The sequence below is a fragment of the Paramixta manurensis genome, assembly GCF_013285385.1.
GTDB classification, from domain to species: domain Bacteria; phylum Pseudomonadota; class Gammaproteobacteria; order Enterobacterales; family Enterobacteriaceae; genus Paramixta; species Paramixta manurensis.
The window spans coordinates 1-115,343 of record NZ_CP054212.1; the positions used below are offsets into that span (position 1 = coordinate 1).

Below are 115,343 nucleotides of genomic sequence, written 5' to 3' on the forward strand. Positions count from 1 at the left end.
ATCAAAACTGTGTAGAAAGTGAAGATCTCTGCCGCGCTTTGCGCTATGATCCGCCCTTCCGCTAACGATCCTCCTTACGATCGGGATCGGAACTAACCGCAGATAGCGGTTCGCATGCGTCCCAGCTGCATGCGTCAACAATGATGAATTTATCGCTTCAGCGCCTTTTTCTTATCGATTTTGTTCGAGTGGAGTCCGCCGTGTCACTTTCGCTTTGGCAACAGTGTCTTGCCCGTTTGCAGGATGAGTTACCTGCCACAGAGTTCAGCATGTGGATACGCCCCCTGCAGGCGGAATTGAACGACAATACGCTGGCCTTGTATGCACCAAATCGGTTTGTACTTGATTGGGTTCGGGATAAATATCTGAATAACATCAACGGGCTGCTTAATGATTTTTGTGGCGCGGACGCGCCTTTGCTGCGTTTTGAAGTAGGCAGCAAGCCGGTCAGTCAAACCCTCGGTCAGCCAGTGGTTGCTAGCGCCAACATCACCGCCCCGGTAGCCGCTGTAGACACGCGCCCGATGCCGACGCGCCCCAGTTGGGATAACGTTCCGGCGCCAGCCGAGGTTTCTTACCGCTCAAACGTCAACACTAAACACAACTTTGATAATTTCGTTGAAGGTAAATCTAACCAACTGGCGCGCGCGGCGGCACGTCAGGTGGCTGATAATCCTGGCGGCGCCTACAATCCTTTGTTCCTTTATGGAGGAACCGGCTTAGGGAAAACGCACTTGCTGCATGCGGTAGGGAACGGAATTATCGCGCGTAAGCCTAATGCCAAAGTGGTGTATATGCATTCGGAACGCTTTGTGCAGGATATGGTTAAAGCGTTGCAAAACAACGCAATCGAAGAATTTAAGCGCTACTACCGCTCGGTTGATGCGTTGCTGATCGATGATATTCAGTTCTTTGCTAATAAAGAGCGGTCGCAAGAAGAGTTTTTCCACACCTTTAACGCTCTGCTGGAGGGCAATCAGCAGATCATTTTGACCTCCGATCGTTACCCTAAAGAGATCAATGGAGTAGAAGATCGGCTAAAATCTCGCTTTGGCTGGGGGTTGACGGTTGCCATTGAACCACCAGAGTTGGAGACGCGTGTGGCGATCCTGATGAAAAAAGCCGATGAGAACGCGATCCGCTTACCTGGCGAAGTGGCGTTCTTCATCGCTAAACGTTTGCGCTCCAACGTGCGTGAGCTGGAAGGGGCGCTGAATCGCGTTATCGCCAACGCTAATTTTACCGGGCGCGCAATTACTATCGACTTTGTGCGGGAAGCGCTGCGCGATCTGCTGGCGTTGCAGGAAAAACTGGTCACTATCGATAATATTCAAAAAACGGTGGCTGAATATTACAAAATCAAAGTGGCCGATCTGCTCTCAAAACGTCGTTCTCGCTCCGTGGCGCGTCCGCGTCAAATGGCGATGGCGATGGCGAAAGAGTTGACCAACCACAGTTTGCCGGAAATCGGTGATGCTTTCGGGGGTCGTGACCATACCACCGTGCTGCATGCGTGCCGTAAAATCGAGCAGCTACGTGAAGAAAGTCATGACATTAAAGAAGATTTCTCAAATTTAATCAGAACATTATCTTCCTAACGCTATGAAATTTATTGTAGAACGCGAGCATTTACTCAAACCGCTACAACAGGTCAGCGGTCCCTTAGGTGGTCGACCGACGCTGCCGATTCTTGGTAACCTGCTGTTGCAGGTCAACGAGGGCGATCTGTTGTTAACCGGTACTGATTTAGAAATGGAAATGGTGGCGCGCGTAGCGTTGACGCAGCCGCACGAACCTGGTTCAACTACCGTTCCGGCGCGCAAATTTTTAGATATTTGCCGTGGGTTGCCGGATGGCGCGGAAATTAGCGTAGTGCTGGAGGGCGACAGAATGCTGGTGCGCTCCGGGCGCAGTCGCTTTTCGCTCTCCACTCTGCCGGCCAGTGATTTTCCTAACCTTGATGATTGGCAGAGCGAGGTTGAGTTCACCCTGCCGCAGGCAACGCTAAAACGTTTGATTGAAGCCACGCAGTTTTCAATGGCGCATCAGGACGTGCGGTATTATCTCAATGGCATGCTGTTTGAAACCGAAGGCGAAGAGCTACGCACCGTGGCGACCGATGGTCATCGTCTGGCGGTTTGTTCTATGCCGGTTGGGCAAGCATTACCTAACCATTCAGTGATTGTGCCGCGCAAAGGTGTGATTGAACTGGTGCGGTTGTTGGATGGTGGCGAGACACCGTTGCAAGTACAGATTGGCAGCAGCAACATCCGAGCGCATGTGGGTGATTTTATTTTCACTTCTAAGCTGGTTGATGGGCGTTTTCCCGATTATCGCCGCGTATTGCCGAAAAATCCTGACAAAAACCTTGATGCCGGTTGCGATCTGTTAAAACAGGCTTTTGCCCGCGCCGCTATTTTGTCGAATGAGAAATTCCGCGGCGTTCGCCTCTATATCAGCGAAAATCAGTTGAAAATCACCGCTAATAATCCGGAACAGGAAGAGGCGGAAGAGATTTTGGATGTCACGTACGGCGGTGCCGATCTGGAGATTGGTTTTAACGTGAGCTACGTGCTGGATGTGCTGAATGCGCTGAAATGCGAGAATGTGCGCCTGCTATTAACGGACTCGGTTTCCAGTGTGCAGATTGAGGATGCGGCAAGCCAGAGCGCAGCCTATGTTGTTATGCCCATGAGATTATAGTTGTCCGGGCTATCTTACTGGCTATTTTGGGATTGGGCAGCGCGCAAAATCCTCACGTACTCTGTGTACGCTCCGGTTTTTGCGCGCCGTTTACGCTCTGGTTTCCTGACTGCTTTGGATAATCTCTCCCCATGGCTTTGACCCGCCTTCTTATTAAAGACTTCCGTAATATTGAAAATGCCGATTTGGCGCTGGCGCCGGGGTTTAATTTCCTCATCGGCGCCAATGGCAGCGGCAAAACCAGCGTACTGGAAGCCATTTATACGCTTGGGCATGGGCGTGCCTTTCGTAGCTTACAGGCCGGGCGTGTCATTCGTCATGATGAAGAGGCGTTTGTGCTACACGGTCGTATTGACGGCGCGGAGCGGGAAGTGACGATTGGGCTGACCAAAAACCGCGCGGGCGACAGTAAAGTACGGATTGATGGCAGTGATGGGCATAAAGTCGCCGAACTGGCGCAACTGTTGCCGATGCAATTGATCACCCCGGAAGGTTTTACCTTGCTAAATGGCGGGCCGAAATATCGCCGTGCCTACATTGACTGGGGTTGTTTTCACAATACACCGGGCTTTTTTACCGCCTGGAGTAATTTGCGCCGTCTGCTGAAACAGCGTAATGCGGCGCTTCGGCAAGTTTCCCGCTATCAGCAAATTCGAGCCTGGGATCAAGAGCTGGCGCCGCTAGCGGAACAAATCAGCGCCTGGCGCGCGGAATATAGTGAGGCGATAGCGGCGGATATTACCGCCACCTGCGCGCAATTTTTACCCGAATTCCAGCTTACGTTCTCATTTCAGCGCGGCTGGGATAAAGAGAGTGATTACGCCGAACTGTTGGAACGACAATTTGAGCGCGATAGAGCATTAACCTACACCGCAACCGGGCCACATAAAGCGGATTTTCGCATTCGCGCCGAGGGGACGCCGGTAGAGGATCTGCTCTCTCGCGGGCAGTTAAAATTATTGATGTGTGCGCTACGTTTGGCGCAGGGTGAATTTCTTACCCGACAAAATGGGCGTCGTTGCCTGTATCTGATCGATGATTTTGCCTCTGAGCTGGATGAGAGCCGTCGACGCCTGTTGGCAGACCGGTTGAAGGCTACGCGGGCCCAAGTTTTCGTTAGCGCGATTGGCGCCGATCATGTCATCGACATGAATGACGAAAAGGGCAAGATGTTCCGCGTGGAACAGGGTAAAATAGCGGTTCAATCTGAAGATTAAATGAGCGAGAAACGTTGATGTCGAATTCTTATGACTCCTCAAGTATCAAAGTCCTGAAAGGTCTTGATGCGGTACGCAAACGCCCGGGCATGTATATCGGCGATACGGATGACGGCACCGGTCTGCATCACATGGTATTCGAGGTCGTGGATAATGCCATCGACGAAGCACTCGCCGGCCACTGTAAAGATATTCTGGTGACTATCCATGCCGATAACTCGGTCTCCGTGCAGGATGATGGTCGCGGTATTCCGACCGGTATTCACGAAGAGGAAGGGGTGTCGGCGGCGGAAGTTATCATGACCGTGCTGCACGCGGGCGGTAAGTTTGACGATAACTCCTACAAAGTCTCCGGTGGCCTACACGGCGTGGGCGTGTCGGTAGTTAACGCATTGTCGGAAAAACTTGAGCTAACCATTCGTCGCGAAGGAAAGGTGCATCAGCAAGTTTATCAGCACGGCGTGCCGCAAGCGCCGCTGTCGGTAACCGGTGAAACCGAGCAGACCGGTACCCGTGTGCGCTTCTGGCCAAGCCATGAAACCTTTACCAATGTTACCGACTTTGAGTACGACATTCTGGCGAAACGCCTGCGCGAGCTCTCATTCCTCAACTCAGGCGTCTCTATTCGCCTGGAAGATAAGCGCGACGATAAAAACGATCACTTCCATTATGAGGGCGGTATCAAGGCATTTGTTGAGTATCTGAATAAGAACAAAACGCCTATTCACCCAAATGTCTTCTATTTTTCGACCGAAAAAGACGGTATTGGCGTTGAAGTTGCGCTGCAATGGAATGATGGTTTCCAGGAAAATATCTACTGCTTTACCAACAATATTCCACAGCGCGATGGCGGCACGCATCTGGCGGGTTTCCGTGCGGCGATGACGCGTACCCTCAATGCGTATATGGATAAAGAAGGCTACAGCAAAAAAGCTAAAGTGAGCGCCACTGGTGACGATGCGCGTGAAGGTTTGATTGCGGTGGTCTCGGTTAAAGTACCCGATCCCAAATTCTCTTCGCAGACCAAAGACAAGTTGGTTTCATCAGAAGTGAAATCAGCGGTTGAACAGCAAATGAACGAGTTGCTGGCGGAGTACCTGCTGGAAAATCCGGGCGATGCGAAAATTGTGGTGGGCAAAATTATTGATGCCGCCCGCGCCCGTGAAGCTGCACGCCGTGCCCGTGAGATGACCCGTCGTAAAGGCGCGCTGGATCTCGCGGGTCTGCCAGGCAAGTTAGCGGATTGCCAGGAGCGCGACCCGGCGCTGTCTGAAATTTACCTGGTGGAGGGTGATTCCGCAGGCGGTTCGGCAAAACAGGGGCGTAACCGTAAGAATCAGGCCATTCTGCCGTTGAAAGGGAAAATCCTTAACGTAGAGAAAGCGCGTTTCGACAAAATGCTCTCTTCACAGGAAGTGGCGACGCTGATCACCGCGTTGGGTTGCGGAATTGGTCGTGATGAATACAACCCCGACAAGCTGCGTTACCACAGCATTATCATCATGACCGATGCCGACGTCGATGGCTCGCACATTCGTACACTGTTGCTGACCTTTTTCTATCGTCAGATGCCGGAAATCATTGAACGCGGGCACGTCTACATCGCGCAGCCGCCGCTGTATAAAGTGAAGAAAGGCAAGCAGGAACAGTATATTAAAGATGACGACGCGATGGATCAGTATCAAATCGCCATCGCGATGGACGGTGCCACGCTGCACACTAATGCCAGTGCGCCGGCATTGGGCGGTGAACAGCTTGAAAGCTTGGTTGCTGAGTTCAATAGTACCCAGAAGATGATTAAACGCATGGAGCGCCGTTTCCCGATGGCGCTGCTAAATGCGCTGGTTTACCATCCGACGCTGAGTGATTTAAGCAGTGAATCGGCGGTAACAAGCTGGATTAACGGCCTGGTGAGCTATCTGAACGAGAAAGAAGTTCATGGCAGCAGCTATGTGGCGCAAGTGCGTGAAAACCGTGAGTTGCACATTTTTGAGCCGGTGCTGCGCGTGCGTACCCACGGTGTCGATACCGATTATCCGTTGGATACCGAGTTTATGCAGGGCGCGGAGTACCGCAAAATCTGTACGCTGGGTGAAAAACTGCGCGGTCTGATTGAGGAAGATGCCTTTATTGAACGTGGCGAGCGCCGTCAGCCGGTAGCGAGTTTCGAGCAGGCGTTGGAGTGGTTGGTTAAAGAGTCACGCCGTGGCCTGTCGGTCCAGCGTTATAAAGGGCTGGGTGAGATGAACCCGGAGCAGTTGTGGGAAACGACAATGGATCCGGATAGCCGCCGCATGTTGCGCGTGACGGTTAAAGACGCGATTGCTGCCGACCAGTTGTTTACCACGCTGATGGGCGATGCGGTTGAACCGCGTCGCGCCTTTATCGAGGAAAATGCTCTGAAGGCGGCGAATATCGATATCTAATCGACCAGCACGTCAGCCTAACGGCGCGGGAAACCGCGCCGTTAGCGTTTCTGCCACTATAACGGGATGCCGAAACGGAAGCAGGCGCCCGGTTCTTCTTCAATTAAGGCAATATCGCTGCCGTGCAGTTGTAAAATTCGCCGTACAATCATCAAACCTAACCCACCATTTTGGCGGCGTGCGTGACCCAGTATTGAGGGGCGCTCAAACAAATCCGCTTTTAATTCCTGCGGAATCCCCGGCCCGCTATCTTTCACTTGTACCATCACCTGCTGTGCTTCGGTCCACAACCGTAGCGTAATCACACCCTGCTCCGGCGTGTGCTTAATCGCGTTATCGATCAGATTGGTTAGCACGCGTTCCATCATCGACAAATCAGCCTTTACGTGCGGGATCCCCGGCTGAATATCCGCCACCAGCCGTTGTTTACGCGTTTCCGCCGAAAGCTCAAATTTCTGAAACACATCCTGTATCAACTCATACAGAGAGAAAAGCTCTTTACGCGGTTTCACCACGCCATATTCCAGCCGCGCCAGCTCAAACAGTTGTTGCGATAGCTGACCTACCTTATGGCTCTGCATCAGGGCGATATTCAGATAACGCGTGCGCTCTTCCTCTTTTAGCGACGCCGCTTTAACCGAGAGTGTTTCCAGGTAGCCATGCAATGACATCAGCGGTGTGCGTAAATCATGAGAGATATTGGCGATAAACTCGCGCCGCTGCTGATCCTGGCTGGCTAATTTTTCCCACTGCACGGCGATACGCTGGGCAAGATCGATGAAGGCGTTGCGTAGCAGGGTGACTTCATCTTTGCGTTTTTTTTCATGCGGCGCGGCAGCCAGCGCTTTCACCGCCGTCACGCCGCCACGATCGAGATGGCTAACCTGTGCGGTCAGTTGGCGAATGGGGCGGGTCACCCAATGGAAGGCGCATCCCCCGGCCACCAGACCAAATAGCGCGATCAGCCCAATCGACCAATAGGTAAAGTGGCGTAGTGAAACCGCCTGTGCCCGCATGTTCAGGTTGTTGTAATGTTCCCCCTGAAGGATGACGTAAAGGTAGCCGACCTGTTTGCCGCCAGCGTTAAGCGGCGCCACGCTGAAAATTTTCTGCTGAGAAACGTTACGCGGATCATCGCCGTAGACCGGCAGTTTTTCCCCGGCCAGCAGCGCGTTAAGCGGCGCAATATCTACCATCGGTCGTTTAAGATGCCCCTTGGGCGCCGCGTCGGCAATGATGTGGCCACGTTTATCCAATAAATAGACTTCAACGCTTGGATTGATCGCCATCATTTGATCAAACAGCGGCTTGAGCGCGTCCTGATTAATGCCCTGTTCGTTCATTAGCGGGCTGCTGTGTGCAATATTATCGGCCAAATTACGTGATAGGTTTTGGATCATTGCATCGCCGTACTGAATACTGCTACGAAACTGAATCCAGCCGGAGAGCGCACAGCACAGCAATAGTAGCGAAGCGAAAACCAGCGTCAGGCGCTGGCTTAAGGTGAGGTTTTTCATCACTTAGTCACCTTGTGTGCTGTCAGGAGAAACAAATTTATAGCCCTTACCCCAGACGGTTAAAATGCGCTCGGGTTCTGCCGGGTTTTTCTCAATTTTTAAACGCAGGCGGTTAATATGGGTGTTTACGGTATGCTCATAGCCGTCGTGCTGATAACCCCATACTTGATTAAGGAGATTGAGACGGGAAAAAACCTTACCGGGATGTTTAGCGAAATAGTACAGCAGATCGAATTCGCGTGGCGTTAGTTCAACGATATGTTGAGCCAAACGAACCTCACGCGCTACCGGGTCAATGGTCAAATCGGCAAAATTTAGCGTACCGGCTTCCATACGTAAATTCATCGTCATGGCTTCCTGGCGACGAAACAGCGCTTTGACACGCGCCACCAGTTCCAGCATCGAAAAGGGTTTGGCGAGATAATCGTCGGCGCCCAGTTCCAGCCCCAATACGCGATGTACTTCGCTGGCACGCGCACTGATCATAATAATCGGCGTATAGCGCGTCATCATCCGTGCGCGGCGGCAAATCTCAAGACCGTCCACACCGGGCAGCATTAAATCGAGAATCAATGCGTCCCACTGGCTGCTTTCCAGTAACGCAACGCCGCGATCGCCATCGGGGGCATGAATGATTTCATACCCCTCATCGCGTAAATGTATATGCAGAAGTTCGGCGATATTACTGTCATCTTCCACAATCAGGATTTTTTTAGCCTTAGTCACACGGTGCTCTCTTTACGCCTATCTACCGGCCAAGCGTACACTTTTTGGCTTATTAGAGTTATCACATTTTGTTTAATTCTGCGTGAGGCGCCAGTGAAGATTTTACTTCTATAATGAGTTATACCCGTTAAGCATAAGGAAACTTCAATGAAAGCTTTACTTAAAGTTGCAATCGCTGGCGCTGCAATGCTGGCCGTTACCGGAGCCTGGGCCGCAGACTCTATGAGCATGAGTAAGGACGCGATGACGAAGCAAGATAACGGTAAGGCGATGAACAATAGCATGATGATGCAGCAGCAAACCGCCATGAACAAAGATCCGATGAATAATGACGGTAAGAAAAAGCATCACGCAATGAAAATGAAGATGAGTAAAAGTAAAGATACCAAGAAAAAAGACGCCACCAGTCAGTAAGGCGTTGCGCTAAACCTGTGTCCTGTGCCTGCAGGCCGAGCGCGCCCCTCTGCGTTCGGCCTATTTTTCTTCCACTATCTTTCCGCTTGGTAATTGGGTGTATCTTTTTCCATCAATGGCATAGATAGGATTTTCTTGTTTAAACTTGTAGATGACCATGTCACTAACCTTATCGATACAGTTTTTGGGTGATGGAATATCAGCGAAACACAGACGATCATACTTTCCGTTTTCTTTATACCCACTGCCAAAATCCCATATATTAATATAATATGTCCCATCATTGCTTGGTTTAGCGATATTTTCTTCTGCAATTTGATTGCTGTATTCTTTCCACCAGCTAATCTTTCCTTGAGCGGTTAACGGAGAGTTTTTAATAAGAATATCCGTTGAGTTCCGATATTTATGGATACCTATAACTTCTACCGGCTTGGTTAACCTCCATCCAGCGTAGATAGCGCATACACATACTACAAGCATGAGTATGATTATCCTATATTTTATCATGTCTTTTCCCGTTGATTTCTATCGTCGCCTCCATATTAGTCATAAACGGTTTATAAGCAAACTGATGATAACGTTGCAAAACAAACCAGATGCGAAAAAAACGGAAATGCCAGTATTTGAACTGCCTAATATCCGCTTGATCCAGCCCGAAGTGATCCTGCACTTTGTAGTGCACTACGGCATGATAATGCCCTTGATCAATACGTAATGATTTAATCATAATTTGTGTGGCCCAGATATCATGAACCGTAATCCCTAAGCCGTTAATTTTATCTCTATGCCGAACAAATTTAGGGAGTACAGATGATCTTAACAAAGTATCGAATTCATATTTACTATCTGCAGGGAAATAGTTTTCATCCCAATTAGCAAATTTTTGGACAACCGTCTTTATCTTTTTTAGCGTACTTCCATCGGATCCATCATTCACTATCTGTTCCTTTAACGCGCGATTTAGCTGTATATCGTAATAAGGCGCGCCATTATTCTTCTGCATATGTTCAATCATACGCAAAATGAGATGCCGATACGGCCCAACCCAGGAGAATGCCCCGGCAAGATGGCGAAACTCATCAAACAGAATCTCGGCGCAGGCCTGGCGTGAGAGACGCGTACCGTGGCCATGCATACCATAAAACCGTGATTGAGGCTGATTGAAAGCGGTTAAGGCGGTCAGGGTATAAGGATTGACGCGGGAAGAAATATCGACCAGATTCAAATGCCGCTTGAGAAACATTTCATCAAGATCGCCATAACGCATATCATCGGCCGCGTAATCATCGAGACGGTTTGCTGAGGTAAAGACTTTAAAGGGAAAATGTAGTAAAGACATGGGGTTACGTTCCTTGTTAACTTATGTTTAGTGCGTCATTGCACATTTCGGCGCGAGTATACCGCGGGTTATTCTGGATACAACCGTTTAAAAGATAATCAGGCTGGTCAATGTGAGCTGGATCGCGTTAGCATAAGCAAAACCGCGATTTAACGAGGACACTATGGCAATAAAACTCATTGCAATCAGTTGCCTGCAGGCCGAGCGCGCCCCCTCTGCGTTCGGCCTATTTTTCTTCCACTATCTTTCCGTTTGGTAATTGGGTGTATCTGTTTTTGTCAGTAAAGTTTACTTTGCCATTTTTGTAGTTTTCAATGATTAAAAGCCGATCTTTTTCAATGCAATTTTCTTTATTTTTCATATCGTTGAAACATTTTCTATCATATTTTCCCTTTTCTTTATATCCATCGCCAATATTCCATATACTAATTGAAGAATAACCATCAATTTCATCCGTTGGGAACCCGTATTTCTTTTCTATGCTTTGCCCATTCTTTTTCCACCAGGTTATTTTTTGCTTTTCAGTCAGCGGGAAATGTTTGACTACGATATCCGTATAAGCGCCATTATGGTGGATGGCTATAATTTGTACTGGTCGCAGTGAAATCCAGACTACACCTATCCCGATTAAAAATAGGATCATGAAAGTGATTTTTATTTTAGATGCTTTCATTTTTACTCCCTGAAATCTCTATGGTTGCTTCCATATTAGTTATAAATGGTTTATAGGCAAACTGATTGTAGCGTTGTAGTACAAACCAGATACGAAAAAAACGGAAATGCCAGTATTTGAACTGCCTGATATCCGCTTGATCCAGCCCGAAGTGATCCTGCACTTTGTAGTGCACTACTGCATGATAATGCCCTTGCTCAATACGTAATGATTTAATCGTAATTTGTGTGGCCCAGGTATCATGAACCGTGATCCCTAAGCCGTTAATTTTATCTTGTTGCCTAATGAATTTCGGCAGAATAGTGTTATTAATATTTTCCTGGAACAGCTTTTTTTTGTCAGCATTTAACGATTTTTTATCCCAGTCTATACTATTTAATAAAGTATTTTTTAAGATTAATAATGAACTGTTTTTTTCGGATCCATCATTCACTATCTGTTCCTTTAACGCGCGATTTAACTGTATATCGTAATAAGGCGCGCCATTATTCTTCTGCATATGTTCAATCATACGCAAAATGAGATGCCGATACGGCCCAACCCAGGAGAATGCCCCGGCAAGATGGCGAAACTCATCAAACAGAATCTCGGCGCAGGCCTGGCGTGAGAGACGCGTACCGTGGCCATGCATACCATAAAACCGTGATTGAGGCTGATTGAAAGCGGTTAACGCGGTCAGGGTATAAGGATTGACGCGGGAAGAAATATCGACCAGATTCAAATGCCGCTTGAGAAACATTTCATCAAGATCGCCGTAACGCATATCATCCGCCCCGTAATCATCAAGACGATTTGCTGAGGTAAAGACTTTAAAGGGAAAATGTAGTAAAGACATGGCGTTACGTTCCTTGTTAACTTATGTTTAGTGCGTCATTGCACATTTCGGCGCGAGTATACCGTGGGTTATTCTGGATACAACCGTTTAAAAGATAATCAGGCTGGTCAATGTGAGCTGGATCGCGTTAGCATAAGCAAAACCGCGATTTAACGAGGACACTATGGCAATAAAACTCATTGCAATCGATATGGATGGCACACTACTTAACCCGCAACATGATATCACCCCGCGCGTTAAGCAAGCGATAGCGCGGGCGCGCAGCAAGGGCGTCCATATCGTCCTGGCAACCGGGCGGCCTTTTATCGGGATTCAGCGCTATCTACTGGAGCTGGATTTACAGCAAGAAGGCCAATATTGCATCACCAACAATGGCGCGCTCGTACAGCGAGCGGTCAATGGTGACTGCGTGGCGGAAACCACCCTCTCATTTGATGATTATCTGCGGTTTGAAAAGCTGGCGCGCGAACTGGGCGTACACTTCCAGGCGTTGGATAAATCCTTCTTATATACCGCCAATAAAGATATCAGTGAATATACCATCCATGAGGCCAGCCTGACCGGCATGCCGTTGCGTTACCGCGCGGTGGAAGAGATGGATAGTACGCTGACTTTCCCGAAAGTTATGATGATCGATCCGGCAGAGGTACTGGATGCGGCGATTGCCCGCCTGCCGCAGGAGGCGCGTGACAACTATACAATCCTGAAAAGCGCGCCGTACTATCTGGAAATCCTCAACAAGCGTGTCAATAAAGGTTCGGGGGTGCAAGCATTGGCGGAGCAGCTCGGCCTGGCACGGGATGAAGTGATGGCGATAGGCGATCAGGAAAACGATCTGGCGATGCTGGAGTATGCCGGTATCGGTGTTGCGATGGGTAACGGTATTGAAGCCGTAAAAGCCATCAGTCAGTTTGTGACGAAAACCAATATGGAAGATGGGGTCGCGCACGCAATCGAAAAATTTGTGCTGTAACTCCTCAATATTACTCATATTTATTACGGGTCGATGAAAATCGGCCCGTTTTTTTTGACTTTTGGGGCGGCAAATTGCCGGTTTTGTGATCCAGATTGTAGTACAAGCGTGTTTTTTGGTACTACAATCAATCTCAAGTAACGTCTTTTGCCTGCGTGATGTAGTGCGATTAGGTTCCCGACAGAGGTAAAGTATCGAATGTCTTCTCTTACCGTGTGGAACATTATGACCAAAGAACCTCTCAGCAAAACGGACCGCATTATTCTGACGCTTGGTGAAGAAATTGTTTCCGGAAAGTATGTGCCCGGCGCCCCTTTACCTGCCGAGGCTGAGCTTTGCGAACAATTTGCCACTTCGCGCAACATCATCCGCGAAGTGTTTCGTTCGCTGATGGCGAAACGTCTGATGGAAATGAAGCGTTATCGCGGTGCGTTCGTGACGCCACGCAACCAATGGAATTATCTCGATAGCGATGTTTTGCAGTGGTCGCTAAAGCATGATCACGATCCGCGCCTAATCGCCGCGATGAATGAAGTGCGAACGCTAGTAGAGCCACAAATTGCGCGCTGGGCGGCGGAACGCGCTACGTCCGGTGATTTGGCGAAAATTGAAGTCGCCTGGAACGATATGGTAACGAATCACCTCGATCGCGAGGCGTTTAACCTGGCTGATATTCGTTACCACGAAGCGGTACTCGAAGCGGTTCATAACCCGGTATTGCAACAACTTAGCGTGGCGATCAGTCAGTTACAAAAAGCGGTGTTTGAGCGCACTTACATGCCAGATGAGGGCAACATGCCGAAAACGCTGCAGGAACATAAAGCCCTGTTTGACGCGATTCGTCATCAGGATCCCGATGCCGCCGAGCTGGCGGCGCAATCAATGATCGCCAGCTCGACACGACGATTAAAGGATATTACGTGACCAGCTATATCGCTATTGATTGGGGCTCCACCAATCTGCGCGCCTGGCGTTATGAAAACGGTGAGTGTATTGACGAGCGCCGCTCCGAAGCGGGTGTTACTCGTCTGGAAGGCCGAACGCCCGTTGAGGTGTTTGACAGCGTTACCGCCGGGTGGCCGGTAACCTCGGTGCCGGTGGTGATGGCGGGGATGGTAGGGAGCAATGCGGGTTGGCTGTCGGTACCTTACCTTTCCTGCCCGGTATCGCTGGGTAAGCTGGCTTCTCAACTCACGCGCGTGGAAGACAAAGCGTGGATCGTTCCGGGGCTTAGCGTCGATAGCGAAAGTAATCATAACGTCATGCGTGGCGAAGAAACGCAGTTACTGGGTGCGATTACGCTCGCGCCTAATCGCGTGTATGTCATGCCGGGCACCCATTCCAAATGGGTCGTCACTGAGCAGGATACGGTGTGTGATTTTCGCACGGTGATGACCGGCGAATTGCATCATTTATTACTGCGCCATTCGCTGGTAGGAGCCGGGTTACCGCCTCAACAAGCCAATGAACGCGCGTTCTGCGAAGGGCTGGAAACCGGCAGTAATGATAGCAGCATCCTGGCGCGTTTATTTGAAGTCCGCGCGGCGCATGTTTTAGGTTCCCGTCCGCGTGAGGCGGTGAGCGAATTTCTCTCTGGCTTGCTGATTGGTCACGAAGTGGCGCTGATGAGTCAGACTTTCCCGACGAGCGGCGGGGTAACGCTGATTGCCGGCAGTTCACTGGCCCAGCGTTATCAGCACGCGATGACATTTGCCGGCTTGCCGGTGCAACTTCTGGATGGCGATCGCGCTTTCCAGCATGGAATGAGGAGTATTGCCAATGACCTGGCCGACTAAACTACCCTTAATCGCCATCCTGCGTGGTATCAAGCCGGAAGAGGCCGAAGCCCATATCAGCGCACTAATTGAGGCTGGCTTTGATGCTATTGAGATTCCGCTGAACTCACCCGACTGGCAAACCAGCATTCCGGCAATGGTAAAAGCGTTTGGCGAGCAGGCATTAATTGGTGCCGGTACGGTATTGCAGCCACAGCAGGTGGATACGTTGGCTGGTTATAACAGCAAGTTGGTGGTAACGCCAAATACCGACGCCGCCGTGATTCGCCGCGCGGTCGAACAGGGAATGCTGGTGGCCGCCGGTTGTGCCACCGCCAGTGAAGCTTTCACTGCGCTACAGGCTGGCGCGCAGGCGCTGAAAATTTTCCCTTCTTCCGCGTTTGGCCCGGACTATATCAAAGCGCTGAAAGCGGTATTGCCGCCGGACGTGCCGGTCTTTGCCGTCGGCGGCGTCACGCCGGAAAACCTGAAAACTTTCCTGGCCGCAGGTTGCGTGGGCGCAGGTCTGGGGAGCGATCTCTATCGTGCCGGGCAGCCCTTGTCGCGCACGATAGAAAAAGCGCAGGCCTTTGTTGCCGCTTATAAGGACGCTGTACAATGAAAATTACCAAAATCACCACTTGGCGCCTACCGCCACGCTGGATGTTCCTGAAAATTGAAACCGATGAAGGGATCGTCGGTTGGGGTGAGCCGGTCATCGAAGGCCGGGCGCGCAGCGTAGAAACGGCAGTACATGAACTCTCGGATTATTTGATTGGTCAAGATCCGGCACGTATTAATGACCTGTGGCAGGTGATGTACCGCGGCGGTTTCTACCGTGGCGGCCCCATTTTGATGAGCGCGATTGCCGGTATTGATCAGGCGTTGTGGGATATTAAAGGTAAAGCATTAGGTGTTCCGGTGTATCAACTGCTCGGCGGCCTGGTGCGTGACAAAATTAAGGCTTATAGCTGGGTAGGCGGCGATCGTCCATCTGAGGTTATTAGCGGCATTAAAAAGTTGCGAGAAATCGGTTTTGATACCTTCAAGCTGAATGGCTGTGAAGAGATGGGCATTATTGATAATTCACGCAAAATCGATGAAGCCGTGAATACCGTGGCGCAAATTCGTGACGCATTCGGCAACGAAATTGAATTTGGTCTGGATTTCCATGGGCGCGTTAGCGCACCAATGGCAAAAGTGTTGATTAAAGAGTTGGAGCCCTATCGCCCGTTGTTTATCGAAGAGCCGGTGCTGGCTGAACAGGCGGAATATTATCCACGTCTGGCAGCGCAAACCCACTTACCAATTGCCGCCGGTGAACGTATGTTCTCGCGTTTCGAGTTCAAGCGTGTGTTGGAAGCCGGTGGCCTCGCGATTTTGCAACCGGATCTCTCCCACGCCGGCGGGATTACCGAATGCTTTAAAATTGCCGCGATGGCTGAAGCCTACGATGTTTCACTGGCACCGCATTGCCCGCTTGGCCCAATCGCGCTGGCGGCCTGCCTGCATGTTGACTTTGTTTCCCGTAATGCGGTGTTCCAGGAGCAAAGTATGGGTATTCATTACAATAAAGGTGCTGAGTTGCTGGACTTTGTATTGAATAAAGATGACTTTAAAATGGACGATGGTCATTTCTATCCATTAAATAAACCGGGCCTCGGCGTCGAAATTAATGAAGAAATGGTGATTGAACGTAGTAAAAATGTTCAAGACTGGCGCAATCCATTATGGCGTTATCCTGATGGTAGTGTGGCTGAGTGGTAATTTATTTTTAGCGTGTTTTAATCCCTCATTTAATTGATGCGGCATACCTAATACCAGGTGCTTATTATGAGGGGTAATGAGTATTTTTATTAAAGCTTTTATACTCGCCAGGCGCTATATCTGTATAGCGCTCTGCGCCTTGTTTACCGCAAAGATGTAAAGGTATTTTGGTTATCCGCTTTAAAGTAGATGGGTAATTTTATTTGCCAAATGGAATAGTATTATAACATCACGCAGATAAGTAACATTATTATTTTCCATACGGAGAAACACCATGGAATTAACCTCTTCAGTAAAACCTACGCGTCGGCGTTATTTAACATTGTTAATGATCTTTATTACCGTGGTTATTTGTTACGTTGACCGCGCTAATTTGGCTGTCGCGTCAGCACATATTCAGAAAGAGTTTGGTATCAGCAAAGCCGAGATGGGATACATCTTCTCAGCGTTCGCCTGGCTCTATACCTTGTGTCAGATCCCCGGCGGCTGGTTTCTTGACCGCGTAGGCTCGCGCCTGACCTACTTTATCGCTATTTTCGGCTGGTCGATCGCCACGTTACTACAAGGGTTCGCCTCTGGCTTGTTATCGCTGATTGGTTTACGGGCGATTACCGGTATTTTTGAAGCACCCGCTTTCCCAACCAATAATCGGCTGGTCACGAGCTGGTTCCCGGAGCAGGAGCGCGCCTCTGCTGTCGGGTTCTACACTTCAGGGCAGTTCGTGGGGTTGGCTTTCCTGACCCCGCTGCTGATTTGGATTCAGGAACTGATGAGTTGGCACTGGGTGTTCATCCTCACCGGTGGTATTGGCATCATCTGGTCCTTTATTTGGATCAAATGTTACCGTGCGCCGCGTGACAGCAAAGCCATCAACCAGGCAGAAATGGAGTATATCCGTGCGGGCGGCGCAATGGTGGATGGTGATGCCCCGGCGGAGAAAAAAACGCGCACGAAGTTGTCCCGCGCAGACTGGAAACTGGTGTTTCATCGCAAGCTGGTGGGGGTTTATCTTGGGCAATTCGCCGTGGCATCGACGCTGTGGTTCTTCCTGACGTGGTTCCCAAATTATCTGACGCAGGAAAAACATATTGCCGCTTTAACCGCCGGTTTTATGACCACCGTACCATTCCTGGCGGCCTTCTTCGGCGTGATTTTGTCCGGCATTGTGGCGGATAAGTTGGTGAAGCGCGGGTATTCACTCGGCTTCGCGCGTAAAACACCAATCATTTGTGGTTTGCTGATCTCTACTTGCATCATGGGCGCAAACTACACCGATGATCCGATCTGGATTATGGTGTTAATGGCGCTGGCCTTCTTTGGTAACGGTTTTGCGTCAATCACTTGGTCGCTGGTTTCCTCGCTGGCGCCGATGCGTCTGATTGGCTTGGTCGGCGGTATGTTCAACTTTATTGGCGGCCTGGGCGGCATTACCGTACCGTTAGTAGTGGGATATTTAGCTCAAGACTATGGTTTCGCTCCGGCGTTAACCTATATTTCGGTGGTGACGCTGCTTGGCGCGCTGTCGTACATCTTGCTGGTTGGCGATGTGAAACGCGTCGGCTAAATCAATGGATAGTGGCCGGGCATGTCCGGCCACTATTTTCGACTGGCAGCGGTAAAATAGCTGCGTCCTGTGTTCCTTTGGCGTAATTTGTCTGGCATTCACTGAAGAGAGATGCCGCATGACTGAAAAACAGCTCACCTTCGACGCTCGTCATCATCAACTGACCAATATCAACGTCTGGACTGCCGACAGCCAATGGCTGGTTTATGATGTGCGCCCATCCGGCGCCTCGTTCACCAGCCTGACAATCGAGCGTGTTAATGCCGATAACGGCGCGACAGAGGTGCTCTATCAGGCGCGAGATGGCGCGCATGTTGGCGTTGTCACTGCCAGCCCGGATTTGCCGCCGCGTTATCTGTGCATCCATGGTCCCGAACATCCCGATGCCGACTGGCACTATGATTTCCATCACCGACGCGGCGTCATTATCCAGCACGGTATTGCTGAGAATTTGGATGCGTGCGACATTACGCCGCCTTTTACGCCCGGCGCTTTACGGGGTGGTTCGCATGTGCATGTTTTTAGCGCCGACGGTAGCCGCATCAGCTTTACCTATAATGATCACGTTATGCATCAGCGCGCAATCGAGGAGGATTTGCGTAACGTCGGCGTGGCGGTGCCGCTAGGCGCGGTATGTCCACCGAAGCAGCACCCGCGAGAATATGACGGTAGCCACTTCTGCGTACTGGTCAGCCAAACCACCGTGACGCCGCAACCGGGCAGCGATGAGATAAATCGCGCCTATGAAGAGGGATGGGTTGGGAACCAAGGCTACGTTAAACCGGATGGCCGCCAGCAACGTTGGGCGTTAGCCTTTATTGGCGATACGCTGGCGGAGAATGGCGTGAAAGTCGCGGAAGTGTTTATCGTGGACTTGCCTGATGAGCTGGCGGATTATGCGTTGGCTGGTGAAGCGCCGCTGGAGGGAACTGAAACACGTTTACCCGCGCCGCCGCGCGGCGTGCGGCAGCGTCGGTTGACCTTTACTGCGCAACGACGCTATCCTGGTCTGGTCAGTCAACCACGCCACTGGCTACGAGCCTCGCCTGATGGCAGCGACATTGCTTTTTTGATGAAGGATGATGATGGCGTAGTGCAACTTTGGACGGTTTCACCTAACGGTGGCGAGCTGCGACAAGTCACTCACAGCGTATCAGGGGTTCAATCCGCCTTTAGTTGGCATCCGCAAGGAAAACAGGTCGCGTTTATTTGCGATAACAGCGTAATGGTTTGCACCATTGCCACTGGCAAGATGACACGCCTGACCGCGCGCAGTGAAAAGGCGCCCGATGCCGAGGCGGTGGTATTTTCCCCGGACGGCGGGCAGATAGCCTTTACGCGTGAATTAGCCGGTTTCCGGCAGATCTTCACTGTTGCGACGCGTTAACCGCCAGCGGCGCATCGCCGGGAAGCGTGTCTTGCGTATGGCTTAACTTCTCTTCTTTCAGCACCCGTTCATGCGGCGAGTCGATAGATTTATCGTCGTCATGACGGGCGTAGTCCCACGGTAATAACAGCGTATCCAGCACGGCGGAAAAGGGGAGATCGATCAGCGCCAGCGGCTTCAACGCCCAGCTCGTGTGATCGTCGGTCAGCATTTCCGCACTGGCGCGCGTACCTGGATAGTAACCCTGGCTGGCGCCGGTATGTGTCATTACGCTGGAACAACCCGTTGTGGTGCCCAGTGAACAGCAGACCAATACGCCTGCCAGGCGGTATGTCTTTATTGCTTTCATCTTTATTATCCCTTCAGTCACGGCATACTGCCTGGCTGAGCGCCTCCCGTCATACTTCAAACCGCAGGTGCGCTAACGCCCTCCTGCCACTTGAATTATCCCGGAACTAAATTCACCGATGGGGTTCTACCCGGCCACTCTGCGGTGACTCACATCTGCCTGATAGCAATATTGTCCCCTGAGTGTATGACATTGCTTGTTGTTTGTTTAAAAATATTGCCTTCTTACCTCTTGAAAGCGACATGATTAACCCCATTTTTTAGTCATGGTCACAAAAGAATGCGCCGACAGGGCATTAATTTAGGGCCACGCAACTTGTCCATTGGGGAAAGTTGCACATTAACCTACTCGCTGATATTCAGGAGCTTATTATTATGCGTAATTTCGATCTCTCACCCCTTTATCGTTCTGCCATTGGGTTTGACCGTTTGATTAACCTTCTGGAATCCGGCCAAGGCCAGAGTAACGGCGGCTATCCTCCGTACAACGTTGAACTGGTCGATGAAAACCATTACCGAATTACTATTGCCGTGGCGGGCTTTGCCCAGAGTGAGCTTGACATCACCGCCCACGACAATTTACTGATTGTGCGCGGCGCCCACCCGGAAGAGCAGCCTGAGCGCCAGTATCTCTACCAGGGCATTGCCGAGCGCAATTTCGAACGTAAATTCCAGCTTGCCGAACATATTGTGGTACGCGATGCCCGTTTAGAAAACGGCCTGTTATACATCGAGCTGGAACGTATCGTGCCTGAAGCAATGAAACCGCGCCGCATTGATATTCTGAACTAATCAAAGCAAAACGCCGCTCTGGCAGCGGCGTTTTTTACTCTCGTCACGTCACGTCGCCGCTATTGATGTTGTTCCCGCACCACCCGTACCTGTGACAGCAATCCGCCGAATACATTCAGTAGTAAACCTACGATAATCACCCCGACGCCGGTAATTTCCTGTGCCGACAGTGTTTCATCAAGGAACAGCGCCGCGCTCAGCATCCCAACCACCGGTACTAGCAGCGTCAGCGGCGCCACACGCCAGGTTTCATAGCGACTCAGTAGGCTTCCCCAAATCGCATAACCGATAATGGTGGCGATAAAAGCCAGATAGATGAGCGCCAGCACCGTTTTCAGGTTGATATTCATCAAGCTCAAAATAATTGTCGATTGGCCTTCAAACAACCACGCGCTGGCGAAAAAAGGCACCACCGGCACTAAAGCGCTCCATACCACCAGCGACATGACCGGCACTTTGGTATTACGCATAATCACTTTGTTGGTGATGTTACCCATGCCCCAAGAGAGCGCGGCAGCCAGGGTTAACAACATGGTGGTGAGCGTAATCCCGGTGGTTACCTGGCCGGTCACACCGGCGGTGGCTAACATAAACATACCAATAGTGGCGATAAGAATTCCGGCGATATGATTCCAGCGCAGTTTTTCCGCCAGTAACAGCGCACCGAGTAACAGCGTGAAAAAAGCTTGCGCCTGCACCACCAGCGAAGCAATCCCGGCGGGCATACCCAGTTTGATCGCCAGAAACAAAAAGGCGAACTGCCCAAAGCTCATCGTCATGCCATAAACGATCAGCCAACGCAGCGGCACTTTAGGCGGTTTGACGAAGAAAACCGCCGGGAAGGCCACCAACAGGAAACGCAAACCGGCCAGCAAAAAGGGCGGCATATCATGGAGGCCGACTTTAATGACGACAAAATTAATTCCCCAAGCCACCACGACACACAGCGCAAGCAACATATCTTTGACTGACATAACCTTTTCCTTTCCGGGGCGCGTTACGCGTTGGTCACCATCGGCGTGGCGATATTGCCGGTACAACTTTCGCCAACCACGCGAAAATAATCATTCACATCCAACGCGATAGATTTCTCTAACTCTCCGGCATTAAAAAATAACGTCCCGGCTGCACGTAGGCGCTCATCCACCAGCAACGCCAGGCGAGAATCAAAGCTAAAAGGCGGCACGGCACCCATAACGCATTGCGTCAATTCCTGTGCCGTTTCTGGCGGCGCGAAACTGGATTTCTTTCCACCGACGGTTTTTGCGACGCCTTTAAAATTGACCTTACTGTCACCGGGTACAATCGCCAGCACATAACGTGGCGGTTCGGCTCCCGCCAAAACCTGTAATACCATGGCCTTAGCGGCCTGATGCAGTGCGTTGCCGCGAATGGCGCTAATCGCTTCGGTATGCCCTTCAGCCGGATGCGTAATCACGCGGAAATCGGCCTGTTCCTCATTCAGCAATGCCACTACTTTTTCAAATGTTGTCATCACACCCTTCCTCATTGGTTGGAAAAAAGTTAACTCCAGGCCATCGCCTGCTTCATTTTTCGGTCGGTTAAACCAAAGAAGAAGCCCATGGTGATGCGGGTTTGCCCGGCAACACGATCGATTTCGTGATACCACGCCGGGTTAAAAATGTAGATGTCGCCGCTGCGCGGTCGGAATTCGCAGATTTCACAATCCTCTACCACGGCATCCTGATAACCCAGTTCCCCCGGCGTTTTAAAACGTTCATCTTCCGGCTCCCAGCGCTTTTTATAGATGCGTAACGCGCCGCCTTCGCTGCACTCTTGCAGGCAAACCACACAGCTCAACTGGTGATGGATTTGGGTGACCACCAGGCCGCTCTCTGCCGCGTCGCGCACGATATGATCGTTATGCAGCGGATTCGCGACGCCATCGGCGTGGAAGCGCACTATCGATCCGGCATACTCACCCAGCCCCGGCTCTACCGCAGTCTCAAGCTGCTCTAACTTGAGAGAGCGTTTCACCCAGGCATAAACGTCCTGCTTCAGGGCATCCAGCGAAGAGGGCAACGCAGGCTGAATATCACGTAGCTCGGTGAAGTAGTTTTCTGGCGTGGCGGTATGGCGGGCCAGATAAGGGCCCAACGTGGTTAATGCGCCATTGGGATAGTGAGAAACGCGAATTCTCTCCCGGCATGCATGCAAATCATCCACCACTTGTTGGCGTGTCTCCGACGAGAGAAAGTTGCGTAATACCAGCAGTGGCACGCGTGCGGTGACGATATCGTCAAGCCAGGTGGTTTCAACAAACATGGTCGGATTAATAACGCGAATTTGATTAAAAATGGCCATGATCTACTCCGCAAAAGTGATTTCATGCAGTTGGTGATTGCTCATTCGATGCCAGTGCGCGGCGGCGCCCAGCGCCGGAATCTGTTCCGAAGCGATAATTGTGCTACGCGTGTTTTGACAGCAATGCAGGGTGAAATAGTGAGGGTAGGGCGTATCGTCCGGATGCCATTGCCAAGCCCAGGCTTGCTGGTCGGTAAAAAAGAACGCGTTACCGGCGCTGCCGCCAGGCGCGACGTTGGCCATCTTTTCCTGCAAATAGCGTTGGGTAAAATCTGACGGCGTCACTCCGTCGACCACGTATTCGAGGTATTCCGCTGAGTCGAACTGTGAAGCGGGCAAACCGAGGTTTTGGTAAATGGTGGGCAAAAAACCGTTATGCATCATATACCACTGCGTACCGCCGCTCTGGCGCAGCAGGGGATGAGAGAACTGAATGCCGCTATTTTTACTCAGCGTCGCATGGCGCACATGTATTGCCAGCAAGCGTGTCTGCAGCGCTTTGATATTCAGTTCGGGCAGCGCATCGGCAAAGCGACCGGTACCATGCAAGGTGCGGATTTGACCATTGTCCAGCCACAAACAGCCCCAACCGTTGGGATGCTGCTTAATCAGGCCTTCATGCTGCGCGGTTTCACCGCAGCTCATTGCCCTTGCCGCCTCGATCACCTCGGCAACGGAGAAATCCCCGTGCGCCATAATCATTCTGCACATTGCAAATCCCTCCTTGCCGGAAGGTGATGGATAGAGGTCACTGAATTAAACAGCGCCATAATTTCTCGTGGGTCGGCGGCTTCAAGGCGCAAGGTGCCGAGAATACCGGCATGGCGGGTTAAATCGGCATACAGCGCGGAGTCATGGGAAACAATCAACTGCGGCAAGGCAATCGGCGGCGCAATAGTGCCGCGCTGGTTTTGATGGATCCACAGCTCTGCAGCCGCCAACTGTGGACGCTGACGTAAACGCAGTTGCCCCACGGCATGGTGCGGCGTATCAAAGGGTAAACCGCCAAAGTTTTTCCCTTGTTCCAGATTAAAGGCGATTTCCGCCCAGTTAAGCCCGGTGACTTCTTTTACCAGGTTCACAACGCCCATGCCGGAGAGGCGGAAGCCCATTTCAAGAAAATGAGGCACGCCATTAACCACAATAAAATCGATATGAAAGGCGCCTTGCCGATAGTCGAAGATCTTGCAGCAAAAATGCATTAGGCGCGTGAAAGCCGGTGGTAAATCGTGCGCGGCAACCCCAACATGCCCCGACTCGTAAAAGCCGATTGGCCCGTCGCCCTCGCCAATGCGCTCAATGAGCTTTTGGCAACAGGTCAGCGCGTAGGGTCGGCCTTCACAGACCACGCCTTGCAGTGAGTACTCTTGGCCTTCAAGACAGCATTCGACGATAAAGCCGGAGAAGCAGCGTCCACCATAGTTCATGGTGGAAACCAGGCTCATCACCGCCTTGTCGAGTTCTTGCGGCGTTTTCACCAGCCAAACGCCTAACCCGCCGCCACCATCGACTGGCTTGATCACGCAGGGATAAATCAATGCGTTACGCGCATCTTTGATACTGAGCGCCGAGGCGAAAAAACGAAATTCCGGCTGGGGAAAGCTGGGCAGTGCTTTTTTCAGCGCCATCCGTTGCGCATATTTATCCAGCGGAATAAAACATTGGCGGTCAAGCGGGTCGGCGAGCATTTCACGTACCCGTCCGGCGCTTTGGTTATAGGCTTCAAAACCGGCTAACACGACCTGCGGATGCTCCAGTAAACCGGCGTTCATCCAAGCCTGCATCACTTCATACGGGCTTTCCGGTCGGTTAATACGCAACACCATATCGAAAGGCAGATTCAACCCAATGGATTGATAATCAATAAAATCGCCCATTTCGGCCAGTACGGTAAAATATCCTTCTCGCTGCGCGACCTCACAGTAAGGATTCTGACCATCCCGGGTTGCGCCAATTTGCAGAAAGATTTTTTTCATGGTTCACCCTCGATTTAGCGGCCGGAAATCACTTCACTAACGGTGTCGCGCAATACGCCGTTATTGACCTGGATAATGGCTTTATGCGGGTCGTAACGCAGAATGCGCGACAACGGATCGTGACGCTTTTTCTCCAGTAGCGAAGTGACCAGCGGGCTGCGCCAGCATTGACGTAATTGCGCCAGCGTCAAACCGGAGAGCGCTTCCAGCCGACCAGCCAGCGACGGATTACTTTGATTGCCGCCTAGCAACGCATCAATGTCGCTGGCATCAAGCGCCAGTTGTTCCTGCGCCAAATAGTGCGCCAGATGTTTTCCCTGCTCGGTAAACGGCGAATAGATCATGCACACCAATTGCCCGGTATTAAGGCCAAACGCGCTACTGGCAAATTGCGTGGCCCGCTCGCGCTGCGCGTTAATCGCTTGGTCATCCTGATAGCGCGCCGCCATTTCGGTAATTAAATGCGGTGGGAAATCCTTTTGTTTCATCAGACCGAGCGCGAAGCGCACATATTCGCGAATACCTTCGGCATAGCTACGTTGCAACAGGGTTTCCGCGCGCAGACCGCGAATATGCGCCATCAGCGTCGGGTTGCCACAATCCGATTCAGAGAAACTAAACATCAATTCGTCAAAACGGAAATGCATGAAATCGTTGAGTAATGTCCAATGCGCGCCCGCCTCATAGGCGGTATCCTGATAGATATTGAAGAACAGCGGATCGCGTGCCAGTTGGTGGGTGATGCGGTGACCCGGCGTCACGTTTTCCGCGCCATAAATGTTGCCGAAATAGCGTTCCGCTACACCGTCGAGGGTTTCGAGAAAACCGGAAAAACCGGCGCGCTTCTCAACTTCTGGCGCCGCGAACAGGCGTGAAAGATGTCGGGCCCAGGCGACATAAGCGGTTTGTTCTTGCGGCGAATCGCCGGTAATAATCAGGTCAACGCCACCGTCGTAATGAGCGGCAAGACCAAAAGAGTTGACCATACTGAGGTTACAGGCATTACAGAAAGTAGAACGCGCATCGGCCTGAAAGCGGTGACCATTCATCAGCACATCATTGCGGTTCTGTTGCCGGACGGCATCTGGCATGGCTAAATGACGCTCGAAGGGGCGAATCAATAAACCATCGGTGAGCAAACACTCCACCATCTCATCGCCCTGTATTTGCAGCGCGCGATACACCCGGTCGATATTTTCCATGACGCAATCATTCATCCCGGCATGGCGATTGGTACTGATGCGCAGGCGGAAAGTGTCACCTTTTTCCTGCCACAATAATCCCTGGATATAACGCACATAGGCCACCATATAGCTGCTATCTTTACCGCCGCCATAAGCCAGTAATACGCGATTATTTCGTAGCGTTTCTTTATCGGGCAGAGTATCAATTAATCGCCGTGCGCAATTTCTTGCGGAATGAATAATTGAGGGAGAGAGCCAGACTTCAATATTTTCCATCATGACCGAAAGGTTATTCATTTTTCACTTTTCCTTTGGCAAATAAATATAACGCTCCCCGGATGTTGAAAGCGACGCGCCATTTCCTGAACACGACCCGCCAAAAAAAATGCTAAAGAATGACTGTTTCAAGCCTGGTTATTGTTAAGCACTTGTCGGGTAAACTACTATCAAAGGAGTTTCTTTAACAGGCACAGATCAGAGCGATATGGAGTGGAACAGATGTCCGGCGCAAAGCCAGATCGGGAAAGTCAGGGTAGCCGCTATCGGCAGATTGCGGAACAGATTAAACAGGCGATACACGCAGGTACGCTGCTACCGGACACGCGCTTACCTTCGGTGCGCACGCTCGCCGCTCAGTACCGCGTCAGTTTAACCACTGCGCTCAAAACGCTACGTACGCTGGAAGATGAACACTATGCGGTAGCGAAACCGAAATCCGGCTTTTTTGTTGCGCCCTTACAACGTCCACAGCGTGACTTACCGGCGGTAGTGGAACAGCCGAAGGCGATTGCGCCGCTGGATGAGCAGACGGAGTTGCATTTAGCGATGGTGGGGGCGGATTGTCGGGTTCGCCTCGACTTAGCCAACGGTGACAGCGCGCTGTATCCGGTGAAAAGAATTGGGTTGTTAATGCGCCAATTGGGCTATAGCAAACCCTTTTTATTAGGCAATACGGTAAAGGGCACCGGTTATGCGCCGTTAAAAGCCGAAATTGCCCGTCGCGCAGTGGAGTATGGCTGTAATATTAATCCTGACGATATTTTGATTACTAATGGGTGTATTGAGGCCATTTCCCTTTCGCTGCGAGCAACGGTAATGCCGGGTGATGTGGTCGCGGTAGAATCGCCCTGCTACTTTGTCTTATTGCAAATGCTGCATAACCTTAATTTACGGGTAATTGAAGTTGAGGCGGGCCACGAAGGTTATATTAATGTCGAAACGCTAACCGCTCTGTTCCGTCGTAAGGCGGTAAAAGCGTTTGTTACCCTGGCAAATATTAATAACCCATTGGGAAAGAGTATTCCCAATGAGGAGAAGGCATATATCGCGCGTCAGGCGGATGAAAATGATGTCGTTATTATTGAAGATGATATTTTTGGCGATACCGCTTTTGGCGAGCGGCGGCCTTTCCCGATGCGCGCCTTTAGTCCGAACGCCATTCTCTGTAGCGGTTTTTCTAAAACTGTCGCGCCGGGTATGCGCATTGGTTGGGTACATAGCGCCAATTTTATGCGCAAAATTGCTTCGTTAAAGTACACCTCAACCATGGGCACGTCGGTCCTCTCCCAAGCCGCCATTGCCGAATTACTGCGCAGCGGAGGTTATGATGCCCACCTGCGCAAATTACGACGCGAACTTTCCCGGCAGATAAACCAGATCCGCCAGGCGGTATTACGCTACTTTCCGGCCGGTACCCGCGTCTCGGAACCGGAGGGCGGCTATGTACTGTGGGTAGAAATGCCCCGTCAGGCGCTCAATGTCCGCGCCCTGTTCATCAAAGCGCGCAACGCTGGCATCGGTATTGCGCCGGGGCATATCTTTGCCACCGATAATCGTTACGATCACTGCTTCCGCCTCAACGCGGGTTTTGGCTGGAATGATGAAGTTGATCAGGCCATTAAACAACTGGCGCAGTGGTGCCAGCACTCCTTGCCGCCGGCATCCTAAACGCCAGTGACAGTGATCAATCTTTAATCCCGCCAGTTACACATTGCTAGCGATCTTTATCACATTTTCCCACTCGCGGTTCTCATATAGACCGCATTGAGTGTGCGTTGCGTTATATTGTTTAACAACATTGCTAGCAATTTTAAACAATGTGATGCAGTGTCATAACCGTACACATCTGCGGTAACCGGTGTGTCAATCTGGAAACATTCGGCGTCTTTTGCCGTCACTCACATCCCATTCAGTCTCGTTCATTCGCCAGCCATATTGTCGGTATCTATATTGCTAGCAATTTTGACGAGGAGAAACGATGCGATCGGGGCGCGCAGGGTATTTCAACCTTTATAAAAAGGCATAACATGAAAAAATATTGGCTGTCGTTTTTACTGCTCAGTCTCTCGTGCCAGCCAGCGCTGGCGCAGAATGTGGTGCGCTGGGCGACCTCCGGGGATATACCGACGCTCGATCCCTACGCGTTTGCTTCTACCAGCGCGTTGGCGTTTCAAAACCATATCTACGAAGCGCTGTTGCAGCGCGATAATGATTTAAACCTTCAGCCAACGCTGGCGACGCATTGGGAATATGTTAACGACACCACCTTACGTTTTACTCTGCGCCAGGGTGTGAAATTCCAGAATGGCGATGATTTTGAGGCTGACGATGTAGTGGCCTCGATCGCCCGCGCCACCGATCCGGACTCCGGGGTTCGCGCCAACGTCTCCTCGATTAAAAACGCCGTGGCGGTGGATAAATACACCGTTGATATTCATCTTAAAGAGAAAAGCGGCATTGCCCTCAATGAACTGAGCGGCGTCCTGATAATGGATAAAAGCTGGATGGCGCAGCATAACGCACTAAAACCCACCAGTATTAGCCAGGGTACCGAAGGTTACGCTACCAATAACACCAACGGAACCGGCCCATTTATGCTGGAAAGCCGTCAGCGTGACGCGCAGATGATCCTCAAAAAAAATCCCGGCTGGTGGAATCGCGCGCAGTCGCAAAACAATATTGATGAAATCATCTTTAAACCGGTTTCCTCCGATGCTACACGGCTGTCGGGCATTCTGGCCGGTGAATATGACCTGGTGACCAACGTCCCGCTACAGGATATTGATCGCCTTAAGCTTGACCCTAAGCTCACCACCTTAGTGAGCCCGTCGCTGCGGGTTGATTTCCTGGCCTTTAACCTGCGCGATAAACTGAATGCGGGTAACACTAACGGCAAAAATCCTTTGCAAGATCTCCGCGTACGTCAGGCGTTGATGATGGCGATTAACCGCGAAGCGATTGTGAAAAAAATCATGCGTGGCATGACCAGCGTGGCAAATACCTACCTGGCGCCCGCCATCCCCGGTTATGACCCGAAATCCGCCATTGCCTTGCCTTACAATCCAGCAAAAGCGAAACAGTTATTAAGCGACGCGGGTTTTCCGCAAGGGTTTCCGCTGCAATTTGATTGCGTAGAAGGCGCTTACATTAATGCGCCGCAATGGTGCCAGGCGGTACAGGGGTTTTGGTCGAAAATTGGTGTGAAAACCACCATGAACGTGCATCCGTACAGCGTCTATAACCAGATAACCGACAACGGCAAAACCGACATTGCGGTCATCGGCTGGGCAAACCTGCCGATTATGGATGCGCATAACATCTCCGTTCAGCTATTGCATACCAATGACAATACCGGTTTCGGCATGTTTAACCTGCCGCGCTATAGCAACCCGCGTGTTGACCAACTCATAGAAGCGTCGTTACCGGAATTAGATCAAGCCAAACGCGTAGAAATGTTGCGCCAGGAGATCAATTTAGCGCAGTCCGACCTGCCCTACATCCCAATGCATTTTGAACCGGTGGTGTGGGTGGTCAGCAAACAACTCACGCTAAAACAGAGCCCGGATAACGTGGTGCGCCTGTGGTACGGCCAGTTTAAATAATCATCCGGTAGAGGAAAGGCTATGTTCAGTTATCTGGTAAAGCGCCTACTACAAATGTGTCTGTTAATGCTGACCGTTGCGTTACTGGCGTTCTCAATGTTTCAGTACCTTGGCGATCCCATCAACAATATGTTGCCGGAAAGCGCCACCCAGCAGGAGCGTATCGAACTGCGCACCCGCTTAGGGTTAAACGACCCGTTTCTGGTGCAGTTTTGGCATTTTATTACGCGCATTTGTCACGGGAATTTCGGGATTTCTTACCACAACCAAGTTGATGTCTTTCAACTCATCATGGAGCGCTTACCGGCGACGCTGGAACTGGTTGCAGTGTCAGTCGCCATCGCGTTGGTGATTGGGTTGCCGTTAGGCGTATGGTCATCGATCAGTAAGAACCGCTACTTACTCGGCGCCGTGCAGTTTCTGTCGCTGATCGGGGTCTCATTACCCAGCTTCCTGATTGGTATCTTGCTGATTATTGTGTTCTCGGTATGGCTGGGCTGGTTCCCCTCCAGCGGACGCGGCGAGGTGGTGCATATCGGGTTCTGGAGTACCGGCATGTTGTCGGCCAGCGGCTGGCGCGCGGTTATCTTACCGGCGGTTTCACTCTCGCTATTTATGATTACCCTGATCATGCGGTTGGTACGGGCAGAAATGCTGGAGGTGATGCGTACCGACTATATCAAATTTGCCCGCGCGCGCGGCATTAGCCAGCTTCGCATCTGGTTCCGCCACGCCTTACGCAATGCGCTCCTGCCGGTGATTACCATTATTGGCCTACAAATTGGCGGCCTGATTGCCTTCGCCATTGTCACTGAAACCGTGTTCCAGTGGCCGGGGATGGGGCTGTTATTCATTCAGGCGATCAATTATGTCGATATTCCGGTTATCGCCGCGTATCTGGTGTTCATCTCCTTGATTTTTATCGTTATCAACACGGTCGTCGATTTGCTTTATTTCCTGATCGATCCGCGTATGAAGCACGCTTAACCGGAGAACGATGATATGAATCCTTCTGAAACTAAGAGCCCGGAAACCACCTCCCAACGCTGGTGGCAACGAACGCGTCGCCAGCTTGGCATCTGGGCGGAGAGTGATTTTTTGTACGCTTTCTGGCGTTCAAAGATCACGGTCGTGGCGTTTATCTGGGCGGTTATTTTGTTGATTGCCGGTTTATTGAGTCACTGGCTGGCGCCGCATCCAATCTTTGATGCCTCAAGTTTTGACCTGATGGACTCAGAGCTGCCGCCTGCGTGGATGAGCGAAGGCGATCCGCGTTTTTGGTTGGGGAGTGATGTGCAGGGGCGCGATTTACTGTCATTAATGCTGTTTGGCCTGCACATCTCGCTGATCGTTGGGCTAATCAGTGTTTCGCTCTCGGTGGTATTTGGCTGCTTGCTCGGCGTGCTGAGCGGCTATTTTGGCGGCTGGTTAGATACCTTGATCATGCGATTTGCCGACGCGATGTTAAGTATCCCCACCATTATGTTTGCGCTATTACTTAGCGGCGTGGCGCGCGGCATTATCCCGAAAGAGAGTCAGGAAGCGATGGCAATGCCGATCATTGTGGTTGCCATTACGCTAACCGGATGGATGCAATACGCGCGGACCATTCGTTCTTTAACGCTGCTGGAAAAACGCAAAGAGTATGTATTGGCTTCGCGCATCAGCGGCGGCGGGCACCTGCATATTATGTTCGCGCATATTCTGCCGAATGTAACCCGCCCAATTTTCGTGTTGGCGACGTTGCACCTCGGCCTGGCTATTTTGACCGAGGCTACCCTGTCATTCCTCGGCGTTGGTATGCCTCCAGACCAACCCTCGCTGGGTACGCTGATCAATGAAGGTAACCAATACCTGTTTTCCGGGCAGTGGTGGGTAGTACTGTTTCCGGCCATCGTGCTGGTCACGCTCTCGCTAGCGTTCAATATTCTCGGCGACTGGTTACGTGATGTGCTTAATCCAAAATTACAGCAGGGAGGATAAGCAAAATGACCAGTACACCTTTATTACAGGTCGAAGGGCTGTGTATTGATTTTATGCAGCGGCGCGGGGCATTACGGGCTATTTCCGATGTTTCGTTAACCCTCAATCCGGGCGAGTTGCTCGGCATGGTGGGTGAATCCGGCGCCGGGAAATCCCTCACCGGTTCGGCGATTACCGGGTTACTGGAACATCCGGGACATATTAGCCACGGCCAGATTCACTTTAAAGGTCAGCGCATTGATCGGTTGGATGAACGTCAGCGGCGGGCGTTGCGTGGGCGTGAAATCGGCTCCATCTTTCAGGATCCGTTAACCAGCTTAAACCCGGTAATAACCGTGGGCGAGCAGTTGATTGAGACTATCCGTACCCATTTGCCGCTGAATGAAAAGCAGGCGCGTCAACATGCGGTGCGTTTATTGGCGGAAGTGGGCATTAACAGCCCGGAACAACGCATGGCGCAGTATCCGCACCAGTTTTCCGGCGGCATGCGACAGCGCATCATCATCGCGCTGGTGCTGTGCGTTTCTCCTTCATTAGTGATTGCCGATGAACCCACCACCGCGCTGGATGTTTCGGTACAGGCGCAAGTACTGGGCTTACTAAAACGGTTGTGTAAGCAGTCGCAGACGGCGGTGATGTTGATTACGCACGATATGGGCGTCATTGCGGAAATTTGCGATCGGGTGGCAGTAATGTATGCCGGACGGCTGGTCGAAATCGGGCCGGTTAATCAAATTCTGATGCATCCGCAACACCCTTATACGCAGGGCTTAATGGCCTCGATCCCCTCATTGCATCAACGGGAAGCGCGCTTGCGGCAAATTGAAGGCGCAATGCCACGGTTAAATCAGCTTCCACAAGGATGCGCTTTCCATCCGCGCTGCCCGCACGGCAGTTTACAGTGCCGCCAGCAAATTCCGGCGTTAAAACCGGTCGGCGAGGTTCAGGTGGCTTGTTTGCAGTGTGAAGAAGAGGAAAGCCGATGACACAGCAACACGCGCATTCCCCAGCGCGCCCAGTGGCGCTGCGGGTAAAAGATTTACATATCACCTTTAATGACGGCAATGGCGGCCTGTTTTCGCGCGGTAAAAAAACACCGCTACGGGCGGTAAGGGGAATCAGTTTCGACGTTTATCAGGGGGAAACGTTTAGCCTGGTCGGCGAGTCCGGTTGTGGGAAATCCACCGTTGCGCGTGCGTTAGTGGGGCTCTGGCCAATAAGTCAGGGCAGTATTGAGCGGGAGGATCACCATTCGCTATCAGGGCAGGCTGCCGCCGCGCAAAATATTCAGATGATTTTTCAAGACCCTTACGCCAGCCTTAATCCGCGCTGGCGGGTGGAGCGAATTATCGCCGAACCGCTCAACCTGCAAGGGCGGGCCGGTACGCCAGCCGAAGTCCGACAAAGAGTTGGCGAGTTGTTACGCCAGGTCGGGTTATCCGGGCAAGACATGTTCAAATATCCCCATGAGTTTTCCGGCGGACAGCGGCAGCGCATTTCGATTGCCCGCGCATTATCGACCCAGCCAGCGCTGATGATTTGTGATGAGCCGACCTCGGCGCTGGATGTCTCAGTACAGGCACAGGTGCTGAATTTAATGAGCGATTTGAAACAGCGCCTCGGGCTGACCTACTTTTTTATTAGCCACAATATGTCTGTCATTCACCATTTCTCCGATCGGGTGGGGGTGATGTATCTCGGGCGCATTGTGGAACTGGGGCCGGTAGAGCGTATTTTCCACCATCCCGGTCATCCCTATACCCGCATGCTAATTGATACCATTCCTCAACCGGGAAAAATTCGCAGCGGAACGCCGTTGAGCGGTGAAATACCCAGCCCACTGGCGCCGCCGCCTGGCTGTGCTTTCCAGCCTCGTTGCCCACACGCCACCGAGCTATGCCGCCGTGAAGCGCCGCCGGTACGGGCGTTATCGGCAGAACACCATATCGAATGCCATTATCAGCTTGACGCTTAATACAGGAACACTTTATGACGCACTCACTTCTGTTAAAAAACGTTCGTCCCTGGCATCAACCTGAGACGGTTGATATGTTGATTCATGAGGGGAAAATTCAGCAAATTGCGGCCAACATTAGCCATGTTGCCGCCAATATCGCGGTACATGACGCAGAAAATAAGCTGCTCTTTCCTGGTTTTGTTGATGCTCATGCGCATATTGATAAAAGTCTGTGGGGGCGCGAGTGGTACGTCAATGATGTGCCGCGCGAATTAGGGACCATTATCGCGAATGAGCGTGCTTATCGGCGTGAGCATCAACCTGATCCACAACTGCAATCGCAGCGAATTGTGCTGGAGTGTTTACGTCATGGCACTACCGCTTTTCGCACCCATGTCGACATTGATAATGAAATCGGCATTCAGAATTTTGAAGGCGTCATGGCCACCAAAGAGAAGTTACGCGGCGTGGTGGATATGGAAACCGTTGCCTTTCCACAAAGCGGAATTTTGCGCAATCCGGGCACCGAAGCATGGCTGCGTAAAGCCTTAGAGGCGGGCGCTGATTATATCGGCGGCCTTGATCCCTGTGCTTATGAGCAAGACCCGGTGACCCACCTCAATATCATTTTTCGGTTGGCGGCGGAGTTAGGCAAAGGCGTGGATATTCATCTGCATGAACGGGGGGAGTTGGGGGCGTTTAGCGTGGGCCTGATTCTGGATAAAACGCGTGAGTTCGGCCTGCAAAATAGAGTCACTATCAGCCATGCGTTTTGCCTGGGTATGGTGGCTATTGAAGAACAGCAGCGGCTGGCGGAACAACTTGCCGCGCTGGGTATTTCGATCGCGACCACCGCGCCGGTGGATATTGCGGTGCCGCCGTATCAATTATTGCGCGCAGCGGGCGTGGTTATTTGTGCCGGCAACGATGGCGTGCGCGATACCTGGAACCCTTATGGCAATGGTGACATGTTGTTCCGGGCGATGATGATTGGCCTGAAATACCGCTGGCGCAAAGACAAAGAGATGGCGCGCGCGCTGGACGCCATTACCCACGGCGGCGCTCACGTCATGAACCTACCGGATTATGGTATCGCGCCTGGCTGTACTGCCGACTTGGTGTTAGTCCCCGCCCGGGTGATGGCAGAAGCGATCGTGGCGCAACCGGCCGGGCGCACGGTGATTAAGCAGGGTCGCGTGGTGGTGGCTAACGGCGAGCTCTGCCTCTAATGGCAAGCCATCAGCGGGTTATCCGTCTACGGGCGGCTTGGGTGGTCGGTTACCGTAATGGTGACCATTGTCTGGTGGCTGATGGTGAAGTGGTTTGGCAGGGGGAGCGCATCCTGTTTGTCGGCCGAGATTATTCCGGCCAGGTTGACGAAGAGATTGATGCCGGAAACGCACTCGCCGGGCCGGGGTTTATCGATCTTGATGCGCTGGGAGATCTCGATACCACCGTATTGGCGTTCGATAACCAGCCGGGCTGGCGAACCGGGCGTATTGTGGCGGCAGACTGGACACGACGTTGCCTCTACAGCCGGGAGGCGTTGGATTTCAACAAACGCTATGCCTACAGCCAGTTATTGCTTAATGGCATCACTACCGCACTGCCAATTACCTCCATCCTCTACCGGGAGTGGGCCGAGACTTTTGATGAGTATCTATACGCGGCGGATGTCGCGGAAAGTCTCGGTATTCGTGCCTGGCTGGGGCCGGCGTTTATGTCGGGCCATCATGTGGTGGAAGCGGATGGCTCGCTCGGGATGCGTTTTGATGAGGCGCGCGGGCTGGCCGGGCTGGCGCAGGCGGTTGCCTTTGTTGAGCGGCTTGAGCAACGCGGCGTTTCGCGCCTGAACGGTATGCTGGCGCCCGACCGTATTGAGGGATGTACGCCAGGGCTTTTGGCGGCGCTAAGTGAGGCGGTAAAGGCGCTCGGCTGCCCAACCCGGCTACATTGCTGTCAGGGCGAACTGGAGGTTGCCGAAGTGGCGCGTCGTTACCAGCGGCGCTCGTCCATTCAGGTACTGCATGATTATCAGTTGTTAAATCGTCAGATGATTTTGCCGCATGGACAATACCTTGGCGGCCCCGACGCCAGCCCAGCCTCAATCGCCGATGATATTAGGTTACTGAGTGCGTCGCAGGCCACTGTCGTCGCCTGTCCGTTGGTCTCCGGACGACATGCTAAATATCTGGAATCTTTCGCTGCGTTACGCCAGGCGTCGGTTAACCTGGCATTGGGTACGGATACCTTCCCACCGGATATGTTAACTAACCTTCATATCGGTACGCTGTTAAGCCGGGTAGTGGCGAAAAAGATCGATGCGGCCAGCGCGGCGGATTATTACCGAATGGCAACCCTCGGCGGCGCGGCAGCCTTGGGCCGGGATGACCTCGGTCGGTTAGCGCCTGGTGCGCAGGCCGATATCACGCTGTTCTCGCTAGATGAACCGGCGTTGGGACAAATTTTTGACCCGATCACCACCCTGGTGATTAATGGCAATGGGCGTGATTTGCGCGGCGTGATTGTTGCCGGTGAGAAAGTGGTGTGGGACCGCCAATTAGTGAAGATGAAACTGGATATAGCGGCACTGCATCGTCAGGCCCAGCAGCAGTTTACCGGGCTGATGGCAACGTATCCGGAGAGGAGTTATCAGCATCCACCGTTAGACCAACTGTTTCGCCCTGCCTTCCCGCATGACGTTTGATGGGTTAGGTTTCCAGCAAGATTTGATGTAATGAAGCCTCTGGCGCGAGAGAGGTATCCAGCGCCAGTTGGCTTTCCAGCTCATCCAGATGTGCCATCATCATCTCCTGCGCACGCAGGTTTTCCCCTGCCGCCAGCGCCGCGAAGATCTCCTGATGTTCATCCGATTGACAGGAAGGCACATCATTACGTTGGTACAACGAGACAATTAGCGAACTGCGCACCATCAGGTTAGCCAGAATTTCATTTAACACCCGATTACCGCTGATCTCACCGAGGAGCAAATGAAAGTCACTCAGACGCCGAACAATTAACTGACGATCGGTATTACAGGTCGCCTGACGTTCGTGGTGCAGATGCGCTTCTATTTTGGCCTGCCAGGCAGCAACATGCCGTGGGGTGATTTGCTGGATGATCGCCCGCTCAATTGCCCGGCGGGCGATAAAAATCTCCCGCGCCTCGGTTGCCGTCGGTTGGGCGACAATCGCGCCACGATTAGGCTCAATCGTTACAATATGCTGCATTGCCAGCCGCTGTAACGCGCTTTGAACATGATTACGATTGGCGTTTAGCGCCTCAACGATCTGCGCTTCGACCAGGCGGCTACCCGGCCGTAAACGATGCTGAGCGATCGCTTTGGAGAGCTTATCTATAATCCGTTGCACTTCGCGCTGTTTGAGCGTAGTGGCCTGTTTACCCATGGCTGTGACTACCCCTGACCTGATGGAGAGGCCGATGATTCGGTTATCCGGTTTGCACGCCTAAGATAACCCAATCGATCACGTCGGCATAGCTTGTCAGGCGCTTTCCGCGTGCGCGCGCTCAATCTCTTCGGCGAGAATTTGAATACCGCGCTCTATCTGCTCGCCATCCGGTACGTAATTCATCCGCATGCATTGATGCGTATGCGGCCAGGGATGTTCCAGGCCCGGGAAGAAGAAATGGCCCGGTACCATTAACACGCCGCGCTGTTTTAACCGTTGATACAGCACTTCGGTGGTAATCGGCAGATCTTTAAACCACAGCCAAAGGAAAATAGCGCCTTCCGGTTTGTGGATCAGGCAGCGTTCTTCCGGTAAATAGCGGCGAATAATAGCAATGGTCTGTGTTACCCGCTGCTGGTAGAACGGCTTAATAACCTGTTCTGAAAGCCGCAGCAAGTCGCCACGCTGGATCATTTCGGTGGCGATAGCCGGCCCGACACTGCCTGGCGCCAGGCTGATAATACCGTTCATGTTACTGATGGCGGAGATCACCGGCTCATCGGCAATAATGATACCGCAGCGAGAGCCAGGCAGGCCGAGTTTGGACAGGCTCATGCACAGGATGATATTCGGATTCCACAGCGGACGCGCATCGCTAAAAATAATGCCAGGGAAGGGGACGCCATACGCGTTATCAATCAGCAGAGGCACCTGATGTTGCTGCGCCAGCGCATCCAGCTTCAACAACTCCTCATCGGTAATCACATTACCGGTTGGATTGGTGGGGCGCGACACGCAAATCAGCCCAATATCCTCGGTGATGGAGAGATGTTCAAAATCCACGTGATATTTGAACTGGCCTTCCGGCAATAGCTCAATGTTAGGGCGGGCGGAAATAAAGAGATCGTCATCCAGCCCGGCATCGGCGTAACCGAGATACTCCGGCGCCAGCGGGAACAGTACGCGTTTTTTCGCGCCATTCGTGCGGCGACCAGCGTAGAGATTAAACAAGTAGAAGAAGGCGCTTTGGCTGCCGTTAGTTAGCGCAATATTTTGTGGCGCGATCTGCCAGCCTAGCTGCTCACGTAACAACGTCGCCAATGCTTCACGCAGCGTGGTTTTGCCGCCCGGCCCGTCATAATTACACAGTGCGTCGGTGAGCGTTCCCTGTTGGAGCATGCGTTGCAGCAATTGCTGAAAATAGTCCGTCATCGCCGGGATCTGCGCCGGATTACCACCGCCTAACATCACGGTGCCCGGTGTGCGCAGCCCTTCTCCCATATCTTCCATCAGGCGGGTAATGCCCGAATGGCGCGTAAATTTGTCACCGAAAGCGGAAAAACTCATAGCGTGTAAATCGTTAGTTAAGAGTAAATAGGACGCTCACCATAACGCCCCTAAAACCAGGGTGCAATGGGCACCGACAGCGGAAAGACAATTAACGTCCGCCAGCAGAGCGGCGGACGAGAGGGGTTAGCGTAGCACCTGCGGGTTGACGCAATTTTTGTCAACGGTGCCGGTGAGTGCGGCAATCAGGTTCTCAACCGCATCGCGTGCCATACCGTAACGGGTTTCATGCGTGGCTGAGCCGATGTGCGGCAACGCCACTACATTGGGTAATTTCAGCAACTCAGAATCGACCGGCAGCGGTTCCTGCTCAAACACATCCAGACCGGCGGCATGCAGGGTGCCATCCTTCAGCGCGGCAATTAACGCTTGCTCATCAATGACCGGGCCCCTACCGGCATTAATCAGTACCGCGCCGGGTTTCATTTTCGCCAGTTGCTGGCGTCCAATCAGGTGATGCGTCTGTTCGGTTAACGGCAGGCTAATACACAGGAAATCAGACTCTTTAAGCAGCGTATCAAGGTCGCAATATTGCGCGTCGAAGCGCTGTTCCGCTTCCTCGTGATGCTTACGCGCATTATAGAGGATCGGCATACTGAAGCCGAAGTGCGCCCGCTGCGCCAGCGCCAGCCCGATGCGCCCCATGCCGAGGATACCAAGTTTCTTATGATGAACGTCGATGCCAAACCAGTCGGGGCCAATGCTGCGTTGCCATTCGCCCGCTTTTACGCGCTCCGCGACTTCAACCACGCGACGGGCGGAGGCCAGCACTAGCGCCATCATGGTGTCGGCCACGGTTTCGGTTAACACCGTGGGGGTGTGCATTAAAATCACGCCACGCTGGTTAAGCGCCTCGACATCGAAATTGTCATAGCCAACTGAGACGGTGGAGGCGGCGCGGAGTTTGGGCGCTTTATCCAGCAGGCTGGCGTCCACTTTGCCGCCAGCGCCCAGAATCCCCTCCGCCGAGCGAAACGCATCGGCATATTTTTCCAGGTTTTCCGGCGTGAGCCCGTCGATAGCGGTCACGTTGAAATGCGCATCAAGACGTGTGCGTAAATCATCGGGTAAGGTTTTATACAGCACCACTGAAGGCTTCATGCGTTCTCCCTAATAAGCTGTGACAAATCAAAATAAAACGGCGGGCGGCGTTGTGCTGCCCGCCCGCGAATGCGTAGCGTAAGCCCGAGACCGCGGCTCGCGACGTCAGGCGTGTTTTGCCCGTTGTTCCGGTATGGCTTGCTGATTGCGGGCCGGTTTCACGATCAGCGTCAGCCAGACGGAAACCAATAACGCCGCACCCATAAAGATATACGAGGCCGCCGGGCTACCGGTGGCGCCGTTCAGGTAGCCCACCACCCATGACCCCAAGAAGGAGCCGAGCGCGCCCATACTGTTGATCAGCGCCATGGCGCCGCCGGAGACATTACGCGGCAGCATCTCCGGCACGATAGCGAAGAACGGGCCATATGGCGCATACATTGCGGCACCGGCCACCACTAATAAGGTATAGGACATCCAAAAATTATTGGTACCCACCAGATACGAACCGAGGAATGCCAACGCGCCAATTAACAGTAGCGGCCACACGAACAGTTTCCGGTTTTGCGTTTTATCGGAGGCCCATGAAACCACAATCATCGCAATGGTGGCGGCTAAATATGGCACGGCGGAGAGCCAGCCCGCTTCAACCATGCCCATCTGCGTACCATTACGTAAAATTGACGGCAGCCACAGTACAAAGCCATACACGCCAATACTCCAGGCAAAATATTGCAGACAGAGAATAATCACGTTACGCGATTTAAATGCCTCGCGGTAATTACGCACCGCTTTGATATTTTCCTGCTCTTTTTGTAACTGCGCCTGCAATGCGGCTTTCTCTTCCTCGCTCAGCCAGCGTGATTGTGCCGGTTTATCCTGCACCATAAACCACCAGGCTACCGCCCAGATCACCGCCGGAATGCCTTCAAAGATAAACATTTCGCGCCATCCGAACGCGTTAATCAGATAACCGGAAAGCACCGACATCCAGAGAACCGTTACCGGATTACCCAGGATGAGAAAGGTATTGGCGCGCGAGCGTTCGGATTTAGTGAACCAGTTACTAATATAGATCAGCATGGCTGGCATTACCGCCGCTTCAACCACACCGAGAACAAAACGAATCACCACCAGCATTGGAATATTGCTAACAATCCCGGTTAATGAGGCACAGCCGCCCCACAACAGCAGGCACCAGAAAATGAGTTTTTTCACGCTACGGCGCTCGGCATACATCGCGCCGGGAATTTGGAAGAAGAAATAGCCCAGAAAGAACAGGGCGCCGAGTAGCGACGACATTCCTTTGGTAATGCCTAAATCGTCATTGATTCCGGCAGCCGAAGCAAAACTAAAGTTTGCCCGATCCAGATACGCCAGACTGTAAGTAATAAACACGATGGGCATGATGTACCACCAGCGTTTAGGAGCAATGGTCTGTTGATGCATAATAGTGTCCTCTGTTGAGGTGGCCGCGTACCCATCGTGCAACATTTCGCCGCGATAATTGGCGAAAATGGCGAGACACGCGGTTAATAATCGCCTAGCTCGCTGCGCGTCGGTAAACCTTCGCTATCGCCGGTTACCTGGATCGCCAGTGAGCCGATTTTGTTGCCGCGCATGATCGCTTGCGGCAGGCTTTTTCCTTCCAGCAATGCGCTAATCACGCCAACCGCGAAGCCATCTCCGGCTCCGACTGTATCGACCACGTTATCGACACGAATCGCCGCGACCTGGCCTGTTTCGCCTTCGGCGGTTTTGTACCAGGCGCCATCGCAGCCGGTTTTAATGATCACGGCTTTTACGCCCTTATCGAGCCAGAAATCCGCCATCGCTTCCGGCTGGCTAAAGCCGGTGAGAATTTTGCCTTCCTCAATCCCCGGCATTACCCAGTCGGCGTAGGCGGCTAACAAATTGAGTTGTTTGACCATTTCACGCTGGCTTGGCCACAATACCGGGCGCAAATTTGGATCGAACGACAGGCTTTTTCCGCGCGAACGCATCTCTTTGGCAGCCAGTTTTAACAGTTCCAGTGAGCTGCCAGACAGCGCGGCAGCGACGCCGCTCAGATGTAAATGACGCGCCGCGCCAAAATAGTCGTAATCAAAGTCATCAGGCGAAAGGTGGCTGCCCGCCGAGCCTTTACGAAAATATTCAACCTGTGGATCGGAGCCGTCCTCTACTTTTGATTTTAGCTGGAACGCGGTGGCATAGCGGTTATCGACCGTGACCTGCTGGTGGTCGACCCCCTCTTTTTCCAACTGTTGACGCACGAAGCGCCCAAAGGAATCGTTGCCGACGCGGCTCACCCAGCCGACTTTTAAGCCGAGACGCGCCAGGCCGATCGCCACATTCAACTCTGCGCCCGCTACACGTTTGGTAAAACATTCGGCGGCAGCCAGATCGCCAGTTTCCCGAGCAATAAACATCGCCATCGCTTCACCAATCGTTACGGCATCCAACGTACCGTTTGCATGGGTAGTCATGCGTTTACTCCTCTCGTAGCAGGTTAACGTAGTGGCGTGTAATGGCTATCAGGTCATCGCCTTGTAGGGGAAACTCAATGCCGCGTGGCACATCGGTAGGCAGTTTTTGTAGCAACTCACGCCAGCATGAATCCGCCTCGTCCGGCGCCACGGCGCGCCAGCTATCATCATGCGGGACCGCGACTTTGATATGGATATAGCTAACGTAGCGGGCCAGCATGTCAGCCGCCGCCAGTGCATCGTCGCCCACCCAGCGCCAGTTACCCATATCGAAGGTCATCCCGTTCGGTAGCCGGGTTTCGCCGCAGTCATGGAAAAAACTCTCCAGCGCGCTGAGTTTTCCGCAGTCGGTTTGGTCATTCTCCACCACCAGATGAACCTGATGATTAGCCTGTAGCTGCCTGAGTGCGTGGCTATCAAAACCGCGTTGATAATGCCCGAGAGAAAACTTCAGCAACTGCGCCCGCAGTTGTTCCGCTTCCTGAAAACGGCGTTCAAGGTGGGGATTGAGCGTGCCATCCGCCATAAACAGCGCTTCCGGCACCGAATAAAAGGCGGTTAATTGATGGCGGGCGATGGCTTGCCCTAACTGCGTAAGTTGTGTGAGTTCGGTTTCATCTAACAACTCACGGCGGATCTCGACGCCATCCGCTCCTGCGGCGGCAATGATCGGTAACAACGCGTGTTGACCGCCCAATGCCTGTACCTGCTGATGACCGTATGCCGCCGTCACCACAATGACTTCTCGCTTCATCTATTCCTCCGGGCAAAAAACGCCTCGTTTGAGATAAACGTTAAATGGAACCGGTTCCAAAGCAAAGTAGCAGAGCGATAAACTATGATCGCGTTCACAATGTGAGCGCACACGGCAGCCGTGCGATTACTGCAATAGGGCCGACGTCACGGCGAGGATCGCCTCACCGGTAGGGCATATTTCGGCGGTAATTTTTTGAAAGGGAGAGCGTTTTTCGGAAGGCGGTTAGAGATAAACCCGATTGGTACGCAGAACGGAAAATTTCACCGCGTTGTCGTGGAGCCCCGCACAATTAATTCGCCGGAAAAAACCTGCTCGCTCACCGGCGCATTATCGCCCTCGATACGACGAATCACCTGCTCCAGAGCGGCATAGCCTATCTGCCAGGTCGGCTGTTTCAGAGTGGTGATACCAACGCCTGCCAGCTCCGCCCATTCCAACTCGTCAAACCCAAGCAGGCCGATTTCCTCGCCCCAATTCAGGCCAAGACGGCGCAATGCCCGCGCGGCCTGGAGCGTGAGTGCGCCGTTTGCCACCAACACTGCGGCAGGCTCACCGCGATGGCGCTGGTAAAAGTCGAGTAATACCTGTTCAAGTTGGTCAGCGTCGGTTAGCGCCACTTCGGCGCTTTCGGTAATCAGATCGTGGCGATCGCGTGCACAGGAGACAAAGGCTTCCAGACGCTCCTGACGGGTGTTCACTAATCCGAGAGGCTCGCTAAGAAACAGCAACGCCCGGTAACCTTGATCAATCAGGTGGCGAGTGGCTACCGTCGCCGCTTCGGTGTTATTCAGCCCAATGACATCGCAGGCAAAATCAGGAATTTTACGGTCAATCAGCACCATTGGCAGGAGTGATTGTTGCAGCCGGCCCAGCGCCTCTTCGCGCATGCCAACGGCATTGACCACAATGCCCTCCACCTGATAGCTGCTTAATAATTGAAGATAATGCTGTTCCTGGTCTACTTCGTTATTGGTGTTACAGACCAGCAGAGTGAACCCCTGCGCCCGGCAGGCGGCTTCAATCCCGCTCAGTACGTCGACGGAATAGGGGTTGGTAATATCGGCAATGATCAAGCCAATCAACCGTGTTCGGCCGCGTTTTAGACCACGCGCCATCTGGCTAGGACGATAATCCAGCGCGGCAATGGCGTGCTCTATCCGCTGTTTTAAATCAGCCGAAAGGACCTGCAACTCGCCGTTAAGATAACGGGAAACGCTGGTTTTACCGGTTTGCGCCGCTTTCGCGACATCGCTGATGGTAGCTCGGGCGCCCTTACGATTCATAGCTTTCCTTCTCTGTGCTCGTTCAGGCAGAGACTACCATAGCTTTTACTGTGGGTCCGCTATTGGCGTCAACGCGCTCCGATAGCGAACCCAATCCGGCGGGTTAAGAGAGTGGGCTAAGGGTAATTTCAACCCGACGGTTTTGCGCCTTACCGGCCTCGGTCGTATTGGTCGCGATAGGGTTATCCGGGCCTGCGCCGCTGGTGCGGATACGGTTCGCCGCCACGCCTTGGGTAATCAGAGCGCTACCCACGCCATCCGCGCGTTGTTGCGATAATCGCATATTCAATTCACGCGTGCCGGTACTGTCGGTGTAGCCGATAACGTTAACCGCTGTTTTTGGGTACTCTTTCAGCACCATTGCGACGCCGGTCAGCGTATTCGCGCCCGCCGGTTTCAGCGTACTGCTGTTAGAGTCGAAGGTGACATTATTCGGCATATTCAGAATGATGTTATCGCCATTGCGTGTAACGCTAACTCCGGTACCTTTCATTTTGTCACGCAGTTTGGCTTCCTGCACATCCATGTAATAACCCGCGCCGCCGCCCAACGCCGCGCCGGATGCCGCACCAATTAACGCGCCTTTACCCCGATCTTTTTTCGAAGAAGAGAGCACGCCAACGCCTGCGCCGACCAGCGCGCCTAAGCCTGCGCCAATACCTGATTTACCCGCTTCCGATTCGCCGGTATAAGGATTAGTCGTACAGCCAGAAAGTACCATTGTGCCGCTTAGCAGCAACGATAACGCGATAACGCTTTTTTTCATTCATATTCCCTCAGGAAGGTTTCCATGGGTGAGGTGACACCCGTACGCGGCCTAATTATGCCGTGTAATGATGGAGAAAATATCCTGGGGAATGTCCTGGTTTGTAAAGTTACGCTACTGATTATTATCGGGATGGCAAAAACAGCCGGTAATATGGTCGTTAATTAACCCACAGGCTTGCATAAACGAATAGCAAATGGTGGAGCCAACAAATTTGAAGCCGCGTTTTTTAAGCGCTTTTGACATTGCTTCCGAAACCGCGCTCTGCGTCGGTGCTGCCCGGTAATCCGCATAACGGTGTATTTGCGGTTGGTTATCGACAAAGTTCCAGACAAAACGGGTAAATTCTTCACCTTGCGCCTCCATCGCCAGATACGCCCGCGCGTTAGCAATAATGGCGGAGATCTTACCGCGATGGCGAATAATGCCGCTATCCTGCATCAGCCGTTCAACGTCGGCCTCGCCCATTAGCGCCACCGCTTGCGGATCAAACTGATGGAAGGCGCGCCGGTAGTTTTCCCGTTTTTTCAATACCGTGATCCACGACAAACCCGCCTGTTGTCCCTCCAGACACAGCATTTCAAAAAGCGCCGTGCTATCGGTTTGCGGGATCCCCCACTCGGTATCGTGGTAGGCGAGGTATAACGGATCTTGAGTAACCCAACCGCATCGTTGCATGGTTCAAATTCCTTATCATTAACGTGCATAAATTACCGGTGAAAGCCTTGACGTAGTGTGCAAACGGTCAATAGTTAATAAACGGATTTGTTCTAATCCATAAATACTACGAAACTTTTCGCGTTTGGGCTCTGGCTGGAGTCACCTTTATGCTGCAGAAAAGACAGTGCAAAGGCCACCCTTTTTCCGTTATTACGGTATTGGTGGTCGGGTATTTATATGGCGCGCCGCCAGCTTTTGGCTGGGATCAACTGTATGTCTTTGGCGATAGCCTGAGCGATAGCGGTAACAATGGTCGTTATACCTGGGATGGCAGCCGCCATCCACTGTATGACGATGTGCTGGCGCAAAAAATTCATCAAACCCTCACGCCTTCCGATGAGGGCGGCACCAACTATGCGGCAGGCGGCGCGGTGGCGGTTCCGGCATTAAACCCCGAGGATAATACCCAACAACAAGTACAAACCTATTTAGCGCAGCATGACGGGCAGGCCGATGCGAACGGATTGTACGTGCATTGGATCGGCGGTAATGACCTGGCCGCTGCGGCGTTGAACCCGGCCGGTGCGACGGAAATTGTAAACGGGAGTGCTTTTGCGGCGGCAAGCCAGGTAAAAACGCTGATGGCGGCGGGCGCAGACACGATTATTGTTCCGACGGTGCCCAATGTTGGCGCAACGCCTGCGCTGTTGGAAGCCGTAATTCAGAGCGGGCTGGCGCCAGTTGCCAGTAACGCGTTGGCTGCCGCATTTCAGGCATTGGATGCTCACGCTACGTTAAACGCTAACCAGCGACAACAGGCCATTCATGATGCGCTCTATGCCGCCGCTGGCAGCGCCACGGCGATCCCGACGCTGCGTCAAGCCATTGCCAGGCAACTGATTACCGCATGGGAGAGTGCGAGTCAGAACGCCGCGGCATTGACCGATCGTTATAACCAGCAGGAAGATCAGCAACTCGCCCTGTTGAACGGCAATATTGTGCGGGTGGATATTAATCGGCTGTTTAATGAGGTCATTGCCGATCCCGCGCTCTATGGGCTGAGTAATACGGCAGGAATGGCGTGTCCGCCAGGCGTTTCGGCCAGCGACTGCGGCGAATCCACGCCCGGTTTTTCCCACGCGCAGGCGTTCCTGTTTGCCGATCGTTTACATCCCGGGCCAGCCACTCATCAACTGATCGGCGATTACATTCAATCGGTACTGGATGCGCCGGCGCAGGTCGTGGCGCTAAATCAGGCCACGCTGGCTATGTCGCGCGATGTGCGTAACACACTGGATAGCCGTTTACAGCAGCAGCGCCATGATGCGCGCGCGGTCGGCGACGTGACGATTTATGGCGGCTATGCCGGGCAACATGATGATTATACGGCTAATCTGGCGGCAGCCGATGGCGACGCTACGACCCATAACCTTTCGCTCGGCGTTGATTACCGGCTAACGGAAGCGTGGTTGATCGGCGCGCTGGTCTCAGGATCGAATGACAGCCAGCGTCCCACGCCGGATTACCAGTATAAAATGCGTGGCTGGTTAGTTTCAGCCTACAGCGAATTGGCGCTATTCGAGAATGGCTACGTTAATGCGGATGTGCATTTTGCCTCGGTGAATTATGACGATATCCGCCGCCGTATTCAGCTTGGCCCGGCTATCCGCAGTGAAACGGGCGATACGGAGGGGAAACAAATCGGCGCGCGCGTTACCGCAGGCTGGGATTTCCCGTTGTCCCCGGCGTTGCGTACCGGGCCGGTGGCGCAATATGCGCTCGATTACAGCAACGTTTCCGGCTATAGCGAAAACGGCAGTAGCAGCACCGCGATGCGCTTTAATGACCAAACCGCACATTCGCAAATTGGCGCACTGGGTTGGCGGTTTGATTCGCAACTCGGCTGGGTTAATCCGTGGGCAGAGGTCAGCTATAACCATCAATTTGGCGATAATGTCTGGCGGACCAGCGGCGGCCTCAAGTCCACCGCCACTTCTTTTACCCGTGATACGGCTGAACAGGATACGAATTGGGTTGATGTCACGCTCGGCGCGCATGTGCCGTTAGGAGAAACCATGGCGGCCTTCGCCTCGGTCTCACAAACGGGCGGTCTGAGTTCCGGTGAACAATTTATGTATAACCTTGGCGTGAGCGCCAAATTTTAACCTGTTACAAAACAGCAAGTTAATAGAAAAATTAAAATTAATTAAAAAATAGCTTGATATTAAATAGTGCACAACTTAAATTGAGCTTCACCAAACAAACCCGCAACACCCCATATTCATTTAAATAGCGTGCTATTTAATAGTAAATAAAATAGATTGAGGATTAAGACCATGAAAATGAAAAGCCTGTTTACCAGCGTTCTGCTCGCTTCTATGTCTGCCAGTAGCTTTGCCGCCGATGCGCCGTATGCCGATCGCGGAGTGAAAAGTTTTCTGGATGCGTTAAATGGCAGCGGCGGTAAACCGATTGAGCAGTTGTCGCCGCAGGAGGCGCGGCAGGTATTGATTGGCGCGCAAAAAGGCGCCGCGATGCCGGACGCAGATGTGAGCGAAAAAACCATTACTGTCGACGGGCAAAAAATCTCGTTGAATATTGTGAAGCCGAAAAATAGCCACGGTACGTTACCGGTATTCATGTTCTTCCACGGCGGCGGCTGGATTCTGGGCGATTTTCAAACCCACGAGCGCTTTGTGCGTGATTTAGTGGTGCAGTCGGGCGCGGCGGCGGTTTTCGTTAACTACACGCCTTCTCCTGAAGCCCATTTCCCGGTCGCGATTGAACAGGCTTATGCAGCGACACGTTGGGTTGCCGAGCATGGTAAAGAGATTGGCGTAGATGGTTCACGCCTGGCGCTGGCCGGTAACAGCGTCGGCGGCAATATGGTTGCGGCGGTGGCCCAGCAGGCCAAACAACACCATACGCCAGCCATTCGTTATCAAGTCATGTTCTGGCCGGTTACCGACGCGAACTTTGATACCGGTTCATACCATCAGTTCCAAAACGGCTACTTCCTGACGAAAAATATGATGAAGTGGTTCTGGGATGCCTACACAACCGATGCGCAGGCGCGCAATAACATTCTGGCTTCACCGTTACGTGCTACCAGCGCAGATCTGCAAGGCTTGCCACCGGCGCTGATCCAGACCGCAGAGCTGGATGTCCTGCGCGATGAGGGTGAAGCCTATGGTCGCAAACTGGATGCCGCCGGGGTGGATGTAACCGTCACGCGGTATAACGGTGTGATTCACGACTTTGGTCTGCTGAATGCGCTGAGCCAGGTTCCGGCGACCCGCGCGGCACTGTTACAGGCGGCAACCGAATTGAAAACACATTTGAAATAAGCCGTCAGGCGGCGTTCGTTGTGGCCGGGTAACGCTATCCGGCCACAGTGTAGGATTGGGAAGTCTTCACCTATATCGACTTGCGGCATCAATAGAGAAACGCCCGTCTCACGCAGGCATATAATCAGCCTGCTAATCATAAATTGAGAAATGATATGGGTGATGATTTACACATAATAGCGGTAAAACTGGTGGGTTTTATCGGCTGCGCGCTGTTTCTGGTGTTGATGATGGGGCTGGTTTATATCGATGTAAACTGGATGAACAACGCCGTACACGAACTCTCTTTCACTGAAATCATTCAAGAAACCATTCTCGGCTGCATCGCACTGTTGTTCTTTGCCAGCGCTTCCCGGCGCGGCGCCCTGAAATATAGCCTGGTATTGGTCGGCGGCTTTTTTACCTGCATGTTAATTCGCGAGCTGGATTTTTTGTTTGATACCATACACCACGGCGCATGGGTTTGGTTCGCCTTAGCGGTCGCCGTTATTTGCCTGCTGTTTGCCGCCCGCAGCCCGGCGAAAACCCTCGCCGGACTCGCCACCCTCATGCGCCATCCGGGTTGGAATATGATGGTCGCAGGGTTACTCACCATTCTGGTCTATTCACGTCTGTTCGGGATGCATCAGTTGTGGCAGCAATTGATGCTGGAAGGTTATAACCGCACGGTAAAAAATATGGCGGAAGAGGGGACCGAGTTACTGGGTTACAGCTTGTGTTTATTCGCCACGCTGCGCTATCTGTGGGATTTGCGCCACCTAAAATCAGAGCCAAAAACCATTGCCTGGCAGTCACATTAACCGCGCCACTTACCAAAATTGTGAGCGGCATTCATGGGGTTGCCTGTCTTTCCCTCACAGGTTGCTGATTTTTGCGATCCTGCCCGCTAAACTTGTTAGAATTACGGTCGCAAGGCGAAAATGGGTCGCGTTGCGCCGTTTCGCCTGAATTACAACCTGGAATTTTACCATGTCCGTCAAGATATTAACCTCTACGATCATTGGCCTTGATGCATTTCGTCAGGACCCGATAACTGCGCTGGCTTCCGCCGGAGAAGGCACGTTAGCGGTGTTTGAACACAATGCGCCGGTGTTGTATGCGGTAACGCCTGACCGACTGGCTCGCCTGCTGGCGCTTGAGGCTGCGGCTAACCAGGCGCAAAGCGATGTAGAATTGGACGCTCATTTCTATCAAGATGAACTCGCGCATCCTGACGCTATTCCGGTGCCGGCCGGGAAGTTCGCAATGTACGTCGGCTGGCAACCGGATGATGATTTTATGCGCCAGGCGGCGGTATGGGGCGTGGCGCTCAGCGCCCCGGCCACTGCGGCAGAGCTGGCCTCTTTTGTGACCTACTGGCAGGCAGAAGGCCGCTTGTTTCATCACGTACAGTGGCAGCAGAAACTGGCCCGTAGCCTGCAACAAGGGCGCGCGGCTAACGGCGGCAAACCTCAGCGTGATATGAACCAACTGCCTGAGCCCGATCAATCGATCCCGGATGGATTTCGAGGTGCATGATGAAAAGCCCGACTGAACTCTTCACCCGTTTACAACGCATGATGCCCGCCAATGTAAAGCCAAAGTTTACGAATGGCGCCGAGCTATTAGCCTGGAATCAGGAACAGGGGCGGCTACGTTCCGAGGCGATCGTGCGAGAAAATCGGGCGATGAAAATGCAGCGTATTATGGGGCGCTCCGGTATCCGCGAGCTGCATATCAACTGCTCGTTTGATAATTATCGGGTCGAAAATGAGGGGCAACGCAAAGCGCTGGATTTGGCGCGGCAGTATGCGGCGGAATTTGATGGCAGCATCGCCAGTTTTGTCTTTTCCGGCAAGCCGGGTACCGGCAAAAATCACCTCGCGGCGGCCATTGGCAACCACTTAATTTTGCGCGGTAAAAGCGTGCTAATTGTGACGGTTGCCGACCTGATGTCCAGTATGAAAGGGACGTTCAGCGGCGGCGGCGGCACTACGGAAGAGAGTTTGTTAAACGATCTCAGCACCGTTGATCTGTTGGTGATTGATGAAATTGGTATGCAGTCGGAATCACGTTATGAAAAAGTGATTATTAATCAGATTGTTGACCGGCGTTCTTCCTCAAAAAGACCCACCGGGATGTTGTCAAACCTCAACCATGCCGGAATGAACGCATTGCTGGGCGAACGCGTAATGGATCGTATGCGTCTCGGTAATAGCCTGTGGGTCACCTTCGACTGGGAAAGCTATCGTAGCCGCGTAAAAGGCGACGAATATTAAATCGGCCATCACCTCTAATACCCGGAGACCGCTGGATGAGTGTACGAGCCCACGCCGAGGCCATTGTGGCGGAGTTAGCCGCCAACAGTCAGTCGATTAATGATGATGAAATGGCGCAGCTTATCGCGGCGTTGCAACAGGCTGGGCATATTTTCCTGGCGGGCGCAGGCCGCAGTGGGGTTGCCATCGCCGCGTTCGCTAATCGGTTGATGCACTTAGGGTTTTCGGTGAGCGTGGTGGGAGAGGTGACCGCGCCGCACACCCGGCCAGGCGATCTGTTAGTGATCTGTTCCGGCTCGGGAGAGACCACCGGCCTGGTGGCGCTGGCGCAAAAAGCGTGTCAGGCGCAGGTGAAGTTGGCGGTTATCACCGCCAGCCCGTCATCAAGGTTGGCCGGGCTGGCTGATTACCGGGTGAGCCTGTCTGGCGTGGCGTCAAAGCAGGCGGCGCCCGAGACGCGCCAGGCCGCACTTCAGCCAATGGGCTCCGCTTTTGAGCAGCTTTGTCTGGTGGTGTATGACGCACTGGTGCTGGCGTTAATGGCAACCCGCGCGGAAACGCATGCCAGCATGATGGCGCGCCACGCCGATTTAGAGTAACGCGCCGCGCCTAACGGGTTTCCGTCTCGGCGATCAACTGCCCAAATTCCAGTTTAATAATGCGGTCTGCCAACGGGAAATAGCGGTCATCATGGGTTATCGCCAGTACCGTTTTTCCTTCGGCTTTTAGCAGCGGCAACAACTGCTGATAGAACACCGCTTTAAACGTCGGATCCTGATCGGCTGCCCACTCATCAAATAAATAGAACGGGCGATCTTCCAGCCACGCCAGTAATAGCGCCAGCCGCTTACGTTGCCCCTGCGACAGGGCGATAGTCGAAAACTGGCCGTTGTTCACCGTGACTTTATGGTCGAGCTGAAGAAGACGCAGTAAATGGTTGACCTGCTCATCACTGCGCGCGCTGGCGTCATCCACGCTATCGAACAGGTAGAAATCATTAAAGACCACCGCGAAGTGTTGGCGATACGCTTCAAGGTTTTCCGCCGTTATATGCTGGCCGTTGAGCGTCAGCGTACCGGTTTCCGGCGGATACAGCCCGACCAGCACTTTTGCCAGCGTGGTTTTACCGCTGCCGTTACCGCCGACTAAAAAAACCACCTCTCCGGGCGAAAAGTGCAGATCGAGCGGGCCGAGCGTAAACCGCTCATCACGGTTTTCGCCCTGATAATGGTGACTAATGCCTTGCAGCGTCAGGCTATGCAAATAGGGTGAGGACACCGGCGGCTGGTGGGCTTCCGGCGGCAGAACGCTTTCCACATCCCGAATACGCTGTAACGCCACTCTGGCGCTACTAATGTTGGGTAACGCAGACAGCAACCCTTCGACCGGAACAATCATGTAGAGAAAAACCATGGTATAGCCTGTCATGATTTCCGGGTTCACCGGTAGATAACCACGCAGTAAATAGAGCACACAGCCGATAAAGGCAAAAAACAACACGCTACCCCAACTGGTGGCTAGCGCATAAAGCACGTAGCCGCGTGTGCGCTCCTGACGCACCGACTCAATGTTCTCCGCCAGCGGGCCGCGGACAAAACGGCGTCGACGTAACGGATTAAGTTTTAATTCGCGCGCGCCATCAAACAGCGTCTTAAATTGTTGGATCAACGTATCTTCGCGCCGCCGTGAGCTACGCAGTAGCTGTAATGCTCTGCTGTGTGAAAGTACGTAACCCAGCGAGCCAAGAAAAATTACCGCCAGCGCCAGTAATAAGATGGTCCACGATAGCGTGCCGAGGTATACCAGGCAGCCGAGAATCACCGCGCCGTAGATCACCAAGTTAGGCAGATTAACGAAAAACACCACAATGGTATCGAGATCTTGCGTCAACACGGAAATGGCGCGCGACATGCCGATTTTCTCCAGCGCCGGGTAGCTCGCCTCGCTGATGCGTTCCACCACTTCATTGCGTAACGTGGCTTTGGCACGCTGACCAAGGGTCATAAACAGCGTTTCGGCAATCATGCGGGTAGAGAGCATCAGGAGTGCCAGCAGTAAAAAATGCCAACCCAACTTGGGGAGTTGAGAGCTGGTGGCATGCAGACTCTGGTTAATCAGCGCCAGTAACGAGGCATTGCTAAAACCGCTGATCAGGCTGGCGACTAACGCCAATAACAACCACCATCCAACATGGCGCGCAAGGTATAACAGCATTTGCATCACATTCTTCCCGTTGATTCTGCTTTTCGGTGTTTAATTACGCTTTTTTCGTAATAACAGCCCAATTAAAAATGGCCCGCCCAGTAGGGTGGTCATCAGACCCACCGGGATTTGCCGGGGGTAAAGTAAATTCCTGCCCATCCAGTCTGCCGCGACCATCATCACGCCGGAAAACAGCACGGCGGTAAACAGTTGATGCAGCGGACGGTGCGCGCCGGCCTGACGTGCGAGATGCGGGCCAAGCAGACCAACAAAGGAGATTGGCCCAACAATGATGGTCGCCAGCGCGGTCATCAGCGCCGCCAATGACAAAACCAATAACCGGGCGCGAGAAACCGGTACGCCAAGTGATCCAGAGACGCTGCCAAGCGGCAGCAGAATGAGCCAGCGGCGTAATAGCGGCGTACACGCCAGCAGCAGTAGCGAGACGATAAACAGCGCCAGCGCCACTGGCGTCGTAATGTAATAGGTCGAGCCGGTCATTAATTGCATCAACATCGAACTGGCGGCGGGGTTATTGAGCATGACGATGCTGGCGACCGCCTGAAATAAGGCATTAATCGCCAGGCCAATCAGCAACACCCGCTGCGGGTTAAAATCGCTACGCTGGGTGCTGTGCAGCGTGAGTAACAAGGTTACCGCCGCGCCAAGCGTGCTGCCGAGCAGTAATTGCGCAAAGCTGCCGCCGGGTAATATCAGTAAAAACAGCGTGATCCCGAGCGATGCGCCAGCGCCGATCCCCAACACTTCCGGGCTGGCTAACGGATTGCCGCTGAGGCGCTGCATTAAAACCCCCGCCGCCGCCAGTAAGAAGCCCGCCCCTAATGCCGCCAACATACGTGGTAAGCGTAACGGCAGCAGCGCAGGCCACTCCTGCCAGGTAGCAATATGCCAGCCTTGTAAACCATGACCGAGTAGCAGGGAGAGGGCGATGACAATCAGTAATAACAGTGCGGCAGGACGCGCAACCCGCCGGGTAACGGCGGGGCCGGAATCGCCAACCGGCGGCGTATGCGCCGCCAGGCCGCCATTTCCCTTCGATACCAGCAGAACCAGCAGCGGGCCGCCGATCAGCGCGGTCATCATCCCAACCGGTAAAAACTGGCCGTTGAGCAGGGTAATGTCGCTAATCGATAGGTCGGTTAACCAGACGATCCCGGCACCGATTAGCGGGCTCCATAGCACCAATTGACGTGATGTTCTGGCGCCGGTCAGGCGAGCGATGTGCGGTGCCGCCAGGCCAACAAACCCAATCACGCCGACGGCGCTCATCACCAGCCCGCTCATCACCAGCGCCAGTAGTAGTGCGGCGCTGCGAATCACCACTGGCGAGGCGCCAAGGCTACGCGTCATTCCATCCTGCAGACGCAATAGCTCCAGTTGGCGCAGCATGCCGAGTAATATCGCCAGGCAGACAGCCAGGCGCGGCAACAGCCAAAGTACCGTCTGCCAGTCTTTCTGGATTAGCGAACCACCGCCCCAAATCAGTACCGATAGCAGAAAACGATCGTGAATAATCGCCAGTAACAGTGAGAGTGCGCCGCAATATAGATTGATTAACAGGCCAGCGAGAATGAGTGCCAGCGGCGCTAACTGTTGGCGGCGGGCAAGCAGGAATACGCCTGCCAGTGCGCACAACTCGCCGGTTAGCACCAGCGCGGTTTTCGCGCTAAACAACCACTCCGGAAACCAAGTGGCGGCCAGGCTCAACGCCAGCGTCGCGCCGCTGGTAATTCCCAACGTGATCGGTTCCGCCAGCGGATTGCCCAACGCCCGTTGCATTATCCAGCCACACAGCGCCAGCACAGCACCGCTCAGGATTGCCATACACTGACGCGGTAACCACATATCGTGCAGAATTATCGAAGGCGCACTACGGGCATCCGGCGCGGAAAACAGCAAGTCGATACCGTGCGCCAGCGAGACATTATGCGCCAGCGTATGTAGCGCGATCGGTAAACAGCACAGCCATAACGCGGCGGTTAACGCCAACGGAGAGCGCCGGGCGGAAAAATTAATCACAATGCGCTCCGGAAAGTGTGGTTAGCGTCGTTTCAAGGTCATGGGCGAAGCGTTGCGCACTGAGTAATGCCCCGCTTTCGCTAATCGCATGCGGCAGCACTATCCGTTGCGGACAACGAGTGAGCGGGAGGGCGCGCCACAAACGGCTCTGTGTCCAGCCGCGCAACGCTGCGGGTGACTGCCCCGGCGCAGGCATGATCAGCAGCCGGGCGTGCTGCGAGCCGGCAATTTGTTGAATTTCAACCTGCGCTTCCCCTTGTGCGTTAACCGCGCCACGCCAGGCATTGGTTAACCCGACACGCTGCATCACATCATTAAAAAAACTGTTTTCGCCATACAGACGGATGTGTAAATCATCTACCGGTGAGGCGAGATAACAGGGTGTCGCGGCCTGTTGGCGCAGCGCGTCTTGAGTATGCAACAGTTGCTGATCCAATCCGGCCCGTAGCCGCGCGGCTTGCGGTTTTAATGCCAACCGGGTCGCCAGCTTGTCGCAACTGGCATAAAAACTGGCCAGCCGCCCGGTTGCCAGAGTGAGGGTTGGCGCGATGGCTTCCAGCATCGGCTTACTCATCGCATGGGCGGGAGTGATAATAATCAGATCGGGTTTTAACCCGTACAACGCCTCAAGGTTGGGCTGAAATAACAGCCCAATATCCTGTACCTGAGCAGGGAGCGTCGGCAGGCCAATTAACTGGCGATACCATTGCGGCGCGGAAACCGCTAACGGCGTGACGCCGAGCGATAAGAGTAGCTCCGTCAACCCCCAATCCAATACCGCGATACGCTGCGGCGGCAAAGCGGCCTTAACGCCGCCTGCCAGCGGCAGCGTCAAGGCCAATTGCAGCAAACTACGCCGTGAAAGCCTCAAAGCAGACCTACCATTGATAGCTCAACGTCGCGACGTATTGGCGCTTAATTGCATATTCACAGCCGTTATCCTGACATGATGCTAAATAGACTTTATTGGTTAAGTTTTCAGCATTCAGCGCCATTTGCCACTGCCGCCAGCGATAACTGACCATTGCGTCATATACGGTTGCGGCTGGCACTTTGAGCGTATTGGCGCGATTGGCGTAGCTGGTGCCGATATAACGCGCGCCGCCGCCGACTTTCAGCCCGTCCAGTGCGCCGTGTAGGGAGTACTCACTCCATAGCCGTGCGCTATTGCGGGAGATCGCCACCGGATCATTGCCCTTATCACCGTTATTCGACTGCACCACTTCCGGATCGGTATAGGCATAGGAAGCCAGCACCAGCCAATCTGGCGTGAGGTTAATTTTGCCTTCCAGTTCGACCCCTTTACTGCGGATTTCACCGGTTTGCACTGAATAGTTGAGATGCTCAAGGTCGGCGGTGGCAACATTGGTTTCGCGCAAATCGAACAGCGCGACGGTAAACAGCGCATCCAGCCCCAATGGATCGTATTTCAGGCCGATTTCCGACTGTTTGCCTTTGGTTGGTTTAAAGGCGTTACCGTTGAAATCACTGCCGCTGGTGGGCACAAACGATGTCGAGTAGCTGATATACGGCGCCAGGCCATTATCAAAATGATACAGCAACGCCGCGCGCCCGGTGGTGGCATGGTCGTTTTGCTGGCTATTACTGCTGGCAACCAGGTCACGCACATTGGTTTTGGCATAGTCAAACCGTCCGCCGAGGTTCATCACCCAACGGTCCCATTTGAGCTGGTCCTGAAGATAAGCGCCGGTTTGCGCCATGGTGGAGTGGGTGCGGCTGGTGAAGTCTGGCAGGGTGACCGGCGTACTGTAATCCGGATCGAGGTAGTTGATCGGGCTGGCATCACCATAACCGGCGTTGGAACGGATCGAGGTGTGCATATAGTCCACGCCTGCTAATACCGTATGGTTCAGCGGGCCGGTAGCAAAATGCCATTCCGATTGGTTATCCAGCGCGATGTTACTCATCGTTTCTGTCAGATTCATTGAGGCGCGATTAACCAGCGGCGCATTCGGTACTACGCCGATGGGATACACCATCTTGTAGTCGGCGGACGAGCTGAGATAACGCAGATTCTGACGAACGGTGACTAAATCATTAAAGCGATGTTCAAACTGGTAGCCGATACTGCCCTGATTGCGTGAGTATGTGTCGAGCCCCGGCTGACCACCATAGAAATGGGTGGAAATATGGCCATTCGGATTATGGACCAGCGTGCCTACCACCGGCTGTTGGTTAAAGAAGCCGGAATCCGGATCGCGGCGCAACTGCGCCAACACGGTCAGCGAGGTATCCGCATCTGGCTGCCAGGTGAGGGAAGGCGCGATATCAAAGTGTTGATAGCGCGAATGGTCAACCTGCGTCTGGGTGTTAAAGAAAGTCCCGCTGACGCGCCCCAGCAGTTGATGGTTATCGTCCAATGGGCCGGTGACATCAAAGCCTGTACCAAACTGATGGTAATTACCGGCGCTGAGATAAACTTCACCGCCAGGCTGCGCCTCCGGTTTTTTGCTGACCAGGTTTACAATGCCGCCCGGATTGGCCTGGCCATATAATACCGACGAGGGGCCTTTCACCACTTCAATCCGTGATAACAGATAGGGATCCCAGGCCGGGCGCGACCAGTATGCTTCGCGCGGCAGACGCAGGCCATCCAGGTATTCGTCCGCTTCGAAACCGCGCACATAGATAGTATCGAAACGGGTATCCGGCCCACTGCTTTCGGCGGAAACCCCGGCGAGGTAGCGCACCGCCTGCGGAATAGTTTTTGCCGCTTGGGTGGCGATTTGCGCTTGCGTTACTACCGAGACGCTTTGCGGCGTTTCAATCAGCGGTGTCGCTGTCTTTGTGGCGGCGGCAGAAACATGGGCGACCGCGTTGCCTTCATCTTCGGTGGTTTGCTGTGTATTCGCATTGACCACCATGGTGGATTCCGCTGGCGGCGCACTGCTGTTTTCCGCTGCGTTTGCCATAGGTGATGCGCTACCGATAACGGTGGCCAGCAAAGCGGCCTGCGCTGTAATTCCCTGAAAAATGTCCCGAGCCTGTTTCATAGTTTCCCCATGAAATCCTGGTATTATTAAAATGAGGATAAAAATGATAATCATTCCCTTTTAAAAATGCAGCCGGGACACTATGATGATGGCGATACTTTGGTGGGGAATAGCGTGATCCAGACAGAGGTTGTCTGTTTTGTAGCTAAATACAGGTCGTTACTGAATTCTGACGATGATTAACGGGAAGACGATATACGATGGAAAATCACTGGCATCCCAAAGCGTTACGCCATTCCCTTCCGCCTGAAGGGGCGATCGCTGGCGTACGGCTGTTAACCTATGGCGCCGGTAGCACCGAGCCGTGGCACGCCCATGAACAGGGGCAGTTAATCTTTACTACCGCCGGGGTAGTACGCATCCAGACCGAACAACAGGTGTGGATACTGGCGCCGTTCCAGGCATTATGGCTGCCGGGAGGTATCCCTCACCAACTGTATGCCATAAACCCTGTTACCACCAGTAATGTGTATTTAACCGCTGACGCTTCCCGCCAGTACAGTACCGATTTTCGTTGTCTACAGGTCACGCCCTTATTGCAGGCTTTGGTTGAGGAACTGGTGGTTGCGCCTTTACCTCATGGCGTGGCGCGGCATGAGGCGCTTACCGCGCTGCTGTATAACGAATTATCCTGGGTGCCGCCCGCCCGCGTCTGCCAGATTGTTTTTCCTCTCGATCGCCGGGCGCGCACGGTGTGCGATGCGTTATGCCAGGCGCCCGCTAACAATGAAACGCTGGCCTGCTGGGGGCAAAAGGTTGGCGCCAGTGAGCGTACGCTGGCGCGGATATTCCGTGAGCAAACCCGCCACAGTTTCGCCGGTTGGCGGCAGAATCTGCGTCTGGCGGAGGCTATTTGTTACCTGGCGCAGGGGCAGTCGATTAAACGGTTGTCGGCAGAGTTGGGCTATCAAAGCACCAGCGCATTTATCGCGATGTTTCGCAAACAACTTGGCACCACGCCGCAGCGTTTCCTGCAAAAAAATGAGGTATCACTTCCTGCCTGAGCCTCTCTCACGGCGATTTTTGCCCCATTAATCTCCTTTCATGGCATCCGATAAAAAGCGAAAGCGATCACAAACTGACCAATTGTAACGTGTTAACGTCAATTAATCCTTAGTTAGGATTAATTAAAAAATAGTCAGTCAGGGACGGCGTTCAGGTTAAGCAATGAAGACACCAGGTCCGGAGCGCAGGCTTTACCGGGCCGCTACAATTCATTCTCGTCCCGGAGTCTGCTATGAATCTCCTTGATTACCTCGTGATGGCGCTGTACGCATTAATGATTGTTTTGATTACATTTTGGGCTATGCGTCGGATAGGCAGTACCAAAGATTTTTTCGCCGCGGGCGGTAAAATGCCGTGGTGGCTTTCCGGCGTGTCGCACCATATGTCGGGTTATAGCGCCGCCGTATTTGTTGCTTACGCGGCGGTGGCGTACCAGGCGGGGATCACCATCTATTTCTGGTGGGCGTTTCCGATTGCGATTGCGGTGTTGTTTGGCGCGATAGTTTTCGCGCCGCGCTGGGCGCGCCTACGCATTCATATGAATATTGAGTCGCCGATGGAATATCTCGCTACCCGCTATAACGTTCCCACTCAGCAAGTGCTGGCCTGGAGCGGCGTGATACTGAAAGTGTTTGATGTCGGGGCTAAATGGGCGGCGATTGCGATCATTATCAACGTGTTTACCGGTTTCGATCCGTTGATGGGCATTTTAATCGCAGGGGCGCTAAGCCTATTTTATTCGGTGATGGGCGGGCTGTGGGCCGATGCGTGTAACGATTTTGGGCAGTTTGTGGTGCAGTTTATCGCCGCCATTGTCATGGTGGTGGCGGTGGCGGTGCATTTAGGCGGCGTTAGCCAACTGCTACACATTTGGGATCACCTGCCGGCGCAGCACACGGTAATTGTGCAGGAGCCCTATTCGCTGGGCTTTATCCTCGCCTATTTCGTGATTTATACCCTGAGTTATAACGGCGGAACCTGGAACCTCGCCCAACGTTTTATTGCGTCGCCCGGCGGTAAGCAGGCGCGCAAGGCCGCTCTGCTGTCGGCGGCGCTGTATTTAATCTGGCCGCTGGTGCTATTTTATCCAATGTGGGCCGCGCCACTGCTGTTTCCGGATTTAGCCGATCCGTCCCGCTCCTACTCGGTGATGGCGATGTCGTTATTACCGAACGGATTGATCGGTTTGGTACTGGTCGCGATGTTTACCCATACTCTGTCAATGACCTCATCGGATGCCAATGCCATTACGGCGGTGGTCACGCGTGATATTTTACCGGCGTTGTTCCCAAAACGTTTTTCACACGCCACGCCCTCGCTGCTGGCGGCGCGGATCACCACCACGCTGTTTATCATTATTACCCTGATAATTGCCTTAAATGCCGGGCGTTTCGGCGGCGTTCTCACCTTGTTGATCGTCTGGTTCGGTGGCTTGGTTGGGCCAATCTCCATTCCGATGTTGCTGGGCCTATTGCCGTGGTTCCGTAAATGCGGCGCGACGGCAGCGATTGCCTCGTGGGCTATCGGTGTGGCGACTTTTTTTATCGTCAAATTCTTGCTGCCGGGTATGAGCACCGCCACCGTTGTGGCGGCACCGGTATTCTCCTCTCTGGTGATTTTCTGGCTGTGCGGCGTGTTGCGCCGCTCACCGGTGGCACCGGAGGTCGATACGTTACTTAACGCGCTCAACCAGGATGGCCCGGCACCCACGCCTCGCGGAGCGGGTGTCTCGGCTTATCACACCGAGAGCAAATAACTTTTGAGGAGCGAATGATGGAATCGCAGTATCAAAACCGACAGTATGAAAAGTTACAGGTGAAAGTGTTTCCCGATCGGCAAGCATTAGGTTACCAGGCGGCTGAAGAAGCGGCGGCGTACCTGCGCCAGCGCCTCGCGAGCCAGCAGCAAGTGCGGATCGTGTTTGCCGCCGCACCGTCGCAGAATGCGTTTTTAGATCGATTGCGGCAGGCGCCGGATATTGAGTGGTCGCGAGTGAGCGCCTTTCATATGGATGAATACATTGGGCTGGCTGAGGGCGCAGAACAGTTATTTAGCCACTATCTCACCACCCATTTATTTCGCGATGTTCAGCCAGGCGAGGTGCATTTGATCCCGGCCTCCGGCCAACCTGAACAGATCATTCAGCGTTATAGCGATCTGCTGGCGGTAGCGCCGATCGATATGGTGTGTCTCGGCATCGGCGAAAATGGTCATTTGGCGTTTAACGATCCGCCGGTGGCGGACTTCGCCGATCCGCAGGTTATGAAGGTGGTGGAACTGGATGCGGTTTGTCGCCAGCAGCAGGTCAACGATGGCTGCTTTTCAACCCTGGCGGCAGTGCCGCGCCATGCGCTGACGCTGACGATCCCCACGCTGTTGTCCGCTCAACGCCTGTTTTGTATGGTGCCCGGTAAGAATAAACGCCAGGCGGTAACCGATACGTTGCGCCAACCAATCACCACCGCGTGCCCTTCCACTATTTTGCGCCAGCACGCGGGCTGCACGTTGTACACCGACAGCGACGCCTTTCAGGAGTTAGCGGATGCCTGAGCAACCACTACGCGGACGCCACTATCGCACCTTACAACCCATTGAGGTCAGGGTGGCGGAGGGAATGATCCGCGCCATCCAGCCGGTGGCGGATCAGGCGGCATTGCCGCTGATCGCACCGGGTTTGGTGGATTTACAGGTTAATGGTTACGCCGCCATCGATTTCAACCATTTTCCGTTTAGCGTTGATGAGGTGGCGCAAGTGACGCGGGAGCTGTGGCGTCAGGGCGTGACGACCTTTATGCCGACGGTGATTACCGCAGATAGCGACGTTATTGAGCAGGCGGTGAAAACGCTGGCCGAGGCCTGTGAAGAACATCCGGAGGTGGCGCGCGCGGTGTGCGGCATCCACCTGGAAGGGCCGTTTTTATCACCGGAAGACGGGCCGCGCGGCGCCCATCCGCGTGCGCATATTAAAGCGCCCGATGCGCAACTGTTTAGGCGCTGGCAGGCAGCAGCAGGTGGTCGCATTACCTTATTGACCTTATCTCCCGAATGGCCGACCGCGCCGGATTTTATTCGCACGCTGACGGCAATGGGCGTGGTGGTTTCGCTCGGGCATACGGCGGCAACGCCGGAGCAAATTATCACGGCAGTGGAGGCCGGGGCACGGATGTCGACGCATCTGGGCAATGGCGCACATTTACAATTACCGCGCCATCCGAACTATATTTGGCAGCAACTGGCGCAGGATGAACTGGCCTGTGCGTTAATCGCCGACGGCGACCACTTGCCCCTGTCGGTGTTAAAAGTGTGTATGCGGGTAAAAGGAGAGCAGGCATTTTTAGTGAGTGACGTTACGCGTTTCGCTGGAATGGCCGCCGGGGTTTATGATGCGCCGATTGGTGGTCGGGTACGGCTTAGCGAAAATGGCCGTCTTGCAATGGCGGAGCAGCCACAGCTATTAGCAGGCTCGGCGAAGGGGCTGTTTCATGGCGTTAACCATCTGGTGCATCACGCGTTGGCGCCGTTGCCGCAAGCCTTAGAGATGGCCTCTATCCGTCCGGCGCGGCAGATGGGGCTGCCATCACAGCAGGGGTTAAACATTGGCGCGCCAGCCGACCTGATTTTACTGACACCGAGTAATACGCACGGTCTGACGCTCACGGCTACCTGGAAAGCGGGACGAAAAGTGTGGGGATGAAATCAGCTCCGATACCTGCCAGACTAACCTGAGTGTACGATTGCAGGTTAACAGCATGAAAGAAGCAGGCAAGGGACCGGCGGTACTGCGGCTCAATAATGAGAAACGGGTATTACGCTATTTACGCCAGCAGCGAGTGACCACCCGGCAGGATATTTCGCTGGCGCTGGCGCTCAGTAAAAATACCGTGTCGCTGATTATTGATGACCTGATGGCGCAAGACCAGGTATATGCGTTGGGGCCGGTGTCGGTCACGGCGGCGGGTCGCCCCAAAATTGAAATCTCCCTGCGCCCGGAGAAACGTAAAGCCGCCGGTATTATGGTGGAGCACCAACAGGTTCATCTGATGGTATGCGACTATTTTTCAACGGTGTTAGAAGAGAAGAGTTGGCAAACCGACACGGTTGAACCGCCGCGCTTATTAGCCGAACTGGCGACAGCCTGTGAAGCATTGACACAGCGTCACCCGGAGCTGATGGGGATTGGGCTCGGTTTTCCCGGCATTGTTGATCCGCAGAAAGGCTATTTGCATCTCTCTTCTCACCTCGGCTGGCGCGACGTGGATATTCAGGCGGCGTTTGCTGAATGCCGTTGTGCGCCGGTGAAGGTGATGAACTACGTAAAAGCCGCCGCTCTGCTTTCGCGGCAAATGGCGGATTTTTCGGTCGGCGATAGCTGCTTTTACTTGCGTGTTGGCGAAGGAACCGGCGGCGCGTTGTTACGCGGAAGTGAGATTTTTACCGGCAGCAGTTGGACCGCCGGAGAGGCCGGACATTTAACGGTCGCCGACGGGCCTCTTTGCCGCTGTGGTCAGCGCGGTTGCCTGGAAGCGTTGATTAGCATTCCGGCAATTCATCGCCAGCTTGCGGCGCGGCAAGCGGGATTGCGCTGGCAAACGCGCGCCCAGGCGCCAGAACTGGTTGAAGAGGTGATGGCGCAGGCCGGATGGCATTTAGGGAAGGCGCTAAGTCAGATTATGCTGCTACTAAACCCTGCCACCATCGTGATTGATAGCCCGTGGAACCTCAGCGCCGCTTTTCGCGCCCAGGCGTTAGATAATGCGCGCCAGCACGCACTCGGCTTTACCTTTCATCATACCCAAATACATTTTCCGGCCGACCCGTTGGCGCCGCCGCTGGGGTTGGCGCTGGCGGTTATTGAGCAGAGTGAACAAGCTTCGCTTCTGACCAGCCCCTCTTAATGTGCTTGTTTCGGCAAAGATAAGGTCATAATGATGGTCTATGGTATGCAGTGAACAGTGAAAGCATCATTTTCGTAGCATGCATGGCACGCTGTACCGGTGCCGATTGAGAGGAATAACTGATGAAAAAGATTGGCATTAACGGCTTTGGTCGTATTGGTCGCTTAGTTCTCCGTCGGATGTTGGAGACGGGCAGTGAACACGCGATTGTGGCGATTAATGATCTGACTTCGCCAAAAATATTGGCATACCTGCTAAAACATGACACCAGTTACCACACCTTCAACGGAACGATTGACTATACCGATGAGGCGCTAATCGTTAACGGTAACACCATCCGGGTTTATGCCGAGAAAGAGGCGCGTAATATTCCGTGGGGCAAGCACGACATCGATATTGTGGTGGAGTGTACCGGTTTCTATACCTCGGCGGAAAAATCCCAGGCGCATCTTGATGCCGGGGCAAAAAAAGTGCTGATTTCCGCGCCGGCCGGCAATATGAAAACGGTAGTCTTCAACGTGAATGACGATACGATGACCGCCGATGATACGATTTTGTCGGTTGCGTCATGCACCACCAATTGCCTGGCGCCGATGGCAAAAGCCCTTGATGATGGCTTCGGCATTAAAGTCGGTACCATGACCACGATCCATGCTTACACTGGCACGCAATCGCTGGTTGATGGGCCGCGCGGTTCTGATTTACGCGCCGCTCGCGCCGCCGCCGCCAATATTATTCCGCACACGACCGGCGCCGCGAAAGCCATCGGGTTGGTGATCCCAAGCCTCAACGGTAAATTAAAAGGCCATGCGCAGCGCGTTCCCTCTCTGACCGGCTCGATCACCGAACTGGTTTCAGTGCTGGAGAAGAAAACGACGGTTGATGAAATCAATGCAACGTTAAAGGCGGCGACCGAGAATAACCCCTCTTTTGGTTATACCGATGAGGAAATCGTCTCTTCCGATATTGTCGGTTCTGAGTTCGGTTCAGTATTCGATGCGACACAGACCGAAATCTCTGAATTTGGCGATCTGCAACTGGTAAAAACCGTCTCCTGGTATGACAACGAATATGGTTTCGTTACCCAATTGGTGAGAACACTGGATAAGTTTGCCGCCCTATAATCGGTTAGGCGCGTAATAAAAAACCCCTGCAAGCAGGGGTTTTTTGCAATCAGACGTTTGATCAGAAATCGTAACGCAGACGGACCAAATTCAGGTCGCTTTTATTATCGGTGCTGTTGGTAAATACGTGCTCAATATCCACTTGGAACCCATAATCAAACTTGGTCGAAATACCCAGCGTATTATGGTGCTGCTGGTAATCGCGGCCAGTATTGAATTTCAAACGGTCGCCCGCGTAGTAAGGCGTGACATTTTTAACCCAATATTGTTGAACCGGGAAGGTATAACCGAGGTAGTACTCGCCGCCGTAAGCGTTACCGGCAAAAAAGTCATGGCGATCTTTCTGCGTGGTCATCAAGAAGTTGCGATACCATCCGGCGCCTGCCGCCAGCGTCCAGTTACCCGGTTTCCAGCTCAGGCTGCTGCCTAATAGCTGTTGGCCGCTATCGCTGGTGCCATTATCAATGCCATTCGGCGTGTGGATTGACTGCTTGATATAGCTATAGGCAGTACCCCAAGTCAGTGCTTTGCTGATGTGATAATCAACGCCGACCGCCGCGCCGCCCTTACGCTGATAGCGTAAGCCGTTACCACCGGCAGGATGGCTATCGTCGCGCATCACGCCGCCGAGGTAGAGATCAACCGGGCCGAAGCTATTGGTGTATTGCAGCAGGTTGTAGCTACGATAAGAACCGTCATAGTTGCCGTTGAAGCCGTTACCCGGCGCCTGGCCCTGCATGTCGAAGTCCCAAATATCGGTTTTAGCGCCCACCACGGTGTAATAGAGGCTGTTTTGCTTACCGTAGGTTAACGTCCCCCAAGTTTTACTTTTCAGACCGCCGAACAACATACGACGATCGGTATGTTTATCGCCGTCTTTATAGTGATTATCCCAGTCGAAGACGCGGGGAATATTCACGCCCAGTTCGTAGTAACCGATCAGGCTCACATCGTCGAACAGGTAGTAATCCGCAGAGAAACGAAAACGGGTGCCGCCATCGTAGCCGTTACGTTTGTAAGAGCCTTTATCGCTGTTGCCCGCTTCGTTAATGAACTGGGGACGAATACTCCCGCCCACCTGAAACTGCAGGCGGCTTAACGGATCGTTAGCCTGTGGATCTTGTTTGAGTAGCGTAATTTCAGCCAGTGTTGAAAATGACATGCAGCCGAGGGTAACCGCCAGCGCCGCATTTTTTATTGAAAATTTATTGATAGACACAACTAGTCCCTGCCAGTAGCAAATGAAAAAAATACCAATCGATTATTCAGGATTAACCATTCACGGAGATCACTTGCGTGTATCCGCTTCAAAATCGTTGTGCAGCGGAGTATACAGCGTTAATTTTATCCGCATGGCAGGAAATAACTTTAATGCGTAACAGGTTGCGCTAAGTCAATATTCATTGCGTTCTGTTTATATTTTGACCAGTATTTGCAAGCCGGGTTTCTTTTATGGATCACGTCGGGTAATGCGCATCATTTTCTTAATCGCGTAAATAAAATTAAAGTCTTACCGCGTGATGCCGATGAATTATACATTCATCAATAACAAATATTTTGAACGGATGGCCCGTTCATTTCTCCATGATACGTTATTTTTCTCATGTTAGGCGGTATAGGGATATCATCAGCCTTTTTAAAGGATCTGTTCGCTTATCTCTGCGCATTATTTTGTTGAAAAGCAGATTGGCGATAATTTATTTACTGCGCACTGTGACGTGGCTATTACTGGCGGCGGCATCGTTGGCGACTGCCGCGCCGCTAACGCCCGCCGATCGCGATAGTATTGAGCAGCAACAATGGCAGATTCTGGAGCAAAACCAGCAACAGCGGCAGGCGTTGGAACGTAGCCAGGCTCCCATTCGTACTCCGGCTACTCCGCCAATGCCGACGCAAGGCCCCTGTTTTTCCATTCATACCATCACGTTAAGCGGCGCTACGCTGTTATCAACCGGCGCGCGTCGAGGCCAATATCGGACACGATTTCCTGCTTGGCAGTCAGCAGGACAGCAACGACTATAATTCGAAGCAGAGCAGCGTGGCGGCGGGCGGCAGCTTTACCTTTGGCAGTATGAGCGGCTCCGGCTACATTAATGCCAGCCACGATAAAATGGACAGTAATTATGACTCGGTACAGGAGCAAACCGGGATTTATGCGGGTAAAGGCGGCTTTGATATTACTGTTGGCAACCACACGCAGCTTGATGGTGCGGTCATTGCATCAACCGCCACGGCAGATAAAAACAGCCTCGATACCGGGACGCTGGGGTTCAGTGATATCCATAACCAAGCGGATTATGAGGTTGAACATCAGGGCGTAGCGGTTAACGGCGGCGGCGGAAGCGTTGGCGGCCAGTTTAAGGGTAATATGACCGGCGGTGTGCTGGCGCTGTCGAAGCATAAGGGGCATGCGGAAGGAACTACCGAGGCCGCGGTGAGCGAGGGTAACATCACCCTTCGCGATCCGGCACATCAACAGCAGAGCGTGGCAGATTTAAGTCGCGATGCGGAGAATGCTAACGACAGTATTAGCCCGATATTCGACAAAGAGAAGGAGCAGAACCGGCTACAGGAAGCCCAGCTTATTGGTGAGATTGGCGGGCAGGCGGCGGATATCGCCCGGACGCAGGGCGATCTTAACGCGCTGGCGGAGGCGAAGAAAGACCATCCGGGGCTGAGTGCAGACGCGCTGAGGAAAACGGATGAGTATCAAGCCGAGATGGCACAATACGGTACTGGTAGCACCCTTCAGCGAGCGATTCAGGCGAGCACGGCGGCAATACAGGGGCTGGCAGGCGGCGATCTGCGCGGGGCGCTGGCGGGAGCCTCGGCTCCGGAACTGGCACATCTGCTGAAGCCGACGGAAGGGAATCCGGCAGTAAACGCCATGGCGCATGCCATCCTGGGCGGAGCGGTAGCCATGCTGCAGGGTAATAATGGTCTGGCCGGAGCGGCGGGCGCGGCGTCGTCGGAGCTTGCGGCACGGGCGATAACGGCAGTGTTGTATGCCGGAAGGGATGCCAGTTCGCTGACGGAAGATGAAAAACAGACGGTAAGTATGCTGGCAACGCTTTCAGCGGGGATAGCTGGCGGCGTGGCAGGGGGTAACAGCAGCGACGCACTGGCCGGCGCGCAGAGCGGGAAAAACGCGGTTGAGAATAACTATCTGAGTAGTACGGAGAAGAGCCGCCAGACGGAGCTGAACCACAAACAGAATCTTACCCCGCAGGAGCAGCAGGAGCGCGACGCGCTGAACCGTAAGGACGCCGAAACCAGTAAAACCTTGGTCGATGCCTGTATGGGAGGAAGTGCCTCGGCCTGTACAGCAGCCCGGAAGGATGCGCAGGAGAAGCAGGATACCTACCAGAGCCTGAGTTATCAGAATCAGAAGGAAGCCCAGGCTGGTTATCAGCAGATACAGCAATTACTTAACGGCACCAGCTCGGAAGCGAAACAGACACAGGAACTGTTTAACGGCATGGTGTCAGCCTATATGCGCACCGGGATGAGCGAGGAAGCCGCTAAATCTGCGGTGGGTTACCAGCTTAGTGCGATGTATATCGCTGGCGGGATAGCAGGTATCGGCTCAGGAAAAACGGTGGATGAGGGGCTGATACCGGGTGTGAAGCCGTCCACGCCATCGACTAAGCCGGGAACGGGTAGCCAGACAGAAAACAAGCCGTCCAGTGGTGCAGAGAACGTAGCGACCTTGTAGTGGTCAAGTAATACTGGCCACGGTTTTACAGTAAGAACGGTATCGGTTCTCTGATTCTTCCGGCGTCAGCCCCCCGTTGTAATGATGAGGTCTGACGCTATTGTAGTAATTCTGGATATAACTGCCGATTTGTCGCCGGGCCTCATCCTTACCTGCGTAACCATTCGTCGGCACCCATTCTGTTTTCAGACTACGGAAGAAGCGTTCCATGGGGCTATTATCCCAGCAGTTCCCCCGACGACTGACGCTTTGCTTTATCCTGTAACGCCAGAGAACTTGCTGATATTTAAGGCCTGTATACTGGCTTCCCTGGTCGCTATGGAACATGACATCACGCGGTTGACCACGCGTCTCATAGGCCATCCGCAGAGCACTTCTTATCAGTGCGGTATCGGCATTCGCTGACAGACTCCAGCCGATAACCCTGCGGGCAAAAAGATCCATAACAACCGCCAGATAGCACCAGCGATTTCCAGCCCAGATATACGTAATATCTCCACACCATACCCGGTCTGGCTCCGGTACAGCGAACTGACGCTCGAGCAGATTCGGCAGGCAGGTATGCTCCTGACGGGCATTTTTGTACTGATGTTTTCCGGGCTGGCAACTGCTCAGGTTCAGGTATTTCATCAGACGCCCGGCACGGTAACGGGTCATCGGAACGCCATTTTGAGCCAGCATTTCAGCCAGCGTGCGTGCGCCTGCTGAGCCCCGGCTCTGGTTCCACGCCCGGCGTATTTCGCTGTACAACCTGACTCGCGCCGGATTGACAGTATCGCGTCGTTTTCGCCAGTACCGGTAACTGCTACGGTGTATTTCCAGCGCGGAGCAAAGGCTGACAACCGTGTGGCTGTCACTCAGTCTGGCGGCTATCGTGAACCGTTCAGTGAGTCGGACATCAAGAGTGCGGTAGCCTTTTTTAATATCGTATTCTGTTCCTCCAGGCGGCGAACCTGCTTTTCCAGCTCGCGAATACGTTGCTGTTCTGCAGTAATGGGAGTAGCAGAGGGCGTAATCCCCTGCCGCTCTCGCCTGAGCTGGCGCACCCAGCTCTCAAGGGTGGTAGAACCGACATTCATCGCTTCACTGGCTTGTCGATATGAGTAGCCCTTATCAACAATCAGCTGTGCACATTCCAGCCTGAACTCAGGGGTGAAAGTACGCTTAGTTTTCTTGTTCATTAAGTCACCTGTTTTATGTTGTGGTGAGAATATCACCTTTAATCAGGTGGCCAAATTTACTGTGCCACTACACCTATCCAAAGCTGAAAGACGATCTAGTTCAGCAGAATCTGAATAATATTGCGAAGCAGGACCCGATACTGGCAGCAGTGGTGAAAGGAAGTGATACTGTTAACCCTAATTTCTCTGTAGGTTCAGGAAGCGCAGCTGAAGCTGATAGATTAGGGCAAATTTGGGTTGGTGATGGTGCCAGATTAGTTACAAATCAGAAAGAATGCCCAGGATGCCTGGTTAGTGCAGATGGTGCTCGCATATACAGACCACCTTCGGAGAAAAAGAATACGCCAGCCGACTTAAATCCTACTGGGGTGCAGGCGAACTTTGTTCAGCAAAAAGATGGTGTAATCATCAGTAACGGACATATGAGTATTGGCAAATGAAAGCAGACTTAAAAGGTATGTGGGTCGACTCTGCTGATATAAGCTTGGAAACTTATCAGCCTGAAGAGAAAAATAACTTCAATTTATGGATTGAATTAAAAATAGGAACCAGAGGTGAAACTGGTGCAGATTATTTTAGGTTTTTTGTCTGCACCCCCGAATGGCTGTGTAAACACCACTGGCTACCTGAACTGATGCGTCATACGCTTCTGGTCCGCAAATACGATCTGGATGAGATCAAAAAGATCATTACGGATTATATCGATCAGTGTGAAGGTGAAGACTGGATGGCGATAGCGCAAAAACTCTCCCGTGTTTTTGCCTGGGAATATGAAGACTACCGGCCGTAACAGGCGATTCTGGGTCACCGTAGCGTGAAGAGCACGCAGATATACACGCAGGTGAGCATCCGGATGTTGCAGGCGGTACATGCCAGTACACATCCGACTGAGCAGCAAGAGAATGATGCACCGAAAGTTGCTAATGAAAAATGACACAGTATACTAACAGTTAATAACTGATAGTAATCCAGCCGGAGAAATCACCATGCCAACCAGCGTAGCCTTAAGTCCCTATTTTGAAGCGTTCATCCGCGAACAGATAGAAAGCGGACGTTACAACAATACCAGCGAGGTTATCCGTGCCGGGCTTCGGGCGCTGGAAGAGCGGGAGCAGCAGATGAAACTGGAATCACTGCAAAAAGCAGTCAGCGCAGGGATAAACAGCGGGGAGAGCAGAAACGCGGAAGAGGTGTTCGGGCGTCTGTCACGCAAATACCAGCGCATGGTCGAAGGCAAGCAGACGAAATGAAACTGGGTATATCGCCACTGGCAGAACAGGATATAGAAGCTATCGGCGACTATATCGCACTGGACAATCCGGTTCGGGCGGTGAGCTTCACGGAAGAGTTGTACCAGCAGTGCCTGTTGATAGCAGAATCACCGGTTATCTACAGGGAAAGGTCGGAGCTGGGGCAAAGTGTCAGAAGTTGCGCTTATGGCCGTTACCTGATCGTGTTCAGGGTACTTGATACTGAGGTTCGTATAGAACGGCTGTTGCATGGTTCACGCGATATTATCAGCCTATTCGCAGAGCTGGACAGCCTGTAAGCCCTCTGTAAGCGGAGTTGTTTGCTGTGCGGCAGAGCACCGTCTATGGCATGATCTGCCTTCGTTAGCGCCAGTGCAGCGTGGGATACCCGCCTCACTGTGTAAGTATATCGGTTTTAGTTCCTGTCACTTTTATAATTGACCGATCGTTCCGGAATTTTCTATACTCACCGTCATGGCCAGACCAAAAGAATTTAATATTGATGTGGCATTAGATGCCGCCGTGGGCGTGTTCCGCGAACATGGTTTTGCGGGCAGCTCCGCGCAAATGCTGATTGAGGCGATGAAGATCGGCAAGCAGAGCTTGTACGATACATTCGGCGGAAAGTGGCAGCTGTATTGCGCTGCGGTGGCGCGCTACAGTTCGGCGGAAACAGCCGAGCATATCGCGATGCTGCAAAGCGAGACGACAGCGATGGCGGGCATTGAACAGATGCTTGAACGGGTAGTCGCTGAGGCCCACAGGCCGTGTCTGGGGCTGAGTGCCATTAGCGAGTTTGCCACTAGCCGCGACGATCTGGTTGGTATCCGTGAACAGGCCGGGCGGGCGTTACGCGTGGCGCTACAGCAGAAACTGGTTGAAGCACAACAAACGGGCGCGGTCTCTGCGGAGTTAGACCCTGACCAGGGCACCGCTTTCCTGTTGGCAAACATTGCAGCGATTCGTCTCGCCGCGCGTGCAGGCGCGAAGCCGTCCGAACTCAATGCGCTAAAAGCGCTCACCCTAAAGGCTCTACGATGAGCCTCTTTTTTTACCTAATTTTGGAATGATCATTCAATAATGCGAGGTTAACCATGAAAGCGATAGTGATGGAACGTGTCGGTGGCCCGGCAGTGATGGAATATGTTGATCGGCCAAACCCGGAGCCTGCGGCAGGACAGGTGCTAGTGCAAGTACATGCGGCTGGTGTGAACTTTATGGATATTGGCGTCCGGCAAGGCTCGCTTTGGCAGGAGATGCCGCTACCGAAAACGTTGGGCGTTGAGGGCGCCGGTCAGGTGTTAAGCGTGGGCGCCGGGGTCACGGATATAACGCCTGGTCAGCGCGTTGCCTGGGTATATGCGCCGGGGAGTTACGCCCAACAGGTGGTGGTACCCGCCGCCGCGCTGGTTCCGCTGCCGGATGAGATCGATTATCGAACCGCGGCGGCGGTTATGATGCAAGGATTAACCGCGAGCCACTTTGCTACCGACTTTTATCCGGTTCAGCCCGGCGATATTGCCCTGGTCCATGCGGCAGCGGGCGGAGTGGGATTATTGTTAACACAAATCATTAAGCTGCGCGGAGGCCGGGTGATTGGGCGCGTTTCTAGCGCCAACAAAGTCGCTTTTGCCAAAGAGGCGGGAGCCGAACAAGTGATTGTCGATACCGAGGGCGCATTCGCCGCCGAGGCGATTCGCCTTTCCGGTGGCGAAGGTGTACATGTGGTTTACGATGGTTCAGGGCCGAAAACCTTTCAGGGCTCCCTGGATGCGCTGCGTGTCTGTGGAACCTTCTGTTGGTATGGCCCGGTGCTGGGTAGCCCGGGAGCCATAGAAATAATGAGTCTGCCGAAAAGCATCAAAATTGGCTATGCCACCTTCAATCATCACGTTCGTACCCCTGAGTTGCTACGCGCGCGCACCAAACAGTTGTTTGACTGGATAACCGCAGGTCAGTTAAGTCTTAAAATTGGGGGAGAGTATGCGCTGGCGGACGCGGCGCGCGCCCATACCGATCTTGAGAGCCGGAAAACCAGCGGCAAGCTATTGCTACTCCCGTAAATTGCCTGTCGCTGGATCTGGCTACGGCAAACCGCTGTTTAAGCCGCGTGTTGCAGGGAAAAGGCGAGTTTCGACTCGCCTTAAAACAGAGTGGAATCCCCGTTGGTGCGGTTACCAGAGCGTGTAGCCGCCATCAACGGTAAACACTGAGCCGGTGACAAAGGAGGAGGCATCGCTGGCTAATAGCAACGCAATCGGGGCGATTTCATCCGGCGAGGCATAACGTTGCATCGGCACTTCGTCCCGCCAATAATGCCGATAATCTTCATACTCCTCGCTGGCGATCTCGGTTTTAACGTACCCTGGCGCGATGGCATTAACACGGATACCGCTTTTTGCCCATTCCGCTGCCAGCGAACGGGTTAAATGGTGAACCGCCGCTTTGGAGATGCCATAAGGCGAATGCCATTGTGGACGGTTGACGATAAAACCGGAGATTGAACCGATATTAATAATCGAACCGCTTCCGCGTTGCGCCATTTGCCTGCCGACAATCTGGCTGGCTTTCCATACCGCATCAAGGTTAATGGAAAATAATCGTTGCCACTCTTCGTCTTCTAACGTTAGCGCATCGGCATGAAAACCAATGCCGGCATTATTGACCAGCACATCCACCGGGCCGAGTTCCTGCGTGACTTTCGCCAGCATCGCTTCCACATCGTTGCGATTCGCCACATCGGTCGGTACCGAAATCGCCTTAACCCCAATGCGGTGTAACTCTTCCAGCGTCGCGGCGCTTTTTGCCTCATCCCGTGCGGCAATCGCAACGGCAGAGCCCGCCTCGGCTAATCCAAGGGCGATGGCGCGCCCAATGCCACGGTTGCCACCCGTAATAACCGATACCTTTCCACGCATTGAAAATTTGTCCATGATTGACATAACAAGTTTTCTCCAAAATTAACTAACTACGTTCAGGAAGCGCGGCGGCTTCCGGGATGATAAGAGCAGACGAAACCGCATCCGCCGCCAGTGCGCCGGTCATGATGGCGACAACATCGCTCATTGAGGTGGTTGCAGGGCTGACGACAGAGGCCCGACGTCCCAAACGATGGATATGAATACGATCGGCAATCTGAAACACATTCGGCATGCTATGGCTTATCAATACCACCGATAGCCCCCGATCGCGGATACGGGTAATCAGATCAAGCACCTGATTTGTTTCACGCACGCCAAGCGCCGCCGTCGGTTCGTCGAGAATGACGACCCGTTTTCCCCATGCCGCCGCACGCGCTACGGCAACGGCTTGCCGCTGGCCACCGGACAAGGTTTCCACTTTTTGATCTATCGATTGAATGCGAATACCCAAGTTGCGCATATGATCTTCCGCCTGCTGCCGCATCCCTTTTTTATCTAACTGACGAAGCAGCGCGCCGCGGAGGCCCGGTTTGCGGAGTTCCCGGCCAAGAAACAGGTTTTGTGTGATGTTGAGTTGCGTGGCGACCGCCAGCTCCTGGTACACCGTTTCAATACCGGAAAGCCGTGAGCTAAGTGGGTTATTGAAATTCACTTCACGATCATTCAGGTAGATATGCCCCTCATCGGGGATCAGCGCGCCGGTCAGCGCTTTAATCAGGCTTGATTTTCCCGCGCCGTTATCCCCAACCACCGCCAGAATTTCTCCTTGCGCCAACTCGAAATCCGCGCCATTCAGCGCCACGACGTGACCGTAACGTTTAACCAGCCCGCTCGCGCGCATGACAATAGAGGAAGTTGTATCGGTCATGTCCGTTGTCCTCGGTGCAGATATTGATCGATACCGACGGTGAAGATCACCAAAAAGCCGGTTGCCACCTGTTGATAGAGCGAATCGATACCGGCCTGAGTAAGGCCATTTTTGAGTACGGTCACAATCAAGGCGCCGATAAATGTCCCCATCACGCTGCCGCGTCCGCCAAATAAACTGGTGCCCCCGATGACCACCGCGGTGATGCTCTCAAGATTGGCCAGTGGATAGCCGCTTGGATCGGCGATAGGCGTACGACCCAATGCCTGCCAGCCGGCAAAGGCATAGAAAATACCGGCCAACGCATACACGCTAAACACGATTTTTCTGACGCTGATGCCGTTCAGACGCGCCGCCGAGGGCGAGTTACCTATCGCATACACATGCACGCCCCAGGCCGTTTTGTTCAGCACATACATCAGAACCAATGTCAGAGCAATCCATAGCAGGCTGCCATAGGTCAGGCTGGCGGGCATCCACGCCGGGCCTGAGCCCATCAAAGCCAGTAAATCGGACGTTACCGGGAAGCTGCGCGAGTGAGCGTAGAGCCGTGCGACAGCCGTTAAGATAGTGAACATCCCTAGGGTTGCAATAAAAGGCGGTAGACGGAAGGTGGTGACGACCACGCCATTAATCGCAGCGGCCACGATACACACCAACATGCCGCAGATTAACGCTATCCACGGATCAACGGTGGTGGCGAGGCTGCCGGTCACCACCGTCCCGAGCACCATGATGGCGGCATTCGCCAAATCAATACCGGAAACCAGCACAATGAGCGTTTGCCCCAGCGCCAATGTGCCCACCACCACCGATTGTTGCAGTATCAGCGACAAGTTACCGGCGTTGAGAAAGGTGGCGGTAGTGGTTGAAAACACAATAATAATCACGAGAAGAGCCAGCAACGGTCCAACGATCGGATAAGACAGCCACAACGCCATCATGGTGCGCAAGTAGGCCCTGGCGCCAGTCGGGCGGGATTCGTCTGAAGTACCGGTCAGCGCTTTTGGCCGGGGCTCTTTTTCACTCCGATCAAAGAGACTCATTATTACTCTCCCCAGCAATTCTTCAGGCCCCACGCCGAATCTTTGGAGGCAAGCCCCTTCACCGGATGGTCGGTAATCAGCACCGTCCCGGAATTATTCACGCCGTGTGGCTTAGCACCGCCATTAACCGCCGTAATAATGGCCTCCACCGCCATTTTGCCCATCCGGTCGGGGAATTGCATAACGGTCGCCCCGATAGCGCCATCCGCCACGCTGTGTACGCCAGAGCAACTGCCATCAATAGAGGTCAGCACAATATCTTTGCGCGCTCTTTTAATCGAAAGATACGCGCCCTGGGCCGTTGGCTCGTTGATGGTATACACCACATTAATATCCGAATGCGCCGCCAGAAGATTTTCCATGGAAGATTGGCCGGTTTCGACGTTGGCCTGGGTTAAGGCGGTGCCGACGATTTCCGGTGAGTGCTCGCTGAGGCCAAACCCTTTCAGAAAACCATCGTGACGGGCTTTGGAGGTTTTGTCGGATAAATCGTAATCCAGCAACGCCACTTTGGCGCCAGTAGCGCCGAGCCGGGCCTTCGCCCATTTACCCACCAGCTCGCCGGCGGCTAAATTATCGGTTTCATAAGAGGCGTTGGCTGTGGTTGCCGGTTCTAGCGAGGTATTGGTGGTAATCACGACGATCCCGGCGTCACGCGCTTTTTTAATGACATTACGCAACGCAAACGGGTTGGCCGGGTCAATAACAATGCCTTTAACGCCCCGGTTAATCATATTTTCCACTGCCGCGATCTGTGTATCAGAGTCGCCCGCGGCGCTCGAAGCAGCGGTGATGGTGCCCAGCCCGTTCTTTTTCGCCTCATCAACGGCGGCCTGTTGTAGACGGGCAAAAAATGGATTGGACAGTTGCTGTTCAATCACCCCGATCAGATACTTGGTATCCTGCGCCTGAGCAGAAGCGGTCATGGTGGCAAGCGTCAGCGCGATCGAAAACGATGCGGCGCAGAGTGGCCGGTTACTATTTTTCCACATAATCTTCTCCAGCTTGCAATGGTTCATTTTGCAGAAATGCGTGACTGCCATTTCTGTTGGTTCTGTTATGCATCGGCACGCGCGGTGCGGCGTTAGTGTCGGTTTACTGCGGACGGCGCAGGTTGTCGGCCAGGTGGTGCATCGTCCGGCGAATCGCGTTATCGGCCATCAGCTCGCGGTATTGTTGATACACCGGCTGATAAGCCTGGGTATTGGCGTCTCGTGGCTGATAGCATTCAAAGTCACGCGCGCCGAAGCGCCGGGAGCCGGTCGCAAAATCCGCCACGATCCCTGCTGCAACAGCACCATGAATGGCGGCGCCGACAGCGGTCGGGTTTTGAATGTTCGGAACCTTGATCGCATGGCCGAGCACATCCGCCATCATTTGCATCAATAGCGGATTACGCTGCGATAACCCGCTGGTCAGCAGAATATGCTGTACTGACACTCCGCCAGCCTGTAGATAATCCAGAATCGCGCGCGCGCCAAAGCACAGCGCTTCCAGTAGCGCGCGGTAAATATCCGTTGAGGTGCTGGTAAGCGTAAGCCCAACTAACAGGCCACTGAGGTGAGCATCCGCAAAAGGCACTCGATTGCCGCTCCACCAGTCAAGCGCCAGTAGCCGGGTTTGCGCCGGGGCCAGCGCGGCGGCGCTGCTGTTATACAGCCGAAAACTTTCGGCCATGTCGTCGCTGCGCGGAAAGGTTCTGACAAACCATGCGAGAATATCGCCGAATCCGGCTTGTCCGGCCTCATAGCACCAAACATCGGGGAGCGCGGCGCCGTTGGCCATGCCTTCGATACCGGTCGGTAAGGGTTGGGCAGTATCATCAAGAAACAGGTAGGCGGCTGAGGTGCCTAATGCGGCAACCAACGTGTGCGGAACCATGGTACCCACCGCAGGCAAGACGACATGTGAATCAATGACCGCCACTGCCACCGTGGCGTTACCGAGAATGCCGGTGCGCTGCCGCCACGCGTTCGACAGCGTACCCGCTGCGGTTCCGACCGGATAAGGCGTCGTAAGGCGTTGCTCCAAACCATCCACCAGATGATGCGGATAACCGGTTTGCCCGGTGTATTGCGCTTTATAAGCGGCAAAATCCAGGCTGCGTACTTCCCGTTGCGTCAGTTGCCAGACCAGCCAGTCACCCGCCTCAATAAAACGGTCGGCCTGCGCCCAGATATGGGGCGCTTCATCGGCGAGCTGCGCCGCTTTAGCCAGTAACCATTCACCCGATACTTTGCCACCGAAATTATCCAGAAAGTGATCGCCGCGCCGATTGATCTCATCCACATAGGCTTGAGGCGCACTGTGTTTCCAGAGCTTTACGTAAGCATGCGGTTCATCAGGATGATGTGTGGAGAGTGCCTGACCATCTGCGCTGGCCGGGAGCGGAGAGCTGGCGGTAAAGCCAACGCCGATCGAGGCGATATGGCGGTTATTACCCAGTTTTTCGAGGATAATCTGCGCGGCTTCGAGGTAGTCCGCCGCATCCTGCAGCGCCCAGCCAGCAGGAAGCGGGCGACCGGTTGGCAGACTATCGGTCATAATGCCGTGTCGATAAGTATGGGTACAACTGTCCACCTGCTCGCCGGTCACCGTGTCGATCAGTACGCCCCGGGCGGACTCCGAACCATAATCAAGGCCAATAATAAACAAACTGGTCATAACCGGCGCTACCCTTGGTTGTCTATCTTTTGTCCATTCAGATAATGCCAACTATTGATATAAGTCAATTTGTATATGTATAATTTTATTCATAAGTGAGATCGCAATCAAACTACGGCTTACTGACGCACCCCTCGCGCCCCGGTTATGCCAGAGATAAATCGCTTTCGGGCAGGCGACTGCTTTGGCGCGGGATTTAAGCGGCGGGAGGGCATTTGGCAGGGTGTCGAGCTTTAGGTTATTGAGATAAGCTGCCATAACGCGCCGGGAATCGTAGCGTTTTATCCATCAATCAGAGATCACGCGGGAGAAGGCAATTGCAAAAAAAGGCGGCGAGTCATATCGATAAGGAATCACTGATCAGTTCTGGCGAGATATTTAGCCTTATCGCCAATAAGACTGCTACCTCAAGAGCCGCCATCCTAAGCGCATCCGGTTTATCCCGCATGACGGTGACGCAACGCCTGAACGCGTTGTTATCCGCGGGATTAGTCAGAGAGACGGAAGAAACCATGCCGAGCGGCGGGCGCCCTACCCGGGTATTGGGTCTGAATTATGCGGCGGGTTTTCTGTTAACGGCAAATATCGGTGAATCGCATATCCATCTGGCCGCGATGGATTTGCAGCCCGCTATCCTGGTCCAGGAAACCGTCGCGTTCCGGGATAAGCAGGATCCGCAATCCACGCTGGATTTGATTGCGGAGCGTTTCAACGCTTTGATCGCGCAGTTGCCGTTTCAACAGGCAGTGCTGGCCGGCATTAGCCTCAGCCTGCCAACGCCGGTCGATAGCGCGTGCGGTTGGGTGGTCGGCCCATCGATCTTGCCCGGCTGGGAGCGGTTTGATATTTCCGGTTACCTGGAAAACCGATTCAACGCGCCGGTGTACGTAGAAAACGATGTGAATTTGATGACTATCTACGAACATCGCCACAATTACCCGCAAGTTGCCGATATGTTCTTCATTAAAGTGGGCACCGGTATCGGTAGCGGAATTATCACTGGCGGCAAGATTTTCCGCGGCGCCAGAGGCGTGGCTGGCGATATTGGGCATATCCAGTTTAATACCGAACCCGCGCCATTATGCCGCTGCGGCAAGTTTGGCTGTGTTGAGGCTCGCGCGGCGGGTTGGGCCATCGGTCGCGATTTGGCGAGTTGCGGCTATCCGGCTGAAAACGCCTACGACGTGGTGAAACTGATGGAAAACAGGGTGCCGGAAGCGATTATGCATATCCGGAAAGCAGGCCAAACCATTGGTGAGGTGACCTCCGATGTGGTCAGTATCCTCAATCCGAGCCTGATTGTGGTGGGTGGCACTCTTGCCCGCTGCGGTGAGTTTCTGTTATCCGGTATTCGGGAGTTGGTTTATCAGCGTTGTTTACCGCTCGCCACGCAAAATCTGCAGATTGTTCTTTCGGTGTCTGAAGCCCATAGTGCGTTGTATGGCGCGGCTTATTTGTTGTTAGAAGAGCAAATGAACAATAACCATTTCCTGCGCCGTTACGCCGATAACCAGGCTTAAGCGCCTGAGGTAACGAGGCCGCCAGAGCGGCTTTCGCAGATGTGTTCCAGCATCTCATCGAAATAGTCAGGCACCGTCGATGAACCCACGGGCGGATTTTTCAGCCGCTCATCGCCCATCACAAAACCTTTGATCAGGTATTCTGGTAGCGTCTGAGTTGCCCACTGACGGAATTGCTTGCCGCGAGGGAACGCGATAGCCGACAGCCAGTATCAGTGGCAAGCTAAAGTATTTGTAAAGACACCCGTTTTAGTTCCACATACTTTTTGAGAGGTCCGGTTTTTCAGTCATCAGCCGGTATTCTTCCGGCGTCAGGTGATTCAGGGAGACTTTGTCGGACAACCTCGAACAGTAATCTCGACATGTGATTTGAAAATAAAGGATTTTTTAGACGTTCCCGGATGGTCATGAAAGATGTTTGGCGGAAGATCACAGGAGTCGAACCTGCCCGGGACCGCTGGCGGCCCCAACCGGATTTGAAATCCGGCCGCCTCACCGGAGACGACGATCTTCCCTCCCTGAAGAGGCGAAAAGTATAGCATCATGCTGAAATAAAATGCGAATTGCCAAACGCCGCCGGTCAACTAACAATTTCTTCGTCGCCTCTCATTCCGCGCTATCGGTCATAAACTTTCCATGCATTACAGGATAAGCTGGAAACAGACATTAACCCGGCGAGTGGGCCAATGCCCAATTCGCCCTCTCTATCATTGCGTAATCGTTAAGCTACGGGAGAAACAACATGGTAATCGGGATCGATTTGGGTACCTCCGGCGTCAAAGTGGTACTGCTGGATGAGCATGGCCAGACGCTGGCCAGCAAAACCGTTAAGCTGCGCGTCTCCCGCCCGAAACCGTTGTGGAGCGAACAAGACCCGGAAAGTTGGTGGCAAGCCACCGATGAAGCGATGCGCGCGCTGGCGGAAGAGCAGGATCTCAGTCAGGTGCGTGCGCTGGGGCTGAGCGGGCAAATGCACGGCGCCACATTGTTAGATAGCCAAAATCGGGTACTGCGCCCGGCCATTTTATGGAACGATGGCCGCAGCGCGGCGCAGTGCCGTGAGCTGGAAGCGTTAGTGCCCGATTCACGACGCATTACCGGCAACCTGATGATGCCAGGCTTCACCGCGCCGAAATTGCTGTGGGTGAAGCAGCATGAACCCGAGGTCTTTTCCCGCGTCGAAAAAGTGTTGCTACCGAAAGATTATCTGCGTTGGCGCATTACCGGCGAGTTCGCCAGCGACATGTCAGATGCGGCGGGTACCCTGTGGCTGGATGTGAAAAAACGCGCCTGGAATGACGAATTGCTGGCGGCCTGCGGCCTTTCGCAGCGGCAGATGCCCGCTTTATACGAAGGCAATCAAATTACTGGCAACTTGCAACAGGATGTGGCGCGACGCTGGGGCATGCCGGAAGTTCCGGTAATTGCCGGTGGCGGCGACAATGCGGCGGGCGCGGTGGGCGTCGGCATTGTCGATGCCGGGCAAGGCATGTTATCGCTGGGTACTTCCGGGGTTTACTTCGTGGTCAGCGACGGCTTTTTAAGTAATGTGGAAAGTGCGGTACATAGTTTTTGCCACGCGTTGCCCAACCGCTGGCATTTAATGTCGGTGGTATTAAGCGCGGCCTCCTGCCTTGACTGGGCGGCGCAGCTAACCGGTTGCCAGGATGTTCCTGCATTACTGGCGGAAGCCGAGCGGGCAAAAAACGATGTCCCGCCGATTTGGTTTTTGCCTTATCTCTCCGGCGAACGTACCCCACATAATAATCCGGAAGCGAAAGGCGTCTTCTTTGGCCTTACCCACCAGCATGGTCGTGCGGAACTGGCGCGCGCGGTACTGGAAGGCGTCGGTTTCGCGCTGGCGCAAGGCATGGATGCGGTTCATGCCAGCGGCGTGAAGCCCGAATCGATTATGTTAATCGGCGGTGGCGCGCGTAGCGCTTACTGGCGCCAGATGCTGGCCGATATTAGCGGGCAAACGCTGGATTACTGCACCGGTGGCGATGTTGGGCCTGCGCTCGGCGCGGCGCGGCTGGCACTGTTAGCATTAAACCCGCAAACGCCGTTGGCGGAAATGTTGCCAGCGCTACCGTTAGAGCAACGCCACCAACCTGATGCGCAACGTCACCAGGCCTATCGGCAGCAGCGGGAAACCTTTGAGCGTCTGTATCAGCAGTTGCTGCCGTTAATGGAATAATTACTCGTCCGTCGGAGAAGGTAGCGTGCCGTTTTTGGCCTTCTCCGCGCCAGTCTGGTTTAACTGACCAGCCGGTGCGTATCCAACCGCTGTAAGCCCATCGCCAGCAACAAACTACCGCCAAGGGTTATCGCAAACACCAACGGAATATCCACTAATGGATGCGCGGTGTGATCGAGGTGATGGGTACGCAGGTAGTGAATAAACAGCGCATGGAAGCCGTAAATCGGTAAGGAGTAGCGTGAAATGGTCGCCAAACCTGGTAAGGGGCGTTGATTCAGGCAATTTTTAAACAGTACCATCAGACTGATGGCGGCAATAAACACCAAGGGGCCGCAGTAGAGATACCAGAGGTCGGAAAACGCGCCGTTAATATGCAGCTCTCGTTTAGTGCCAATTGAAATCCCAATCACGCAGCCAATAAACAGCCCGCCCGCCAACCCATTCACCCCACGCCGTGCCGTTTCCATCATGCCGATGGCGCGCCCCAGCAGAGCGTAGAGCAGGTAATAAATGGTATTGCCGCTGACGTAAAGGTTCACCGGCAACCAGTGAAAGGGCCCGAGCGATTGATCGGCGGTATTGGGATTAGCGAGCACCGCCAGCACCAGCACCACCAAAGCCACATAGCCCGCTTTCGCCTCTTTCACCTGAATCAACGGCGAAAACAAATAAATCACGATAATGGCGAAGAAAAACCAGAGATGATAAAACACCGGCTTTTGTAATAAGTGTTTGATTGATAAACCTTCACTGATCGGGGTTAGCCAGGTGATATAGGCCAGCGCCACGGCGCTGTAGAACAACAGACAGAGAATAATGCGCAGGAAATGGCGACGCTGCGCGCTGCGTTCGCCAAAAAACAGGTAGCCGGAAATCATAAAAAACAGTGGAACGCAGACGCGTGACGCGGAGTTGAGGAGATTGGCGATGTCCCAGTGCGATTCGGTAATCTTCGGGCTATTAGTGACATACCACGTGGTGGTGTGGATCATAATCACCATCAGGCAGGCTACCGCGCGTAAATTATCAATCCAGCCAATCTTTTGCGTCATGTCATCCTCATGTTGCTTTCGCATCAATGCGTTATGAGCGTAGCCGCCCGCTTCTGTTTCAACAACCTCGCCACGGCGGAATCAGATTTGGCTGACCGGTTGCGCGCGCCAAAACCTAAACCCTTCACCAACATCTCGCTGAATTTTCTACAAAGGTTCCGTCGGGTTTGTAACTCAGGCTGACTATCCGGCGGTCAAAGGGTATACTGGCGCACACTTTTTTAATCCACTCGTATCGCGTGCGAATTCAACATGCAAAAGTTTGATACCAAGACCTTTCAGGGCCTGATCCTGACCTTGCAGGATTACTGGGCGCGCCAGGGCTGCACCATTGTTCAACCGTTGGACATGGAAGTCGGCGCCGGTACCTCTCACCCGATGACGTGCCTGCGTGCGCTCGGGCCAGAACCGATCGCGGCGGCGTATGTTCAGCCCTCACGCCGTCCAACCGACGGGCGTTACGGTGAAAACCCGAACCGCTTACAGCACTATTACCAATTCCAGGTGATCATCAAACCTTCGCCGGACAATATCCAGGAGTTGTATCTCGGTTCGCTGAAAGAGCTGGGGATGGATCCGACGATCCACGACATTCGCTTCGTAGAAGATAACTGGGAAAACCCAACGCTGGGCGCCTGGGGGCTGGGCTGGGAAGTGTGGTTAAACGGCATGGAAGTGACGCAGTTTACCTACTTCCAGCAGGTTGGCGGCCTGGAGTGTAAGCCGGTTACCGGTGAAATCACCTACGGTCTGGAGCGTCTGGCGATGTATATCCAGGGCGTGGACAGCGTGTACGATCTGGTGTGGAGCGATGGTCCGTTGGGTAAAACCACTTACGGCGATGTGTTCCACCAAAACGAAGTTGAGCAATCTACCTATAACTTCGAATATGCCGATGTCGATTTTCTGTTTACCTGTTTTGAGCAGTATGAGAAAGAGGCACAGAGCCTGCTGGCGCTGGAAAAACCGCTGCCGTTACCGGCTTATGAGCGCATTCTAAAAGCGGCGCACAGCTTTAACTTGCTGGATGCGCGTAAGGCAATTTCGGTAACCGAACGCCAGCGCTATATTTTGCGCATCCGCACCCTGACCAAAGCCGTGGCTGAAGCTTACTATGCGTCTCGCGAGGCGCTGGGCTTCCCGATGTGCAATAACAAGAAATAAGAGGCAGCCATGACTGAAAAAACTTTTCTGGTGGAAATCGGCACCGAAGAGCTGCCGCCGAAGGCGCTGCGTAGCCTTGCCGAATCTTTTGCCGCGCAGTTTACCGCCGAGCTGGATGCCGCCGATGTGGCGCACGGTGCGGTGAACTGGTTTGCCGCGCCGCGTCGTCTGGCGCTGAAAGTGGCGAACCTCGCGGCCGCACAGCCAGATCGCACGGTTGAAAAGCGCGGCCCGGCCATCGCCGCTGCGTTTGACGCCGAAGGCAAAGCGACTAAAGCCGCCGAAGGCTGGGCGCGTGGCTGCGGGATCACCGTCGGGCAGGCGGATCGCCTGAAAACCGACAAAGGCGAATGGCTGGTGTATCGCGCCGAAGTGAAAGGCGAGAGCGTGCAAACGCTGCTGCCGGCGATGGTGAGCGCTTCACTGGCGAAGTTGCCGATTCCAAAATTGATGCGTTGGGGCGATTCCGAGGTGCAGTTTGTGCGTCCGGTTCACACCGTCACGCTGCTGCTGGGCGATGAGTTAATTCCCGCCACCATTCTGGGTGTTTCATCCGCTCGCGTGATCCGCGGCCATCGGTTTATGGGTGAGCCTGCGTTCACTATCAACCACGCCGACCAGTATCCGCAGATTTTGCTGGAGCGCGGTAAAGTAATGGCGGATTACGCTCAACGTAAAGCCAAAATTAAAGCCGATGCCGAAGCGGCCGCGCGTGAAATTGGCGGTAATGCCGATCTGAGCGACAGCTTGCTGGAAGAAGTCGCCTCGCTGGTGGAATGGCCGGTGGTGTTGACGGCGAAATTTGAAGAGAAGTTCCTCGCGGTTCCGGCGGAAGCGCTGGTCTACACCATGAAGGGCGATCAGAAATACTTCCCGGTTTATGATGCGAACGGCAAGCTGTTGCCGAACTTCATTTTTGTTGCCAACATCGAATCAAAAGACCCGCAGCAGATCATTTCCGGTAACGAGAAAGTGGTGCGCCCGCGTTTGGCGGATGCGGAGTTCTTCTTTAATACCGACCGTAAAAAACGTCTGGAAGATAACCTGCCGCGTCTGGAAACCGTGTTGTTCCAACAGCAACTGGGTACGTTACGCGATAAAACCGATCGCATTCAGGCGCTGGCGGGCTGGATTGCCGCGCAGATTGGTGCCGATGTGAATCACGCCACTCGCGCGGGCCTGCTTTCCAAGTGTGACCTGATGACCAATATGGTGTTTGAGTTTACCGACACTCAAGGTGTGATGGGGATGCATTACGCGCGTCACGATGGCGAGGCGGAGGATGTGGCGGTAGCATTGAATGAGCAGTATCAGCCGCGTTTCGCTGGCGACGAGCTGCCTTCTAATCCGGTTGCCTGTGCGCTGGCGATTGCCGATAAAATGGATACGCTGGCCGGTATTTTCGGTATCGGGCAACATCCGAAAGGCGATAAAGATCCGTTTGCGCTACGCCGTGCGGCGCTGGGCGTGCTACGCATTATTGTTGAGAAGAACCTGGCGCTCGATCTGCAAACCCTGACTGAGGAAGCGGTGCGTCTGTACGGTAGCAAACTGACCAATCGCGCGGTGGTGGATGAGGTTATCGACTTTATGTTGGGCCGTTTCCGTAGCTGGTATCAGGAAGAGGGCCACAGCGTTGATACCATTCAGGCGGTGCTGGCGCGTCGTCCAACGCGTCCGGCGGATTTTAATGCCCGTATGAAGGCGGTATCCCATTTCCGTACGCTGGATGAAGCTGCCACGTTGGCTGCGGCGAATAAGCGCGTGTCCAATATCCTGGCGAAGTCGACCGAAACATTGGGCGACAGTGTGCAGGCATCATTGCTGAAAGAAAACGAAGAGATCCAGTTGGCAACCTTCGTCACCGCACTGACCAGTAAGCTACAGCCCTATTTCGCCGAAGGGCGTTATCAGGAGGCGCTGATCGAGCTGGCGCAACTGCGTGAAGCGGTAGATAACTTCTTTGAGAAAGTGATGGTCAATGCGGATGATCAAGCGGTGCGTATTAACCGTTTGACGTTGTTGGCAAAACTGCGTGAGTTGTTTTTGCAGGTGGCGGATATTTCGTTGCTGCAATAAGAGGAACGCGGCGGGCACGTTTCAGGAGGCTTCCTGGCTTTTCAACGTTTCGGCCGCCGCGCCGCTTTGCGGATGGCGGCAAGAACACTCATCTCAACCTCTTCTGAAGCCAGGCATTGCCTGGCTTTTTTTCGCCTGCCCGCTAATGAAAAAATTTCAAAATCGCGACGCGGTTCAAAAAACAAACTAATGGTATTGCAAAGGTATTATCTAAAGGTACTATTGGTTGCTTAGCCAACACCGGGGAGCAGGACAATGAAAACAAAAATACCAAAGCTTTCGTTCATGATGTTTGTTGAGTGGTTTATCTGGGGCGCATGGTTTGTGCCGCTCTGGGCCTGGCTGCATGGCAACGGCTTTACGCCGATTGAAATCGCCTGGTGCTATGCCTGTACCTCTATTGCCGCCATCCTGTCGCCGATCCTGGTCGGTTCGCTTACCGACCGGTTTTTCCAGGCGCAAAAAGTCTTGTCAGTGTTAATGATTGCCGGCGCGTTGCTGATGTTTTTCGCCGCGCAGCAGACGCACTTCAGCACCTTCTTCCCGCTACTGTTGCTCTATTCGTTGACCTACATGCCAACCATTGCGCTGACCAACAGTATCGCCTTCTCGCACGTCAACGACGTGGAGCGGGACTTTCCGCGTATACGCGTAATGGGCACATTGGGCTGGATTGCGTCCGGTATCGCCTGCGGGTTTGTTCCGCCACTGCTCGGTATGGGGGACATTTCCGCCAGTAATATTCCCCTGTTGGTCACTGCCGCCGGGTCATTATTACTTGGCGTTTATGCGCTGACGCTGCCAGCGACCGAGCCGAAAAGTACCGGTAAATTTAGCCTGCGGGTCGTGCTGGGGCTGGACGCGCTGCACTTGTTGAAAGATCGCAGCTTCCTGGTGTTTTTTGTCTGCTCTTTCCTGTTCAGTATGCCGTTGGCGTTCTATTACATTTTTGCCGAAGGTTTCCTCAGCGAAGTGGGGCTACAGCACGCGACCGGCTGGATGACGCTGGGGCAGGTCTCTGAAATCTTCTTTTTGCTGGCGCTGCCGTTCTTCATCAAACGTTTCGGTATTGGCAAAGTGCTGTTACTGGGCCTCGTCACCGCGGCGTTACGCTACATTTTCTTCGCCTTTGGCGGCGACCAAAACATCCTGACCTACGGTTTGCTGTTTATGGGCATTCTGCTGCATGGCGTCAGTTATGACTTCTATTTTGTTACCGCCTACATTTATGTGGATAAAAAAGCGCCGGTGGCAATGCGTAACGCGGCACAAGGGTTGATTACTCTCGCTTGCCAGGGGATTGGCAGCCTGCTCGGCTACCGTCTTGGCGGCTACTTAATGGAAGAGATGTTTGCTTACAACCCGCCGCGCAATGGTCTGACATTCCACTGGGCGGGGATGTGGATGTTTGGCAGCGTGATGATTGTGGTCATTACCCTTGTCTTTATCGCGCTGTTTCGTGACGCACGAAGTAAAAGCGATGACCTGGCGCCGCTGGACGTGCCGGTTAGCGCGGAAAAATAGTCATTAAGGAATCATTATGTCAATAAGTAAAGAGAAGCGGATTCTGGGCGCCTTTTACGGCCAGGCGTTGGGCGATGCGATGGGGATGCCCTCGGAACTGTGGCCGCGCACGCGCGTGAAAGCGCATTTTGGTTGGATAGACCGTTTTTTGCCGGGGCCAAAAGAGAATAACGCCGCCTGCTACTTTAATACGGCGGAATTTACCGATGATACCTCAATGGCGCTGGCGCTGGCCGATGCGATTATCCAGTGTGAGGGGAACGTTGAGGCGGAGGTGGTTGGTCGTAACATTTTGCATTGGGCGGAAGCGTTTGATGCGTTTAATAAAAACGTGTTGGGGCCAACCTCCAAAATTGCGTTGAACGCGCTCAAGAACGGTACGCCGATCGCGGAACTGGAGAATAACGGCTTAACCAATGGCGCGGCGATGCGGGTGTCTCCGCTCGGCTGTTTGTTGCCGCCCGGTAAGCTGGCGGATTTTATCGATGAGGTTGAAGTGGCCTCCAGCCCAACGCACAAAGCCGATGTTGCCATTGCTGGCGCCACTGCCATTGCCTGGGCGGTTTCACTGGCGGTCGAAGGTGTCGCGTGGCCGGTAATTCGTGACCAGTTACCAGCCATCGCCCGCGCGGCGCAGGAACGCAAAATCACCACTTTCAGCGCCTCAATGGCGGCGCGAATTGAGCTGGCGTTGCAGGTTGTGGCACAGGCCAATGGTGTAGAAGAGGCGATGGAGCGTGTCTATCAGTTGGTAGGCACCGGAACGAGCACCATTGAATCGGTACCTGCCGCGCTGGCGATGGTGGAACTCTCCGGCACCGATCCGAACCGTTGCGCGATTCTGTGCGCCAATCTCGGTGGCGATACCGATACCATTGGCGCAATGGCGGTGGCGATTTGCGGCGCGCTGCATGGCATTGATGGTATCGATCCGGCGCTAAAAGTGCAGCTTGATGACGTTAATCAACTGGATTTTACCCGCTACAGCCAGGCGTTTTTGCGTTTCCGTCAGCAGCGCGAGGCGGCCTATGCTCAACGTTGAGGTACTGCATGCGTTGACCGGGCGTTATCCGGTGTGCGTGGTAGGCGCCGCGGTGGTGGATGTGATTGCCGATGCGTACTCTTTACCGCATCGCGGTAGCGATATTGAGCTGCATCAGCAAGGCGTTAATGTCGGCGGCTGCGCCCTTAATGTCGCGATTGCGTTGCACCGGCTTGGCATCCCGGCACTGAATGCGTTGCCGCTTGGCTTGGGAACGTGGGCGGATATTATTCGTCATCAAATGGCGGCCTATGGGCTGCACAGCGCGGTAGAAACCGACAAAGGCGATAACGGTTGGTGTTTGGCGTTGGTCGAGCCGGATGGCGAACGTACTTTCCTTTCTGTCAGCGGGGTAGAGAACCAGTGGGATAGCGCCATGCTACAACGTCTGGCGTTGAAACCCGGCGGTTGGATATATGTGTCTGGCTATCAGCTAACCTCTGCCAGTGGCGAAGTGCTGCTGGCATGGCTGGAAGCGCAGCGAGACACGCAGCGACTGTTTATTGATTTTGGGCCGCGCCTGGCGGATATTCCAGAGGCGCGTTTTGCCCGGCTCATGGCGTTGCAGCCGCTGGTGACGCTGAACCGGCAAGAAGCCAGCCTGGTATGGCAAGAGAAACTGATGGGCGAGGGTGAGTTTAGCTGGCAAGCGCTGTGTGATGCGTGGCAGCGGCGTTTCGCTTCGCCGTTGATTGTGCGGTTGGATAGCGATGGTGCCGGTTATTTTTGCGCACAGGAGCAGGGCTGGGTGCCCGCGCTGCCCACCGAAGTGGTTGATACCATTGGCGCTGGCGATAGCCATGCTGGCGGTGTGCTGGCGGGCTTAGCTTCCGGGCTGCCGTTGAGTGAGGCGGTTGCGCTGGGCAATGCGGTCGCCTCTTTTGTGGTGGCGCATCGCGGTGGTGATTGCGCGCCGGATCGTGTGACGTTACGCCACTACTGGCAACAGCAGACTATTCGGCAATAAACACGTACATATCGCTGCGGCAGTAGCTAATACTGTATTCAATGGCGCTGTCCCGCTCGTCCAGCGCCAATTGTTTAATCACCAGGATTGGAATATTGGCCGACAGGGCGATATGAGCCTGAATTTCCGCGTCCGGCATCCGGGCGCTAACGCGGCTTTGCGTTCTGATCGGTCGAATACCGCGTGCGCGGAAATAGTCATACAACGAGATACCAATATCTTCCGCGCTATCAATCAGCGTGGCGGGAACATACGATTCTTCAATCGATACCGCCTGCTCATCAACGTAGCGGATGCGCTTTAACAAAAAGACCTCGCTGCCGGGCTCCAGACGCAATAGCGTGGCAATATCTGCGCTACAGGCAACCACACTTTTATTGATCCACACGGTATTGGGCGTTTTCCCTTTCAGCACCGCCTGTTGCGACAGGCCTTTTGGTTCTTTCAGCGAATACTCAAGCGGATTACAAATTTGGGTGCCGTAGCCGCGTGACCGGTAGACTACCCCTTCTTTTTCCAGCGTATCCAGCGCCTTACGTACCGTAATGCGGGAAATATTCAGCGCCTGGCTGAATTCACGTTCGCCGGGCAGGATATCGTCCTGTTGTAGCATGCCGCTGCGTATCCCGGCTTTGATGACCGAGGCGAAGCGTTGGTAGAGCGGTTTTTTCTCTTTTGCCGTGAGTTGTGTGGTTAGGTCCGCCAGCAGCGGCGCGTAATCTTTCATCTCAAACGCCCGTGGTAATTTTTTCTCAGAATACGCGGAAATGGGCGGCAACAAAATAGTGATGGGTGCGGTAAGCGCGACGATGGGCTAATCATCCTTTCTACGGACTATTTCACCATTAGTGAGTTGAGTATAGTTTCGATTTTTTATTGAAAAGCGCGTGATGCCATTTACCGTTTTAACAATAGTAATCACCCGATCATAATTAATACAATTTTTTGTCGCTTTTATTTCATCAAAACAACGCTGACTGGTTGGGAAAAAATCAAGAAACGTGCTTTCCTCACGTTCTTTAAATCCATTACCAATGTTCCAGACACTGACGTTCCAGGAACCATAAGACGCTTCTGGTTGAGGGACATGGTATTGATTTTTCAATATCTCTTGGTTTTTTTGCCACCACGCTATTTTGGCGCGATCGGTTAATGGTGGGTTTTTGACCAGAATCCTACTGAAAGAATCACTTTGGTACACTGTTATTATTTCAGTCGGGCGGAGTAAAACGATTAATCCGTAAACGATAATAAATATTACTGAGACAAAAAATAAGCTATAAAAAAGCGTCTTTTTAGCGATTTTCATTATCGTCCTTATCTCCTGTTATATTTACAGCCGCTTCCATGTTAGTAAAAAAGGGTTTAAATCCAAATTGATTATAGCGTTGTAGCAAAAACCAGATGCGAAAGAAACGAAACTGGTGAAAAGTTTTTTTCATTATATCGTGGTTATCCAACCCAAAATGATCCTGTACCTTATAGTGCAACTGCGCACGATACTGTCCGTTTTCAATGGTTAGCGCGCGTAAGGTAATCTGTGTTGCCCAAGTATCGTGTACGGTGATGCCCATGCCGTTAAACATATCCTGTAAACGGTCAAATTTAGGTAACCTGCAGCTTTTTAGTTCTTCGTAAAATGCTTCTTTTTGTACGATGGGAAAATAGTTATGCTGCCAGTCAATATTATCTCTTAAGACTTTCTTTATTTTCTTTAACGAAGCATCATCTGCCTTATCCCCGAGGATTTGCTCCTTCAGCGCCTGGTCCAGCAACATACTGCGAAACGGCGTACCATTGCCATACTGCATATGGTCAATCATCTCCCTTATCAGATACTTGTATGGCCCCCACAGCGCGAACGGCAAAGCGTTATCGCGAAACTCATCAAACAAAATGTTCGCGCACTGCTGGCGGCTTAACGTCTCGCCAGGGCCGCGCAGATTACAGCAGAAACGTGATTGCGGCCGGTCAAGCGAGGAGCGCCGGGTCAGCGTATACGGGTTTACCCGCTCTGATACCTCAGCAAGATAAAACCCCTTTTTTAGCTGTGTTTCAGACAGGTCACCATAACGCATATCAGCCGCGCCATAATCATTCATCCATTTCTGGCTGGTGTAGTGGTCAAGTAATACTGGCCACGGTTTTACAGTAAGAACGGTATCGGTTCTCTGATTCTTCCGGCGTCAGCCCCCCGTTGTAATGATGAGGTCTGACGCTATTGTAGTAATTCTGGATATAACTGCCGATTTGTCGCCGGGCCTCATCCTTACCTGCGTAACCATTCGTCGGCACCCATTCTGTTTTCAGACTACGGAAGAAGCGTTCCATGGGGCTATTATCCCAGCAGTTCCCCCGACGACTGACGCTTTGCTTTATCCTGTAACGCCAGAGAACTTGCTGATATTTAAGGCCTGTATACTGGCTTCCCTGGTCGCTATGGAACATGACATCACGCGGTTGACCACGCGTCTCATAGGCCATCCGCAGAGCACTTCTTATCAGTGCGGTATCGGCATTCGCTGACAGACTCCAGCCGATAACCCTGCGGGCAAAAAGATCCATAACAACCGCCAGATAGCACCAGCGATTTCCAGCCCAGATATACGTAATATCTCCACACCATACCCGGTCTGGCTCCGGTACAGCGAACTGACGCTCGAGCAGATTCGGCAGGCAGGTATGCTCCTGACGGGCATTTTTGTACTGATGTTTTCCGGGCTGGCAACTGCTCAGGTTCAGGTATTTCATCAGACGCCCGGCACGGTAACGGGTCATCGGAACGCCATTTTGAGCCAGCATTTCAGCCAGCGTGCGTGCGCCTGCTGAGCCCCGGCTCTGGTTCCACGCCCGGCGTATTTCGCTGTACAACCTGACTCGCGCCGGATTGACAGTATCGCGTCGTTTTCGCCAGTACCGGTAACTGCTACGGTGTATTTCCAGCGCGGAGCAAAGGCTGACAACCGTGTGGCTGTCACTCAGTCTGGCGGCTATCGTGAACCGTTCAGTGAGTCGGACATCAAGAGTGCGGTAGCCTTTTTTAATATCGTATTCTGTTCCTCCAGGCGGCGAACCTGCTTTTCCAGCTCGCGAATACGTTGCTGTTCTGCAGTAATGGGAGTAGCAGAGGGCGTAATCCCCTGCCGCTCTCGCCTGAGCTGGCGCACCCAGCTCTCAAGGGTGGTAGAACCGACATTCATCGCTTCACTGGCTTGTCGATATGAGTAGCCCTTATCAACAATCAGCTGTGCACATTCCAGCCTGAACTCAGGGGTGAAAGTACGCTTAGTTTTCTTGTTCATTAAGTCACCTGTTTTATGTTGTGGTGAGAATATCACCTTTAATCAGGTGGCCAAATTTACTGTGCCACTACATACCGCTTTAACCAGCGTTTTCCCTGTTGTGAGTGCCTTGTACAGCAGCGGTGATGAGCTATCTATCAGCTTTTCAAAGGTATACGCCTCATGTTGTCGCGTTCCTGTCGCTGCACCTGTTGCATCGTCCGTAGGGATAAATAAATCATGCTGCATTCCGGTTAGCTCGATGCTGCCTTCACGACCGGTTATATCTACAGAACCTTTTAATAACTTCCCTTCTTCCTCGTAAAGCCATAAATATACTGGTATAGCCATCGATTTATTTCCCTATATTATTTCTGGTTGCTTTCGTTAATAATTGACGCAGCAGATTTCTTTGCTGCGTCGATATATTTATATAGTGTTGGTCTTGATACAGCAGCGCACCCGGAGTCGCTTTATCTACCCGGCAGTGAGCGACAAGGTCAATAAACGATGCTTTCCCGGGCATTATCATCACGCCGACTGCCCTAGGTACAGAACAAGACATCTGTCCATCCCTCATGGGCGGCATCCTTTGACTCGCCGGTACAAGCCTAGTCGCCTGTGGCGGGCTTGTACCAGCGAGTTGCCTGAGCAGAATGATTTTTGTCGTCTGACGACGGTGCCGGACATCACAGGGAACATGCACAGTACCTTCCGCGTAGTACGCCAAGGCTGACCACTACCGTTGTTCTGAACCTCTCCGTTCAGGCCATCATAGGGACGGTACAACTTTTAGGCAAACGGTACGGGGAAGAAAACGCCAATTAGTTGCTATATGTCAAATTTATAATTTAAAACAAAAGGTTAACGCGTAACGGGTACGCGTTAACTTATCGGTGAATGGCGAGATTACCCTGAATGAATTCAGATTGGGGTCAGTTCCCGCAGACGTTTTTCCCGACGAATTTTCCGCTCTTCTAGCACCGCAACCATCGCCATGAGACAAATACAGCCAATCGCCGCTGCATCCAGCGCGGCGAAGGTTCCAGCCCAACCGGTGAGACCAAATATCGGCGTACCGTCGGCAATCATTCCCAGCCCCAGTTTGGCGAAACTGTCGCCAATCAGATAAGCGAAGGTACCTTTAATACCGTCCGCCGCGCCGATAGCCTTTTTCGGGACAAAACCGACGGCGGCGACGCCGATTAACAACTGCGGGCCAAACACTAAGAAGCCCAACGCGAACAGCGATGCCAGATAGACGTACTGATTACTCGCGTGCTGATAGATACCGAGTGTCGCGATGATCAGCGCCAACGCGATGCAGGCAACCAGCGCCCGCCGCCCGTTTGCCAGATCCGACAGCCAGCCCCATAGCAGCGTGCCGACCAGCGCGCCGACTTCAAACAGCGTAAATCCTTGTATCGCTACTTCTTTGGAGAGCTTTAGCTCCTGAAACGCGTAAACCGTTGACCATTGATCGATACCGATACGCACCACATACAGGAAAACATTGGAGAAACACAGCAACCAAATCACTTTGTTTTTCAGCACATACTCGACAAAGATTTGCCATTTGGTCATTGCGCTGTCTTCGGCTTCTTTATCTTCTTCGCTGATCTCCTCGCCAAACAACTCCTCGGCTTTGCCAAGGCCGTAGGATTCCGGCGAGTCACTGCCGAAACGCAGGCCAATCAGACCAACCAGCAGCGCGATAATTGATGGGAAGATAAACATGCCGATGACATGACCATTGAACAGATAGTTGGCGCCGAATAGCGCGACACCCGCCGCGCCTGCGCCGCCGAGATTGTGGGAGATATTCCACACCCCGAGCCAGGTACCGCGTTTACGGCGCGGCGTCCATTTAGTAATGGTGGAGTAGCTGCATGAGCCGCCAGTACTCTGGAAAAAACCGCTTAGGGCGTAGAAGGCGATCATCAAAAACAGACTCACCGAGCCGGTTCCCATACTGGCGCTGAAGCCAAGCATACAGATAGCCGAGAGAATCAGCATAAACGGCAGAAATTGTTTGGTGTTTTTGCCGTCTGCGTAATAGGAAACCAGCGTTTTACCAACGCCGTAGGTGATTGAAAAGCCGAGGCCTATCATCCCTAACTGCGTCATGCTGAGGCCGTAGGTACTGATCATGTCGTTCTGCGCGATATTAAAGTTTTTGCGGATCAAATACATGGTCAGATAGCCAATAAAGACCACCAGGTAGGACTGCATAAAGGGTTTGAACCACATTTTGCGCCGCTCTTCGAGCGACAGGTTTAGCGTGGGCTTGCGCACCTGATTAAGAAAGGCCAGCATCGGTATCTCCTGTTTTATACCTGCGTGATGGCCAGCATTGTAAAAATCGAGCAGTGATTGAGCCTGAGACAGTATCCAGGCGCAACCGGGAATATTTCTTAGTTCTGCGGCATTCGAGACAAAAAAGTGAAGTTCATCACTCTTCATCGGTGGCGAGAGGGCGAGGTGCCTGGGCGTTAAGGAAGGGCAATAATAGAAGTGCAGAAATACCTGCCGCCAACGCGATCACCGCAAAAAAGCCGCTCCAGTGCCAGCTATCCATAATCCGCGCCAGCGGCCAGCCGGAGAGTGAGGCGCCCAGGTAAGCAAACAGCCCGACAAAGCCGGTTGCTGCGCCCGCTGCGTCTTTATGCGAGCATTCTGCCGCTGCCATGCCGATCAGCATTTGTGGACCAAACACGAAAAAACCAATGGTGAAGAAGCACGCTGCTTGCATCACATAGCTGGCAAACGGCATCAGCCACAGCGAACCGACCGACAGTAAAATGCCGACGGCGAAAATCAGGTTCATTGGCCCTCGATTGCCGTTAAACAATTTATCGGAGCCCCAGCCTGCCACCAGCGCGCCGATAAACCCGCCCAGCTCGAACATGGTCACCGCCGAGTTAGCGGTGACCAAATCGACGCGCAGAGTTTCTGACATATACAGATTGCCCCAATCATTAATCGCCGCGCGCACCAGATAGACCAGCACGTAGCATAGCGACAGCAACCAGATGTACGGGTTAGCCAACACGTACTTGTAGAGGATTTGCCGCTGCGTCAGCCCCACGCCCTCTTGTTGCTGAATGATTTGTAACTCGTCGTGCCGCCAGTCTCCAACCGGCGGTAATCCCACGGTTTGCGGTCGGTCACGCAGACGCCAGCAGAGAAACAGACCGGTTAACACCGCCAGCGCCCCGGCAATCATCATTCCCACCCGCCAGCCGTAATGCAGCGCCGCCGCGCCAATCACCATCGGGATCAACGCGCCGCCGACGTTATGTGCAGTGTTCCACAGCGCCCACCAGCCGCCGCGCTCGGAACGCGAGTACCAGGCAGTTAGCAAGCGAGCGCAAACCGGCGAACCCCAGCCCTGGAAGAATGCATTGAGTGCCCACAGCGTGGTAAATGCCCACAGCGAAGTGGAAAAACCAAACAGGATATTGATTATCCCGGTGGCGATGAGCCCGACGCCCATAAAGTAGCGGGCATTAGTACGGTCGCTAACGATGCCGGAGACAAATTTGGAGAGCCCATAGGTGACGTAAAACAGCGTGGCCAGCAGACCAATGTCGGTGCGGGTTAACACGCCGGTGGCGAGAATTTCCGGGACGGCCGCATTAAAGCTTTTGCGGGTGAAATAGAACAGCGCGTAGCCCAGCCAAATGGTCAGTAAAATATGACGACGCCAGTAGCGGTATCGAACGTCGATCGCCGATTTATCCGTCAATGGTGTTGCGTTGGCGGGGGGCTGTAAAAACCGAAACATCGCGTCTCCTTATGCGTAACGCAGCGGTAAACTCACGCTGACACGGGTGCCGTGGGTACAAGAGATCGACAGCGTGCCGCCCAGCGCCGTAACCCGCTCGCGCATCCCGATTAGGCCGAAGCCTTGGTTAGCGGAACCCGGCGGTAAGCCGCAGCCATCGTCATTGATCACCAGCATCAGACGTGCATTTTGCTGCCAACCTTGTAGCGTGACCATGCTGGCATTAGCGTGTTTGACGATATTGTTTAACCCCTCCTGGCAGACGCGAAACAGCATTATGCGCTGGCCTTCGCTCAGTATGCTTTCATCAATGCGCCAATCCAGATGCCCGATAATGCCGCCGCTTTCCAGTTCCATCTCACGCATCAGGGAGCGCACCGCCTGTTCGAGACTCAAATCATCCAAGTGACGCGGGCGCAGTCGACCAAGCAGGCGGCGCACCGAGTCGTATACGCTAAGCGAGAGCTGTTCGATCAGCGCGCCGCTTTGATTGACGCTGACGCTCTCTGGCGGCAGACGTTGCAAAATACCGGCCTGAGTGCGAATAGCGGTCACCGTCTGACCAATGTCGTCATGCAGTTCGCGTGCTACCTCGCGGCGTACGCTCTCTTCGGTTTCGAGCAGGCGCTCAGCTAGCCGCCGATTACGCGCTAACTCCTTGTGCAGCGACTGATTCAGTTCACGCAGGCGTTGAATTCCGGCACCTAACAATAGCCCGGTCAGACTTTGCGCCAGTAGCGAGAGCAACAGATCCACCGGATGTGCGTGCCAGGTTTGGCTGGCGATAAGCGCAATGCCGTTCATCAACGCGGCGATTAACGCCCCTTGCCAGCCATAGTGCCAGGCCAGCGCAATAATCGGCAGCGCAAGGCAGAAAGGGGTAAAGCGAGAGAGATCGTCCGGTAGGCCGAACTGTAGCCACAGGCTGATGGCGAACAGCAATAGATACCAAAACAGATGCCGGGTACGCCAGTTGACCGGTTGGGCCACCAGTGCTGGCCCAAGCGGCAGCCAGAGGGTGCTGGTAAGATAATGCCAAATAATCAGACAAACCGGTGCGAGCGTCAGGCCGCCGGTCAGGGTGAGCAGCATTACATTGAGCGCCATTTTCCCTTCGCTCAACCACGGCAGCGATTGTAACAACGCCGCGGTGATTAACGCGCTCGCCTGCAACAGCAGGGAATGCCAGTCGCGCTGGTGGCGAAAACGGGAGGCCAACATAATCGGCAATAGGGTGAGCAGGCTACCAGTTATCAATAAGGGCAGATGTGCCAGCGCCACTTCACGCGATAGCCAGCCGATCAGTAGCCATTCGGTACCCAGCAGCACTGGCCAATAGCCGCGCGGACATTGCAGCATTAAACCTAGCCGCAGGCCGAAAGGAAATAGCAGCACCGCCAGCGCCGGGACGGTGACCAGATGCAGACTAATACTCCACAGGCAGAACCATGCGGCGGAGAAGATAAAAAAGCAGGCAGAGACGGCCAGTAGCCGTGAGATAAGCGGGCGCATCACCAACCGTCAAACATGCGGCGGGCCAGTTCCACGTCGTTATGGACGTCCAATTTTTCCATCAGGTTAGCGCGATGGACGTGCACGGTTTTCGGCGACAGGCCGAGGTCAGCGGCGATCTCTTTTACGGCTTTCCCCTGCGCCAGCATTTCCGCCACTTGCCGCTCACGCCTGGTGAGTGGATCTTGCCGCCCGGCCGCCAGTTTCAGGGCGATATCGGGTGTGAGATAGCAGCCGCCGGTTGCCACGGTACGCACGGCGGCGATCAGTTCGTCAGGACTACAGCGTTTGGAGAGAAAGCCATGCGCGCCGGCATTCAGCGCTTGCTCAATCAGCGCCGGGCTATCGTGGACGGAAAGCATGATAACCGCCATGCCGCGTGGTAACTGATGCAATAATTCCAGGCCTGAGATATCCGGCATGGAAATGTCGCAAATGCAGACCTGCACGCTGCGGCCCGGTAGCCCGGCCAGCGCTTCACGCCCGGAACCAAATTCGGCGACAACCTGAAAGTCGGGCTCCAGCCCCAGAAGTTGGGCAAAACCGGAGCGAACGATAAGGTGATCGTCAACCAGAGCGAGGGTGATCATGAGGTTTTTTCCCGGCGAAAAAGTGATGCATCCATTTTATTTTCCGAATCCCTATTTCCGTTCAGCACAGCATAGGGATAGCGCAAGGTTCAGACAAACGGCATAGGCAAGAAAGTGTTAATCGTCACATTTTCCCCCTGGAAACAGAGAATTATCGCGTAACAGGTGCGTGTTGCCTTGCCGCCGGGTAAAACCACTGCGATCGAAAAATTCGAGGATCTGTACCGCGATTTTTCGTCCGGTGCCGAGTTCGGTGCGGAAATCGGCGGCGCGGGTATTGCCGCCTTGCGCCGCGCGCTGGCGTATTAGATCGGCAAAGATCTGAATCTGCTGGCTGCGGTAATAACGATCGCGCACCACCGCCGTGACGTAGCCGAGTTGCGCGGCGGTACGCAGTAGATGGCGTACCGTCTCCTCCGGCTCTTGTAAGGCGGCGGCGAGATCGCGTACCCACCAGGGTTCCGCGTCAAACAACGCTTCCGCGCGCTGCCAGAGCGCCTCTTCTTGTGGCGTGAAGGCGATGTTAAACGTGGGCAGATGCAGCCAGCCACCACTATTGGCAAGGCTCTTGTCCGCTACCATACTGTTGATCAGCGACATCACCAGCGCGGCAGGCTGATGCGGTAGCGCCATACGGCGCAAACGATCGCCGCCTACGCCCGGTTGGTCGTTATGGTTATGATGAAAACTCTCAAGCGTAGCGGCCAGCCGTGCTTTCCACTCGTGCGCGGTTTCGCCCGGAATCAGGTAATCATCCGCCTGTATGGGGTTTAATGCGCTTATTCGTTGCGCCAGCGCGCTGGCGGTAAGTTGCCGCGACCAGGCAAGATCATCAATATGCCACGGCTGCTGTTGGAGATAGAGGCGCAAAACCTCGGCATCATCTTTGGCTTGCGCCAGTTGATGCAGCCATTGCAAGGTATCCGGCTGGCGTTTACCGCGCTTCGGCGGCGAGAGCAATATCACGCGCGCGGCCGCCAACGTTTGGCGCGCGTTAATATCACGCAGGATCAACCGGTCGTTATCCGCCAACCATAGCGGCTCGTCCAAGACTAACTCCGCCAGACAGCCTTCCAGCAACGAAACGCGCCCGGTGATATGGCGCGCGGCATGGTGAATATGCAGCGGCTGCCACTGTTTTAGCGGTTGTAGTGACTCAAGCGCGACAATTACACGCTCGCTGCCACTCTCACGGCGGTTTTCCAGTAGCCAGGCGCCGCGCGTCACCTCGGCTTTGGCGATGTCACCGGTCAGATTGAGCGCAATACGCTGACCGCCGTGCGCATCATGGGCAGGCTGATTTTGCGCGTGTATACCGCGCACGCGCACTGCACGGTTAGCACCGGTTAGCCACAGATGATCGCCGACCCGCACCTCGCCATCCAGCGCGGTACCGGTGACTACCAGCCCGGCGCCGTTGATGGTGAAGGCGCGGTCGATCGCTAAGCGAAAACGCCGCTCCGCCGTGCGTATCCGTTCCGGCAACTGACTTAAATGATGGCGTAATGCATCGATACCCCGCCCGTCCGCTACGCTGGTGACGAAGCAATCCACCGTCTGCCAACCGGCCTGCTGCGTGAGTTGTCGCACCTGTTGCTCCAGCTCCGTGACGCGCTCGGCGGCGACACGATCGGCTTTAGTCAGCGCCACAGTCAGCGCTGGCCTGCCGATTAACTGTAATATCGCCAGATGTTCGCGCGTCTGCGCCATCATGCCATCGTCACAGGCCACCACCAGCAAAGCGCGATCAATGCCGCCGATGCCGCTTAGCATATTGGCGAGGAATTTTTCGTGGCCGGGAACATCAATAAAGCCCAGCACGCGCCCGTCGGGCTGCGGCCAGTAAGCGTAGCCGAGGTCAATCGTCATCCCGCGCCGTTTTTCTTCTGGCAGACGGTCGGCATTAACGCCGGTAATCGCCTGTAGCAGCGCGGTTTTGCCATGATCGACATGGCCAGCGGTGGCGATAATCATGAGGTTAAGGTCTGCACAAAGCGTGTTTCATCTTCAAGGCAGCGCAAATCTAGCCACAGACGCTGCTCCTGAATACGTCCGATCACCGGCATCGCCAGCCGCCGCCACCGTTGCGCCAACGCATTCAGGGTACTGCCGCGCCCATCTTTGGCGCGGAAGGTAATGGCATAACCGGGCAAACGGTCGACCGGTAGCGATCCACTGCCGATTTGTGACCAACAGGGGGCGATTTCTAGCGAAAAATGCGCATCGTAGGCCGGTTGCAGTTGCGGCAATAGGCGTTCGGCCTGGCATAACATCTCCTGCGCCGGGCGGGTTAACAGGCGTAGCGTCGGGAGGTTTTGCCGCAATAACTCCGGCTGACGATAGAGTTTCAATGTTGCCTCCAGCGCCGCCAGCGTCATTTTATCGACGCGTAACGCGCGTTTGAGCGGATGCTGTTGTAGTTTGGCGATCAGGGCTTTTTTTCCGACAATAATCCCGGCCTGTGGGCCGCCGAGCAGTTTATCGCCGGAGAAACTGACCAGGCTGACGCCTGCGGCAATCAGTGACTGCGGCATCGGTTCGGCGGGGAGCTGGTACTGACGCAGATCGAGCAGTGAACCGCTGCCGAGATCGGTAACCACCGGCAGGCCCACCTGGTTACCCAGCGCAACCAGTTCGGCCTCATCGACTGTTTTGGTAAAACCGGCAATCTGGTAATTACTGGTATGGACCTTCATCAACAGGCCGCTGTTGTCGCTCAGCGCCTGACGGTAATCTTTCAGATGGGTACGGTTGGTGGTTCCTACTTCCACCAACTGGCACCCGGCCTGGCGCATCACGTCCGGAATGCGAAAAGCGCCGCCAATTTCCACCAACTCACCGCGTGATACCACCACTTCTTTACCCGGCGCGAGCGCGGCCAGCATCAATAACACGGCGGCGGCGTTATTGTTGACGATACAGGCGTCTTCCGCACCGGTCAGTTCGCAGAGCAGGCTGGCTAGCGCGCGATCGCGATGACCGCGTTCCGCTTCGTCGAGCGCATATTCAAGCGTAACCGCGCCGCGCATCACGGTGCTGACCGCTTCAATCGCCGATTCAGCCAGCGGTGCTCGCCCTAAATTGGTATGAAGCACCGTGCCGGTCAAATTAAAGACTGGCCTCAGTGCGCTTTGTTGTTGCGCGGCGAGACGCGTTGCCGCCTGCTGCGCCCAGGCAGGATGCCACTTCGGCAAAGCACCCTCCTTGAGGATCGCGGTGCGAGCATCCTCCTGCATTTGCCGCAAGGTGTGTGTGACAAACTGGTGCCCGTATTGTGCGGTTAAAGCCTGAAGCGCAGGTTCGCGCAGCAGGCCGTCAATGGAGGGGAGCTGGCTAAAAAGTGTGTTCATGGCATCCGTTCAGATTAAGCGGCGGGCGGTACCGTGCGGGCAAAACTCTCACGCTGGAACATTTTCTCCACCAGCTTAACCAGCGATGGGCGGTCCACACACCAGTTTGGTACCACATGGCGAAAGTTAAGATAGCCAATAGTACAGGCGGTCGCGATATCGGCGAGAGTAATCTGTTCGCCATTTAACCACTGACCTTTGGCTGCTTCCTGTTCAAGCGCATCCAGCCCACGGCGGATTTTTTCGCGCTGGCGCAGCAGTTCAGTTTCCGATTGTTGTTCTGCCGGGCGCAGTTGTTCCCGTACGATAATCAGCGCCGAGTCACATACGCCGTCCGCCAACGCTTCCAACTGGCGCACTTTTATGGCTTGCAGCGCGTCTTCCGGCAGTAGTTTGGGCGTGGCGTCTTGCGCATCCAGCCAGGCGGCAATGATCGGAGAGTCATACCAGGCTTCGCCGCTGTCATCAACCAGCGCGGGGACTTTACCTAACGGATTGTACTGCGGTACGTGGCTTTCATCGGGCCACGGCGATTCGTTGACGAATTCGAAAGTCAGGCCTTTTTCCAGCAAAATGACCGAAATTTTCCGCACATAGGGGCTGGTATAACTGCCGATTAATTTCATTCCGTGGGCTCCGTGGTTGGGGTACTGAAATCAACGCGCCGGCCTAACCGACGCTCAGGTGACTATTCGCCCGGAAATAAAAACGGATTAAGGCTACTGCGGGCAAACCCTTCTTGCTCCATACGTGCATCAAGCACCAGCGAGGCCAGATCGTCAGCCACCGGTTCAACCGCCGGGTCTTTTTCCTGATACAGCATTTTCAGATAGGTGCCGCAATCGCCGCAGCTTTCCGCTTTAACCGGGGCGTTTTCACTGTCCAGCGACCAATAATGGAGATCGCGTGTTTGTTCACAGTTACTGCACTTGGCACGTACAACATACCATTCACTTTCGCACAAATTACAGTGCAAATAACGCAGCCCGCCGTTTTGCGCGCCCATATGAACGATGCTGGTAACCGGCACGCTTCCGCAGACCGGGCAAAACTGTCGCTGTTCGCCATATTCCGCACGGGCTTTTCCGGGGATCAGCGCCGCCATTTGCGCCCAATAGATGGATAGCGCGGCCCAAATAAATGGGGCGGTATCGCTATTGACGCGGGCGAACTCATTGGCGAACAGCGCGTTGGCCATATCGTCCAGTTCCTGCACCGAGGCTTTTTCCAGATTCTCCAGCACCGACAAGGCCTGACCGCTCATTTCCGGTTTCAGCTCGGCGATCAGCGAATGCAGCAAACGCTGCCAGTGGGCGTCACGCGGCAGGGTGTGGATATCGAGCGGCGGCTTGCCGTTAGCGGCGGTTTCCACTAAGCGTGCGTGTAAATCCATCTGTAAAGGATGGTCATACAGCACAATTTCCTGCGCCGCAGCGATGGTTGCCGCAAAGCGTAAATAGTCGCCGAGCGGGTTTTTTTCCGCCAACTGGCGCAGGCGCGCGGCGCGGCGGCTATACAAATTTTTCAGGCGTGGGAAAAGTAACGGCGGAATCATCTCCGCCGTTTTTTTATCGCTCTTTTCCAACTGCTCTTGCGGAATAATGCGAATACTCATCAGGGTCGTTTTTCCTGTTGTTTCGGGCGGCTCTGCTGTGCAACAGCACGATACCAGCGCGGATGGTGCTTCTTAGCCCAGGCCGACGTGACCCAACCTTCCACCATCGCGGTGATGGTACCTTTTACCCACAGCGCGGCATAGATGTGGATCATGATCACGATGATCAGGCCCACCGCCGCAAAAGAGTGCGCCATTAAGGCCAGGCGAATCAGTGGGATGGGGAACGCGCCGGCAAACCACGGACGCCAAATCACAATCCCACTGGCTAACAACAGCAACAAGCTGAAGATCGCCGCCCAGAATACGCACTTCTGCCCGAAATTATAGCGCCCGGTATCGCCGACCTCTTCATTTTGGGCAATTTTATGGATATTTTTTGCCCAAATAATATCTTCGCGGTCAATAAGGTTATGTTTCCAGTAGCGAAAAAACATAATCAAAAATGCCGCGAACATAATGACACCGACAAACGGATGCAGGATACGCGCCAGTTGCGGCGTACCCAGCACATTCATCAGCCAGTTGAAAGAGGGGAAGAAAAAGCCCAGCCCGCTCAGCGCGGCAAAAACAAAGCAGAACGCGACAATCCAGTGATTGATACGTTCCGGCGCGCTGTAGCGTACAATGCGTTCGCGCTTTTTCATGGTTTGCGCTCCTCTTCTTCCTCGTCTTCATCAACCCGGTTCGGCCCAATACCTACGTAGTGGAAGACACTGGCGGCAAAGGTTGCCGCGAAGCCAAGGGCGGCCAGCGGTTTCCAGACGCCTTTCCAGAAGGTGACGGTTGGGCTGATACTCGGGTTATCCGGTAAACCGTGATACAACTGCGGTTTATTGGCGTGGTGCAACACATACATCACGTGGGTGCCGCCAACGCCTTCCGGATCGTAGAGCCCGGCGTTTTGGTAACCGCGCGTTTTTAGCTCGGTAACCCGATCGGCCGCGCGTTGTTTCATATCCTCTTTGGTGCCGAAATGAATAGCGCCGGTTGGACAGGTTTTCACACAGGCCGGTTCCTGACCGACGGTGACACGATCGACGCACAACGTGCATTTATACACGCGGTTATCGTCTTTATTCAGCCGCGGCACGTCAAACGGACAACCCGCGATGCAATAGCCGCAACCAATGCAATGTTCGGATTGAAAATCAACAATGCCGTTTGCATACTGAATAATCGCGCCTTCCGATGGACAGGCTTTCAGGCAACCCGGATCCGCGCAGTGCATACAGCCATCTTTGCGGATTAACCACTCCAGCTTGCCATTTTCTTCCACCTCGGAAAAACGCATTACCGTCCAGGATTTAGCGGTCAAATCGGCGGGGTTGTCATACACCCCGACGTTATGCCCCACCTCATCACGGATGTCATTCCATTCGGAACAGGCCACCTGACAGGCTTTGCAGCCGATACAGGTGGTAACATCGATCAGTTTTGCCACTTCTTCCTGATGGTTTCGCGCCTGCGGAGCAGGCGTAAAACCGTTGGTTGCTGAGCGGCGGATAATGTCTTGCGATTGATAAGCCATGAACAGCCTCCGCTACACTTTTTCCACGTTAACCAGGAACGCCTTGAACTCTGGCGTTTGCGTATTGGCGTCACCGACGAACGGTGTCAATGTATTGGCGATAAAGCCTTTTTTCGCCACACCCTGATAACCCCAGTGAATCGGGATACCAATGGTGTCGACCTGCTGGCCGTTAACATTCAGCGTGCGGATACGTTTGGTGACCACCGCTTTGGCTTTGATAAAGCCGCGATTGGAGCTCACTTTAACCGTATCACCCTGCACAATGCCCAATTTACCCGCCAGTTTTTCGCCAATCTCGACAAACTGTTCCGGCTGCGCGATGGCGTTAAGCAGCGCGTGTTTGGTCCAGAAGTGGAAATGTTCGGTCAGGCGATAGGTGGTGCCGACGTAAGGGAATTGCTCGGCTTTACCCATTGCTTCCAGATCGCTTTTAAACACGCGTGCTGCTGGGTTCGAAATCACTTTCGGATGCAGCGGGTTGGTGCCTAACGGTGTTTCAAACGGCTCGTAGTGTTCCGGGAACGGGCCTTCCGCCATCTTATCCAGCGCAAACAGGCGGCCCATCCCTTCCGGCTGCATGATAAATGGCCCGACGTCACTACCTGGCGCGGCGGTGCTGTAGTCCGGAATATCCTGTCCACTCCACTTAGCGCCATCCCAGTGCAGCAAGGCGCGTTTCGGATCCCAGGGTTTACCCTGCGGGTCGGCGGATGCGCGGTTATACAGAATGCGGCGGTTCAACGGCCATGCCCATGTCCAATTGAGCGTATTGCCCAACCCGGACGGGTCGGTGTTATCGCGCCGTGCCATCTGGTTACCTTCCGGCGTCCAGCTCCCGGCGAAGATCCAGCAGCCGCTTGAAGTGGTGCCATCATCACGTAGATGAGCAAAGGTGCTCAACTGCTGGCCTTTTTTCGCCAACACCACGCCTTTATCATCGACGATATCCGCCAGCGCTTTACCGTTGCTCTCCATTGCCACCTCTTCCGAAGCCGGGTTCTCCGGCGTCAGGAAGTTCCAGGTCATATTCAGTACCGGCTCCGGCGTGGCGCCGCCTTCGTTGGCGTACATCTCACGCAGACGCAGATAGATGCCGGCGAGGATTTCGCCATCATTCAGCGCTTCGCCTGGCGCATCCGCGCCTTTCCAGTGCCACTGTAGCCAGCGCGCGGAGTTAACAATGGAGCCGTTCTCTTCCGCAAAGCAGGTGGAGGGCAGACGGAACACTTCGGTCTGAATCGTGGCCGGATCGACGTCGTTAAATTCACCGTGATTCTGCCAGAAGGTCGACGTTTCGGTATTTAACGGGTCGATAGTGACAAAGTATTTCAGCTTCGACAGCGAGGCGATCACCTTCGCCTTGTTCGGGAAGGAAGCCACCGGGTTGAAACCCTGACACAGATAGCCGTTTACCTTGCCCTGCGACATCATGTCGAAATACTGCAATACGTCGTAGCTCTTATCCCATTTTGGTAGCCAGTCGAAGCCCCAATCATTCTCTTTCTGCGCTTTATCGCCGTAGAACGCTTTCATCATACTTACGAAGAATTTCGGGTAGTTGCTCCAGTAGTTTACCTGGCCGGGCAAGGTCGGTTTAGGCGTATTGGCCGTGAGATAGGTTTGCAGATCGGCCTGTTTATCCGACGGCAAGGTCATGTAACCGGGCAGACTCTGCGAGAGCAAACCGAGGTCGGTTAAACCCTGAATATTGGAGTGGCCGCGTAGGGCGTTTACGCCGCCGCCCGCCATGCCCATATTGCCGAGCAGTAGCTGGATCATCGCCATGGTACGAATGTTCTGCGCGCCAACCGAGTGCTGCGTCCAGCCGAGCGCGTAGAGGAACGACGCGGTACGGTCGTGCGCACTGGTTTCGCCCAGCAATTCGCACACCTGTAGGAAATCCGCCTTCGGCGTACCACAGATATTTTCGACCACGTCTGGCGTATAGCGGCTGACGTGCGTTTTCAGCAGGTTCCACACGCAACGCGGATGCGCCAGCGTCAGATCGCGTTTGGCGAAGCCGTTTTCATCCAGTTCATAGTTCCAACTGGTTTTGTCGTAGCTACGGGTGGCTTCGTCATAGCCGCTGAACAAGCCATCATCAAAACGAAAATCATCGCGGACGATCAGGCTCGCATTGGTATAGGCCTCAACGTATTCACGGTTGATTTTGTTATGGTTGATCAGGTACAGCAGGACGCCTGACAAGAAGGCAATGTCAGTACCGGAACGAATTGGCGTATAAAAGTCCGCCACCGATGCAGTACGCGTAAAGCGCGGATCGATGACAATCAATTTGGCACGGTTATGGATTTTGGCTTCCATCGCCCAGCGGAACCCCACCGGATGCGCTTCTGCCGCATTACCGCCCATAACAATAATCAGGTTCGCATTTCGAATATCAACCCAGTGGTTGGTCATCGCACCGCGACCAAAAGATGGAGCAAGACTTGCTACCGTTGGTCCGTGTCAGACGCGCGCCTGGTTATCGACGGCTAACATGCCGAGCGATCGAGTGAATTTCTGCGTTAAATAGCCGGTTTCGTTACTGGAGGCGGAGGCACACAAAATACCGGTGCTGAGCCAGCGGTTAACCGTGACGCCCGCCGGGTTTTTGGCGATGAAGTTAGCATCGCGATCCGCTTTCATCAGTTTGGCGATGCGGGTAAAGGCATCATCCCAGCTAATACGTTGCCATTTATCTGAGCCTGGCGCGCGATATTCAGGGTATTTTAGTCGGCTTTCACTGTGAACAAAATCCAGCAATCCTGCGCCTTTCGGGCACAGCGCACCGCGGCTAACCGGGTGATCCGGATCCCCTTCAATATGGAAAATAGACTGTTTGGCATTTTCTGCGCCGTCGCCGAGGCTGTACATCAACAGACCACAGCCAACCGAGCAATACGTACAGGTGTTACGGGTTTCACGGGCACGCAGTAATTTATATTGCCGCGTTTCCGCTAGCGCGACCTCGGGCATAAAGCCCAGCGCTGCTGCCGTGGTGCCTGCCATACCGCCCGCGCAGATTTTGAAGAACTTTCTTCTGCTGACTTGCATGGTAATTCCTTGTTTTTTCGACATTGCTCTGGCTATCCATCAACAGTGATAGCACCGGTTATTATCGTCTTCTTTCGGGCGCGCACTACTATGGCTAAACGGGTCTGGCAAAATTTTTTGCGGTGCGCCCGGCATCGGTTCAGAATTAGCAACCGAGGTGAGTATTAATACTACCACCAGCCAGGTGGTTTTGTTGTCAGCAGGTGGTTAATAAGTGAAAAAAATAGATCAGAAAACTGCCGTAAATGTGAACAATCTCTCAGGCGTAAGCGAAACACAGGTGTGGCAACGCGCCGCTTTGTCGACCTCGCAACCCGACTGGCTGGCGGAAGAAGTCGCCGTGGCGTTGGTCTATAACGGGATTTCGCATGTGGTGATGATGGCAACGCCAAAAGATTTAGAGGCATTTGCGATTGGGTTCTCACTCTCTGAAGGAATTATTGATTCGCCGCGTGATATTTTCGGTATTGATGTGGTGCCGTCTTGCCACGGGATTGAAGTGCAGATTGAACTCTCCAGCCGCCGCTTTATGGGGTTAAAAGCTCGGCGTCGTGCTATGGCGGGCCGCACCGGCTGCGGTATTTGCGGCGTGGAGCAGTTGGATGAAATTGGCAAGCCGGTGCCGCCATTGCCGTTTACCCAATCTTTTGATTTAGGGTGGTTGGATACCGCGTTGCAACAGCTCAACGACTATCAGCCGGTTGGCAAACTTACCGGGTGTACCCATGCCGCAGCGTGGATAGCTAGCGATGGGCAGATTACCGGCGGTTATGAGGATGTTGGGCGGCATGTCGCGCTGGATAAATTGCTGGGTTACCGCAGTCAGCAGCCGTGGCATGACGGTGCGGTGCTGGTTTCCAGCCGCGCCAGCTATGAAATGGTGCAAAAATCGGTGATGTGCGGCGTTGAAATTTTGTTTGCGGTATCTGCCGCGACCCAACTGGCGGTAGAGGTTGCACAACGTAGCAACCTTACATTGGTCGGTTTTAGTAAACCCGGCCGCGCCACGGTGTATACCCATCCACAACGACTGAGCAGTAAATAAGTTACGCTAACACGACTTCTGGTAGAGCAAGACGCAGGGCCGCCAGCGCCGGGTTCTGCCCGGCATCAGCATCGGTGATCAGCACATCGATCTCGCGCGGCGTGGCATACAAACTACGGCTGACAATACCCAGTTTACTATGGTCTGCCAGTATTATCAGTTGAGTGGCCTGTTGCGTCATGGCACGGGCAATGGCGGCTTCATGCGGCTGAAAACTGCTGGCGCCGCTATTGGCATCGATACCCACCGGCGAAAGCAGAGCAATATCCGCCCGATAGCGATAAATTTCCCCCATGGTTTGTTCACCACGCGTTTGCTGCGCGCCAGCGGTCATCATGCCGCCAATCAGGATCACCTGATTATTGAGGTGTTCATCTTCTTCCGCCGCCGTCAGCTTTAACGCGGCCTGTAGACTATTGGTGATCACTGTTAGCCCCGACATTGAGCGCATCTCATCCGCCAGCAGAGTGGTGGTGCTGCCCCCATCCAAAAACACGGTTTGGCCAGCGTGTAGGTGCTGTACTGCGGCGCGGGCGATTGCACGTTTTTCTTTCGCCATTGCGGCGTGGCGTACTGCCAGTGGCGGCTCGGTATGTCGGTTTCCTACCGCAATCAGGCCGCCATGCACACGGCGTGCGACGCCGAGCGCCTCCAGTTCAATAATGTCGCGGCGCGCGGTTTCTCGTGAAATGCCTAATTCTTTGATAATACGTTCAGTGCTGACCTGATGAAGGGTAGTAAGCAGTGCGCGAATGCGGTGTAAACGGGTTTCCTGCAACATAAACTTTTCCGGCAAGGCAGCGATAAAGTGAAACGAAACTCTACCATAGTGGAGAATCACGCCAACCGCATGTGTATTTTGTTGTATTTGTGCATTTGGTTGCTTTTTTGCCGAAATGCGCCATCATAAGCGCATACCGTATACTTTCTGAACATCCGTTCGTCAGACCACTACGCCTTTTCGTCACGGGAGTCATCATGGCTACACGCTCGACCATTATGGATACCAACAGTTTTCGCGCCGAACACGCCGCCGGTTTAGATGCGAATCTACGCAAATTGACCGATAAACGCCAGAAATTGCTCGGCGAGTCTTATCGCCTGTTTTATCGCAAACCGGTGCATTTGGTGCGCGGCGAGGGGCAATATCTATGGGACGCGGCTGGCGAGAAGTATCTGGACGTGTATAACAACGTGGCGAGTATCGGTCACTGCCACCCGGCGGTGATTGAGGCGGTGCATCAACAGATGCAACGGTTAAACACCCATACGCGATATTTGCACGAGGCGATTCTTGACTATTCGGAGGCGTTACTGGCGACCATGCCTGCGGCGATCGACCGCGCGATGTATATGTGTACCGGATCTGAAGCGAATGATTTAGCCATTCGCGTGGCGCGTGCCTACAGCGGCGGTAGCGGTATTATTGTCAGCCAGGAAGCCTATCATGGCACCAGCGAGTTAACCTCGGGCGTGTCGCCGGCGCTGGGCAGCGGGCAACCGTTAGCCGCCACTACGCGCCTCGTTCCGCCGCCGGACCGCTACCGTGTTAACGCGCCCGATTTGGGCACCTGGTTCGCCACGCAGATTCAGCGGCAAATTGATGATATGCAGGCGCACGGCATCAAGTTCGCCGGTTTTCTGGCAGACTCTATTTTCTCCTCCGACGGTGTATTGCCCGATCCGCGCGGCTTTTTGCAGCAGGCGATTGAGGTGGTGCATAACAATGGCGGCATCTTTATTGCCGATGAAGTTCAGCCTGGTTTCGGACGGACCGGCGAGGCATTCTGGGGGTTTGCGCGCCATGGCGTGGTGCCTGATATTGTGACTACCGGCAAACCGATGGGGAACGGCATTCCGGTCTCCGGCCTGCTGGCGAAAAGCGAAGTGCTCGCTGCCTTTAGCGATGCGATCCCCTATTTCAATACTTTCGGCGGGAACCCGGTGTCAATGGCCGCCGCGCAGGCGGTGCTGAAGGTTATTCATGAAGAGCAGTTGCAGGAACATAGCCGGGTAGTCGGTGCCAAACTGCTGGCCGAACTGAAGACGCTGATGGATAAATATGACTGCGTTGGCGATGTGCGCGGCGCCGGTTTGTTTATTGGCTTTGAGCTGGTGGCGGATCGCGAGAATAAAACGCCGGACAAAGCGCTGGCGCTGGATGTGGTTGAGCAATTGCGCGATAACCATGTGCTAACCTCGGTTGCCGGGCCTTATGGCAATGTTCTGAAACTGCGCCCGCCTCTCGCTTTTCAGGAGCAGGATATTGATTGGTTGGTGGGCGCGCTGGACAGGTCGTTAGCCGCGCTGGGTCGTTAAACGTATGCGACTTTACGCACCAGCCCCCTTGCGTTGTATGAAATGGCCCCCATGTAAGAAAGTGGTTGAGAATTAAGGGCTATGCTTTGCCGTGAGGTGAAAAACCTTATGATGTTAAGGGCATTGATTAACCTTTTCCCAATGGTTTATTTAACTATAATGATCCAACTGCTTACGCGGTAGCGACAAAATTAACCTGCCGCCCAACATTATTGGAGATGATGAACATGAGTTATTCACTGCCATCCCTGCCTTACGCTTATGACGCACTGGAACCGCATTTCGACAAGCAGACGATGGAAATCCATCACACCAAACACCATCAGACTTACGTCAACAACGCGAATGCCGCGTTGGAAGGGACTGAGTTCGCTAACCTGCCGGTTGATGAGCTACTCACCAAACTGGATCAGGTTCCGGCCGATAAGAAAACCGTGCTGCGTAACAACGCAGGCGGCCACTCTAACCACAGCTTCTTCTGGAAAGGCCTGAAAACCGGCACCACACTGCAGGGCGACCTGAAAGCGGCCATCGAAAAAGATTTCGGTAGCGTGGATAAATTTAAAGAAGAGTTTGAAAAAGCCGCGGCGACCCGTTTCGGTTCTGGCTGGGCCTGGCTGGTTAAAAAAGGCGACAAGCTGGCGGTGGTCTCTACCGCTAACCAGGACAGCCCGCTGATGGGTGAGGCTATTTCCGGCGCTTCAGGCTACCCGATCCTCGGTCTGGATGTGTGGGAACACGCTTACTACCTGAAGTACCAGAACAAACGTCCTGACTACATCAAAGCATTCTGGAACGTGGTCAACTGGGATGAAGCGGCAGCCCGTTTCGCCTCTGCTAAGTAAACCTGGTTTACGCTGTCTTACGGCGGCGTAATCTAAGCATAAAGCCGACGGTGTTTGCCGTCGGCTTTTTATTTTTATCCCTACATATTTTTTCGGTGCCGGGTTCGTCAGCAAGGGAGAACGGAGTGCGTTCAATGAAGAACTCTGATTTTTGATTAATAAATTAATGGCTATTTAAATTGACCGTTTAGCGGTATTTACTCTTCCATTGCTTGCCAAAAGCCTGGAAGTTGGGCTGAACATTTTCGGTTGCGCCAAGACGCGAGTCGGGTAATATTTGCGGGGGAGACCATATAAACATCAGGGAATAAGATGAATAACGTTTTTTTGAAAATTGATGGTGTTGCCGGTGAATCCAGGGATTCCGCCCATAAGGGCTGGATTGACGTAGATAGCTACACATGGGGTACCCGCAGAAAGGGAGACGGCATTGGCCCCGGCAAAACGAATTACCATAATCTGTCCGTTCATTGCCAGGCGGAAAAAAGCACGCCCGGCGCACTGCTTTATGCCTCAAACGGCAACAGAATAAAAAAAGTCGAGTTGTCCGCCTGCAAGGCGGGCGGTCACAGGTTGAATATTACCGCATCACGATGGAGCACGTGATAGTCATGGAGGTGCTGCTGAGGGACAATGGCGCCTCGACCGATGTGACTTATGAATTTCAGGCTGACCGGGTTAAGTTTCAGTACTGGGAGCAAAGTACCACCGGCGGTAAAGCGGCTGAAACACGCATGGGCTGGGATATTAAAAACTCCTCGTCCTGTTTCTGAACCGGAGGAACCGATGGGAACCGCTGCTTATGCGCATCTGCGCTACGATCTCGATAGTTACATCACCGAACTCAGACGCATGGCGAACCTGGCGTCGGTGTTTCTGATAAAAGACGCCCTGATTAAAATGGATTATCTGCGAGATATTGAAAACGGGATAAGCGAATATGAGCACAGGTTTAACGCTGATATTTCCCCGGTCAGTAAGTCTTCGGTTATTAATGACCTGAAAGAGGAAGTACGATTAACCGAGCGGGAGTATCAAATCCTGCGGATGAAGGATCGTATCACCTATATAATCACGGATGTTTTTGAAGAACACGGCGTCATTAAATATGCGAAAATCGGCGGGGGTGTACTTGCCGGCTCGGCTGAAACCTGGGCCGGGCTACAACTGGTAAAAGTTGGCAGAACAATTAACGCCAGACACTTTATGGGAGTTGGCGTTGTTCTTATGAATTATGGTCTTAATAATATCTATGAATCGGCCTCTCCGATGATTTACGAGCATAAACAGGCTGGCTTTTTACGGAGTTTATACAGAAAAGCTGCAAACCTGGCAGGGCTCGGCGATGATGAGGGCGACTTTGCCTACAGTAGCGTTGAATTTTCGCTTTCTGTATACGCTGCCATACGCGCCCCGGTATTTTCTCAGAACCCGGGAAGGCTGGTAGGACGATTATTTGGCGAGAAACCGGGTACGGGAAAGCTGTTCCGATATGTTAGTAATGATTTTATTACAAAATGGTCCAGTAAAAGCGGCGAGATGAAACTCTACTTTGGTGCCAAGACTGCTTTTAGTTTTAAGGCCGAGTTCATAGATGGAGATTACAAATTCAATGACTAGAGCCGTAGCTTAAAAGCCAGTTTCATTAGCTTGAGCTCGCTTGAAATTTTTCGATGTGCATTTTTTGCTGAAGAGCGAATATCCAGAATCATGATAATCATCATGACCAGCGGCGCGAAAAGATAACTAATGTTACGAAACCAGAGAGTACCAAGGATAGTAATTATTATGGAAAGCAGGAAATATTTTGGTAATGCG

At 53.6% G+C, this 115,343-nt stretch carries 101 protein-coding genes, 1 tRNA gene and 6 pseudogenes (1 of these 108 running past the window's edge); 54 read left to right on the plus strand and 54 right to left on the minus strand.

The window, feature by feature from the left end; all coding sequences use genetic code 11:
• Positions 1-200: 200 nt before the first annotated feature.
• The 4 genes from dnaA (at position 201) to gyrB (ending at position 6,346) form a co-directional block, all read left to right on the plus strand.
• On the plus strand, positions 201-1,598 hold the full coding sequence (dnaA, locus tag PMPD1_RS00005; RefSeq protein WP_173632124.1) for a chromosomal replication initiator protein DnaA: 1,398 nt from the start codon (positions 201-203) through the stop codon (positions 1,596-1,598).
• A gap of 4 nt (positions 1,599-1,602) precedes the next feature.
• A complete protein-coding gene (gene dnaN / locus PMPD1_RS00010; protein WP_173632125.1) occupies positions 1,603-2,703 on the plus strand; it encodes a DNA polymerase III subunit beta in 1,101 nt (366 codons plus the stop codon).
• 131 nt (positions 2,704-2,834) lie between these two features.
• Positions 2,835-3,920, plus strand: coding sequence for a DNA replication/repair protein RecF (recF, locus tag PMPD1_RS00015; RefSeq protein ID WP_173632126.1), 1,086 nt, complete (start codon positions 2,835-2,837; stop codon positions 3,918-3,920).
• A gap of 17 nt (positions 3,921-3,937) precedes the next feature.
• Positions 3,938-6,346, plus strand: a complete 2,409-nt coding sequence (gene gyrB, locus PMPD1_RS00020) for a DNA topoisomerase (ATP-hydrolyzing) subunit B (RefSeq protein ID WP_173632127.1) — start codon at positions 3,938-3,940, stop codon at positions 6,344-6,346.
• A gap of 56 nt (positions 6,347-6,402) precedes the next feature.
• Here the strand turns inward: gyrB and PMPD1_RS00025 are convergent, their stop codons facing one another.
• Both PMPD1_RS00025 and PMPD1_RS00030 read right to left on the minus strand, forming a co-directional pair.
• Entirely contained in the window at positions 6,403-7,863 is a 1,461-nt protein-coding gene (locus PMPD1_RS00025) for a sensor histidine kinase (RefSeq protein ID WP_173632128.1), read from the minus strand.
• A 3-nt stretch (positions 7,864-7,866) separates the two neighbouring features.
• Positions 7,867-8,589 carry a winged helix-turn-helix domain-containing protein gene (locus PMPD1_RS00030; protein WP_173632129.1) on the minus strand — a complete coding sequence of 241 codons (723 nt, stop codon included), beginning with the start codon at positions 8,587-8,589 and terminating at the stop codon, positions 7,867-7,869.
• Between the two features lie 147 nt (positions 8,590-8,736).
• On the opposite strand from PMPD1_RS00030, the gene PMPD1_RS00035 reads away from it, so the two are divergent.
• Positions 8,737-9,003 (plus strand): hypothetical protein, encoded by a 267-nt coding sequence (locus tag PMPD1_RS00035; protein ID WP_173632130.1) that lies wholly within the window; start codon positions 8,737-8,739, stop codon positions 9,001-9,003.
• A 60-nt stretch (positions 9,004-9,063) separates the two neighbouring features.
• Here the strand turns inward: PMPD1_RS00035 and PMPD1_RS00040 are convergent, their stop codons facing one another.
• The 4 genes from PMPD1_RS00040 to PMPD1_RS00055 all read right to left on the minus strand — a co-directional run bounded on the left by PMPD1_RS00040 (position 9,064) and on the right by PMPD1_RS00055 (position 11,850).
• Positions 9,064-9,483, minus strand: coding sequence for a DUF943 family protein (locus PMPD1_RS00040; RefSeq protein ID WP_173632131.1), 420 nt, complete (start codon positions 9,481-9,483; stop codon positions 9,064-9,066).
• A gap of 13 nt (positions 9,484-9,496) precedes the next feature.
• Positions 9,497-10,342 (minus strand): YPO3983 family protein, encoded by an 846-nt coding sequence (locus tag PMPD1_RS00045; RefSeq protein ID WP_173632132.1) that lies wholly within the window; start codon positions 10,340-10,342, stop codon positions 9,497-9,499.
• A 226-nt stretch (positions 10,343-10,568) separates the two neighbouring features.
• Positions 10,569-11,015: a DUF943 family protein gene (locus PMPD1_RS00050; protein WP_173632133.1), complete on the minus strand. Its 447-nt coding sequence runs from the start codon at positions 11,013-11,015 to the stop codon at positions 10,569-10,571.
• Positions 11,002-11,850, minus strand: a complete 849-nt coding sequence (locus tag PMPD1_RS00055; protein ID WP_173632134.1) for a YPO3983 family protein — start codon at positions 11,848-11,850, stop codon at positions 11,002-11,004. The genes PMPD1_RS00050 and PMPD1_RS00055 overlap by 14 nt, the downstream gene beginning before the upstream one ends.
• A gap of 163 nt (positions 11,851-12,013) precedes the next feature.
• Between PMPD1_RS00055 and yidA the strand changes: the two genes are divergently transcribed.
• The 7 genes from yidA (at position 12,014) to PMPD1_RS00090 (ending at position 19,316) form a co-directional block, all read left to right on the plus strand.
• On the plus strand, positions 12,014-12,823 hold the full coding sequence (gene yidA / locus PMPD1_RS00060) for a sugar-phosphatase (RefSeq protein WP_173632135.1): 810 nt from the start codon (positions 12,014-12,016) through the stop codon (positions 12,821-12,823).
• A 225-nt stretch (positions 12,824-13,048) separates the two neighbouring features.
• Complete coding sequence (gene dgoR, locus PMPD1_RS00065; protein WP_173632136.1) at positions 13,049-13,747, plus strand: D-galactonate utilization transcriptional regulator DgoR; 699 nt, start codon at positions 13,049-13,051, stop codon at positions 13,745-13,747.
• Complete coding sequence (locus PMPD1_RS00070) at positions 13,744-14,619, plus strand: 2-dehydro-3-deoxygalactonokinase (RefSeq protein ID WP_173632137.1); 876 nt, start codon at positions 13,744-13,746, stop codon at positions 14,617-14,619. The genes dgoR and PMPD1_RS00070 overlap by 4 nt, the downstream gene beginning before the upstream one ends.
• Positions 14,603-15,220: a 2-dehydro-3-deoxy-6-phosphogalactonate aldolase gene (locus tag PMPD1_RS00075; RefSeq protein ID WP_173632138.1), complete on the plus strand. Its 618-nt coding sequence runs from the start codon at positions 14,603-14,605 to the stop codon at positions 15,218-15,220. Before PMPD1_RS00070 ends, PMPD1_RS00075 begins: the two co-directional genes overlap by 17 nt.
• On the plus strand, positions 15,217-16,365 hold the full coding sequence (gene dgoD / locus PMPD1_RS00080; RefSeq protein ID WP_173632139.1) for a galactonate dehydratase: 1,149 nt from the start codon (positions 15,217-15,219) through the stop codon (positions 16,363-16,365). The genes PMPD1_RS00075 and dgoD overlap by 4 nt, the downstream gene beginning before the upstream one ends.
• 274 nt (positions 16,366-16,639) lie before the next feature.
• The gene (locus PMPD1_RS00085) at positions 16,640-17,929 is read left to right on the plus strand and encodes an MFS transporter (RefSeq protein WP_173632140.1); all 1,290 of its coding nucleotides are present in this window, start codon (positions 16,640-16,642) and stop codon (positions 17,927-17,929) included.
• Positions 17,930-18,047: 118 nt separating this feature from the next.
• A complete protein-coding gene (locus tag PMPD1_RS00090) occupies positions 18,048-19,316 on the plus strand; it encodes a YidR family protein (protein WP_173632141.1) in 1,269 nt (422 codons plus the stop codon).
• On the opposite strand, the gene PMPD1_RS00095 is transcribed toward PMPD1_RS00090, so the two are convergent.
• On the minus strand, positions 19,297-19,665 hold the full coding sequence (locus tag PMPD1_RS00095) for a YceK/YidQ family lipoprotein (RefSeq protein WP_173632142.1): 369 nt from the start codon (positions 19,663-19,665) through the stop codon (positions 19,297-19,299). The two genes, PMPD1_RS00090 and PMPD1_RS00095, sit on opposite strands and share 20 nt — an antisense overlap.
• A 374-nt stretch (positions 19,666-20,039) precedes the next feature.
• On the opposite strand from PMPD1_RS00095, the gene ibpA reads away from it, so the two are divergent.
• Complete coding sequence (gene ibpA / locus PMPD1_RS00100; protein WP_173632143.1) at positions 20,040-20,456, plus strand: small heat shock chaperone IbpA; 417 nt, start codon at positions 20,040-20,042, stop codon at positions 20,454-20,456.
• Between the two features lie 59 nt (positions 20,457-20,515).
• Here the strand turns inward: ibpA and PMPD1_RS00105 are convergent, their stop codons facing one another.
• From PMPD1_RS00105 to PMPD1_RS00130, 6 genes are read right to left on the minus strand one after another with little or no spacing between them, the layout of a single operon-like run.
• The gene (locus tag PMPD1_RS00105; RefSeq protein WP_173632144.1) at positions 20,516-21,430 is read right to left on the minus strand and encodes an EamA family transporter; all 915 of its coding nucleotides are present in this window, start codon (positions 21,428-21,430) and stop codon (positions 20,516-20,518) included.
• A gap of 23 nt (positions 21,431-21,453) precedes the next feature.
• Positions 21,454-21,951: a YbaK/EbsC family protein gene (locus tag PMPD1_RS00110; protein ID WP_173632145.1), complete on the minus strand. Its 498-nt coding sequence runs from the start codon at positions 21,949-21,951 to the stop codon at positions 21,454-21,456.
• A 29-nt stretch (positions 21,952-21,980) separates the two neighbouring features.
• The gene (locus tag PMPD1_RS00115) at positions 21,981-22,781 is read right to left on the minus strand and encodes a 2OG-Fe(II)-dependent halogenase WelO5 family protein (protein WP_173632146.1); all 801 of its coding nucleotides are present in this window, start codon (positions 22,779-22,781) and stop codon (positions 21,981-21,983) included.
• Between the two features lie 3 nt (positions 22,782-22,784).
• Positions 22,785-23,492: a class II glutamine amidotransferase gene (locus PMPD1_RS00120; RefSeq protein ID WP_173632147.1), complete on the minus strand. Its 708-nt coding sequence runs from the start codon at positions 23,490-23,492 to the stop codon at positions 22,785-22,787.
• Positions 23,480-24,757 carry an ATP-grasp domain-containing protein gene (locus PMPD1_RS00125; protein ID WP_173632148.1) on the minus strand — a complete coding sequence of 426 codons (1,278 nt, stop codon included), beginning with the start codon at positions 24,755-24,757 and terminating at the stop codon, positions 23,480-23,482. Before PMPD1_RS00125 ends, PMPD1_RS00120 begins: the two co-directional genes overlap by 13 nt.
• 14 nt (positions 24,758-24,771) lie before the next feature.
• Positions 24,772-26,238, minus strand: a complete 1,467-nt coding sequence (locus tag PMPD1_RS00130) for a hypothetical protein (protein WP_173632149.1) — start codon at positions 26,236-26,238, stop codon at positions 24,772-24,774.
• 201 nt (positions 26,239-26,439) lie between these two features.
• On the opposite strand from PMPD1_RS00130, the gene PMPD1_RS00135 reads away from it, so the two are divergent.
• The 8 genes from PMPD1_RS00135 (at position 26,440) to PMPD1_RS00170 (ending at position 36,469) form a co-directional block, all read left to right on the plus strand.
• A complete protein-coding gene (locus PMPD1_RS00135) occupies positions 26,440-27,888 on the plus strand; it encodes an aminotransferase-like domain-containing protein (protein ID WP_173632150.1) in 1,449 nt (482 codons plus the stop codon).
• A 359-nt stretch (positions 27,889-28,247) separates the two neighbouring features.
• Entirely contained in the window at positions 28,248-29,822 is a 1,575-nt protein-coding gene (locus PMPD1_RS00140) for an ABC transporter substrate-binding protein (protein ID WP_173632151.1), read from the plus strand.
• 21 nt (positions 29,823-29,843) lie between these two features.
• Entirely contained in the window at positions 29,844-30,809 is a 966-nt protein-coding gene (locus PMPD1_RS00145) for an ABC transporter permease (RefSeq protein ID WP_173632152.1), read from the plus strand.
• Positions 30,810-30,824: 15 nt separating this feature from the next.
• Positions 30,825-31,805: an ABC transporter permease gene (locus PMPD1_RS00150; RefSeq protein ID WP_173632153.1), complete on the plus strand. Its 981-nt coding sequence runs from the start codon at positions 30,825-30,827 to the stop codon at positions 31,803-31,805.
• A 5-nt stretch (positions 31,806-31,810) separates the two neighbouring features.
• Positions 31,811-32,791 carry an ABC transporter ATP-binding protein gene (locus PMPD1_RS00155; protein ID WP_173632154.1) on the plus strand — a complete coding sequence of 327 codons (981 nt, stop codon included), beginning with the start codon at positions 31,811-31,813 and terminating at the stop codon, positions 32,789-32,791.
• Positions 32,788-33,780, plus strand: a complete 993-nt coding sequence (locus tag PMPD1_RS00160; RefSeq protein WP_173632155.1) for an ABC transporter ATP-binding protein — start codon at positions 32,788-32,790, stop codon at positions 33,778-33,780. Before PMPD1_RS00155 ends, PMPD1_RS00160 begins: the two co-directional genes overlap by 4 nt.
• 14 nt (positions 33,781-33,794) lie before the next feature.
• A complete protein-coding gene (locus PMPD1_RS00165; protein WP_173632156.1) occupies positions 33,795-34,991 on the plus strand; it encodes an amidohydrolase family protein in 1,197 nt (398 codons plus the stop codon).
• On the plus strand, positions 34,991-36,469 hold the full coding sequence (locus PMPD1_RS00170; RefSeq protein WP_173632157.1) for an amidohydrolase family protein: 1,479 nt from the start codon (positions 34,991-34,993) through the stop codon (positions 36,467-36,469). Before PMPD1_RS00165 ends, PMPD1_RS00170 begins: the two co-directional genes overlap by 1 nt.
• Positions 36,470-36,473: 4 nt before the next feature.
• Here PMPD1_RS00170 and PMPD1_RS00175 read toward each other — a convergent pair whose 3' ends face one another.
• The 9 genes from PMPD1_RS00175 to PMPD1_RS00215 all read right to left on the minus strand — a co-directional run bounded on the left by PMPD1_RS00175 (position 36,474) and on the right by PMPD1_RS00215 (position 45,530).
• Complete coding sequence (locus PMPD1_RS00175) at positions 36,474-37,169, minus strand: GntR family transcriptional regulator (RefSeq protein WP_173632158.1); 696 nt, start codon at positions 37,167-37,169, stop codon at positions 36,474-36,476.
• 96 nt (positions 37,170-37,265) lie between these two features.
• Positions 37,266-38,519, minus strand: coding sequence for a valine--pyruvate transaminase (locus PMPD1_RS00180; protein ID WP_173632159.1), 1,254 nt, complete (start codon positions 38,517-38,519; stop codon positions 37,266-37,268).
• Between the two features lie 126 nt (positions 38,520-38,645).
• Positions 38,646-39,620, minus strand: coding sequence for a glyoxylate/hydroxypyruvate reductase GhrB (gene ghrB / locus PMPD1_RS00185; protein WP_173632160.1), 975 nt, complete (start codon positions 39,618-39,620; stop codon positions 38,646-38,648).
• A 105-nt stretch (positions 39,621-39,725) separates the two neighbouring features.
• Entirely contained in the window at positions 39,726-41,009 is a 1,284-nt protein-coding gene (locus tag PMPD1_RS00190) for an MFS transporter (protein ID WP_173632161.1), read from the minus strand.
• 83 nt (positions 41,010-41,092) lie between these two features.
• The gene (locus PMPD1_RS00195; protein WP_173632162.1) at positions 41,093-42,046 is read right to left on the minus strand and encodes a sugar kinase; all 954 of its coding nucleotides are present in this window, start codon (positions 42,044-42,046) and stop codon (positions 41,093-41,095) included.
• A gap of 4 nt (positions 42,047-42,050) precedes the next feature.
• Positions 42,051-42,800 (minus strand): sugar phosphate isomerase/epimerase family protein, encoded by a 750-nt coding sequence (locus tag PMPD1_RS00200; RefSeq protein ID WP_173632163.1) that lies wholly within the window; start codon positions 42,798-42,800, stop codon positions 42,051-42,053.
• Positions 42,801-43,063: 263 nt separating this feature from the next.
• Positions 43,064-44,086, minus strand: coding sequence for a LacI family DNA-binding transcriptional regulator (locus tag PMPD1_RS00205; protein WP_173632164.1), 1,023 nt, complete (start codon positions 44,084-44,086; stop codon positions 43,064-43,066).
• A gap of 103 nt (positions 44,087-44,189) precedes the next feature.
• Entirely contained in the window at positions 44,190-44,852 is a 663-nt protein-coding gene (locus PMPD1_RS00210; RefSeq protein ID WP_173632165.1) for an OmpA family lipoprotein, read from the minus strand.
• A gap of 114 nt (positions 44,853-44,966) precedes the next feature.
• Positions 44,967-45,530 (minus strand): DNA-3-methyladenine glycosylase I, encoded by a 564-nt coding sequence (locus tag PMPD1_RS00215; RefSeq protein ID WP_173632166.1) that lies wholly within the window; start codon positions 45,528-45,530, stop codon positions 44,967-44,969.
• Positions 45,531-45,679: 149 nt separating this feature from the next.
• On the opposite strand from PMPD1_RS00215, the gene PMPD1_RS00220 reads away from it, so the two are divergent.
• The 6 genes from PMPD1_RS00220 (at position 45,680) to hxlB (ending at position 51,716) form a co-directional block, all read left to right on the plus strand.
• Complete coding sequence (locus PMPD1_RS00220) at positions 45,680-47,677, plus strand: autotransporter outer membrane beta-barrel domain-containing protein (RefSeq protein ID WP_173632167.1); 1,998 nt, start codon at positions 45,680-45,682, stop codon at positions 47,675-47,677.
• A 177-nt stretch (positions 47,678-47,854) separates the two neighbouring features.
• A complete protein-coding gene (locus PMPD1_RS00225; RefSeq protein ID WP_435529746.1) occupies positions 47,855-48,859 on the plus strand; it encodes an alpha/beta hydrolase in 1,005 nt (334 codons plus the stop codon).
• 155 nt (positions 48,860-49,014) lie between these two features.
• The gene (locus PMPD1_RS00230; protein ID WP_173632169.1) at positions 49,015-49,659 is read left to right on the plus strand and encodes a hypothetical protein; all 645 of its coding nucleotides are present in this window, start codon (positions 49,015-49,017) and stop codon (positions 49,657-49,659) included.
• Positions 49,660-49,828: 169 nt separating this feature from the next.
• On the plus strand, positions 49,829-50,377 hold the full coding sequence (dnaT, locus tag PMPD1_RS00235) for a primosomal protein DnaT (RefSeq protein WP_173632170.1): 549 nt from the start codon (positions 49,829-49,831) through the stop codon (positions 50,375-50,377).
• On the plus strand, positions 50,377-51,117 hold the full coding sequence (gene dnaC / locus PMPD1_RS00240) for a replicative helicase loader DnaC (RefSeq protein WP_173636065.1): 741 nt from the start codon (positions 50,377-50,379) through the stop codon (positions 51,115-51,117). Before dnaT ends, dnaC begins: the two co-directional genes overlap by 1 nt.
• 35 nt (positions 51,118-51,152) lie before the next feature.
• A complete protein-coding gene (gene hxlB, locus PMPD1_RS00245) occupies positions 51,153-51,716 on the plus strand; it encodes a 6-phospho-3-hexuloisomerase (protein ID WP_173632171.1) in 564 nt (187 codons plus the stop codon).
• Positions 51,717-51,726: 10 nt separating this feature from the next.
• Here the strand turns inward: hxlB and PMPD1_RS00250 are convergent, their stop codons facing one another.
• The 4 genes from PMPD1_RS00250 to PMPD1_RS00265 are packed head-to-tail and all read right to left on the minus strand — an operon-like array spanning position 51,727 to position 58,373.
• Positions 51,727-53,337, minus strand: a complete 1,611-nt coding sequence (locus tag PMPD1_RS00250) for a cyclic peptide export ABC transporter (RefSeq protein WP_173632172.1) — start codon at positions 53,335-53,337, stop codon at positions 51,727-51,729.
• A 33-nt stretch (positions 53,338-53,370) separates the two neighbouring features.
• Positions 53,371-55,359, minus strand: a complete 1,989-nt coding sequence (gene fhuB / locus PMPD1_RS00255; RefSeq protein WP_354292721.1) for a Fe(3+)-hydroxamate ABC transporter permease FhuB — start codon at positions 55,357-55,359, stop codon at positions 53,371-53,373.
• Positions 55,352-56,230, minus strand: coding sequence for an ABC transporter substrate-binding protein (locus tag PMPD1_RS00260; protein ID WP_173632173.1), 879 nt, complete (start codon positions 56,228-56,230; stop codon positions 55,352-55,354). The genes fhuB and PMPD1_RS00260 overlap by 8 nt, the downstream gene beginning before the upstream one ends.
• Positions 56,231-56,237: 7 nt before the next feature.
• Positions 56,238-58,373, minus strand: a complete 2,136-nt coding sequence (locus tag PMPD1_RS00265) for a TonB-dependent siderophore receptor (RefSeq protein WP_173632174.1) — start codon at positions 58,371-58,373, stop codon at positions 56,238-56,240.
• Positions 58,374-58,573: 200 nt separating this feature from the next.
• Between PMPD1_RS00265 and PMPD1_RS00270 the strand changes: the two genes are divergently transcribed.
• The 6 genes from PMPD1_RS00270 to gap all read left to right on the plus strand — a co-directional run bounded on the left by PMPD1_RS00270 (position 58,574) and on the right by gap (position 65,397).
• Entirely contained in the window at positions 58,574-59,377 is an 804-nt protein-coding gene (locus PMPD1_RS00270) for an AraC family transcriptional regulator (RefSeq protein ID WP_173632175.1), read from the plus strand.
• Between the two features lie 233 nt (positions 59,378-59,610).
• Complete coding sequence (locus tag PMPD1_RS00275) at positions 59,611-61,134, plus strand: sodium:solute symporter family transporter (RefSeq protein ID WP_173632176.1); 1,524 nt, start codon at positions 59,611-59,613, stop codon at positions 61,132-61,134.
• Positions 61,135-61,148: 14 nt separating this feature from the next.
• Positions 61,149-61,928 (plus strand): 6-phosphogluconolactonase, encoded by a 780-nt coding sequence (locus tag PMPD1_RS00280; protein WP_354292722.1) that lies wholly within the window; start codon positions 61,149-61,151, stop codon positions 61,926-61,928.
• On the plus strand, positions 61,921-63,072 hold the full coding sequence (locus PMPD1_RS00285) for an N-acetylglucosamine-6-phosphate deacetylase (RefSeq protein WP_173632177.1): 1,152 nt from the start codon (positions 61,921-61,923) through the stop codon (positions 63,070-63,072). The genes PMPD1_RS00280 and PMPD1_RS00285 overlap by 8 nt, the downstream gene beginning before the upstream one ends.
• Positions 63,073-63,127: 55 nt before the next feature.
• Complete coding sequence (locus PMPD1_RS00290; protein ID WP_173632178.1) at positions 63,128-64,273, plus strand: ROK family transcriptional regulator; 1,146 nt, start codon at positions 63,128-63,130, stop codon at positions 64,271-64,273.
• 122 nt (positions 64,274-64,395) lie between these two features.
• Positions 64,396-65,397, plus strand: coding sequence for a type I glyceraldehyde-3-phosphate dehydrogenase (gene gap, locus PMPD1_RS00295; RefSeq protein ID WP_173632179.1), 1,002 nt, complete (start codon positions 64,396-64,398; stop codon positions 65,395-65,397).
• Positions 65,398-65,458: 61 nt separating this feature from the next.
• Here the strand turns inward: gap and PMPD1_RS00300 are convergent, their stop codons facing one another.
• Positions 65,459-66,559, minus strand: a complete 1,101-nt coding sequence (locus PMPD1_RS00300) for a porin (RefSeq protein WP_173636068.1) — start codon at positions 66,557-66,559, stop codon at positions 65,459-65,461.
• Between the two features lie 524 nt (positions 66,560-67,083).
• Between PMPD1_RS00300 and PMPD1_RS00305 the strand changes: the two genes are divergently transcribed.
• Both PMPD1_RS00305 and PMPD1_RS00310 read left to right on the plus strand, forming a co-directional pair.
• Positions 67,084-67,419 (plus strand): hypothetical protein, encoded by a 336-nt coding sequence (locus tag PMPD1_RS00305; RefSeq protein WP_173632180.1) that lies wholly within the window; start codon positions 67,084-67,086, stop codon positions 67,417-67,419.
• Positions 67,355-68,932: pseudogene (locus PMPD1_RS00310) on the plus strand (VENN motif pre-toxin domain-containing protein); the annotation flags it as partial. The gene PMPD1_RS00305 and the pseudogene PMPD1_RS00310, both read left to right, overlap by 65 nt.
• 183 nt (positions 68,933-69,115) lie before the next feature.
• Here PMPD1_RS00310 and PMPD1_RS00315 read toward each other — a convergent pair.
• Positions 69,116-70,329, minus strand: a protein-coding gene (locus tag PMPD1_RS00315; RefSeq protein WP_173632181.1) for an IS3 family transposase whose coding sequence is annotated in 2 segments (ribosomal slippage) — positions 69,116-70,035 and positions 70,035-70,329 — 1,215 coding nt in all. Because the reading frame shifts where the segments join, the coding sequence is not laid out codon by codon here.
• 116 nt (positions 70,330-70,445) lie between these two features.
• Between PMPD1_RS00315 and PMPD1_RS00320 the strand changes: the two genes are divergently transcribed.
• The 7 genes and pseudogenes from PMPD1_RS00320 (at position 70,446) to PMPD1_RS00345 (ending at position 73,606) form a co-directional block, all read left to right on the plus strand.
• Complete coding sequence (locus PMPD1_RS00320) at positions 70,446-70,733, plus strand: hypothetical protein (protein WP_354292726.1); 288 nt, start codon at positions 70,446-70,448, stop codon at positions 70,731-70,733.
• Positions 70,730-71,083: an immunity 8 family protein gene (locus PMPD1_RS00325; protein ID WP_173632183.1), complete on the plus strand. Its 354-nt coding sequence runs from the start codon at positions 70,730-70,732 to the stop codon at positions 71,081-71,083. The genes PMPD1_RS00320 and PMPD1_RS00325 overlap by 4 nt, the downstream gene beginning before the upstream one ends.
• Positions 71,084-71,227 (plus strand): annotated as a pseudogene (locus PMPD1_RS22630) (site-specific tyrosine recombinase XerC); the annotation flags it as partial.
• Between the two features lie 52 nt (positions 71,228-71,279).
• On the plus strand, positions 71,280-71,543 hold the full coding sequence (locus PMPD1_RS00330; protein ID WP_173632184.1) for a type II toxin-antitoxin system ParD family antitoxin: 264 nt from the start codon (positions 71,280-71,282) through the stop codon (positions 71,541-71,543).
• A complete protein-coding gene (locus PMPD1_RS00335; RefSeq protein ID WP_173632185.1) occupies positions 71,540-71,842 on the plus strand; it encodes a type II toxin-antitoxin system RelE/ParE family toxin in 303 nt (100 codons plus the stop codon). The genes PMPD1_RS00330 and PMPD1_RS00335 overlap by 4 nt, the downstream gene beginning before the upstream one ends.
• 175 nt (positions 71,843-72,017) lie before the next feature.
• Entirely contained in the window at positions 72,018-72,584 is a 567-nt protein-coding gene (locus PMPD1_RS00340) for a TetR/AcrR family transcriptional regulator (protein ID WP_173632186.1), read from the plus strand.
• A 53-nt stretch (positions 72,585-72,637) separates the two neighbouring features.
• Positions 72,638-73,606 (plus strand): quinone oxidoreductase family protein, encoded by a 969-nt coding sequence (locus PMPD1_RS00345; protein WP_173632187.1) that lies wholly within the window; start codon positions 72,638-72,640, stop codon positions 73,604-73,606.
• 111 nt (positions 73,607-73,717) lie between these two features.
• Here PMPD1_RS00345 and PMPD1_RS00350 read toward each other — a convergent pair whose 3' ends face one another.
• From PMPD1_RS00350 to PMPD1_RS00370, 5 genes are all read right to left on the minus strand, one after another.
• The gene (locus tag PMPD1_RS00350; protein ID WP_354292728.1) at positions 73,718-74,461 is read right to left on the minus strand and encodes an SDR family NAD(P)-dependent oxidoreductase; all 744 of its coding nucleotides are present in this window, start codon (positions 74,459-74,461) and stop codon (positions 73,718-73,720) included.
• Between the two features lie 46 nt (positions 74,462-74,507).
• Positions 74,508-75,332 carry an ATP-binding cassette domain-containing protein gene (locus PMPD1_RS00355; protein WP_173632189.1) on the minus strand — a complete coding sequence of 275 codons (825 nt, stop codon included), beginning with the start codon at positions 75,330-75,332 and terminating at the stop codon, positions 74,508-74,510.
• Positions 75,329-76,378, minus strand: a complete 1,050-nt coding sequence (locus PMPD1_RS00360) for an ABC transporter permease (protein ID WP_354292729.1) — start codon at positions 76,376-76,378, stop codon at positions 75,329-75,331. Before PMPD1_RS00360 ends, PMPD1_RS00355 begins: the two co-directional genes overlap by 4 nt.
• Before the next feature lie 2 nt (positions 76,379-76,380).
• Positions 76,381-77,370, minus strand: a complete 990-nt coding sequence (locus PMPD1_RS00365; RefSeq protein ID WP_173632190.1) for a substrate-binding domain-containing protein — start codon at positions 77,368-77,370, stop codon at positions 76,381-76,383.
• A gap of 103 nt (positions 77,371-77,473) precedes the next feature.
• Positions 77,474-79,042 (minus strand): FGGY-family carbohydrate kinase, encoded by a 1,569-nt coding sequence (locus PMPD1_RS00370; RefSeq protein WP_173632191.1) that lies wholly within the window; start codon positions 79,040-79,042, stop codon positions 77,474-77,476.
• A 317-nt stretch (positions 79,043-79,359) separates the two neighbouring features.
• Between PMPD1_RS00370 and PMPD1_RS00375 the strand changes: the two genes are divergently transcribed.
• On the plus strand, positions 79,360-80,562 hold the full coding sequence (locus PMPD1_RS00375; RefSeq protein WP_173632192.1) for an ROK family transcriptional regulator: 1,203 nt from the start codon (positions 79,360-79,362) through the stop codon (positions 80,560-80,562).
• A 23-nt stretch (positions 80,563-80,585) separates the two neighbouring features.
• Here PMPD1_RS00375 and rhuM read toward each other — a convergent pair.
• Both rhuM and PMPD1_RS00385 read right to left on the minus strand, forming a co-directional pair.
• A pseudogene (rhuM, locus tag PMPD1_RS00380) lies at positions 80,586-80,793 on the minus strand (RhuM family protein); the annotation flags it as partial.
• Positions 80,794-80,981: 188 nt separating this feature from the next.
• Positions 80,982-81,076: transfer RNA gene (locus PMPD1_RS00385), tRNA-Sec, on the minus strand.
• 228 nt (positions 81,077-81,304) lie between these two features.
• Between PMPD1_RS00385 and xylB the strand changes: the two genes are divergently transcribed.
• Positions 81,305-82,759, plus strand: coding sequence for a xylulokinase (xylB, locus tag PMPD1_RS00390; protein WP_173632193.1), 1,455 nt, complete (start codon positions 81,305-81,307; stop codon positions 82,757-82,759).
• A gap of 59 nt (positions 82,760-82,818) precedes the next feature.
• On the opposite strand, the gene PMPD1_RS00395 is transcribed toward xylB, so the two are convergent.
• A complete protein-coding gene (locus tag PMPD1_RS00395; RefSeq protein WP_173632194.1) occupies positions 82,819-83,814 on the minus strand; it encodes an acyltransferase in 996 nt (331 codons plus the stop codon).
• A 252-nt stretch (positions 83,815-84,066) separates the two neighbouring features.
• Here PMPD1_RS00395 and glyQ point away from each other — a divergent pair, with 252 nt between their 5' ends.
• The 5 genes from glyQ to PMPD1_RS00420 all read left to right on the plus strand — a co-directional run bounded on the left by glyQ (position 84,067) and on the right by PMPD1_RS00420 (position 90,590).
• Positions 84,067-84,978 carry a glycine--tRNA ligase subunit alpha gene (glyQ, locus tag PMPD1_RS00400; protein ID WP_173632195.1) on the plus strand — a complete coding sequence of 304 codons (912 nt, stop codon included), beginning with the start codon at positions 84,067-84,069 and terminating at the stop codon, positions 84,976-84,978.
• A 9-nt stretch (positions 84,979-84,987) separates the two neighbouring features.
• Positions 84,988-87,057 (plus strand): glycine--tRNA ligase subunit beta, encoded by a 2,070-nt coding sequence (gene glyS / locus PMPD1_RS00405; protein WP_173632196.1) that lies wholly within the window; start codon positions 84,988-84,990, stop codon positions 87,055-87,057.
• A 255-nt stretch (positions 87,058-87,312) separates the two neighbouring features.
• The gene (locus tag PMPD1_RS00410; RefSeq protein WP_173632197.1) at positions 87,313-88,581 is read left to right on the plus strand and encodes a nucleoside permease; all 1,269 of its coding nucleotides are present in this window, start codon (positions 87,313-87,315) and stop codon (positions 88,579-88,581) included.
• A gap of 16 nt (positions 88,582-88,597) precedes the next feature.
• A complete protein-coding gene (locus PMPD1_RS00415; RefSeq protein WP_173632198.1) occupies positions 88,598-89,623 on the plus strand; it encodes an ADP-ribosylglycohydrolase family protein in 1,026 nt (341 codons plus the stop codon).
• Complete coding sequence (locus PMPD1_RS00420) at positions 89,610-90,590, plus strand: PfkB family carbohydrate kinase (RefSeq protein WP_173632199.1); 981 nt, start codon at positions 89,610-89,612, stop codon at positions 90,588-90,590. Before PMPD1_RS00415 ends, PMPD1_RS00420 begins: the two co-directional genes overlap by 14 nt.
• Here the strand turns inward: PMPD1_RS00420 and PMPD1_RS00425 are convergent.
• The 16 genes and pseudogenes from PMPD1_RS00425 to fdnG form a co-directional block, all read right to left on the minus strand.
• Positions 90,577-91,317 (minus strand): GntR family transcriptional regulator, encoded by a 741-nt coding sequence (locus tag PMPD1_RS00425; protein ID WP_173632200.1) that lies wholly within the window; start codon positions 91,315-91,317, stop codon positions 90,577-90,579. The genes PMPD1_RS00420 and PMPD1_RS00425 overlap by 14 nt on opposite strands.
• An 87-nt stretch (positions 91,318-91,404) precedes the next feature.
• Complete coding sequence (locus PMPD1_RS00430) at positions 91,405-91,899, minus strand: DUF943 family protein (protein ID WP_173632201.1); 495 nt, start codon at positions 91,897-91,899, stop codon at positions 91,405-91,407.
• Positions 91,886-92,698 (minus strand): annotated as a pseudogene (locus PMPD1_RS00435) (YPO3983 family protein); the annotation flags it as partial. The gene PMPD1_RS00430 and the pseudogene PMPD1_RS00435, both read right to left, overlap by 14 nt.
• A gap of 16 nt (positions 92,699-92,714) precedes the next feature.
• Positions 92,715-93,928 (minus strand): IS3 family transposase gene (locus PMPD1_RS00440; protein WP_173632181.1). Its coding sequence is split into 2 segments (ribosomal slippage): positions 92,715-93,634 and positions 93,634-93,928, totalling 1,215 coding nucleotides; the frame shifts between segments, so codons are not numbered across the junction.
• A gap of 39 nt (positions 93,929-93,967) precedes the next feature.
• Positions 93,968-94,222 (minus strand): annotated as a pseudogene (gene tssD / locus PMPD1_RS00445) (type VI secretion system tube protein TssD); the annotation flags it as partial.
• A gap of 573 nt (positions 94,223-94,795) precedes the next feature.
• Positions 94,796-96,187 (minus strand): hexose-6-phosphate:phosphate antiporter UhpT, encoded by a 1,392-nt coding sequence (uhpT, locus tag PMPD1_RS00450; protein ID WP_173632203.1) that lies wholly within the window; start codon positions 96,185-96,187, stop codon positions 94,796-94,798.
• A gap of 136 nt (positions 96,188-96,323) precedes the next feature.
• A complete protein-coding gene (locus PMPD1_RS00455) occupies positions 96,324-97,658 on the minus strand; it encodes an MFS transporter (protein WP_173632204.1) in 1,335 nt (444 codons plus the stop codon).
• Positions 97,659-97,667: 9 nt separating this feature from the next.
• Positions 97,668-99,170 (minus strand): signal transduction histidine-protein kinase/phosphatase UhpB, encoded by a 1,503-nt coding sequence (gene uhpB, locus PMPD1_RS00460; protein ID WP_173632205.1) that lies wholly within the window; start codon positions 99,168-99,170, stop codon positions 97,668-97,670.
• Entirely contained in the window at positions 99,170-99,760 is a 591-nt protein-coding gene (gene uhpA, locus PMPD1_RS00465; protein WP_173632206.1) for a response regulator transcription factor UhpA, read from the minus strand. Before uhpA ends, uhpB begins: the two co-directional genes overlap by 1 nt.
• Before the next feature lie 117 nt (positions 99,761-99,877).
• The gene (selB, locus tag PMPD1_RS00470; protein WP_173632207.1) at positions 99,878-101,734 is read right to left on the minus strand and encodes a selenocysteine-specific translation elongation factor; all 1,857 of its coding nucleotides are present in this window, start codon (positions 101,732-101,734) and stop codon (positions 99,878-99,880) included.
• On the minus strand, positions 101,731-103,110 hold the full coding sequence (gene selA / locus PMPD1_RS00475; protein ID WP_173632208.1) for an L-seryl-tRNA(Sec) selenium transferase: 1,380 nt from the start codon (positions 103,108-103,110) through the stop codon (positions 101,731-101,733). The genes selB and selA overlap by 4 nt, the downstream gene beginning before the upstream one ends.
• Positions 103,111-103,124: 14 nt before the next feature.
• A complete protein-coding gene (locus PMPD1_RS00480; RefSeq protein WP_173632209.1) occupies positions 103,125-103,736 on the minus strand; it encodes a glutathione S-transferase in 612 nt (203 codons plus the stop codon).
• 62 nt (positions 103,737-103,798) lie between these two features.
• The gene (fdhE, locus tag PMPD1_RS00485; protein ID WP_173632210.1) at positions 103,799-104,725 is read right to left on the minus strand and encodes a formate dehydrogenase accessory protein FdhE; all 927 of its coding nucleotides are present in this window, start codon (positions 104,723-104,725) and stop codon (positions 103,799-103,801) included.
• Positions 104,725-105,372, minus strand: a complete 648-nt coding sequence (gene fdoI / locus PMPD1_RS00490; protein WP_173632211.1) for a formate dehydrogenase cytochrome b556 subunit — start codon at positions 105,370-105,372, stop codon at positions 104,725-104,727. Before fdoI ends, fdhE begins: the two co-directional genes overlap by 1 nt.
• Positions 105,369-106,256, minus strand: coding sequence for a formate dehydrogenase subunit beta (gene fdxH, locus PMPD1_RS00495; RefSeq protein ID WP_173632212.1), 888 nt, complete (start codon positions 106,254-106,256; stop codon positions 105,369-105,371). Before fdxH ends, fdoI begins: the two co-directional genes overlap by 4 nt.
• A gap of 12 nt (positions 106,257-106,268) precedes the next feature.
• Positions 106,269-109,316 carry a formate dehydrogenase-N subunit alpha gene (gene fdnG / locus PMPD1_RS00500; RefSeq protein WP_173632213.1) on the minus strand — a complete coding sequence of 1,016 codons (3,048 nt, stop codon included), beginning with the start codon at positions 109,314-109,316 and terminating at the stop codon, positions 106,269-106,271.
• A 214-nt stretch (positions 109,317-109,530) separates the two neighbouring features.
• Between fdnG and fdhD the strand changes: the two genes are divergently transcribed.
• Positions 109,531-110,361 (plus strand): formate dehydrogenase accessory sulfurtransferase FdhD, encoded by an 831-nt coding sequence (gene fdhD, locus PMPD1_RS00505; RefSeq protein ID WP_173632214.1) that lies wholly within the window; start codon positions 109,531-109,533, stop codon positions 110,359-110,361.
• Between the two features lies 1 nt (position 110,362).
• Here fdhD and PMPD1_RS00510 read toward each other — a convergent pair whose 3' ends face one another.
• Positions 110,363-111,142 carry a DeoR/GlpR family DNA-binding transcription regulator gene (locus PMPD1_RS00510; protein ID WP_173632215.1) on the minus strand — a complete coding sequence of 260 codons (780 nt, stop codon included), beginning with the start codon at positions 111,140-111,142 and terminating at the stop codon, positions 110,363-110,365.
• Positions 111,143-111,339: 197 nt separating this feature from the next.
• Between PMPD1_RS00510 and PMPD1_RS00515 the strand changes: the two genes are divergently transcribed.
• The 4 genes and pseudogenes from PMPD1_RS00515 (at position 111,340) to PMPD1_RS00530 (ending at position 115,145) form a co-directional block, all read left to right on the plus strand.
• Complete coding sequence (locus tag PMPD1_RS00515) at positions 111,340-112,680, plus strand: aspartate aminotransferase family protein (RefSeq protein ID WP_173632216.1); 1,341 nt, start codon at positions 111,340-111,342, stop codon at positions 112,678-112,680.
• Positions 112,681-112,907: 227 nt separating this feature from the next.
• The gene (gene sodA, locus PMPD1_RS00520; protein WP_173632217.1) at positions 112,908-113,525 is read left to right on the plus strand and encodes a superoxide dismutase [Mn]; all 618 of its coding nucleotides are present in this window, start codon (positions 112,908-112,910) and stop codon (positions 113,523-113,525) included.
• Positions 113,526-113,837: 312 nt separating this feature from the next.
• Positions 113,838-114,298, plus strand: a pseudogene (locus PMPD1_RS00525) (Hcp family type VI secretion system effector).
• Between the two features lie 13 nt (positions 114,299-114,311).
• Positions 114,312-115,145: a DUF4225 domain-containing protein gene (locus PMPD1_RS00530; protein ID WP_173632218.1), complete on the plus strand. Its 834-nt coding sequence runs from the start codon at positions 114,312-114,314 to the stop codon at positions 115,143-115,145.
• Here PMPD1_RS00530 and PMPD1_RS00535 read toward each other — a convergent pair.
• Positions 115,142-115,343, minus strand: the 3' portion of a protein-coding gene (locus PMPD1_RS00535; protein ID WP_173632219.1) for a hypothetical protein. 167 nt of this gene lie beyond the right edge of the window; 202 of the gene's 369 nt are visible here — the last part of the coding sequence; its start codon lies beyond the right edge, outside the window; its stop codon occupies positions 115,142-115,144. The genes PMPD1_RS00530 and PMPD1_RS00535 overlap by 4 nt on opposite strands.

Excerpts from the sequence above, each read along its gene's own strand:
- dnaN (WP_173632125.1), top strand. The coding sequence starts at position 1,603 with ATGAAATTTATTGTAGAACGCGAGCATTTACTCAAACCGCTACAACAG.
- recF (WP_173632126.1), top strand. The coding sequence starts at position 2,835 with ATGGCTTTGACCCGCCTTCTTATTAAAGACTTCCGTAATATTGAAAAT.
- gyrB (WP_173632127.1), top strand. The coding sequence starts at position 3,938 with ATGTCGAATTCTTATGACTCCTCAAGTATCAAAGTCCTGAAAGGTCTT.
- PMPD1_RS00025 (WP_173632128.1), bottom strand. The coding sequence starts at position 7,863 with ATGAAAAACCTCACCTTAAGCCAGCGCCTGACGCTGGTTTTCGCTTCG.
- PMPD1_RS00035 (WP_173632130.1), top strand. The coding sequence starts at position 8,737 with ATGAAAGCTTTACTTAAAGTTGCAATCGCTGGCGCTGCAATGCTGGCC.
- PMPD1_RS00040 (WP_173632131.1), bottom strand. The coding sequence starts at position 9,483 with ATGCTTGTAGTATGTGTATGCGCTATCTACGCTGGATGGAGGTTAACC.
- PMPD1_RS00045 (WP_173632132.1), bottom strand. The coding sequence starts at position 10,342 with ATGTCTTTACTACATTTTCCCTTTAAAGTCTTTACCTCAGCAAACCGT.
- PMPD1_RS00050 (WP_173632133.1), bottom strand. The coding sequence starts at position 11,015 with ATGAAAGCATCTAAAATAAAAATCACTTTCATGATCCTATTTTTAATC.
- PMPD1_RS00055 (WP_173632134.1), bottom strand. The coding sequence starts at position 11,850 with ATGTCTTTACTACATTTTCCCTTTAAAGTCTTTACCTCAGCAAATCGT.
- yidA (WP_173632135.1), top strand. The coding sequence starts at position 12,014 with ATGGCAATAAAACTCATTGCAATCGATATGGATGGCACACTACTTAAC.
- dgoR (WP_173632136.1), top strand. The coding sequence starts at position 13,049 with ATGACCAAAGAACCTCTCAGCAAAACGGACCGCATTATTCTGACGCTT.
- PMPD1_RS00075 (WP_173632138.1), top strand. The coding sequence starts at position 14,603 with ATGACCTGGCCGACTAAACTACCCTTAATCGCCATCCTGCGTGGTATC.
- dgoD (WP_173632139.1), top strand. The coding sequence starts at position 15,217 with ATGAAAATTACCAAAATCACCACTTGGCGCCTACCGCCACGCTGGATG.
- PMPD1_RS00085 (WP_173632140.1), top strand. The coding sequence starts at position 16,640 with ATGGAATTAACCTCTTCAGTAAAACCTACGCGTCGGCGTTATTTAACA.
- PMPD1_RS00090 (WP_173632141.1), top strand. The coding sequence starts at position 18,048 with ATGACTGAAAAACAGCTCACCTTCGACGCTCGTCATCATCAACTGACC.
- PMPD1_RS00095 (WP_173632142.1), bottom strand. The coding sequence starts at position 19,665 with ATGAAAGCAATAAAGACATACCGCCTGGCAGGCGTATTGGTCTGCTGT.
- ibpA (WP_173632143.1), top strand. The coding sequence starts at position 20,040 with ATGCGTAATTTCGATCTCTCACCCCTTTATCGTTCTGCCATTGGGTTT.
- PMPD1_RS00105 (WP_173632144.1), bottom strand. The coding sequence starts at position 21,430 with ATGTCAGTCAAAGATATGTTGCTTGCGCTGTGTGTCGTGGTGGCTTGG.
- PMPD1_RS00110 (WP_173632145.1), bottom strand. The coding sequence starts at position 21,951 with ATGACAACATTTGAAAAAGTAGTGGCATTGCTGAATGAGGAACAGGCC.
- PMPD1_RS00115 (WP_173632146.1), bottom strand. The coding sequence starts at position 22,781 with ATGGCCATTTTTAATCAAATTCGCGTTATTAATCCGACCATGTTTGTT.
- PMPD1_RS00120 (WP_173632147.1), bottom strand. The coding sequence starts at position 23,492 with ATGTGCAGAATGATTATGGCGCACGGGGATTTCTCCGTTGCCGAGGTG.
- PMPD1_RS00125 (WP_173632148.1), bottom strand. The coding sequence starts at position 24,757 with ATGAAAAAAATCTTTCTGCAAATTGGCGCAACCCGGGATGGTCAGAAT.
- PMPD1_RS00130 (WP_173632149.1), bottom strand. The coding sequence starts at position 26,238 with ATGAATAACCTTTCGGTCATGATGGAAAATATTGAAGTCTGGCTCTCT.
- PMPD1_RS00135 (WP_173632150.1), top strand. The coding sequence starts at position 26,440 with ATGTCCGGCGCAAAGCCAGATCGGGAAAGTCAGGGTAGCCGCTATCGG.
- PMPD1_RS00140 (WP_173632151.1), top strand. The coding sequence starts at position 28,248 with ATGAAAAAATATTGGCTGTCGTTTTTACTGCTCAGTCTCTCGTGCCAG.
- PMPD1_RS00145 (WP_173632152.1), top strand. The coding sequence starts at position 29,844 with ATGTTCAGTTATCTGGTAAAGCGCCTACTACAAATGTGTCTGTTAATG.
- PMPD1_RS00150 (WP_173632153.1), top strand. The coding sequence starts at position 30,825 with ATGAATCCTTCTGAAACTAAGAGCCCGGAAACCACCTCCCAACGCTGG.
- PMPD1_RS00155 (WP_173632154.1), top strand. The coding sequence starts at position 31,811 with ATGACCAGTACACCTTTATTACAGGTCGAAGGGCTGTGTATTGATTTT.
- PMPD1_RS00160 (WP_173632155.1), top strand. The coding sequence starts at position 32,788 with ATGACACAGCAACACGCGCATTCCCCAGCGCGCCCAGTGGCGCTGCGG.
- PMPD1_RS00165 (WP_173632156.1), top strand. The coding sequence starts at position 33,795 with ATGACGCACTCACTTCTGTTAAAAAACGTTCGTCCCTGGCATCAACCT.
- PMPD1_RS00170 (WP_173632157.1), top strand. The coding sequence starts at position 34,991 with ATGGCAAGCCATCAGCGGGTTATCCGTCTACGGGCGGCTTGGGTGGTC.
- PMPD1_RS00175 (WP_173632158.1), bottom strand. The coding sequence starts at position 37,169 with ATGGGTAAACAGGCCACTACGCTCAAACAGCGCGAAGTGCAACGGATT.
- PMPD1_RS00180 (WP_173632159.1), bottom strand. The coding sequence starts at position 38,519 with ATGAGTTTTTCCGCTTTCGGTGACAAATTTACGCGCCATTCGGGCATT.
- ghrB (WP_173632160.1), bottom strand. The coding sequence starts at position 39,620 with ATGAAGCCTTCAGTGGTGCTGTATAAAACCTTACCCGATGATTTACGC.
- PMPD1_RS00190 (WP_173632161.1), bottom strand. The coding sequence starts at position 41,009 with ATGCATCAACAGACCATTGCTCCTAAACGCTGGTGGTACATCATGCCC.
- PMPD1_RS00195 (WP_173632162.1), bottom strand. The coding sequence starts at position 42,046 with ATGACTACCCATGCAAACGGTACGTTGGATGCCGTAACGATTGGTGAA.
- PMPD1_RS00200 (WP_173632163.1), bottom strand. The coding sequence starts at position 42,800 with ATGAAGCGAGAAGTCATTGTGGTGACGGCGGCATACGGTCATCAGCAG.
- PMPD1_RS00205 (WP_173632164.1), bottom strand. The coding sequence starts at position 44,086 with ATGAATCGTAAGGGCGCCCGAGCTACCATCAGCGATGTCGCGAAAGCG.
- PMPD1_RS00210 (WP_173632165.1), bottom strand. The coding sequence starts at position 44,852 with ATGAAAAAAAGCGTTATCGCGTTATCGTTGCTGCTAAGCGGCACAATG.
- PMPD1_RS00215 (WP_173632166.1), bottom strand. The coding sequence starts at position 45,530 with ATGCAACGATGCGGTTGGGTTACTCAAGATCCGTTATACCTCGCCTAC.
- PMPD1_RS00220 (WP_173632167.1), top strand. The coding sequence starts at position 45,680 with ATGCTGCAGAAAAGACAGTGCAAAGGCCACCCTTTTTCCGTTATTACG.
- PMPD1_RS00225 (WP_435529746.1), top strand. The coding sequence starts at position 47,855 with ATGAAAAGCCTGTTTACCAGCGTTCTGCTCGCTTCTATGTCTGCCAGT.
- PMPD1_RS00230 (WP_173632169.1), top strand. The coding sequence starts at position 49,015 with ATGGGTGATGATTTACACATAATAGCGGTAAAACTGGTGGGTTTTATC.
- dnaT (WP_173632170.1), top strand. The coding sequence starts at position 49,829 with ATGTCCGTCAAGATATTAACCTCTACGATCATTGGCCTTGATGCATTT.
- dnaC (WP_173636065.1), top strand. The coding sequence starts at position 50,377 with ATGAAAAGCCCGACTGAACTCTTCACCCGTTTACAACGCATGATGCCC.
- hxlB (WP_173632171.1), top strand. The coding sequence starts at position 51,153 with ATGAGTGTACGAGCCCACGCCGAGGCCATTGTGGCGGAGTTAGCCGCC.
- PMPD1_RS00250 (WP_173632172.1), bottom strand. The coding sequence starts at position 53,337 with ATGCAAATGCTGTTATACCTTGCGCGCCATGTTGGATGGTGGTTGTTA.
- PMPD1_RS00265 (WP_173632174.1), bottom strand. The coding sequence starts at position 58,373 with ATGAAACAGGCTCGGGACATTTTTCAGGGAATTACAGCGCAGGCCGCT.
- PMPD1_RS00270 (WP_173632175.1), top strand. The coding sequence starts at position 58,574 with ATGGAAAATCACTGGCATCCCAAAGCGTTACGCCATTCCCTTCCGCCT.
- PMPD1_RS00275 (WP_173632176.1), top strand. The coding sequence starts at position 59,611 with ATGAATCTCCTTGATTACCTCGTGATGGCGCTGTACGCATTAATGATT.
- PMPD1_RS00280 (WP_354292722.1), top strand. The coding sequence starts at position 61,149 with ATGATGGAATCGCAGTATCAAAACCGACAGTATGAAAAGTTACAGGTG.
- PMPD1_RS00285 (WP_173632177.1), top strand. The coding sequence starts at position 61,921 with ATGCCTGAGCAACCACTACGCGGACGCCACTATCGCACCTTACAACCC.
- PMPD1_RS00290 (WP_173632178.1), top strand. The coding sequence starts at position 63,128 with ATGAAAGAAGCAGGCAAGGGACCGGCGGTACTGCGGCTCAATAATGAG.
- gap (WP_173632179.1), top strand. The coding sequence starts at position 64,396 with ATGAAAAAGATTGGCATTAACGGCTTTGGTCGTATTGGTCGCTTAGTT.
- PMPD1_RS00300 (WP_173636068.1), bottom strand. The coding sequence starts at position 66,559 with ATGTCATTTTCAACACTGGCTGAAATTACGCTACTCAAACAAGATCCA.
- PMPD1_RS00325 (WP_173632183.1), top strand. The coding sequence starts at position 70,730 with ATGAAAGCAGACTTAAAAGGTATGTGGGTCGACTCTGCTGATATAAGC.
- PMPD1_RS00330 (WP_173632184.1), top strand. The coding sequence starts at position 71,280 with ATGCCAACCAGCGTAGCCTTAAGTCCCTATTTTGAAGCGTTCATCCGC.
- PMPD1_RS00335 (WP_173632185.1), top strand. The coding sequence starts at position 71,540 with ATGAAACTGGGTATATCGCCACTGGCAGAACAGGATATAGAAGCTATC.
- PMPD1_RS00340 (WP_173632186.1), top strand. The coding sequence starts at position 72,018 with ATGGCCAGACCAAAAGAATTTAATATTGATGTGGCATTAGATGCCGCC.
- PMPD1_RS00345 (WP_173632187.1), top strand. The coding sequence starts at position 72,638 with ATGAAAGCGATAGTGATGGAACGTGTCGGTGGCCCGGCAGTGATGGAA.
- PMPD1_RS00350 (WP_354292728.1), bottom strand. The coding sequence starts at position 74,461 with ATGCGTGGAAAGGTATCGGTTATTACGGGTGGCAACCGTGGCATTGGG.
- PMPD1_RS00355 (WP_173632189.1), bottom strand. The coding sequence starts at position 75,332 with ATGACCGATACAACTTCCTCTATTGTCATGCGCGCGAGCGGGCTGGTT.
- PMPD1_RS00360 (WP_354292729.1), bottom strand. The coding sequence starts at position 76,378 with ATGAGTCTCTTTGATCGGAGTGAAAAAGAGCCCCGGCCAAAAGCGCTG.
- PMPD1_RS00365 (WP_173632190.1), bottom strand. The coding sequence starts at position 77,370 with ATGTGGAAAAATAGTAACCGGCCACTCTGCGCCGCATCGTTTTCGATC.
- PMPD1_RS00370 (WP_173632191.1), bottom strand. The coding sequence starts at position 79,042 with ATGACCAGTTTGTTTATTATTGGCCTTGATTATGGTTCGGAGTCCGCC.
- xylB (WP_173632193.1), top strand. The coding sequence starts at position 81,305 with ATGGTAATCGGGATCGATTTGGGTACCTCCGGCGTCAAAGTGGTACTG.
- PMPD1_RS00395 (WP_173632194.1), bottom strand. The coding sequence starts at position 83,814 with ATGACGCAAAAGATTGGCTGGATTGATAATTTACGCGCGGTAGCCTGC.
- glyQ (WP_173632195.1), top strand. The coding sequence starts at position 84,067 with ATGCAAAAGTTTGATACCAAGACCTTTCAGGGCCTGATCCTGACCTTG.
- glyS (WP_173632196.1), top strand. The coding sequence starts at position 84,988 with ATGACTGAAAAAACTTTTCTGGTGGAAATCGGCACCGAAGAGCTGCCG.
- PMPD1_RS00410 (WP_173632197.1), top strand. The coding sequence starts at position 87,313 with ATGAAAACAAAAATACCAAAGCTTTCGTTCATGATGTTTGTTGAGTGG.
- PMPD1_RS00415 (WP_173632198.1), top strand. The coding sequence starts at position 88,598 with ATGTCAATAAGTAAAGAGAAGCGGATTCTGGGCGCCTTTTACGGCCAG.
- PMPD1_RS00420 (WP_173632199.1), top strand. The coding sequence starts at position 89,610 with ATGCTCAACGTTGAGGTACTGCATGCGTTGACCGGGCGTTATCCGGTG.
- PMPD1_RS00425 (WP_173632200.1), bottom strand. The coding sequence starts at position 91,317 with ATGAAAGATTACGCGCCGCTGCTGGCGGACCTAACCACACAACTCACG.
- PMPD1_RS00430 (WP_173632201.1), bottom strand. The coding sequence starts at position 91,899 with ATGAAAATCGCTAAAAAGACGCTTTTTTATAGCTTATTTTTTGTCTCA.
- uhpT (WP_173632203.1), bottom strand. The coding sequence starts at position 96,187 with ATGCTGGCCTTTCTTAATCAGGTGCGCAAGCCCACGCTAAACCTGTCG.
- PMPD1_RS00455 (WP_173632204.1), bottom strand. The coding sequence starts at position 97,658 with ATGTTTCGGTTTTTACAGCCCCCCGCCAACGCAACACCATTGACGGAT.
- uhpB (WP_173632205.1), bottom strand. The coding sequence starts at position 99,170 with ATGCGCCCGCTTATCTCACGGCTACTGGCCGTCTCTGCCTGCTTTTTT.
- uhpA (WP_173632206.1), bottom strand. The coding sequence starts at position 99,760 with ATGATCACCCTCGCTCTGGTTGACGATCACCTTATCGTTCGCTCCGGT.
- selB (WP_173632207.1), bottom strand. The coding sequence starts at position 101,734 with ATGATTATCGCCACCGCTGGCCATGTCGATCATGGCAAAACCGCGCTG.
- selA (WP_173632208.1), bottom strand. The coding sequence starts at position 103,110 with ATGAACACACTTTTTAGCCAGCTCCCCTCCATTGACGGCCTGCTGCGC.
- PMPD1_RS00480 (WP_173632209.1), bottom strand. The coding sequence starts at position 103,736 with ATGAAATTAATCGGCAGTTATACCAGCCCCTATGTGCGGAAAATTTCG.
- fdhE (WP_173632210.1), bottom strand. The coding sequence starts at position 104,725 with ATGAGTATTCGCATTATTCCGCAAGAGCAGTTGGAAAAGAGCGATAAA.
- fdoI (WP_173632211.1), bottom strand. The coding sequence starts at position 105,372 with ATGAAAAAGCGCGAACGCATTGTACGCTACAGCGCGCCGGAACGTATC.
- fdxH (WP_173632212.1), bottom strand. The coding sequence starts at position 106,256 with ATGGCTTATCAATCGCAAGACATTATCCGCCGCTCAGCAACCAACGGT.
- PMPD1_RS00510 (WP_173632215.1), bottom strand. The coding sequence starts at position 111,142 with ATGTTGCAGGAAACCCGTTTACACCGCATTCGCGCACTGCTTACTACC.
- PMPD1_RS00515 (WP_173632216.1), top strand. The coding sequence starts at position 111,340 with ATGGCTACACGCTCGACCATTATGGATACCAACAGTTTTCGCGCCGAA.
- sodA (WP_173632217.1), top strand. The coding sequence starts at position 112,908 with ATGAGTTATTCACTGCCATCCCTGCCTTACGCTTATGACGCACTGGAA.
- PMPD1_RS00530 (WP_173632218.1), top strand. The coding sequence starts at position 114,312 with ATGGGAACCGCTGCTTATGCGCATCTGCGCTACGATCTCGATAGTTAC.